The sequence below is a fragment of the Mycolicibacterium chubuense genome, from assembly GCF_001044255.1.
Lineage (GTDB): Bacteria > Actinomycetota > Actinomycetes > Mycobacteriales > Mycobacteriaceae > Mycobacterium > Mycobacterium chubuense.
Genome location: NZ_JYNX01000054.1, coordinates 1 through 94,996, shown reverse-complemented (window position 1 = coordinate 94,996; position 94,996 = coordinate 1). Strand labels below are relative to the sequence as shown.

Below are 94,996 nucleotides of genomic sequence, written 5' to 3'. Positions count from 1 at the left end.
GGAGGCGGCGCCCGCCGCGCCCGCTCCGGCGGCCGCGCCCAGCGGCGGGCCCCGGCCCGACGATCTGACCTTCGACGCATCGGACGCCACGATGGCGCTCATCGCGCTGTCGGCCAAGATCCGCATCGACCAGATCGAGCCGCTGGACTCCATCGAGTCGATCACCGACGGTGCGTCGTCGCGGCGCAACCAGATGCTCGTCGACCTCGGATCGGAGCTGAACCTCGGCGCGATCGACGGTGCCGCAGAAGCGGATCTGGCCGGGCTGAAGTCTCAGGTCACCAAGCTGGCCCGGACGTACAAGCCGTTCGGCCCGGTGCTCGCCGATGCGATCAACGACCAGTTGCGGACGGTCTTCGGGCCGTCGGGCAAGCGACCGGCCTACCTCACCGAGCGGGTCACCAAGACCTGGGAGCTGGGCGAGGGCTGGGCCAAGCACGTCACCGTCGAGGTGGCGCTGGGCACCCGTGAGGGGTCCAGTGTCCGCGGTGGGGCGCTGGGCGGTCTGCACGACGGTGCGCTGGCCGACGCTGCCAGCGTGGACAAGACGATCGACGCCGCCGTGGCGGCCGTGGCGGCGCGTCACGGTGTGTCGGTGGCGCTGCCCTCGGCCGGGGGCGCCGGCGGCGGTGTCGTCGACTCGGCCGCGCTCGGTGAGTTCGCCGAGCAGGTCACCGGTCCCGACGGTGTGCTCGCATCGGCGGCGCGCACGATCCTCGATCAGCTGGGCCTGGGCGACCCGTTCGTCACGCCGGAGTCGTCCGCGGACGCGGAGCTCATCGACCTGGTCACCGCCGAACTGGGGTCGGACTGGCCGCGTCTGGTCGCGCCGTCGTTCGACGCCCGCAAGGCGGTGCTCCTCGACGACCGGTGGGCCAGTGCCCGTGAGGATCTCGTCAAGATCTGGCTGATGGAGCCCGACGAGGTCGAGGCGCAATGGTCTCGCCTGGCAGAGCGTTTCGAAGGCGCCGGCCACGTGGTCGGCACCCAGGCGACGTACTGGCAGGGCAAGGCGCTCGCGGCGGGACGCACCATCCACGCGTCGCTGTACGCCCGCGCTGCCGCGGGAGCGGAGAATCCGGGCAAGGGCTGCTACAGCGACGAGGTCGCGGTCGTCACGGGTGCCTCGAAGGGCTCGATCGCCGCGTCGGTGGTGGCTCAGCTGCTCGCCGGCGGTGCGACCGTCATCGCGACGACGTCCAAGCTCGACGACTCGCGGCTCGGCTTCTACCGCAACCTCTACCGGGACAACGCGTGCTTCGGCGCCAAGCTGTGGGTGCTGCCGGCGAACATGGCCTCCTACAACGACATCGACGCGCTGGTCGAGTGGGTCGGCACCGAGCAGACCGAGAGCCTCGGGCCCAAATCGATCCACATCAAGGACGCGCTGTCGCCGACCTTGCTGTTCCCCTTTGCCGCGCCTCGCGTGGGCGGCGACCTCTCCGACGCCGGTGCGCGTTCGGAGATGGAGATGAAAGTCCTGCTGTGGGCCGTGCAGCGGCTGATCGCCGGGCTGTCCCACATCGGTGCGGACCGGGACATCGCGGCCCGACTGCACGTGGTGCTGCCGGGATCGCCCAACCGGGGCATGTTCGGCGGCGACGGTGCCTACGGCGAGGCCAAGGCGGCGCTGGACGCGGTGGTGTCGCGCTGGAAGGCCGAGACCTCGTGGGCGCAGCGGGTCAGCCTGGCGCACGCGCTGATCGGGTGGACCCGTGGCACCGGGCTGATGGGCCACAACGACGTCATCGTCGATGCGGTCGAAGAAGCCGGGGTGACCACCTACTCGACCGAGCAGATGGCGAGCATGCTGCTCGACCTGTGCGACGTCGAGACGAAGGTCGCGGCGGCCCGGGAGCCCGTGCAGGCCGACCTGACCGGCGGACTGGCCGAGGCCGATCTCGACCTGTCGGAGCTGGCCGCCAAGGCCCGTGACGACGCCGCGGCGGCGCCTGCCGAGTCGGAGTCCGAGGAAGAGGCTGCCGGCCATACGATTTCGGCCCTGCCGTCCCCGCCGCGTCCCGCCCCGGCGGCTCCGGCTCCGGAGTGGGCCGACCTCGACGTCGACCCGGCCGATCTCATCGTCATCGTCGGCGGTGCCGAACTGGGCCCGTACGGCTCGTCGCGCACCCGCTTCGAGATGGAGGTCGACAACGAGCTGTCCGCGGCCGGCGTGCTCGAGCTGGCCTGGACTACCGGACTGATCACGTGGGAGGACGACCCCCAACCGGGTTGGTACGACACGGAATCCGGTGAGCTCGTCGAGGAGTCCGAGCTGGTCGAGCGTTACCACGACACCGTGGTCGAGCGCTGCGGCATCCGTGAGTTCGTCGACGACGGTGCGATCGACCCCGATCACGCCTCGCCGCTGCTGGTCAGTGTGTTCCTGGACAAGGACTTCCGGTTCGTGGTCTCCAGCGAGGCCGACGCGCGGGCGTTCGTCCAGTTCGACCCGGAGCACACTGTCGCCCGGCCGATCCCGGACAGCGGTGACTGGGAGGTGATTCGCAAGGCGGGCACCGAGATTCGCGTACCGCGCAAGACCAAGCTGTCGCGGACCGTGGGCGCTCAGATCCCGACCGGGTTCGATCCGACGGTGTGGGGCATCAGCCCCGACATGGCGACCTCGATCGACCGGGTGGCGCTGTGGAACATCGTGGCGACCGTGGACGCGTTCCTGTCGTCGGGCTTCACCCCGGCCGAGCTGATGCGGTGGGTGCACCCGAGCCTGGTGGCCTCCACGCAGGGCACCGGCATGGGCGGGATGACCTCGATGCAGACGATGTACCACGGAAACCTGCTGGGCCGCAGCAAGCCCAACGACATCCTGCAGGAGGTGCTGCCCAACGTCGTTGCGGCACACGTCATGCAGTCCTATGTCGGCGGCTACGGCGCGATGGTGCACCCGGTGGGTGCCTGTGCGACGGCGGCGGTCTCGGTCGAGGAAGGCGTCGACAAGATCCGCCTCGGCAAGGCCGAGCTGGTCGTGGCGGGCGGCTTCGACGACCTGACGCTCGAGGCGATCATCGGCTTCGGTGACATGGCGGCCACCGCCGACACTGAGACGATGCGCGCCAAGGGCATCAGCGATTCGAAGATCTCCCGGGCCAACGACCGGCGCCGGCTGGGCTTCCTGGAGGCCGAGGGCGGCGGCACGATCCTGCTGGCCCGCGGTGATCTGGCGGTGAAGATGGGTCTGCCGGTGCTCGCGGTGGTCGCGTACGCGCAGTCGTTCGCCGATGGCGTGCACACCTCGATCCCGGCACCCGGTCTCGGCGCGCTGGGCGCCGGGCGCGGCGGCAGGGACTCGGTGCTGGCGCGCTCGCTCGCCAAGCTGGGCGTGGGTGCCGACGACATCGCGGTGATCTCCAAGCACGACACCTCGACGCTGGCCAACGACCCCAACGAGACCGAGCTGCACGAGCGGCTCGCGGCCTCGCTGGGCCGGTCCGACGGGGCGCCGCTGTTCGTGATCAGCCAGAAGAGCCTGACCGGTCACGCCAAGGGCGGTGCCGCGGTCTTCCAGATGATCGGGCTGTGCCAGGTCCTGCGCGACGGCGTCATCCCGCCGAACCGCAGCCTGGACTGTGTCGACGACGAGTTGGCGACCTCGGCGCACTTCGTGTGGCCGCGGGAGACGCTGCGGCTGGGCGAGAAGTACCCGCTCAAGGCCGGTCTCGTGACCAGCCTCGGGTTCGGTCACGTCTCGGGCCTGATCGCGCTGGTGCATCCGCAGGCGTTCCTGGCCACGCTGAATCCCGAGCAGCGGGCGGCCTACACCGCCCAGGCCCAGGAGCGCACGCTGGCCGGTCAGCGCAGGCTGGCCTCGGCGATCGCGGGCGGACGGCCTCTCTACGAGCGGCCCGCCGACCGGCGTTTCGACCACGACCAGCCGGAGAAGGCGCAGGAAGCGGCCATGCTGCTGGACGCGACGTCGCGACTCGGAGAGAACGGCGTGTATCAGCGGTGACCCGTGAGATAGCGTGCTGGCCGTGGGCATCGTCGGGATAGGCATCGACCTCGTTTCCATCCCGGAGTTCGCCGAGCAGGTGGACCGGCCGGGCACGGTGTTCGCGGAGACGTTCACGCCAGGGGAGCGGCGCGACGCCGCCGACAAGAGTTCGTCGGCGGCGCGCCACCTCGCGGCGCGGTGGGCGGCCAAGGAGGCCGTGATCAAGGCGTGGTCGGGGTCGCGGTTCTCCAAGAGGCCGGTGCTTCCCGAGGCGATCCACCGGGACATCGAGGTGGTCACCGACATGTGGGGCCGTCCCCGGGTCCGGCTCTCGGGTGCGGTCGCCGAGCACCTCAAAGAGGTGACGATCCATCTGTCGCTGACCCACGAGGCCGACACCGCCGCGGCGGTCGCGATCCTCGAGGAGCGGTAGCGGGGCACTACCCTCGTCGCTATGAGTGATCTCGTCCAGCGCGTGCGCGACGTGCTGCCGTCGGTGCGGGCCGATCTCGAGGACCTGGTGCGTATCGAGTCCGTCTGGGCCGATCCGCAGCGCCGCCCGGAGGTGCAGCGCAGTGCCGAGGCGGTGTCGAAGCTGTTGTCCGACGCGGGTTTCGGCGATGTCCGGATCGTCGCTGAGGGCGGGGCGCCCGCGGTCATCGCCCGCCATCCCGCGCCCGCCGGGGCGCCGACGGTGCTGTTGTACGCCCATCACGACGTGCAGCCCGAAGGCGACGCCACCGCATGGCGGTCCGCCCCCTTCGAACCCACCGAACGCGACGGCCGGCTCTACGGTCGGGGCACCGCCGACGACAAGGCCGGCATCGCCACGCATCTGGCGGCCTTCCGCGCCCACGGCGGCGAACCCCCGGTCGGGGTGACCGTCTTCGTCGAGGGGGAGGAGGAGTCGGGGTCGCCCTCACTGTCGCGGCTGCTGGCCGCGCACAAGGACGCGTTGGCCGCCGACGTGATCGTGATCGCCGACTCCGACAACTGGAGTACCGACACCCCGTCGCTGACCGTCTCGCTGCGGGGGCTCGCCGACTGCGTGGTCGAGGTCGCGACCCTCGATCACGGACTGCACTCGGGCATGTGGGGCGGTGTCGCGCCCGACGCTCTCACTGTTCTGGTGCGCCTGCTCGCCAGCCTCCACGACGACGACGGGAACGTCGCGGTGAAGGGGCTGCACGAGTCCGTCGCCGCCGACGTCGAATACACCCCCGAGCGGGTGCGCGCCGACACCGGGTTGCTCGACGGGGTGCGCGAGATCGGTACGGGGTCAGTGGCGCAACGACTTTGGGCCAAGCCCGCGATCACCGTGATCGGCATCGACACCACCCCGATCGGCGCGTCGTCGAACACGCTCATCCCATCGGCGCGGGCGAAGGTGAGCATGCGCGTCGCCCCGGGCGGCGACGCCGCGGAACATCTGGCGGCACTGACCCGTCATCTGAAACAGCACGCGCCGTGGGGTGCGCGCGTCACCGTCACGCCCGGCGACGTCGGCCAGCCGTACGCCATCGACGTCAGCGGACCGGTGTACGACGCGGCGCGGGAGGCATTTCGGGAGGCGTGGGGCGCGGACGCCGTCGACACCGGTGTCGGAGGTTCCATCCCGTTCATCGCCGCGTTCGCCGGCGCGTTCCCGGACGCCAAGATCCTGGTGACCGGTGTGGAGGATCCGGACACCCAGGCGCACAGCATCAACGAGAGCCTGCACCTGGGTGTGCTGGAGCGGGCGGCGACCGCCGAGGCGCTGCTGCTCGAGAAGCTCGGCTCGGACCGGCGGCGATGACGCCGACGCCGGCGATCCGTCCAAGCTGACCCGCACCCCCGCCTGCGTCGGCGAGACTGACCGCATGTTCACCGGTGACGGCCCAGAGTCGCGTACCGACCTCACGCTGCGCAGCCTGGGCGGTGTCAGCACGGTGACGGGTTCTCGACATCTGCTGGAAAGCGCCGGTCGACGCATCCTGGTCGACTGCGGTCTGTTCCAGGGGGTGAAGAACCTTCGTGAGCTCAACTGGGCTCCGCCGGCCGTAGACCCCGCGACCATCGATGCGGTCGTCATCACCCATGCTCACCTCGATCACACGGGCTACCTCCCCAGGCTCGTACGCGGGGGGTTCCGCGGGCCCATCGTCTCCACCGCCGCGACCGCGGCGGTGAGCGACATCATTCTGAGCGACAGCGCCAGGCTGCAGGAGCGTGACGCCGAATTCCTCAACAGGCATCACGCGACGAAACATCATCCGGCCTTGCCGCTCTATGACAGCGAGGACGTGCGGCGAACCCTCGAGTTGTTCGAGACGCACCCGTTCGGCCGAGAGGTGACCCTGCCGGACGACGGACCGGTGGTGACGTTCCGGCGGGCAGGCCACATCCTCGGGGCCGCGACTGTGGACGTGTGGTGGGAAGGTCGCCGGATCGTCTTCACCGGCGACCTGGGCCGTTACGACGATCCGGTGATGCTGCAACCGGAGCCCGTCCCCGCGGCTGATTACCTGGTGATGGAGTCCACGTACGGTGACCGCGAGCACGCGCGGGGCGACCCTGCCGACACCCTGGCCGAGATCATCGATTCGACGGTGGACCGCTCGGGAACCGTGGTGATTCCGGCTTTTGCGGTGGGTCGGGCCCAGACGCTGCTGTACTACCTGTGGCAGCTGCGCTCGACGGGGAGGTTGCCGGAGATCCCGGTGTATCTGGACAGTCCGATGGCGATCAACGCCAGCGAGCTGCTGCGCACCTACCAGAACGATCACCGGTTGGCGCCTGAGGTGTACGAGGCGATGTGCGCCATGGCCACTTATACCCGGGAGGCTGGGGAGTCGATGAAGATCTCCGCCGACCGGGAGCCGAAGATCGTCATGTCAGCCAGCGGTATGGCTACCGGCGGCCGAATCCTGCACCATCTCAAGGCGTTTGCCCCGGATCCGCGCAACACGATCGTGCTGACCGGCTACCAGGTTCCGGGCACTCGCGGCCGGGCGATCGCCGACGGGGATCGATACATCCGGATCCACGGCGAGTGGATCCCGGTCAACGCGCAGGTCGCGAATATGAAGATGCTCTCCGCACACGCCGACGCCGACGAGCTCATCCGGTGGGCATCGCAGATCGGCACGGCACCTCGCCGGGTGTTCGTCGTGCACGGCGAACCTCAGCCCGCGGACACCATGCGGCTCCGGCTGGACCGTCAGTTCGGCTGGCCCGCCACGGTTCCCAGGATGAATCAGCGCTTTGATCTGTGACCGAGCTGCCGAGGCGGCGGCCCAGACCGGAAGGTCGGGCCTTGGCTTGGTCATATGTCCGGCGGCGCGGATGTTGTCGTCCGCCACGTCGAGAAGCCGAGCGCGGGCGTGGGGTAGTCGCGCCAGTCTGAGAAGGCCTGCCTGCGGGTCGCCAGCCCCCATAAGATGCGGTCATGGCCGACGACGTGCAGTCACCGGACGGCGCGTGGTGGACGGTGCGCCGCCGGTGGGTGCCGAGGCTGGATAAGGACAACGCCCTCGGCGGGCTCTCCCTGATGGACCGGAACGACAGAGACGTCCTCTTCATCGCCACGCTGATCGCCGTGCCGCTCATGGTGGTGATGTTGCCGTTGTCGTTCGCCGCGAAGCTGTCCGGGCTGCAGCGATGGGAAATCGAGATCGAGCGCGACGAGGAGTGGCTGGCCACCGAGAAGGTCCGCGGCTGGTCCGCCTCCGTCGACCGAATCGAGTCGATCACCGCCGAGGTGCGCGCGGGAACCTATCCAGCAGGAGCGCCGAAGCCCGGATCAGACCGAAAGGTCGCGCCGTAGCTTCGCCACGTGGCCGGTGGCGCGAATGTTGTACTGCGCCACCTCGATCTTGCCCTTCTCGTCGACGACGAAGGTGGAGCGGATCACGCCCTGCACGGTCTTGCCGTACATCGTCTTCTCCCCGTAGGCACCCCACGCCTGCAGCACACTGCGGTCTGGATCCGACAGCAGCGGGAAGGTGAGCTGCTCCTTGTCGCGGAACTTCGCGAGCTTCTCGGGCTTGTCGGGTGAGATGCCCACGACATCCAGGCCCGCGTCGTTGAGTTCGGCGAGGTTGTCGCGGAAGTCGCACGCCTCCTTGGTGCAGCCCGGGGTGGAGGCTGCCGGGTAGAAGTACACGATGACTTTGCGGCCTTTGTAGTCCGAGAGCTTGACGGTGTTGCCGTCGGCGTCGGGAAGGCTGAACGCAGGCGCTGTGTCGCCCGCCTCGAGCCGGGGTGTCTGCGGCATGGGTCGTGGTCTCCTGTTGATCTGTGACCGGGCGCTGCGGTGCGCGCTCGCTGAACTAGGGTAGTGCGGCAAGACAAGGGCGGGCGCAAACAGGCGGAGGCATACGTGGCGGATCGTGATCCCGACACCATCAAGGCCGAGATCGACGAGGCACGCGATCAGCTGGCCTTGACCGTCGATTCGTTGGCGTCGCGGGCGAACCCGCGGCGGCTCGCCGACGATCTGAAGGCCGGCGTGGTGCGCTTCGTCAAGCGACCGCCGGTGGCCATCACGTTGGCGGGGGTCGGCGTTCTGGTGCTCGTCGTGACCGTGCGGCGCGCTCGCCGCTGACGCAGTCAGCGACGACGGGCCGAGCGCAACCAGTCGGACAGGGAGAAACCGGGCGGGTTCGCGACGCGTCCGAGCCGGTTGCAGCTGTGGATCAGCACCGGGCGAGGTGCAGCGGTGTCCTCGGCTGAATCGTCTGTCGCGATCTCCGGCGACACCGGTTCCGCCAGCCCTGACATCAGCTAATTTCCTCGTTTCGTGCCGCGGAGGTCGCTCCGGACGGCGCCTGTGCATAACAGCTAACGGAACAGTAGCACCGACTTTGCTCTTTGCCCAGCGCAACCGCTATCTTTTCGACGGGCGCGTTGAATGCCGTTACCGTGGGTCTCGGCTGACGCCCGTAGCTATTGTGGCCCGAGCGGTGACTTCTAGCACATCCATCGCCGCTCAGGTGCGTTTACGCGAAGATTTTTCAAGATCGTCAATTAGCGGGACCGGCGAACGGCGGGAGAGAGGGTCGCGAGATCGTCGAGCGTGTCCTCTACGCTGACGGCTGACCCACGAGCAAAGGAGACACGCGATGGCGTGGTTTCTCGCCCTGCAGGGCCCGTCCCAACCGAGTCACCAGGCTTCGGTGTACGAGCTGCAGGATCTGACCGACGTCGATCAACTCGCGCAGGAGCTCGTCAGCGCCGTCACCCTCGACCGTGTGGTGCCGATCCCGGCGATGCTGCCGCAGAACAACCGCAAGCGGCAGAAGGTCACCCTCTACGTGCGGCCCGCCGCCTGGGCGATGTGGACGTTCTACGAGCTGAGCGAGGACGACCGCCGCGCCCTGATGAAGGACAACCCGCTCGTGCAGGCCATCCAGCAGCATCAGCAGCAGCACGTCGGACAGCCCGGCGGGCAGCCCGGCGCGCAGGTCAATCCTTTGCTCGGGCAGCAGGGGCCGGGTGCGCCGCGGCGATGAGCCGGCATCTCATCACTTTCCGGTAGGTCCGTCGTCGTGACGCTGTAGGTTCTCAGGTCACGTCCGAACCATCGCTGGACCGAAGAGGTGTTCTGTGCGGCTCCCGTTCCTCGCCCTGCCGGCCGGCTGGTTGCTGCTCGGCGCGCTGTGGTCTCCGGCGGCCGCCGCCCAACCCGACGTCGCACCGGTGACACCCGAGCAGCCGGTTGTGGCCGCCGCCGCCGATCCCACCGCCGCGCCCGTCGACGCACCTCCGGAGGGCGCCGTCGTGTCGCCGCCCCCGGCGACCACCAAGAGCCCGGACGGCTGGACGCTCACCGTGGGCGCCAAGGACGAGACGCAGAAGATCATCGCGCCGCTGACGACGGCGGTGTCGTCCCGCGAGTACGAGGTCGGCGGCGTCTTCACCGGATCGATGTCCGGTCCCGACGAGGACGCACCGCCTCGGGGCGTCCTCGAGGTCGGCTACCAGATCGGGTGCGGGATCGACATGAGCACCTCCAACGGTGTCTCGCTGACGGGCACCGCCGGCATCAACTCGTCGCTCGGCATTCTGGGCACCGACGTCATCTCACCGTTTCCCGAAGGCGTCCTGCCGGGCGTGGGCGGGAACTTGGGCGGCGGCATCACGATCGGTCTCAAGCCGGGCATCATCAACATGGTCAAGGTGACCGAGAAGCAGTTCGTCGGCGCGGACCCGTGGGTCATGGTGGCCGGCTTCCGCATCAAGATCGACGGCTGCGTCGGTGAGTCGTTCATCCGCTCGTATGCGGTGCTGACCCGCTCGACCGACGTCTCGGACGCGGTGCTGGCGTACTACGGCGAGACGAAGAAGGTCTGAACCGACCCGCCCCGGTCCGGCGCCGCGGCGTCTCGCTACATTCGTGCACGAGAGCGAGGAGGGAGTCTCATGAACGCGACGGTCGAGCAGTTCGAATTCCAGGCCGAGGCACGGCAATTGCTGGATCTGATGATCCACTCGGTCTACTCGAACAAGGATTCTTTTCTGCGGGAGTTGATCTCGAACGCCTCGGACGCGCTGGACAAGCTGCGGCTGGAGGCCTTCCGCAACAAGGACCTGGACGTCGACACCTCGGATCTGCACATCGTCATCGACGCTGACAAGGAGGCGCGCACGCTCACGGTGCGCGACAACGGCATCGGCATGACCCGGGACGAGGTCGTTGATCTGATCGGCACGCTCGCCAAGTCGGGAACCGCGCGCGTCCGTCAGCAGTTGCGCGAGGCCGAGACCGCCGGCGCCGCCGATGCGTTGATCGGTCAGTTCGGTATCGGCTTCTACTCGGTGTTCATGGTGGCCGACCGGGTCGAGCTGCTCACCCGCAAGGCCGGCGAGAGCGAGGCCACCAGGTGGGAGTCGAGCGGGGACGGCACGTACACCATCGCCTCCGTCGACGATGCCCCGCAGGGGACGTCGGTGACGTTGCACCTCAAGCCCGAAGACGCCGAGAACGAACTGCACGATTACACGGCGGAGTGGACGCTGCGCAATCTCGTGAAGAAGTACTCGGACTTCATCGCCTGGCCCATCCGGATGGACGTCGAACGACGCAGCCCCGCGGACGACGAGGGCGGCGAAGAAACCGTGACGGTCGAAGCCGAGACGCTCAACTCGATGAAGGCGCTGTGGGCGCGATCCAAAGACGAGGTCTCCGAAGAGGAGTACGCGGAGTTCTACAAGCACATCGCCCACGCCTGGGACGACCCGCTCGAGGTCATCGCGATGAAGGCCGAGGGCACCTTCGAATACCAGGCCCTGCTGTTCATCCCGTCGCACGCCCCGTTCGATCTGTTCACCCAGGACGCCCACGTCGGCATCCAGCTCTACGTCCGGCGCGTGTTCATCATGGGCGACTGCGACCAGCTGCTCCCGCAGTACCTGCGCTTCGTCAAGGGGGTCGTCGACGCGTCGGACATGTCGCTCAACGTGTCCCGCGAGATCCTGCAGCAGGACCGTCAGGTCAAGGCGATCCGTCGCCGACTGACCAAGAAGGTGCTCTCGACGATCGCGGATCTGCAGTCCGAGCGTCCCGAGGACTACCGCACCTTCTGGACGCAGTTCGGCAGGGTCGTCAAGGAAGGCCTGCTGTCGGACTTCGACAACCGGGACGCGCTGCTGCGCGTGTGCTCGTTCGCCTCCACGCGCAGCGACGATGAGGCCACCACGCTCGCCGGCTACGTCGAGCGCATGAAGGACGGCCAGGACCAGATCTTCTACGCCACCGGCGACACCCGGGAGCAGATCCTGCGGTCACCGCACCTCGAGGCGTTCAAAGCCAAGGGGTACGAGGTGCTCCTGCTGACCGACCCGGTCGACGAGGTGTGGGTGCAGAACGTCCCCGAGTTCGACGGCAAGGCGCTGCAATCGGTGGCGCGCGGCGAGGTGGACCTCGAGTCCGAGGAGGAGAAGTCGGCACACGAGGCCGAGCGTGAAGAGCAGGAGAAGCAGTTCGCCGATCTGATCAGCTGGTTGAAGGAGACGCTGGGCGAGCACGTCAAGGACGTCCGCCTGTCGGCCCGGCTGACCGAGTCGCCGGCCTGCCTGATCACCGACGCCTTCGACATCACGCCGGCTCTCGCGCGTCTCTATCGGGCGTCCGGGCAGGAGGTCCCGGCCACCAAGCGGATCCTCGAGCTGAACCCGGACCATCCGCTTGTCACCGGATTGCGGCGGGCCCACGGTGAGCGGGCGCAGGACCCGGACGTGGCCGAGGCGGCCGAGTTGCTCTATGGCACAGCGGTTCTGGCTGAAGGTGGCGCCCTCGACGATCCCGCGCGGTTCGCCGACCTGCTCGCCGCCCGGCTGGCCCGGACGCTGTGAGCTCGGCGACCGTCAGGCCGTCATGAGGTAGTGCGTCCCGCCGACGCAGACGAGACCCGGCGGGGTGCGGGTGGTCACCGCGGCGACGACCGCACCGGTGAGCTCGTGCACCGACGTCGCGGAATGGATGCCGCTCCCGGTCCTCTCGCTGGACACCACGCTGAGGTGGATGCCGTGGCGTCCGAGCTGTGAGCGCATCGCGTACAGGGCGGTTTCGCCGGCGCGCATGCTCGCCACCGCTGCGGTGCAGCCCTTGGGTACCGCCTTGTGGGGGAAGAAGTGCGCCTGATGACTGGTGACGTAGACGATGCGGGCGCCGGGGGACATCAGGGGCATCGCCAGCGAGACCAGTGCGCGGTGCTTTTCGTGGAATGCGCGCAGCGTGCCGGGATCCTCGCCCGGTAGCGACAGACACTCCGACGCGTCCAACACCAGTGCGTCGAGGTGGCCGTGGTCCGCCGCCACGGTTTCCGTCACGATGCTCGCGTCGGTCTGGTCGTTGTCGGCGCCGGCGATGACGACGTGTCCTCCGGTGCCGCCCATCCGCCGTGCGACCGCCGGACCGAGGCCCCCGGATCCTCCGCTGACCAGGACGACCGGTTCGTATGTCGCAGACATGGCGCACTCCTGTCTGGCCGTAGCCATCGACGATGCGCCCCAGCCTAGCGCGTTCTTAAGAAAAATAAGATCAACTTAAGGTTGCATTAAGGAGACATGCGTCTCTCGAGGAGGGCCGGTCTACCGCGGCGGCGGTATGGGCGGTGCGTCCTCGGGCGCCAGCTCGGCTCCGATCGACCGGAACAGCGCCTCGGCCGCGTTGGTGTAGTCACCGTCGGCGCTGAACGCCGCGGGAGCGAAGGTGGTGGCGACGGCGATCGCGATTTTCCGGGCGGGCAGGTAGGCCGCCACCGCGGCATAACCGCTGAACATCGGGTTCTGCAGCAGCCAGTCGCCGGAGATGACGATGCCGAGCCCGTAGGTGTAGCCCTCGGTCATCGGAGCGCACGTGCTGCACCCCGGCTGACTTCGCGTGCGGCCGCGCAGGTCGGTGGACACCATCATCCGGTAGGACTCGGGGTCGAGCAGCCGGCCCGACCCGATGCCCGCGGCGGTCGCCTCGAGGTCGTCGATGTTCGTCGTCTGAATGGCGCCGTGGGTGATGGTCCAGGACGGATTCCAGAACGTGGACTCCTCGTAGAACGGTTGGTTCGGCGGTATCCCGAGCGCCGCGCGCCGCTCGGAGGTGAACGCATGCAGCACGGGTGACGGTATCGCCGCACTCTCGGATGCGACGGTGTCGGTCAGGCCCAACGGCTGCAGGACTCGCTCGGCCAGCAGGTCCGACATCGGGCGGCCGGTCGCCTTCTCCAGTGCCAGGCCGAGCAGCACGTAGTTCGTGTGCGCGTAGTTCCAATTGGTGCCCGGCTCGTAGAGCAGCGGCTTGTCGACTGCGAAGGCGAGCAGTTCGTCGGTGGTCCAGTTGCGGAACGGGTCGGCGTACATCGCGTCGTTCATCGCGGTGTTCCCGAGCACGTAGTCGACGTAGCCCGACGTCATGTGGGCGAGTTGACGCAGCGTCACCCGATCGGCGTGCGGTACTTCGGGCAACCACCGGGACAATCGGTCGTCGAGCCCCACGGTGCCGTCGCGGGCGAGCAGGAGCAGCAGCGTCGAGACGTACGAGATCGCCACCGCTCCGTTGCGGAAGTGCATGTCCGGGGTCGCCGGCTCGCCGGTCATGGACTCGCCCACCGCCTCGGTCAGCACCTCGCGCCCGTCGATGGTGACGCGGACGATCGCGGCGTTGAGGTGCGATGTGGCCACGGCGTCGGCCACGATGCGCCTGATCGCGGCCGCCTGGCCCGAAAGATGCTGCGGCGCGGCGGAATTGTCGTTGGGGGCGGGGGCGGGTGCGCAGGCCGTCACCAGCAGGAAGGCTGCGACGGCCAGGCGGCCTGCGGCGGGCATGCCCGCATCATCCACCAGCGCGGGCCGGCGCAGTGGGCAACGGCCCGAGGAGCAAGAAAGCCCCGCCGAGGCGGGGCTTTCACGGTGGTGCGCCGTCAGGGTTTCGAACCCCGGACCCGCTGATTAAGAGTCAGCTGCTCTACCAACTGAGCTAACGGCGCGCGTCGACGACAATAACAGGCCCGCGCCGCAGGACGGAAATCGCCTCGTCGCGGGTTCTTCGGCCCGCAACGTCGCCGTCATGTGAGCAGTCGAAACGCACCGTAGAATCGGCTGCAACAATCCTGGGAACATCCTGTAGACGAGGTGGAGCGAAGTATGAGGCAGGTCAACACGGCGATCCGTGCACGGCGCAGGGTGGCCATGCTGGCGGCCGTCGCGCTGGTCCCTGCGCTCGCGCTGGGCCTGACCGCGTGCGGCGGGGGCAATGAAGCGGCCACACCACAGGTGATCAGCGAAAAAGGCACGCCGTTCGGTGACCTGCTGATTCCCAAGCTGACGTCCTCTGTCAAGGATGGCGCGGTCGGCGTCAGTGTCGACTCCCCGGTGACGGTGAGCGCCGAATTCGGCGTGCTCGGCGCGGTGTCGATGGTCAACGAGGACGGCGAATCCGTGCAGGGCCGGCTGTCGAAGGACGGCCTGACCTGGGAGACCGCTGAACCGCTCGGCTACAACAAGCGCTACACCCTGACCGCGGAGTCGCTCGGTCTCGGCGGTGTCGCCAGTCGCCAGATGTCCTTCGAGACGCACTCGCCGGAGAACCTGACGATGCCCTACGTGCTGCCCGCCGAGGGTGAGGTCGTCGGTGTGGGGCAGCCGGTGGCGGTCCGCTTCGACGAGAACATCACCAACCGCCTCGCCGCGCAGCGGGCGATCAAGGTGAAGACCACCCCCTCGGTCGAGGGCGCGTTCTACTGGCTGAGCAATCGCGAAGTGCGTTGGCGCCCAGCCGAATACTGGAAGCCGGGTACCAAGGTCGAGGTGGCGGTCAACACCTACGGGGTCGACCTCGGGGACGGACTGTTCGGCCAGGAGAACGTCTCGACGAACTTCACCATCGGCGATCAGGTGATAACGACGGTCGACGACAACACCAAGACGTTGACGGTGAGGCGCAACGGTGAGGTGATCAAGTCGATGCCGGTGTCGATGGGCAAGAACAGCACGCCCACCAACAACGGCACCTACATCGTCGGTGACCGCCGGTCGCACATGGTGATGGACTCCTCCACCTACGGTGTGCCGGCAGAGTCGCCCAACGGCTATCGGACCGAGGTCGACTGGGCCACCCAGATCTCCTACAGCGGCATCTACGTGCACGCCGCGCCGTGGTCTGTGGGCAGTCAGGGCTACAGCAATGTCAGCCACGGCTGCATCAACGTGAGTACCAGCAACGGCAAGTGGTTCTACGACAACGCCAAACGCGGCGACATCGTGGAGATCGTCAACACCGTGGGGTCGACGCTGCCGGGCACCGACGGCCTCGGTGACTGGAACATCTCGTGGGACCAGTGGAAAGCGGGCAACGCGAACATCTAGGCGCGGACCGGACTGCGGGGAGGTAAGTGCTCCTGCCGGCGGTACGCGGACGGTCCGCAGCCGAACCAGCGTCGGCACGAGCGGGTCAGGACGCTCTGTTCGGCGTAACCCAACTCGTGGGTGAGATGCGACAGGCTCATGTCCGTCGCGCGCAGATAGTGCTCGGCTGATTCCCTGCGTACCTCGTCGACCAGTCCCGCGAAGGTGACGCCTTCGTCGGCGAGCCTGCGCTGCAGTGTCTTCGGGTGCAGCCGGAACTGCGCGGCGATGACGTCCAGTGACGCGGCACCAGTGGGCAGAAGCTGGCGGACGATCGTGCGGATCGATTGCGCAAGCCCGCTGTCGCGCGCGGTGATGCCGTCGAGGTACTCGACGATGGCGCGGTGGGCCACATCGTCGCGGTGCAATTGCCGGGCGAGATCAGCGCTGCGGACGGTGAAACCTGCGGTGCGCTCGCCGGGATACGGTCTGCAGCCGAAATACCCGAGATAATCCGCCCGAGGCGCCACGAGGGTGTGAGGAAGGTGCACCGACAGTGGTGACCAGTCCGATCCGAGAAAGAACCGCAGGACCTTCAGCGAGACGCCGAGCGCCAATTCGACGCTCTGCGGGCACTGCACCGCCTGCGCGGACAAGAACTCGATCGCGATGAAAGACCGCGACGGATCGTTTCCGGGCATCACCCGGATCGCCAGCGCCGGGCTGTAGGCGGCCATGAAATTGCCGAAGATGGCCAGGGCGACCGCGACGGTGGGCGCCGTGCGCGCAGCAACTCCGACCGGTCCGAGTATCTCGATGCCCTGGCGCTCGGCCAGGCGCCGGCCGAAGTCCACAGTCGCCGTGGCGGACGCAGCGGACTCCACCGCCTGCAGAACGGCGCTGAACGGAATGAAGACGTCGTACTTGCCGACGTCGGCCGGGCGTACGCCGGCGTCGGTCAGCAGGCGCAGTGGATCGCCGCCGAGGTCGGTGACCAGGCTCGGATAGCTCGAGAGCGCCGTCCCGCGGACCACCGACATGTCGCGACAGAGTATCCGCTCGACTGTCGCCCGGCGGCTCGATTCGAGTGTGGCGACATCGGGCCTGCCGTGTCCTCTGGAGTCAAAAAGGTGTCCTGAACTGTCAAGACTCGGCCCCCGTCGGTACGGCACCGTGGGAGTCGGTGGTGAGAAGACGCCGCCGGCTCCGCGGAAGGACCGTGAGAGTTTCCGTCAGACAAGGACATTCGATGACGCTCATCGCCGAACCCACAGCGGCCACCACCAGCTCAGGTGCCGTGCTCCCGCTCGTCGCCCTGCCCCAGACCGAACTTTTGTCGATCAACGAGAGCAGCATTCCGTTGATCACGGACTCCCTCAGCGAGGGCGTGCACGTCAAGCCGTTGCGGCTCGATCTCGAGGCCGGCTGCTGGGTCGTCCTGGCCTCGTTCAGCCCCGGTGCGCAGGTGCCGCTGCACTATCACACCGGCGTCGCCGAGGTGTACACCATGTCGGGCAGCTGGCACTACCTCGAGTACCCCGAGCAGCCGCAGACCGCCGGTTCCTACATGTACGAGCCGGCCGGGTCGGTGCACACGTTCGTCTGCCCGGAGACCAACACCGAAGACACCGTGCTGTTCATCCGTGTCGAGGGCGCCAACATCAACTTCACCGAGGACGGCCAGTTCCATTCGATCCTCGACGCCACGATGATCCGCCACCTCGTCGACGCGCTGGCCGAGCAGCGCGGGCTGGGCCGGCTGAACTACATCGGCGGCGGTGCCACCGGTTTCGTCGCGGACGCCGTCTGATCCGCCGACTGCCGAAAGGAGACATCTTCATGACTGTCCATCGTGTCGCCATCACGGGCGGCGCCCGCGGCATCGGGCGCGCCACCGCGGAGGCCTGCCTCCGGGCCGGCATGTCAGTCGTCATCGGCGACGTCGACGGTGTGGCGTGCGCAGGGGTGGCGGCAGAACTCGGCGATCGGGCCGTCGGTCTGCCGCTCGACGTCAGGGACCCCGAGGCCTTCGAGGCGTTCCTCGCCGAGGCCGAAGGCGTTGTCGGCCAACTGGATGCACTGGTCAACAATGCCGGCATCGCGCCCATCGGGCCGTTCGTCCACGAGAACCCGGACGACACCGCGCGGGTGATCGACATCAACGTCGCCGGTGTCCTCACCGGGACGAGGCTGGCGCTGCGCCGGTTCCTGCCTCGCGGCCACGGGCACGTGGTGAACGTGGCGTCCTCGGCCGGCCAGATAGCCACCGCGGGCGGTGCGACGTATGCGGCGAGCAAGCACGCGGTGGTGGGCTTCACCAGGGCCATCCGCGCGGAGACACGGCGTACCGGCGTGCGCACGACGATCGTGATGCCCGGCCTGGTCCGCACGGACATGATCAGCGGGTTCGAAAAGCCGCGTGGCACAAGGATCGTCGAGCCCGACGCGGTGGGCGACGCGATCGTGGATGCGTTGCGCACCGGGCGCGAAGAGGTGTTCGTGCCCCGAGAGCTGGGTGTGATCGCTCGGCTCGTCGCCGGGACCCCGCCCGGCATCGCCGACCGCATCAAAGTTCTGCTCAAGGCCGACGCGGTGATGACGCAGGGCGACCTGAGTGCGCGTGAGGCCTACCGGCAGCGGGTGGACTCCGAGGTCCAGGGGCCGTTGCGGTGACGACCCTCGACAGCAGGCTGCTGCTCATCGACGGGGTGCGTGCGCCCGTGCTCGTCGGTGGCCAGGAAATCCACGGAGAGGCGGTCGTTTTCGTCCATGGCAACCCCGGCGCAGGGAGCGACTGGATCCCGCTGATGACGCGGGTGGCCGAGTTCGCGCCGGTCGTGGCGCCCGACATGCCGGGCTTCGGCGGCGCCGACAAGCGACCCGACCTGGATTACACCCTCGCCGGCTATGCCGCCCACCTGGGCGGGGTCATCGATGAGCTCGGTATCCGCCGGGTCCATCTGGTGGCCCACGACTTCGGCGGACCCTTTGCGCTGACGTGGGCGGCTGCTCATGCCGACCGGGTGGCGAGCGTGACGCTGATCAACACGGGCGTGCTACTCGATTACCGCTGGCACCGTCTTGCCAAGATATGGCGCACTCCTCTGCTCGGCGAGTTCGCCCAACTGGTCAGCACCCGCGCAGTCGCGCGCTTCGTCCTACGTCACGACAACCCGCGGTTGTCCGACGACTGGGTCGACCAGATCGCCGGTCACATGATGTCGGACGGGACCAAGCGCGCCGTGCTGCGCCTCTACCGCTCCACATCTCGACGGGACATGGACGCGTTGGTGGCACCCCTGCGAAGAGCGGACCTGGACGCCCTGGTCGTGTTCGGCGCCGCCGACGTCTACATCCCGGTCGCGCAGGCGCAGCGGCAGCGCCGCGCGTTCCCGCGGATCGGGATCGAGATCCTGCCCGGTGTCGGTCACTGGGCCTGGCTCGAGGAACCCGACCAGGTCGCCGACCACATCGTCCCGTTCCTCCGGGAGCGGGTTCACGGAGAACCCCACGCATCACCTCACGCAAGGAGACAGATATGAGTACCGCGCTCAACACCACCCCTGAGCAATTCGCCACGCTGGCGGCGATGCCGGCTGACCGTCCGGTGGTGATGGTCAACCTGCTCAAGTTCGAACGAGAGGGCGGCATCGACCGCTACCTGCAGTACGGCCGCGAGGTGGCACCACACCTCGACCGGGTGGGCGCGGTGATCCGCGTCGCGAGCCACGCACCCGCCTTCGTCATCGGCGACGGCGCACGACCGTGGTGGGATGCGCTGCTGATCGTCGAGTACCCGACGCCGGCGGCGTTCGTCGAGATGGTGACCGATCCCGGCTATGTGCAGGTGCACCAGCACCGCGCTGCGGCACTCGAGCGTGGGGATCTGATCGCGACGTCGGCGTGGTCATTCGCGTCCTGACCGGGCACCCGGTCGTGGGCAAGAAAAAGGTCAGGGGCCCGAATGGGCCCCTGACCTGCTGGGTGGCTGACGGGACTCGAACCCGCGACAGCCAGGATCACAACCTGGTGCTCTACCAACTGAACTACAGCCACCATTGCCGCTGACGCGGCGTCGTCGATACTAGCCGGTGGACCCCTTGTCGACCGAATCAGTTACCGAATCCGCGCTCGCCGTCGGGCCCAACCCGGCCGCGATCGCCGCGATGTCGCTGGTCGACGGCCCGGGCGGGGCCACGAACGCCGTCTGCCGGTAGTAGCGCAGCTCGCGGATCGACTCGTGGATGTCGGCGAGCGCGCGGTGGGCCAGACCCTTCTCCGGCTGGCCGAAGTAGATGCGGGGATACCACCGGCGGCACAGTTCCTTGATCGAGCTGACGTCGATCATCCGGTAGTGCAGGTAGTCGTCGAGCTTGGGCATGTCGCGGGCGAGGAAGCCGCGGTCGGTGGCGATCGAGTTGCCGGCCAGGGGAGCGGTCTTGGCCTGTTTGACGTGGTCGCGGATGTAGTCCAGCGCCATCGTCTCCGCGGTGGCCAGGTCGATCGTCGACTCTCGCACCTCGTCGATCAGCCCGGACTTGGTGTGCATCTGCGTGACGACGTCGACCATCGAGGTCAGCGCGTCCTCCTCGGCGTGGATCACCACGTCGATCCCGTCGCCGAGGACGTTGAGCTCTGAGTCGGTCACCAGGACGGCGATCTCGATGAGCCGGTCGGACTTCAGGTCCAGGCCGGTCATCTCACAGTCGATCCACACCAGTTCGTCACGCACAGCGCTCAACAGTAATTCCCGAGGTGGGATCGGGTCGCGGACACCCGCCGGAACGCGGTCCGGCCGAAGTAGGGTGCCCCCATGACCATGGAGTCGACAGGCAGTCCGGCTCAGCAGATCGCGGCCGGCTACAGCGCGGACGGTGCGGCGCTCGAGCTCGGCGCGGTCGTCGTCGACGGCGTCTGCGATCCCGGCGCCAGCATCCGCATCCCCCTCGCGACGGTGAACCGGCACGGGCTGGTGGCGGGGGCGACCGGCACCGGCAAGACCAAGTCGCTGCAGGTGCTCGCCGAGCAGCTGTCCGCGGCCGGGGTCCCGGTGCTCATGGCCGACGTCAAGGGTGACCTGTCGGGGCTGTCGCGGCCCGGCGTCGCCGACGGGAAGGTCACCCAGCGCGCCGCCGACACCGGTGATGCGTGGACGCCGACGTCGTTCCCGGTCGAGTTCCTGTCGCTGGGCACGTCGGGTCAGGGAGTGCCGGTCCGTGCCACCGTCACCAGCTTCGGACCGATCCTGCTCGCAAAAGTCTTGGGGCTCAACCAAACCCAGGAGTCGACGCTCGGGCTGATCTTCCACTGGGCCGATCAGCAGGGGCTTCCGCTGCTCGACATCAAGGATCTGCGGTCGGTCATCCAGTACCTGACCAGCGACGAGGGCAAGCCCCAACTCAAGGCCCTCGGTGCGGTGTCCCCGACGACGGCCGGGGTGATCCTGCGGGCGCTGGTCAACCTCGAAGCCGAGGGCGCCGACACGTTCTTCGGTGAACCCGAACTCGAGCCCTCCGACCTCCTGCGCGTCGACGCCTCGGGACGCGGCGTCATCTCGCTGCTCGAGCTGGGCGCTCAGGCGGCCAGGCCGGTGATGTTCTCCACCTTCTTGATGTGGGTGCTCGCCGACCTGTTCACCACGCTGCCCGAGGTCGGCGACGTCGACAAACCCAAGCTGGTGTTCTTCTTCGACGAAGCCCATCTGCTGTTCACCGACGCCTCCAAGGCGTTCCTGGCCCAGGTCGAGCAGACCGTCAAGCTGATCCGGTCCAAGGGCGTCGGAGTCTTCTTCTGCACCCAGCAGCCGACCGACATCCCGAAGGACGTGCTCAGCCAGCTCGGCGCCCGCATCCAGCACGCGTTGCGCGCCTTCACCCCGGACGACCAGAAGGCGCTGACCAGAACGGTGCGCACCTATCCGAAGACCGACATCTACGACCTCGAGTCCGCGCTCACGTCGCTGGGCATCGGCGAGGCGATCGTGACGGTGCTGTCCGAGCGCGGGGTGCCGACTCCGGTGGCGTGGACGCGGATGCGCGCGCCGCGGTCGCTGATGGACACCATCGGCGCCGACGCCATCGCCGCGGCCGCCTCGGCGAGCCCGCTGCAGGCCGAGTACGGCCAGACCATCGACCGCGAGTCGGCTTACGAGCGCCTGGCGGCCAGGATGGCGCCCCCTCCGCCGGTCGCCGAACAGCCTCCTGCCCAACAGGTTCCGTCGCCCATCGACCTGCCGCCACCGCTGGACCTCCCGCCGATGCCCACGCCGGCGCAGCCGCGTGAACCCGGGTTCCTCGACACGGTGATGGACAGTCCGGCGTTCAAGAGCGCGATGCGGTCGGCGGGCACGGTGATCGGACGCGAGATCACCCGCAGTATCTTCGGCACCGGTCGCCGCAGGCGCCGCCGCTAGCCGCCGAAACTGTATTCCACGAGGGCTTTTCGTGGGTTTTGGCGCGTGGAATGCAGTTTCGGGGGGAGAGAAGGCTATTCGCCGCCGAGCTTCTTGTAGACCGCGCCGACGATCGGGGCGACGATCGCGCGCGGGGCGTAGCCGCTGGCCGCCGACATCGCCTTGGACGTGACGCCCGGGACCACGCGCATCTTGTTGCGCTCCAGCCCGTCCAGCGACACCTTCGCGGTGTACTCCGTGTCGATCCACAGGAAGTCGGGGATCAGACGCTCCACCAGCGACTGCTCGTCGGGGTTCGGCAGCTCGGTGCGCACCGGGCCGGGCGCCAGCACCGTGACGTGCACGCCCGCCGACTTCACCTCGCCGCGCAGCGATTCACTGAACGTGTTCGCGAAGGCCTTGGTGGCCGCATAGGTGGCGTTGTTGGGGATCGGGGAGTTGCCCGCCGCCGACCCGGAGATCAGGATGCCGCCGGCGCGACGGGCCACCATGCCCGGCAGCACCGCCAGCACCAGGTCGTGCACACCGAGGACGTTCAGCTGGACCTGCTTCTTCTCTTCGGCCGGATCGAGCGCCACCACGGGTCCGAACGTCGCGGTCCCGGCGTTCGCGCACAGGATCGAGATCTCGCGGCCGGCGAGTTCGTCGCAGAAACCTGCCCGGGCGTCCGGATCGGCGAGGTCGACGGCGCGGACCTCCACCGTGACGCCGTAGGTGGCGCGCAGCCGCTCGGCGAGTGCGTTGAGCACCTCTTCGCGTCGCGCGGTGATGATCAGGTGGTGGCCACGGGCGGCGAGTTCGACGGCGAGCGCCTCACCGATGTTCTGGGACGCGCCGGTGACGACGGCGCGGGCGTCCGCGCTGGGACCGGGTACGGGCATGCGCCGGACTATATCGTGGGCGTCCATGAGCGAGTCGCCTCCGGTCCGGCCCTCCGTCGCCGGCCCGAGGAGGTCTCTAGTGGCAGCCTGGGCGCTGTGGGACTTCGGTGCCACCGCGGTCAACGCGACCGCCGTCACCTTCGTGTTCTCCGTCTACCTGACCGGCGCCGTCGGCGACGACCTGCCCGGTGACGCCAACCCGACGAGCTACCTCGGTCGGGCGCTCGCCGTGGCCGGGCTGGTGGTCGCGCTGTTCGCCCCCGTCACCGGGGTCTGGGTGGACGCCCCGGGCCGGCGGCGCCGCGCGCTGGCCGTGCTCACCGGTGCCATGGTGCTGTTCACGGCGTCGATGAGCCTGATCCGCGACGACCACCGCTATCTGATCCCGGGCCTGATCCTGCTCGCCGGCACGGCGGCCTGCAGCGAGCTCGCGACGGTGCCCTACAACGCGATGCTGCGCGATCTGTCGACCCCGCAGACCTCGGGCCGGGTCTCCGGAATGGGTTTGGGCGCAGGCTATGTCGGCAGCGTGCTGGCTCTGATCGTGGTGTATGTCGGCTTCGTCTCCGGGACCGGGGACACCCGCGGCCTGCTGAACCTGCCCGCCGCCGACGGGCAGAACGTGCGGGCGGCCATGCTCCTGGTGGCCGCGTGGTTCGCGTTGTTCGCGCTGCCGCTGCTGATCTCGGGTCCCGCCGGCACCCCCGGCGGTGAGGCGCCGATCGGGATCCTCGGCGCGTACCGACGCATCTGGCGTGAGATCCGCGAGGAGTGGCGCCGCGACCGCAACGTCATCTACTACCTCGGGGCCAGCGCGGTCTTCCGCGACGGCCTCACCGGGATCTTCACGTTCGGCGCGGTGCTGGGCGTGCAGGTCTACGGCATCTCCGCGGCCGACGTGCTGCTGTTCGGGATCGCCGCGTGCGTGGTCGCGGCGGCCGGTTCTGTCCTCGGCGGCCACGCCGACGACCGGGTCGGCGCCAAGAAGGTCATCGTCACCTCGCTGGTGGCGATGATCGCGGTGGGCGTGACGCTGATGGCGTCCTCGGGCGCCGTGGCGTTCTGGATCCTCGGGCTGCTGCTGTGCCTGTTCATCGGGCCGACGATGTCCTCGGCCCGCACCCTGATGATGCGGATGACCGCGCACGGCAAGGAGGGCGTCACCTTCGGTCTCTACGCGACCGCCGGGCGCGCGGCGACCTTCCTTGCGCCCTGGCTGTTCTCGGTGTTCATCGACGTCTTCGACAGCGACCGGGCCGGGCTGGTGGGGCTGCTCGTCGTGCTGGTCCTCGGACTGGCCGCGGTGGCAGCGGTGCGCGTTCCGGACACCCGGACGTCGCGCTAGCCGGCGGCGGCGCAGATCGTCAGTCCGGCGCCGGTGCGCTCCTGCACCCGCACCCCGTTGACGGTGATCGAACACGTCACCTCACGACCGACGTTGATGATGCTGACGCTGGCCGACCCCTGTCCCGGCTGGGCCAGCGACACCTCGCGACTCCAGGGCAGCATCACGTTGAACTCGGTCTGCAACAGCCCGCCGGTGTCGACGTAGGTGATGTTGATGACCCGTCCGGTGCCGGCGACGTCGTAGACGACGGTGTCGGTGGCGCCGGGGGTGGTGGTGCGCCCGGGCGGCGCAGTGGTCGGTGAAGTGGGCAGGGTGGGCAGCGGCAGCACCGGGGTCCGCGGTGTGCGCGACGTGGTGGTGGGCGTGGGCCGCGTCGACGTCGCGGTCGGCTCGGGCAGGGTCGGGGCCGGTGCCATCACGGTCTGCTGCCGGGAGCTGTTGACGATCACCAGCGCGATCACGAGACCGATGATCGCCAGGACCGCCACCCCGGCGACGATCCAGAGCCACCGCGGGGGCTTGGGGTCCTCGGGCGGCGGGGGCGGCTCGGTGCCGTAGGAGTTGGTGTACTGCGGCGGATATTGGCCGGTGGCGTAGTGGTCGTACCCGTAGGACTGATAGGGGGGCAGCTGCTCGGTCGGCCGCGGGGGCGGCGGCTGGTAGGGCTGCCCGTACGGTGCCTGGCTCGCGTACGCCGGGTCGGAATAGCCCGGATAGCCGGGGTAGCCGCCACCGAAGGCCTGCGTCGGCTCGTCACGACGTCCGTCAGGTGAATCCGTCATACCCACCTCATGGCTGCAGGGTACCTGTGCGGCCGGTCAGGGGGTCCGCGGCAGCCGGGAGCGCATCAGACGGGTGAAGCGTGTGAGAATCGTGCACCGTGGCACAGCAGGTTCGTCGGGTCTACGGGGCGTCGATGTCGCCCGACGCCACCGCGTTCGCCCACCTGGTCGACGACGGCGGATATCCGCGCGCGGTGCAGCGGTTCCTGCGCGGGTGGCGGGCCACCTCCTCGCGTGACGTCGAGTTGCCCGTCGAGGGCCCGGTGACCCGGGTGCTGCATTCGGCCGACGGGCACTGGCTGGCGTGCCAGGTGGCGCCCGAGGGCGGCTCCCGCAGCCAGATCTGGGTTGTGACAACCGATCCCGACGATCGCGCGGCGCGCCGCATCGATCACTGGCCGTCGGGGGTGGAAGGCACCGCGGAACTCATCAGCTGGGACGGCACGCAGGTCGCCGCGATCCTGACGGGCGAGGACAACGTGGGCAGTTCGTGCCTGATCGATCCCGCCGACGGCACGACCACCGTGCTGGATCGCCGGTCCGGCGGCAGGCTGGTCGACGCGTGGTGCGGGGCGTCGCTGGTGCGGGTCGGGCCGCGCGGGTACCGCGACCTGATCATGCTGCGCGGGCTCACCGAGACCGGGCTGCTGCCCTTCGACCCCGGCTCGACCACCGACACCGGGATCATCCTCGACGACCACGGGCCCCGCCGGTTGCGCTACGGCCCGGAGGGCGAACAGACCAAGCTCTACCATCCGGCCCGCGATTACGACATCAACAGCACCGAGGGTTACGTGCGGGCGCTGATCCGCAGCGAGAACGGTGCCGAACACGCCCGACTGCTCGAAGTGACCGTCACCGCCGACGGCGTCGCCTATCACGTACTCGCCGAGCGGGAAGGGTGTGAACTCGACGAGTTCACCGTCAGTGACGACCTCTCCACGGTGGCGATCCTGTGGAACCTGCACGGCGCCAGCGAGTTACAGATCCTCGAATACGCGGACAACACACTGCTCGAGCCGATCCCGTTGCCCGGCATGGTCGCCAGTGAGCTGTCGATCAGTGCCGGCGGGTCGATGGTGGCAATGACGGTGGAGGGGCCGGCCAAACCGCCGACCGTCGAACTGGTCGACCCCCGCAGCCGCGAGTGGGAACCCGTCGACCGCGAACCGAGCAGGGGCCCTCTCTCGGCCGATCCGACGTTGGAGACCGTCGTGGCTCGCGACGGACTGTCCTTCACCGGCTGGCTGTTCCAGCCGCCGGAGGGGGTGCCCACCGTCGGCGCCATGCTCTTCCTGCACGGCGGACCGGAAGGGCAGGGCAGGCCGGGATACAACGAGTTCTTCCCCGGCCTGTTGGAGGCGGGCATCTGTGTGTTCCTGCCCAATGTGCGCGGCTCGGGCGGTTTCGGACGCTCGTTCATGCACGCCGACGACCGGGAGCGCCGCTTCGCCGCGATCGACGACGTCGCCGATGCGGTCCGCTTCCTCGTCGACAACGGCCATGCGCCGCAAGGATGTGTCGCCTGCTGCGGCTGGTCCTACGGGGGCTACCTGACGCAGGCGGCGCTGGCGTTCCACCCCGACGAGTTCGCCGCCGGCATCAGCATCTGCGGGATGAGCGATCTCAACACCTGGTACCGCACCACCGAGCAGTGGATCGCCGCGGCGGCGTACCCGAAGTACGGGCACCCGGTCAGCGACCGCGATCTCCTCGAGGAGCTGTCGCCGTTGCCGCGCGCCACAGCGATCACGGCCCCGCTGCTGCTGGTGCACGGTCTCAACGACACCAATGTGCCGCCGACCGAATCGCAGCAAATGTACGACGCGCTCGTCGAGCAGGGTAAGCAGGCGGAGTTGCTGCTCTTCGACGACGACGGACACGAGATCGACAAGCGCGAAAACCGTGCTGTGCTGCTGAAAGCCATGACCTCCTGGCTCGGTGCGGCGTTCGGCAGCTGACAAGATCAGGTTTCAGGTTTATCGAAATTATCTCCCGGGTAAACCCTGCTGCGCGTCACGTCGGCGCGATTACGGAGGAGGCACGGCATGCGGGGAATTCTCGGCGTCATTGTGCTCGTCTGGTTGTTGATCGGTGTGTTCGCCGCATACCAACGCGACTACTTCACGGGCGGCGACGCGAACTGCGCCACCGCCGGGAGCATCGCGCTGACCGTCGTGGCGGGCCCGCTGAACTACGCGGGGGTCAATCCGAAAGTCACGGATTGCAAAGTCCCACAGGTCCCACAACCCAGTCAGTAATCCACTGACTGGATGATTCGAGGAATGGAGTTGCCATGATCGTTCTCGGTGCGATCCTGCTGATCCTGGGTCTGGTGTTCGGTATGGCGATCCTGACCTATATCGGTGTCGTCCTGCTCGTCATCGGCGCGGTGTTCTGGATACTCGGTTCGGTCGGCCGTCCGGTCGGCGGCAGGAAAGCTTGGTACTAGCGCTTCGGCGTCAACGTTCGGCCGAGGTCAGCGCAGCGACCGTCATCGTTCTCAGGACGGTCCGCGAGTTGGCCTCGGCCGCTTTCGTGCTGCCGGGCTTCACGCTGTGCGACGTCGAGTTGAGTAGGCCGAAGGTGGCATGGGCCATCACGCGCGCCGACGTCTCGGAGAGGTCGGCGCGGCACCGTCTGAGCACGTCGACCCAGACCTCGACGTACTGTCGCTGGGCGCGCCGCACCTGCCGTTTGGCCGCCGGTGGCAGATTGCCGAGATCGCGGTCCTGAATGCGGATGAGATCGGACTCCTCGAGTGCGAAATCCAGATGGAAGTCGATCAGCGCCTCGAGCGCGGCGCCGGCGTCCTCGGTGGTGTCCACCACGTCGTTGGCACCCTGCAGCAGGCGGGTGCTGATCCCCACCAACAGTTCGGCGAGGAGCGCCTCCTTGTTCGGGAAGTGCCGGTAGATCGCCGGACCGCTGACTCCCGCCGCCGCGCCGATGTCCTCCAGCCGGACGGCCAGATATCCGTGCTGGGCGATCAGACGCTCGGCGGCGGCGAGCAACTGACTCCGGCGATCGGACTTGGCCCTGCTGCGGCGGGACGCGGCGTCCGTGGCGGTCATGGCGCACCCTCCGTGCCGATGGTGGACAACGCGAGTTAATCATGATTAACATACCACCGGTTAGTCTTCATTAACTCGAGGCGGATCCGACGATGCCAGCGCGCACCTCACATCGCGACGACCACGTCGCGTTGGTCGACCAGTTGCGCGCCAAGCTCGCCGAGGCGGCACTCGGTGGTCCGCCACGAGCACGAGAACGCCACGTCGGCAGAGGCAAACTGCTGCCGCGCGACCGCGTCGACGGGCTCCTCGACCCCGGCAGCCCGTTCCTGGAGATCGCGGCACTGGCCGCCGACGGCATGTACGACGACGAATGTCCCGGCGCGGGCATGATCGCCGGAATCGGCCGGGTGTCCGGGCGCGAGTGCATGATCGTCGCCAACGACGCCACGGTGAAGGGCGGCACCTACTACCCGGTGACCGTCAAGAAGCATCTGCGCGCCCAGGAGATCGCGTCGCAGAACCGGCTGCCGTGCGTGTACCTCGTCGACTCCGGCGGTGCGTTCCTGCCCCGTCAGGACGAGGTCTTTCCCGACCGCGAGCACTTCGGCCGCATCTTCTACAACCAGGCGACCATGAGCGCCAACGGAATTGCGCAGATCGCGGCGGTCCTGGGCTCGTGCACCGCCGGTGGTGCGTACGTCCCGGCGATGAGCGATGAGGCTGTCATCGTTCGCAACCAGGGCACCATCTTCCTGGGCGGGCCGCCGCTGGTGAAGGCGGCCACCGGGGAGGTCGTCACCGCCGAGGAACTCGGCGGAGGGGATCTGCACTCCAAGATCTCCGGCGTCACCGATCATCTCGCCCACGACGACCGGGACGCGCTGCGCATCGTGCGCCGCATCGTCGGCACGCTGGCGCCGAAGGCCGACACCCCGTGGGACGTGGCGCCCGTGGTCGACCCGGTCGCCGATCAGACCGAGCTGTACGACGTCGTGCCGGTCGATCCGCGGGTGCCGTACGACGTGCACGAGGTGATCAGTCGTATCGTCGACGGCGGCGAGTTCGCCGAGTTCAAGGCCGACTACGGCACAACCTTGGTGACGGGGTTCGCGCGGATCCACGGCCATCCCGTCGGCATCGTCGCCAACAATGGCGTGCTCTTCGGCGAGTCCGCGGTCAAGGGTGCGCACTTCATCGAGCTGTGCGACAAGCGGGTCACCCCACTGTTGTTCCTGCAGAACATCTCCGGCTTCATGGTGGGCCGTGACTACGAGGCCGGCGGCATCGCCAAACACGGCGCCAAGATGGTGACCGCGGTGGCCTGCGCGCGTGTCCCCAAGCTCACCGTGGTGATCGGCGGTTCCTACGGAGCGGGCAACTACTCGATGTGCGGGCGCGCGTATTCACCACGGTTCCTGTGGATGTGGCCCAACGCCCGGATCTCGGTGATGGGCGGCGAGCAGGCCGCCTCGGTGCTGGCCACGGTCCGCGGCGACATGACCGCCGAGGAGGAAGAGGCGTTCAAGGCACCGATCCGTGCCCAGTACGAGAGTCAGGGCAACCCCTACTATTCCACCGCGCGGTTGTGGGACGACGGTGTCATCGATCCGGCCGACACCAGGACCGTTGTGGGACTGGCACTTTCGGTGGCCGGTCAGGCACCGCTCGACCCGGTCTCCTACGGCGTCTTCAGGATGTGATGATGAGCTTTCGACGTTCGGGGCGAGCGGAGCGACGGGATGTTTGACTCAGTTCTGGTCGCCAACCGCGGAGAGATCGCGGTCCGCGTCATCCGCACGCTGCGCGCGATGGGGATTCGTTCGGTCGCGGTGTACAGCGACGCCGACGCCGGTGCCCGCCATGTCGCCGAGGCGGACGTCGCGGTGCGACTCGGACCGGCTCCTGCGCGGGACAGCTACCTGTCGATCGACGCGCTGCTGGCCGCGATCGAACGCACCGGCGCGCAGGCGGTCCACCCCGGTTACGGATTCCTTTCGGAGAACGCACGATTCGCCGAGGCGTTGAACGCGGCGGGGATCACCTTCATCGGTCCGCCGGTGGGCGCCATCCAGACGATGGGCGACAAGATCTCCGCCAAGGCCGCGGTGTCGGCCTTCGGAGTGCCCGTCGTTCCCGGTATCTCGCGGCCGGGACTGACCGACGACGACCTGATCGCCGGAGCGCCCGATGTCGGTTTCCCGGTGCTGGTGAAGCCGTCGGCCGGCGGCGGCGGCAAGGGCATGCGCGTGGTGCACGACGCCGCCGACCTGCCGGCCGCGCTCACCAGCGCGCGCCGCGAGGCGGCCTCGGCGTTCGGCGACGACACGCTGTTCCTGGAGCGTTTCGTGCTCAATCCGCGACACATCGAGGTTCAGGTGCTCGCCGACACCCACGGCGCCGTCGTGCATCTGGGGGAGCGGGAGTGCAGCCTGCAGCGCCGCCACCAGAAGGTCATCGAGGAGGCGCCCTCACCGCTGCTCGATGCCGCGACCCGGGCCCGCATCGGTGCCGCCGCCTGCGACACCGCGCGCAGCGTGGACTACACCGGCGCCGGCACCGTCGAGTTCATCGTCTCCGCCGACCGCCCCGACGAGTTCTTCTTCATGGAGATGAACACCCGTCTGCAGGTGGAGCATCCGGTCACCGAAATGGTCACCGGCTGCGATCTGGTCGAACTGCAGGTGCGGATCGCCGCGGGGGAGAAGCTGCCCCTCGGCCAGGAGGACATCCGGATGGTCGGGCACGCCGTGGAGGCGCGTGTCTACGCCGAGGATCCCGCTCGCGGCTTCCTGCCCACCGGTGGCCCCGTGCTCGCACTGCGCGAACCGCACGGCCCAGGGGTGCGGGTGGACTCCGGACTGGCCCGGGGCACGGTCGTCGGCAGCGACTACGACCCGATGCTCGCGAAGGTCATCGCCCATGCCGCGGACCGGCCGGCCGCGCTGCGGGCGCTCGACACCGCACTGGCCGACACCGTCGTCCTCGGTGTGACCACCAACGTCGAATTCCTGCGGTTCCTGCTGGCCGACGCCAACGTCGCAGCCGGGCGGCTCGACACCGGCCTGCTGGACCGCCGCACCCCGGACTTCACGCCGGCGCCGGCGCGCGAGGACGACCTGATCGCCGCCGCGGCCTACCGATGGCTGACCAACTGGCCGGCGCAGCCGGGCAGCCCCTGGGAGGTGCCGTCGGGGTGGCGCATCGCCGGCCGCGCGCCGATACCGATCCGTCTGCGGGCGGGGGAGCGTACCGATCACGTGTGGGTGACGGGCACTCCGCAGGCCGCGACAGCGACGGTCGAGCACGGCGAAACCCGAACGCTCACAGCATCGTTGGCGGGCGACCGGCTCGATGTGGCCATCGACGGGCTGCGCACCCGATACCTCGTCGCCGAGACCGACGGGCAGATCTGGCTGGCCGCGGCGGGTCGCGTCACGGTGCTCGACGAGGTGCGTGAGGCGCCGGTACGTCCCGACGACGAACACAGCGGTGACGCCGAACTGACCAGCCCGATGCCGGGAGCGGTCGTCGCGGTCGGTGTCACCGACGGCGCGACGGTCACGGCCGGCACCGTCGTCGTCACCGTCGAAGCGATGAAAATGGAGCATGCGCTCGCTGCACCCGTCGACGGGGTGGCCGAACTTCTCGTCGCCGCAGGCGAACAGGTCAAGGTGGGCCAGGTGCTGGCCCGGATCACGGCAACCAAGGAGCCACAGCAATGACCGATTTCCTCTCCACCGGCACGCTGCCCGACCACTACGAGCAGCTGGCCAAGACGGTCCGCGATTTCGCGCAGGGCGTGGTCGCACCCGTGGCGGCCAAACACGACGAGGAGCACTCGTTCCCCTACGAGGTGGTGGCGGGCATGGCCGACATGGGCCTGTTCGGGCTGCCGTTCCCGGAGGAGTACGGCGGCATGGGCGGCGACTACTTCGCGCTCTGCCTGGCGCTGGAGGAACTCGGCAAGGTCGACCAGAGCGTCGCGATCACGCTGGAGGCCGGTGTGTCGCTGGGTGCGATGCCGGTGTACCGGTTCGGCACCGACGAGCAGAAGCAGGAGTGGCTGCCGCTGCTGGCCTCCGGCAAGGCGCTTGGTGCGTTCGGCCTGACCGAGGCCGGCGGCGGAAGCGACGCCGGTGCCACCAAGACGACCGCGAAACTGGATGGGTCGAGCTGGGTCATCAACGGCAGCAAGCAGTTCATCACGAACTCCGGCACCGACATCACCAAGCTCGTCACGGTCACGGCCGTCACCGGCGAACACGACGGCAAGAAGGAGATCTCCTCGATCCTGGTACCGGTTCCGACAGCGGGTTTCACCGCCGAGCCCGCCTACAACAAGGTCGGCTGGAACGCCTCGGACACCCATCCGCTGAGCTTCGACGACGTGCGGGTGCCGCAGGAGAACCTGCTCGGTGAGCGCGGCCGCGGCTACGCGAACTTTCTGCGCATCCTCGACGAGGGCCGCATCGCGATCGCCGCGCTGTCGGTGGGCGCTGCGCAGGGCTGCGTGGACGAGAGCGTGAAGTACTCCAGGGAGCGCCACGCGTTCGGGCGGGCGATCGGCACCAACCAGGCCATCGCGTTCAAGATCGCCCGGATGGAGGCACGCGCGCACACGGCGCGAGCGGCGTACTACGACGCAGCCGCACTGATGTTGTCCGGCAAGCCGTTCAAGAAGGCGGCCGCGGTCGCCAAGCTGGTCGCCAGCGAGGCCGCGATGGACAACGCCCGCGACGCCACCCAGATCTTCGGTGGCTACGGCTTCATGAACGAGTACCCGGTCGCACGGCACTACCGGGACAGCAAGATCCTCGAAATCGGCGAGGGCACAACGGAAGTGCAGCTGATGCTGATCGCCCGGGAGCTCGGCCTGTGACCGACCGGAAGGTCGTGGTGCAGCGCGGCCTGTGGTTCGAGGAGTTCGACACCGGGGTCCTCTACCAGCACCGGCCGGGCCGGACGATCACCGAGGCCGACAACGTGCTGTTCACGACCCTGACGATGAACACCCAGGCGCTGCACCTCGACGCCGCGTTCTCCGATGCGCTGCCGCCGTTCCATCAGCGGCTGGTGAACTCGATGTTCACGCTGTCGACGCTGGTGGGCCTGTCGGTGGCGCAACTGACGCAGGGCACGATCGTCGGCAACCTGGGTTTCGGCGAGGTCGGCTTCCCCAAACCGCTCTTCCATGGGGACACGCTGTACGCCGAGACCGAGGTCACCGACAAGCGGGAGTCCAAGAGCCGCCCGGGTGAGGGCATCGTGACCTTCAGCCACGTCGGCCGCAACCAGCACGGCGACATCGTCGCGACGGCATCGCGAAAGACCATGGTGCGCAAGCATCCCGGCGGAGAGTCGTGATGCGGGGGGCCAACGGTCCCGGGTGGCTGTTCTGCCCGGCGGACCGACCCGAGCGCTTCGAAAAAGCGGCGGCCGCAGCCGATGTCGTGATCCTGGATCTCGAGGACGGCGTGGCCGCGAAGGATCGCGCGGTCGCCCGGCAGGCCCTGATCGACACCCCGCTGGACCCGGCACGCACCGTCGTACGGGTCAACCCGGTCGGCACACCGGACCACGCAAGAGATCTCGAGGCGCTCGCGTCGACCGGCTACACCACCGTCATGCTGGCCAAGACCGAGACCGCCGAGCAGGTCGCCTCGCTGGCGCCCCGCGACATCGTCGTGCTCGTCGAAACCCCGCTGGGTGCGCTGGCCGTCACCGAGACTGCCCGCGTCGACAACGCCTGCGCCGTCATGTGGGGCGCCGAAGACCTCTTCGCCGTGACCGGCGGGACGGCCAACCGGTGGCCGGACGGCAGCTACCGTGACGTCGCGCAGCACGTCCGTTCGCAGAGTCTGCTCGCCGCCAAGGCCTACGGGCGGTTGGCGTTGGACTCGGTGTACCTCGACATCAGGGACCTCGACGGGCTGCGCGCCGAGAGCGACGACGCGGTCGCGGTCGGCTTCGACGCCAAGGTCGCCATCCACCCGACGCAGGTGGCGGTGATCCGCGCGGCCTACGCGCCGACCGACGAGCAGGTCGACTGGGCGCGCCGCGTCCTCGACACGGCACGCACGCAACGGGGCGTCTTCCAGTTCGGCGGCATCATGGTGGACGCCCCCGTCCTGCGGCGGGCGGAGCGCATCGTCGCGTTGGCGCCGCGCGGCTGACCGTCAGGGCTGCCGCAGCTCACGGAAAGACGTAGATGCAGTGCCCGCTGCCGCCGATCGTCTGTGACGCCACGACCGTGCCGTCGATCGAGATCGAGCATCCCGGGCCCGGGGCGTCCCGCCCGGTGGCGACCACCTGGAGCATGCTGACGTCAGGTCCGATGTCCAAGGTCCGCGCGAACGGCAACGGCGTGTGATCCGGCACGAAGGGGCCGGCCGGATCGGTCACGATGTTGAACACCTCCCCGGAGCCGGTGACGTTGAAGACCACCCGGTGCGAACCGTTGGCGGGTGCCTGCTGTCCGGGCTGGTCGGCCTGTCTGCGGGACTGCGCCGCGGCGTTGTCGGCCAAGGTGTCGGTCCGTTCCGCCGGCGTCACGCAGATCGTGTCGCCGTCGAAGGCCTCGCGCCAGACGTAGCCCTGGGAGCAGGACTCCGGTCCGGAGCCGGCGAGTGGGTCCTTGTTGGACGCCGGATGGGCGTTCTCGGTGGCGGTGCGGTCGCGGACTGCGGGGAGCACGCAGACGGTGTCGCCAGGGCGCGCCTCGCGCCAGACGTAGCCCTGGATGCAGGTGTCCGGCCCGTACGGCAGCGGTTCTGCGGCGGCGGGCGCCGGCACGGCCGAGACGGCCAGGGCGAGCACCCCCGACACCGGCAGGAACAACGACGCTGCTCGTCTGATCTCGATCGAGGTGATGGTCATCGGGATTCGCTTTCCAAGAAGTGGGTGGACCGGAGCAATCGCCACTCTGACGGGGCGCCACGGCGGCGGGGGCATGAGTAGTCGACTACGCGATTCGGCGCGCCTCGCCCTCGACACGGCGCGCACGCAGCAGGGGCGGTCTCGGCTTCGGCGGCATAATGGTGGATGCCCCAGCACTACGGCGGCGGAGCACATCGTCGCGTTGGCGCCACACCCCGGCAGCTGACGGACAGACCTCCCACCAGAGGTCAGCACCGACCACCTCCGTGCTGAGCACCTCAGTCGACTGACGGCGCGATCCGCCGCCAGTGACCCTAGGAGGCGGTATGGCCGGTGTTCGTGAGCCCATTGCGCTCGTCGCGCCCGACGGCGCGCCGACGGCGGAAACCCGATACCGAAGACATCTGCCCCCGGAGACCCTGGCCTGGCTCTACGAGTCGATGGCCGTCACCCGCGAGCTCGACACCGAGTTCGTCAACCTCCAGCGCCAGGGCGAGCTGGCCCTTTACGCCTCGTGCCGAGGGCAGGAGGCCGCCCAGGTCGGTGCGACGGCGTGCCTGCGCAAGACCGACTGGCTGTTCCCGCAGTACCGCGAACTCGGCGCGTTCCTGGTGCGCGGCATCTCCCCGCCGCAGGTCGGGGCGTTGTGGCGGGGGACATGGCACGGCGGCCTCGGCTTCACCGACAAGTGCTGCGCGCCGATCTCCATCCCGATCGGCACGCAGGGCCTGCACGCCGTCGGCGCGGCGATGGCGGCCCAGCGCCTCGGCGAGGACAGCGTGACCGTCGCGTTCCTCGGCGACGGCGCCACCAGCGAGGGCGACGTGCACGAGGCGCTCAACCTGGCGTCGGTGTACCGGGCGCCGTGCGTGTTCTTCGTGCAGAACAACCAGTGGGCGATCTCGGTGCCGGTGCATCGCCAGATGGCGGCGCCCTCGATCGCCCAGCGCGCCGACGGCTACGGCATGCCCGGCATTCGCGTCGACGGCAACGACGTGCTCGCGTGCTTCGCGGTGATGGCCGAGGCGGCCGCCCGCGCCCGTGCCGGCGAGGGGCCGACCCTGATCGAGGCGGTCACCTACCGGATGGGGCCGCACACCACGTCCGACGACCCCACCCGCTACCGCAGCGCGGACGAGGTCGACCTCTGGCAGTCCCGCGATCCGCTGGCGCGGTACCGGACGTATCTCGAGCAGGAGGGGGTGTGGACGCAGCGGTTGGAGGACCGCGTCGCGCACCGCGCCCAGCGGCTGCGCAGCGAGCTGCGCGACGCCGTGCTGACCGAGGCCGACGTCGACGTCACCGAGGTGTTCGACACCGTCTACCACCGCATCACCCCGGACCTGGCGCGCCAACGCGACCAGTTGACCGCCGAACTGGCGAAGGAGTCGTGAGATGACCCAGCTCATCGAGAGACCGTTCGGCTTCGACGACGACGCTCCTGAGCCGCCGCCGGTCGCGGCGCCCCCGGCACTGTCCATGGCGCAGGCGATCAACCGGGCGCTGTCGGATGCGATGGCCGCCGACGACCGGGTGCTGGTGTTCGGGGAGGACGTCGCCACGCTCGGCGGTGTCTTCCGCGTCACCGAGGGCTTGGCCGAACGGTACGGGGAGCAGCGGTGTTTCGACACTCCGCTGGCCGAGTCGGCGATCGTCGGGATCGCGATCGGGATGGCGATCCGCGGCTTCGTGCCGGTGCCCGAGATCCAGTTCGACGGATTCGCCGCGCCTGCCTTCGACCAGATCGTCAGCCACCTGGCCAAGTACCGGATGCGTACCCGCGGCGACGTGGACATGCCGGTGACGATCCGGATTCCGTCGTTCGGCGGAATCGGTGCGGTGGAACACCATTCGGAATCGACCGAGACGTACTGGCTGCACACAGCGGGGCTCAAAGTCGTCGTTCCCTCGACACCGTCGGACGCCTACTGGCTGCTGCGGTACGCGATCGCCGAGCGTGATCCGGTGATCTTCCTCGAACCCAAACGCCGCTACTGGGCCAAGGAGGTCGTCGACACCCGTAATCCGGCCGAAGCGATCGGGCGCGCCGTCATTCGCCGTGCCGGCGAGGACGTCACCGTCATCACGTACGGTTCTCTGGTCGCCACTGCGCTCAATGCAGCCGAATCCTGTTCGGCCAGTTTGGAAGTCGTCGATCTGCGGACGCTGAATCCGCTCGACTTCGACACCGTCGCGGCGTCGGTGCGCAAAACGGGACGGGCGGTGGTGATGCACGAGGGTTCGCGCACATTGGGTTTCGGCGCGGAATTGGCGGCCCGCATCTCCGAGGAGTGCTTCTACGATCTGGAGGCACCGGTGCTGCGGGCCACCGGCTTCGATACGCCGTATCCGCCGGCCAGACTCGAGCGGTTGTGGCTGCCCGGCGTCGATCGCCTCCTGGACTGCGTCGACGACGCGATGAGCCGGCCATGAGCGCGCTGCGGGACTTCCTGGTACCCGACCTCGGTGAGGGGCTCGAGGACGCGACGATCACCGGTTGGGCGGTGGCGGTCGGCGACGAGGTGGCGCTGAACCAGACGCTGTGCACGGTCGAGACGAACAAAGCCGAGGTGGAGATCCCCAGCCCGTATGCCGGGCGGATCGCCGAACTCGGTGGCGCCGAGGGGCAGACGCTGCCTGTCGGATCGGTGCTGGTGCGCATCGAGACGGCCGACGCGGAACAGACGCCGCGCAAGCCCGTGCTGGTGGGTTACGGCACCGACGACGCGCTGGACGGAAGCCGCCGGCGTGCCCGTACCAAGCCGCCGGTGCGCAAACTGGCCGCAGACCTCGACGTCGAGCTAGACCGCGTGAACGGATCGGGACCCGACGGCATCGTGACCCGCGCCGATGTACTCTCTGCGGCCAGGGGCGCGCCGGATGCGCCCGTCACCGGCGTGCGGCTGGCGATGGCGCGACGAATGGCGTTGTCGCGCCGTGAGATTCCCGACGCGAACGCGTCGGTCGACGTCGACGGCACCGCATTGCTGCGGTTGCGGGAGCACTGCAACTCCGCCGGCGCGGCGGCGGTGACACCGTTCGTGCTGGTGCTCAGGATGGTGGTCGCCGCGTTGCGCCGTCATCCGGAGCTGAACGCGACATGGCTCGACACCGTCGACGGACCGCGGGTCCATACCCATGCGGCAATCCACTTGGGCGTCGGTGTGGCAGCGCCGCGCGGGCTGCTGGTCCCGGTGGTGACGGACGCGCAGGACCGGACCACCCGTCAGCTCGGTGACGAGGTGGCGCGGCTGGTGGCCGCCGCGCGTGAGGGCACGCTCGCACCCTCCGACATGCAGGGGTCGACGTTCACGGTGTCCAACTTCGGGGCGCTGGGACTCGACGACGGGGTTCCGGTGATCAACCATCCGGAAGCCGCGATCCTTGGGGTGGGCGCGCTGAAACCCCGCGCCGTGGTGGTCGACGGCGAGGTGGTGGCGCGGTCGACGATGCGGTTGACGTGCGCGTTCGACCACCGGGTGGCGGACGGAGCGCAGGTCGGCGCGTTCCTGGGCGAGCTGCGCTCGCTGATCGAGGCGCCTCAGACGGCGCTGCTCGACCTGTGACATTCCCCGGGTCGCTTCGCTCCTGCCCGCCGTGAAGCTCACCTCCGCTTGGCGGCGGCCAGCCGCTCGGCGAACTCGGGGGATTCGATGGACCGCGCCTGCGGGCCGATCTCGACGTCGACAGCCATGTGGTGCTGGTGCATGTCGGTGATGCCGGGGTTGAAGGTGGCGCGCATCGACGCCTTGGTCGCGACGACGACGTCGCGCGGTGCGGACGCCGGGCCGGCGGCCAGCTCGCGTGCGGCGGCGACCGGGTCGTCGGCGATCGCGAGGGCGAGCCCGTGCCGGACGGCCGCCTCGGCGTCGAAGCGCATTCCGAACAGCAGCGCGGCCCTGGCGGCCTGCGGCCCGATCGCGCGTTGCAGCATGAACGTCGCGCCGCCGCCGGGGTGGATGCCGAGCTTCTGGAACCGCGGATCGAACAGTGCCGACGGGCCGGCGATGCGCACGTCGGCGGCGAGGGCGAGGTTCAGGCCGGCGCCCACGGCGGGCCCGTTGACCGCGGCGATGGTCGGCAGGCTGCACTCGGCGACGGCGAGGAAGCCGTCGTAGATGACCCGCAGCCCGTCCTCGGTCGCCTTGCCGAGCGCGGTCAGATCCGCGCCGGCGCAGAACGCCTTACCGGCGCCCGTGACGATCACCGCGTGCACGCCCTCGTCCGCCTCGGCGGCTTCCACCGCGGCGCGCAGGGCCGCCGAGCTGTCGGCGGTGACCGCGTTGCGGCGGTCGGGGTCGTTGACGGTGATGAGCATGACGCGGTCGTCGACCTGCGTCAGTACGAGATCGGACATCCGCTCAGCGTAGCTACAGGGGGCGCAGCAGCGCCGCGGCCCTGACCTCGTCGCCGACGCTCAGCGCGATCTGCACGGCGTCGCCTCGGTGGGTCCAGCCGAGGACCACCTCTTCGCCGTACTTGATCGGCTTGCGGTATTCGATCACCGCGCGGTACGGCGGCGTGCACGCCTCGGGGGCGACCGCCATCACCTCGTGGATGGCGTGCCAGTAGGCGGTGTTGGTGACGTGCTCGAACAGGTCGATGTCGGTGCGGCGCAACGCGAATGGCGCGGTGTCTTCGACGGTGTCCGGATTCTGCAGCCATGGCCGCCATTTGAGGCGGTGCTCGGTGGTGGTGGTGCCGAACCGGGCGAGCAGGCTGTCGGTCGCTCGCTGCGGGGTCAGCGTCTTGGCGTTCATCGCGATCCAGAAGCCCTCGGTCTCGATGCGGCCGCCGTCGCTGCCGACGAGGTCCACCCGCATGGTGCACCAGCGCAGGGACAGCGCCGAGCACCATCTGCTGAAGGTCACCTCGTTGGGGAACCCGATCGGCTCGATGACGTCGACCACGGTGCGCTGCACCAGCCAGTGGGGGTGTTCTTCGGCCTCGCCGGCGTCGACGAGGTTCTCCGCGCCGACCTCCTGGATGTAGCGGGCGACGCCGTCCAGGCGCAGGTTGAGGTCGCCGCCGACGTCGCCCGTCGCCACCCGCCACGAGGTCCGGTAGACGTATCCGGTGTCGGGGAGCGGTGCCAGGCGATGGTCGACGTCGTGGGTGCTCATCGCGGGTCAGCCTACGGTCCGCGGCCTCGGGGGTTCGGCCTATGCCGGACGCAGCACCGCGACGAGGAACTCCGAGTCGTCTCGGAAGGGTCGCAGATCCCAGGTCGACAGCAGCAGATCCGGCGCGAAGCCGGCCTCGGTCGCATGGTCGAGGAAGTCGCCGAAGTCGTAGTCGCGGCCCGCGCCGAAGCCGATGACCGCGCGACCGTCCGCGGCGAGATGCGCACGCAACCTGGCCAGGACCGCGACGCGGGTGCTCGGGGCGAGAAAGGTCATGACATTGCCCGCCGAAGCGATGACGTCGAACGGTGCGGTGATGCCGGACCCGGGCAGGTCCAGTTCGGCGAGGTCGCCGACGATCCAGCGCGGACCGGGATGATCCTGCTCGGCGGCTGCGATGAGCACGGGGTCGACGTCGACCCCGACGACGTCGTGGCCGGCGCGCGAGAGGTACCCACCGAGCCGGCCGGGTCCACATCCTGCGTCGAGGATGCGGGCGCGGCGGGGCGCGATCGCGTCGACCAGGCGGGCCTCACCGTCCAGGTCGTCACCTGCCCGTGCCATGGTCCGGAAGCGCTCGACGTACCAGCCGGAGTGTCCGGGGTCGGCCTCGACCTGCTTCATCCACAAGCTCTGCTCGACCATGCCGACATTGTCGTCTACGGCGAGCGGGTCGACGGCGCCGCCTGGCAGGACGCGTGGATTGGTCACGCGGGCCGGCATTCCGCTAGATCACGGTCGGACAACGCAGTGTGCGAGTCATCGGCGGTCGGTCAGTGGGGCTGAAGGCCGTACACGAAATAGCAGGGAGTCGCCGACTGACCGGGTCCGGTCGTGAGGGCCGGGGACCACATCGTGGGCACCCCATTGACGACCCAGCAGTTCTTGTCGGCGAGATCGACGTTGTTCGGGTTGTTGCGGGGGAGGTCGGGTAGTTGCGGAATGGGCGGCTGCGCACTCGAACTCGGCGTTGGTGAATCCGTCGGAGCTGGTTCGGCGTTGACCAGAGGCGAGCAGATCAGCGCAGCGCCGAATCCGACGAAGGCAAGCGCTGCCCGTCGCGATTGTGTGGTGAGCATGGCTGGTCTCCGTGGTTGGCGCCGCTCAGGGCAGCGGTGGCGGTGGGGACGGCGGCGACGACGACGATGACGGGGTCAAAGCCGGCTGAGGCAGTTCGGGCATCGAGGGTCGGGTCGCTGCGGATTCCTGACACGGGCCCGCGGTGACGGGTCCGGTGATCACTTCACCCGGTTGCGGCATGTACCCCTGCGGGGGGATGTAGAACGGAACGCCGTTCAGCCGCGCACACACGCCACCGTCGGGGTCTGCTGACGCCGTCGGAATGTCGTGCACGCCCACGATTCCGGCGGAGATGGCAGCGCTGACACCGAGTGCTGCCGCGAGCAGTCGCACCGACATACGTCAGCCGTTCTTCGTGAGTTGATAGTTGACGGCCAGCCCCAGCGGCTTGGGGCACAGATCAGAAGCGGTCAATGCCGGTGTCACACTGCGCGTGCAGACCACAGCTTCGCCGTTGTCCTGCGCGTAGACCGTATACGTGCCGGACCATCCCCCGTCGCCCCGCGGATGCAGTACTGCCCCTTGGGCGTCGATCTTCACGCAATCGGGACCACAGGAGCTGACATTCCAGACCGGGGCCGCAGCGCCCAGATAGGTGCCGAGGCTTCCGGTCACGGTCGCCGTGTAGGAACCTTCCAGCGTGTCCGCCGACGCCACGCCGGCGAGGCTCAGACTCGCGGCGGCCGAGACTGCGCTCACCGCTAGTACGCGGACGATATTCATGGTGATCCCCCCCAGGTGGTGCAGTGCTGCCGAGCACCCCCACATGCTCGGCGCAAGGGCTCGTCTGACGTTCCCTGCCGACGCAGGTTAACATCCGGAACCCGCGCCATGATGCGATTCTGGCGAACAGAATCTCTGTGATGGCGAGGGAGGGCCGATGCGCCGTATCGGTTGATATAGCCAGTTCAGGCCGCTAGCAATGATACTTGCGTACGCAATCTCGCGGCTGGTCGGCGGATTTTCAGCACATCTTCCGCCGTGTCGGTCGCCGATCGGACGGGTCATGGTCCTTGGTCGTCTTCGGGTAGCAGGTGGCGTTCGGGGTGGTGGTAGCCGTTGACGCGGTGCTGGCCGGTGTCGAGGTCGGGTGGGGGCACCCATTCGGTCTGGCCTNTTGTCGTCTTCGGGTAGCAGGTGGCGTTCGGGGTGGTGGTAGCCGTTGACGCGGTGCTGGCCGGTGTCGAGGTCGGGTGGGGGCACCCATTCGGTCTGGCCTTTGGGGTTGGTGCGGGTGGTCCAGCCGGTGGTCTCGATCATCCGGTTTTCCGGGCCGCAGGCCAGGGTCGTGGTGTCGACGTCGGTGCGCCCGCCGTTCTTCCAGTCGGTGACGTGNCGGTGGTCTCGATCATCCGGTTTTCCGGGCCGCAGGCCAGGGTCGTGGTGTCGACGTCGGTGCGCCCGCCGTTCTTCCAGTCGGTGACGTGATGGACCTGGCACCAGTAGCCCGGCACGGTGCAGCCGGGGCGGGTGCAGCCGCGGTCACGGGCGTGCAGCACGATCCTCTGCGCCGGGCTCGCGACCCGTTTGGTGCGGCCCAAGTAGAGAGCTTCGCTGGTGTGGTGATCGAACACCGCCAGATAGTGGAACGCATGCGACGCCATGCGGATCAGATCACCCATCGGGAGCAACGATCCGCCGCCGGTGACCGCCACCCCCGCCCCCTTCTCCACCTCCTGCAGAGTTGTCGACACGATCACGGTGACCGGTAACCCGTTGTGCTGGCCCAGTTCCCCGGAGCACAGCGCCATGCGGCCCACGGCCAGCCAGGCGTCNTGTCGACACGATCACGGTGACCGGTAACCCGTTGTGCTGGCCCAGTTCCCCGGAGCACAGCGCCATGCGGCCCACGGCCAGCCAGGCGTCATGGCGGCGCTGGGCTGGGCTGCGGGTGTCAGCGCGGCGCTGCTGCTCGTCGGGTTCGCCATCCACACACGGCTGCTCGTCATCGGGATTGCACACACCCGGCGCGGCGAGTTTGGCCTCGACCGCCTCGTAGACCGCCCGCCATTCCGGGGTGACCCAGCCTGAGAGCCGGCTCATGCCGTCGGGTTGCTGTTCCCCCAGGGTGACGCTGCGGCGGCGGACGCGTTCGGCGTGGGTGGGTTCGGGGCCGTCCTGATCGATCATGGTGGCCAACCGGTCGGCGGCTTTCTTCAGGTCTTCGGGCTTCAGGCCGGTACCCAACTCGGCGAGTTGGCGGTCCGCCGAGGCGCGGGTGTCGACATCCACCCACGACGGCAGGTTGTCGTGAAATGTCGCGATGACGGCCACGTGTTCCGCGTCGAGCAGACCCTGAGACTGCGCGGCGGCGGTCGCCTCCCANACGACGGCAGGTTGTCGTGAAATGTCGCGATGACGGCCACGTGTTCCGCGTCGAGCAGACCCTGAGACTGCGCGGCGGCGGTCGCCTCCCACACCGGCGCCATCGGCTCCCCGGTCAACGCTTGCCGCGGTCCCAACGAGGCCGCGTGGGCCAGCCGTCGTTTGGCCTCGCGATCCGACACCCGTAGCGCGGTGGTGAGCACCGTCTTCCACGACGACTCACCCAACCGGCGCGGTTCGGTCTCGGCGGTCAGCCGGGCCAACACCCGATGCTCCAACGCCGGCACGGTCCTGAGCACCGTCGTCACCTCCGCCAAAAGCTCCACCAGCTCGCGGTGGGACAGGGTGTCGCAGACCTCGTGCAGCATCGCGATCTGCGACCGGATCGCCTCCACCGCGCTCGCGACTTCACCCATACATCGAACACTAGTTCGAACCGCCGACAGGTCAGTCACCGGTTGTGACGGCTGAAATGGAAGTGGCCAAAGATTTTTAGGAGGTCAGCCGGCCGGCTTCCGCCACCGCATCAGGTACCGGTAGTAGAGCGCCCGACGGATCGTCACGCCCGGCAGGACCTCCGCGGCGGTGCGCCGGATCTCGTCGAGCCCCTCGCTCGGCTCGGCCACCACCAGTCCGACGTCACGCCGTTCCCGATGCAGCCACGACCCCACGCGCACGGCAGGCAGGCACGCACCTGACCAAAGCCATTCGCGCACAGTCGTGTTCGTGCTCAATCCCACCACCGCGAGTTCGCCGTGCGGCCGTAACATTGCGCGAGCCTGCACCAGCGACGCGCGCAGGTCGAGGTGGTGGAGGCTGGCGACAAAGGTGATCAGATCGAACTGTGCCGGAGGGTAATCGGCGAAGGCCGCATCGATGATGGAGACGTTGTCCACCGCCGCCAGCCTGGCGCGCGCCCGGTGCGTCGCCGTCGGGTCGGTATCGATCCCGACGACCGTCCGGGACACGGGCGCAAGGCGTTGCGCGAGCAATCCGTCACCACAACCGACGTCGAGCACATCACCGTGGTGCGTCGCTGCGAGAGAGACCAACCACGGATGGTAGGCGGTGTTGTGGTTCCAGTAGTCGGCCATGGACTCCTCCCCGAGTGCACCGTACCGCGCTGATCTGTCGACTCCGCCTGCGCGCCCGCGCGATTGACCTAAGCTCGGTACGTCGTGCCGGCCGCGGGCGGAGGTGTTCCTGTAGTGAAGGAATCGCCGCTGCTCGCCGTGCTCCGCGAACGGGCCAGCCTGCAGCCCAACGACGTCGCCTTCACCTTCCACGATGACGACGACGGCGAGGAGTCGATGACCTGGGGGCAACTGCACCGCCGGTCGCTCAACCTCGCCATCGACATGCAGGAGCACACGTCGGCCGGTGACCGGGCCGTCATCCTCGCCCCCCAGAGCCTCGAGTACGTCGTCGCTTTCCTCGCCGCCCTTCAGACGGGCGTCATCGCTGTGCCCCTGTCGGTTCCGCTCGCCGGGATCCACGACGAGCGCATCACCGCCGTCCTGCGGGACGCGTCCCCGACGGCGGTGCTGACCACATCGGCGGTGGCGCACAGCGTCGCCCCCTATACCGCGGGGGATGCGCAGGCGCCCGTCGTCATCGAGCTGGACACAGCGGATCTCGACACGCGCAGGCCCGGCGCGGCGCGTCGGGATCGGCCTGACACCGCCTATCTGCAGTACACGTCCGGATCGACGCGCACTCCCGCGGGCGTCGAGATCACCCACGCCAATCTCGCGGCGAACTGGAAGCAGATCGTCGGGGGCATCCTGCCCGATTACCGGATGCCGAAGACGGTGGTGTCGTGGCTGCCGTTCTACCACGACATGGGGCTGATGCTGGGTCTGTGCGCAGGGGTGATGGGCGGCTGGCCGACCGCGGTGATGAGCCCGCTGTCGTTTCTCGCGCGGCCCGCCCGGTGGATGCAACTGGTCGCGCGCAGCCCGCAACCGTTGACCGCCGCTCCCAACTTCGCGTTCGAGCTCGCCGCCGCCCGCACGTCCGACGAGGACATGGCCGGCCTCGATCTCGGCCACGTGCTCCACATCCTCAGCGGGGCCGAGCGCGTCAACGAGGCCACGCTCACGCGCTTCACGCAGCGCTTCGCCCAGTTCCACCTGAATCCCTCGGTGGTCAGACCGGCCTACGGGCTCGCCGAGGCTGTGCTGTACGTCGCCGCGCATCAGCCCGGACCGCCAACAGAATTCGTTCACTTCGAGCCCGACGAGCTCGCGGCCGGCCGCGCAGTGCGGTGTCGCGAAGGTACCCCGCTGGTGAGCTACGGCGTGCCGGGGTCGCCGAGCGTACGCATCGTGGATCCTGACACCGCCGCCGAACTGCCCGCAGACACGGTGGGCGAGATCTGGGTGCGCGGAGACAACGTGAGCCCCGGTTACTGGCGCCGACCAGCTGAGTCGGCCCGCGTGTTCGGGGCGACGATCGTCACGGCCTCGCCCGACACGCCGCCCGACGGGTGGCTGCGAACCGGCGATCTCGGATTCCTCTCGCGCGGAGAGCTTTTCATCGTCGGCAGGATCAAGGATCTCCTGATCGTACGCGGGCGCAACCACTATCCCGACGACATCGAGGCGACCACCCAGGAGATCTCCGGCGGCCGCGCGGCGGCCATCGCCGTCGTCGACCAGAGCACCGAGAAGCTGGTCGTCATAGTGGAAGTCAAGAGGCGTGGCCAGTCCGACGACGAGTTGGCCGACACGCTCCGCACCGTGCGACAGGAGGTCACCTCGGCGATCTCCAATGCGCACGGGGTCGGCGTCGAGGACGTGGTACTGGTGGCGCCGGGCTCGATCCCGATCACGACGAGCGGCAAGGTCCGGCGCGCGAGCTGCGTGGAGCTCTATCAGTCGGAAGGCTTTGCACGGCTGACGTTCTGACCGTCGAGGGCTTCCCGCAACAGGTCGCCGTACAGCCGCAGGGAGGCCGGGTTGAGCATGTCGTGGTGTGTGCAGTCCACCTGTTGTGCGGTGACCGTGCCCTTCACGTGACGGCGCCACTTGCGGACCTTGGCGCGCGCGGCCAGCCGGGTGCGCGCGTCGAGCAGACGCGACATCGCCGACCCTGCGGGAGCGATCGTGCCGCGACCGGCGGTGAAGATCACCATGTCGCCGTCGAAATCGTGGGGGCGGAAGCGGCGCAGCAGGTGCTGATTGCTGTTGACGCTGTGCACCATCAGATCGAGCAGTTCGCGCGGCGGCAGGGGGAATTCGGCACCGGCATGGCTTTGCACCAGCTGCTCGGCGCGCTGATAGGTCAGCGGTCCCGACATCGCGGGCACATCGATCCGATTGGTCCGCAGGATGTGCTGGAGCACCTGCTCTTCGTCGAGGGTCACTCCGCCGGTGACCAGGCCGACGCTGAACGCAGGATCGAGAAGGACGAGCCGCTCGACCTGGCAACCGCGGCTGCGCAATTCGACCGCGAGTTCGTGGGCCACGACACCGCCGAACGACCATCCGAGCAGTCGGTAGGGGCCGCCGGGATGGACCGCCTGGATCCGGTCGGCGTAGGTGTGCGCCATGCGCCGTATCGACGAGGGTTCCGGCTCGCCCTCGGCGCGCACCTGGTTGATCCCGACGATCGGGCAGTCGAGATACTCGCCCAACATACGGTAGGACCAGCTGAGGCCGAGGCCGTCGTGGATGCAGTAGAGCGGTACCCCGGCGCCCCGCCGGTAGAACTCGACCGGGACGACTTCCTTCGCCGCGTCGCCACTGTTCAGTTGCTGGCTCAGGCTTCTGACCGACGGGGCATAGAACAGGGTGCGGACCGCCAGATGCGTGTCGAGCGCAGCGTTGATCGCGGCGACCGCCCGCATCGCCGACAATGAATCGCCGCCGAGGTCGAAGAACGAGTCGTCCACCCCGACCCGGTCCACACCGAGCACCTGCGCGTAGACGTCGGCGATGGCCTGCTCGGTCGGGTTGCTCGGCGCCGCAAAGGTCGTCGTGGTCGACACCGGTGTGGGCAGCGCCTTGCGGTCGAGCTTGCCCGAGGAGGTCAGCGGGAACTCGTCGATGACCATGATGTGCGCGGGCACCATGTAGTCCGGCAGCCGGTCGCTCAGACGCCGGCGCAGGGCGCCGATCGTGGTGTTCAGATGCGGTGTGTTGGAGAGGCCGGCGCGGCGCGAGATGCCTTCGTGGGGGCGGTAGACATCGGTGAGGGGGCCGCCGGTGTCGGCGAGGAAGACGGCGTCGAGCGTGCCCGGTTCGTCACCCCAGGTGACCGCGACGTCGTAGCCGAGGGTGCCGGCCAGGTGGTGCAACTCGTCCGGGGTGGCGGTGGCGGACTGGGAGGATTCGGGTGCCCATGCGGCGGTGAGTCCGCGTTCCACGGCGACATCGTCCGCCAGGCCGGCGCGCGGAATCGCCGCGATACGAACCGTGTTCGGCCGGTCCGCCGACAGCCGGCGTTCGAGCCCGGCCAGGTCCGCGCAGGAGTGCCACGCCCAGGTGGGTGCGTCGGCGACGGAGCGCGCCGGTTGTGTGTGCACGACGACGTCGTAGCGGTAGCGGGTGAGCTCGTTGTCGGCCCGGCCGCGTTTGACCCGGACATCGAGACCGCGCAACGACGGGTGACGGGCCGACCACGTGGTGAAGAACTCCGGCGCCAGCAGCAATTCGGCTTCGCCGACCATCGCGCGCTGCACCCGCTCACGCAGTTCGGCGGTATCGGCTTCGGGTGCCTTGGCGCGCGCCACGCCGGCCTGGAACGCCCGTTGCAGACCGTGGTGGCGGACATCGCCGACGAACAGCGTGCCGCCGGGCGCGAGCAGGTCCACCGCGGTGTCCAGCACGTCGGTCAGGTATCCGCGGTGGGGGAAGTACTGCACGATGGAGTTCAGCACGATCACGTCGAAGGAACCCCGCTCCAGCCCGTCGGTGACGTGCGCGGGTTGGGTGAGCAGCCGGACCCGGTCGCGCCACGGCACCGCCGCGCGCTGTAGCGACCGGCGCAGGCCGTTGACGGCGACCGCCGACATGTCGGTGCCGACGTAGTGCTCGCAGTGCGGGGCGACCTGCGACAGCACCAGCCCCGTGCCCACTCCGATCTCCAGCACGCGGTGGGGGCGCAGCGCGAGGATCTGATCGACGGTGGCGCAACGCCATTCGACCATCTCCTCGAGGGGGAGGGGTTCCCCGGAGTAGCTGCTGTTCCAGCCCCGGAAATCCATGCCGAACTCCGGCGGTGCGGCTCCGTCGTAGAGGTCGTCGTACATCTGTTGCCACTCGTCGACGACCGCACCGTCGTGCTCGGCGCCGGACAGGTCATCGAGGGTGACATAGGCGACGAGTTGACCGCCCGATCCAGCGTCGTGCACGGTCGCGACGGCCTGCGTGACCTCGGGGCAGGCCAGCAGGGCGTTCTCGACCTCGCCGAGTTCGATACGGTAGCCGCGCACCTTGACCTGGTCGTCGGCCCGGCCGACGTACTGCAGCCTGCCGTCGGCGTTCCAGCTGACGAGATCGCCGGTGCGGTACATCCGGCTCCCCGGCACACCGAACGGGCAGGCGAGGAACCGGGACGCCGTCAATCCCGAACGGCGCCAGTATCCGACGCCCACGCCGTCGCCCGCGACATAGAGGTCGCCGACCACGCCCGCCGGCACGGGATGCAGCGACGCGTCCAGGACGAACAAGGCGAGATTGGCCAGCGGCACCCCGACGGGGCTGGCATTGCTCTCGGCGTCGCGGTCGGTGATCTCGTCGAAGGAGGCGTGCACGGTGGTCTCGGTGGTGCCGTACAGATTGATCATCCGCGGCCGGCCCCGGTGGCGGGTCAGCCAGGTCCGCAGCCGCCGGGGCTCGAGAGCCTCGCCGGCGAACAGCACCGCCTCGAGAGCGAGTTCGTCACTCGCATCGGCGTTCTGGGTGTCGGCGGTCTGCAGGGCGTAGAACGCGGACGGGGTGCGGCTGAGCACCGTGACCTGCTCGTCGACCAGCAGGGCGCGGAAGTCCTCCGGGGACCGGGCCACCGACTCCGACACCACGACCAGCCGTCCACCGGTCAGCAGTGCGCCCCACATCTCGCACACCGAGACGTCGAAGGCCAGGGAGTGGCACTGGCTCCACACCCCTGCGCGCAGCACGTCCACGTCGAGGGATTCCAGCAGTTGTGTCACGTTGCGATGCGTGATGGCAACGCCTTTCGGCACTCCGGTGGTGCCGGAGGTGTAGATGAAGTACGCGAGGTCGTCGGGGGCGGGCAACGGCAGGGCGATGTCGGGCTGCGCGGAGATCCGGGGGTCGGCGATGTCGACGACGGGAAGGTCGAAGCCGTCGAGGCGCCCCCTCAGGTGCCCGGTGGTGACGGCGGCGACGGGGGTGGCGTCGGTCATCATGAACTCGACCCGGCCCGCGGGCACGACCGGGTCGATCGGCAGATACGCCGCGCCGGTTTTGAGAACCGCCAGGATGGCGACGATGGCGTCGGTCGACCGGGTGAAGAGCACGGCGACGGCGCGGCCGGGTGCGGCTCCGTATCCGGTGAGCAGGTGCGCAAGCCGGGTCGACCGTTCGTCGAGTTCGCGGTAGGTCACGGACCGGCCCTCGAACGTCACCGCGCTCGAGTCGGGGGTGCGGGCCACCTGCGCTGCCCACTGGGCGGGCAGCGACGCGGCGGCGGTCGGTCGCCTCGTCAGCGCGGCCCTGTTTCCCCATGCGTCGAAGCGCGTGCGGTCCGACGCGTCGAGAATGTCGACGGCGGAGAGTCGGTGGTGCGGATCGGCGGTCAATGTGGTCAGGACCCGCTCGAACTGCGTCAGCAGACGGCGGATGGTGCTCGGCTCGAAGACGTCGGTGCGGAACTCCACCACGCCGCAGATCCTGTCGGGCTCGCCCGCCCCGGTGAACCGGTCGGCCAGGTTGAACAGCAGGTCCATCCGTGCGGTGTGCGTGTCTGCGCCCATCTGGGAGACGGTCAGGTCACCCAGCGCGAGACCGCCGGCCGCGTCGCCACTGCCCGCGAAGTTCTGCCAGGCCAGCATGACCTGGACGATGGGCTGACGGGTCAGCGAGCGGGCGGGATTGAGCCGTTCGACGAGGACCTCGAACGGCACGTCCTGGTTCTCGTAGGCGGCGAGGCTCTGCCGTCTGACCTGGGCGAGCAGGTCGGCCAGCGTCGGGTCGCCTGCCAGATCGACGCGCAGCACCAGGGTGTTGACGAAGAATCCGATCAGCTCCTCGAGAGCCGGATCGCCCCGCCCCGCGATCGGAAAGCCCACCGCCACATCCGAACTGGCGCTGATCTTGGACAGCAGCACCGCCAGCGCGGTCTGGATGACCATGAAACTGGTGGCGTTGTGCGCCCGCGCCACCTCTCGCACGCGCTGCTGCAGCGCCGCCGGCCATTCGATGTCCACGGTCGCGCCGCGGTAGTCGGCGACTGCGGGGTAGGGCCGGTCGGTGGGAAGGTTCAGCTGCTCGGGCATCCCGGCCAGCGCATCCTGCCAATAGGCCAGCTGCGCGGCAATCAGGCTCTTGTCGTCGTCGAGATCGCCGAATTGTGTTCGCTGCCAGAGGGTGTAGTCGATGTACTGCACCGGCAGCGCGGCCCAGCCGGGTGGCTGCCCCGCGGTCCGGCCGGCGTAGGCGATCCCGAGATCGCGCACGAGCGGTGCGATCGACCACCCGTCGGCGGCGATGTGGTGCACCACGATGCCGATGGCGTGCCGATCGGGCCCGAGCGCGTAGATCTGCGCCCTGATCGGGATCTCGGCCGACAGGTCGAACCGGTGGCCCGCCATCGCCGTGAGCTCGGCGACGGCTTCCTGTTCCGACAGGGCCACCACGCCGTGGTCGCGATGCCCCCACATGCCGGGTCGGGCGGGGAGCACCTGTTGGTGCGGCACACCGTCGACGTCGGGGAACACCGTCCGTAGCGACTCGTGCCGGGCGATGACGTCGTCGAGTGCCGCGCCGAGGGCGTCGACGTCCAGGGGGCCGTCGATCCGGAACACCGTCGGCATGTTGTAGGTCACGACCCCGCCGACGAAGCGGTCGAGGAACCACAGCCGGCTCTGCGCGAACGACAGCGGGACCCTGGAGGGACGTTCGACGGGTACGAGCGCCGCGCGGCGACCGGCGCCGGTGCGCACCCGCGGTGCCAACTGGGCGACCGTGGCCGTGTCGAACAACGTCCGCACCGACAGGTCGGTGTCCAGCCCGGCGTTGATCGTGGTGACCAACCGCATGGCCGAGATGCTGTCGCCGCCGAGGTCGAAGAACGAGTCGTCGATACCGACACGGTCGAGGCCGAGGATGTCGGCGAACGTCGCGGCGAGGATCTCCTCGACGGCGTTGGTGGGGGCACGGTAGGGGCCGCCCCCGGCAGGGTCGGGCGCCGGGAGCGCCCGCACATCGAGTTTCCCACCGACGGTGAGCGGCAACGTCTCCAGCGCGATGAAGTCCGACGGCACCAGGTAGGACGGTAGCTGTTCGGTGAGCCGGGCACGGGCCTCGGCGGGGGCGACCGTGCCGGTGATGTAGGCGGTGAGCCGGGCGGCGCCGGGCTGATCGCGGCGGGGGACGACGGCAGCGCCGGTGACGCCGTCGATCCCGGTGAGCGCCGCGGTGATCTCCCCGAGTTCGATGCGATAGCCGCGGATCTTGACCTGATCGTCGGCGCGGCCGAGGTAGTCCAGCTGACCGTCGCTGCGCCAGCGCACCAGGTCGCCGGTGCGGTACATGCGCCCACCCGGCCGGCCGAAGGGGCAGGGCAGGAACCGGGTGGCAGTCAGACCGGGCCGCCCGACGTAGCCGACCGCGACGCCGGGGCCCGCGACGTAGAGTTCACCGACAGCGCCGACGGACACCGGCCGCAGCCAGTCGTCGAGGACGAACAGCGCCGACGTGACCACAGGTCCGCCGATCGGCGCGGCACCCGAGCCCGGGCGCAACGGTGCGCTCATGGCCGCGTAGACGGTGATCTCGGTGGGGCCGTACGCATTGATCAGGGTGCGGCCGGGTGCCCAGCGGTCCACGGTCTCGGCCGGGCAGGCTTCCCCGCCGAGGAGCACGGCGACCGCGTCGAGCCGTTGTGGGTCCAGGGCGGTGATCGCCGAGGGCGTCTGGGTCAGCACGTTCACGCGTTCGGCGGCGATCAGCTCACCGAACCGGTCCGGGGACGAGGCGGTGTCCTCGTCGACGATGACCAGGCGGGCGCCGCTGAGCAGGGCGGCCCAGATCTCCCAGACCGAGAAGTCGAAGGCGTACGAGTGGCACTGTGTCCACACCTGCTCGTCGGGCAGGGACGCTGGCAGGGACGCCGCCAGGTGCGCGACGTTGGCATGAGTCACCGCAACGCCTTTCGGCGTGCCGGTGGTCCCCGAGGTGTAGATCAGGTACGCGACGTCGGCCGGGTCGGGGTCGCGCAACGCGGTGGCGGCGTCGTCTGGCCCGGCCTCGCCCAGGTCGAGGATCGGCAGTGCGTGGCCGGCGAGCCTGGCGCGCACCGCATCGGTGGTCAGCACCGCGACGGGGTCGGCGTCGGTGAGCAGGAAACGCAGGCGGTCCGGCGGTACGGCGGGATCGATCGCGAGGTAGGCCGCCCCGGTCTTGAGGGCGGCCAGCATCGCGACCACCGCGTCGGCGCTGCGACCGGTCAGCAGCGCGACGCAGGTCCCGGGCCGGGCGCCGTGTCGGATCAGTCTGTGCGCCAGCAGGTTCGAGGCGTCGTCGAGCTCGCGGTAGGTCAGCACCTGCCCACCGCAGCTCAGTGCGACCCGATCCCCGCCGCGGGCCACCTGGGCGGCGAACAACGCCGGCACCGAGGGCGCATCGCGGGACGCGAGCAGCATGGTGCTGTTGCCGAGGCGACCCAGCGTGTCGCGCTCGGCCGGATCCAGGACGTCGATCGCGGACAGCCGCCGCTGCGGGGTGGCGATCATCGCCGACAGCACGCGCTGGAACCGGCGCGTCACCGCTTCGATCACCGACGGCTCGAAGACCGTGGTGTCGTATTCGATGCGCAGTCCGAGCTCGCGTCCCGGCATGGCCTGCAGGGTCATCGGGTAGTGGTTCGTCTCGCGAGCGGCGACGGCGGTGATCGACAGCTCACCGACGCCGCCCATCGCCGCGGTGTCGACCGGATAGTTCTCGAACACGAACAGCGTGTCGAACAGCTGCTCCTGGCCCGCGATGCGATGGATCTCGGTGAGCGCCAGGTGCTGATGGTCGAGCGTGCGGTGGTGCGCGTCGTGGAGTTGGGCGAGCAGGTCGGCCGTCGTGGTGGCGGGGGTCAGACGGGCGCGCACCGGGATGGTGTTGATCATCAGACCCACCATCGATTCGGCGCCGGTTACCTCGGTGGGGCGTCCGGACACCGTGGTGCCGAAGACGACGTCGTGGTGTCCGGTGAGCGACGCGAGTGTCTGGGCCCAGGCGGCCTGGAGCACGATGTTGACGGTGGTGTGGTGGGCGCGGGCGAGGTCGGTCAGCGCAGCGGTGGTGGTCTCGGGCAGTCGGGACGCGCTACTGCCCCGGACGCCGCTCTCCGATCGGTCGGGGGGGCCGACGAGCGTGGGTGCGTCGAGGCCGTCGAGCACTTCCCGCCACGCGGCGCGCGCGGCATCGGCATCACGGTCGTGCAGCCACTCGACGAAGCGGCGGAACACCGGTGGCGCCGGAAGCCGCTGACCGAGGTAGCCCGCGAAGATCTCCTGCAACAGGATCGGCAGCGACCAGCCGTCGAGCACGATGTGGTGGTTGGTCAGCACGACCCGGTGCTCGTCGGAACCCGTGCGCAGCAGAGCAACTCGGAACGGCGTGCCGTCTGTCAGATCGCAGACCGCCGCACGTTCGGCGGCGCACACCCGCGCGATGTCGTCCTCGCCGGCCACCTCGCGGTACTGCCACGGGACCTGCGGCGCTGCGGCGATGATCTGCACCGGCGGGTCGTAGCCGTCGGCGAACCGCGCCACGAGGTGAGGATGGCGATGGGCGACGGCGCGCACGGCGTCGTGCAACGCATCGGGATTCAGCGGTCCGGCGATGGTGATCTCGAGTTGCATCGCATACAGGTCGCCTCCGACGCCGAACTCCCGTGCGGTCCTGGAGTGGAAGAGCAGACCCTGTTGGACCGGCGTCAGCGGAAGGATGTCGCGCAGGTCGTGGTGATGTTCGAGGGCGTCGATCTGGTCCTGGGTCAGGGCGGCGGGGGCGATGTCGGACGGGGTGAGGCCGCCGCCACCGTGGGCGACGTGGAGACAGATCCCGGTGAGGGCGTCGGTCCACAGCTGGTTCAGGCGGCCGATGTCCTCGTGGGTCAGCACGGAGGTGGCCCAGGTCCAGGTCGTCGTGAACTCCGGACCCGCACCGCTGTCGACGGCGACCGCGGTGAGTTCCACGGTGTGGCCCAGTGGCATCGAGATCTGCCCGGCTGCCGCGGCGATCGTCATGCCGTCGGGGCTCGGACGCCACAGGTCGGTGTCGTCGATACCGAGATGGCCGGCGCGGCCCAGATAGTTGAACGCGATGGTGGGTTCAGGCGCCTGCAGATCGCTGTGCGGGGTGAGGTGGCGCACCAGGCCGTAGGTCAGCCCGTCGGGGAGGGAGCGCAGTTCTTCTTTGGCGTGCTTGACGACAGCGCCCACGACGGGGCCGCCAGCACCGACCTGCGTCCAGTCCGGTCGCTGAACCTGCAGGGCCACCGGGTATCTGGTGGTGAACCATCCCGCGGTCCGCGACAGGTCCAGGCCGGGGGACAGGTCCTCGGCCCGGCCGTGCCCCTCGACGTCGATACCGATGGGTTGTGCGCTGCCCGCGAATTCGGCGCACGCCAGTGCGAGCGCGGCCAGCAGGATGTCGGTGACACCGGCGTGGAACGCCGCGGGCACGTCGCCGAGCAGCCGACGTGTGGTGTCGGTGTCCAGCGTGGCGGTGACACTCGCTGCGCTGGCGTAGGTGTCGGCGTGCGGGTCCGGCGGCGGCAGGGCAGGCGGGGCGGCCAGGACAGCGCGCCATCGCTCGGCGGTCGCGGCGACGGCCGCAGAGGCGGCGTACTCGGCAAGCACCGACGACCAGGTGCGGAACGAGGTGCCGGTGATCGGCAGGGTGGCGGGGTGTCCCGTGCGGTGCTGCGCCCAGGCCACGTTGAGGTCTTCGAGCAGGATCCGCCAGGACACCGCGTCGATGACGAGGTGATGGACGACCACCGCGACCTCGCGGGTCGCTGCAGCGAACACCGCACGGAGCATCACGCCGGCCGCCGGGTCCAGCTCTGCCCGCGCCGACACGAGCGCCTCGCCGCTCAGCTGCTCGACGGTGCGCAGGTAGCCGGCGGCGTCGAGGGTCTGCGGTTCCGGCACCGTCAGCGTGCCGTCGGTCTCGAGCCGGGCGCGCAGCATGCCGTGACGGTCGATCAGCGCCTGCAGCACGACCGCGACGTCGTCGGCGGTCACCCCCGGTGGCGCCTGGACCACCATGGTCTGGTTGAACTCCCGGGTCGGGCCGGGCACCTCGTGCAGCCACCGCATGATCGGGGTGGCCCGCACGTCTCCGGTGCCCAGGTCGACCGGCGCGTCGGCGCGCACGCCGGCCTGCACCACCCGGGCCAGTCGCGCCACCGTCTGCTCGACGAAGATGTCGCGGGGCCGGCAGCCCAGCCCGGCCGCGCGCGCCTGTGCGACCACCTGCATCGACAGGATGCTGTCGCCGCCGAGGTCGAAGAACGAATCGTCCACCCCTACCCGGTCGAGCCCCAACACCCGGGCGTAGATGCCCGCGAGGATCTCCTCGACGGCGTCACCGGGCGCCCGGTACTGCGCGGCTCGGATGCCTGGAACGGGAAGCGCATTCGTGTCGAGCTTGCCGTTCACCGTCAGCGGCAGCGCGTCGAGGGTGACGACGGCGCCGGGCACCATGTAGGAGGGCAGCCGGTCGGCGAGGGCGGCGCGCACCGCGTCCGACTCGGCGGAACCCGTGAGGTAGGCGACGAGGTGCGTGCCGGTGGGTCCGTCGTCCCGGGCGACGACGACGGCCTGGTCGACGTCGTCGAGTGCGGCCAGCGCGCTCTGGATCTCGCCGAGTTCGATGCGGTGGCCGCGGATCTTGACCTGGTCGTCGGCGCGGCCGAGGTAGAGCAGCGCGCCGTCGGCGCGCCACCGCACCAGATCGCCGGTCCGGTACATGCGGGTGCCCGGCGTTCCGAACGGGCAGGCCACGAACCGGGACGCGGTCAGCGCGCTGCGGCCGGCGTAGCCGAGTCCGACGCCCCGACCCGCGACGTACAGTTCGCCGATCACGCCCGGCGGTACGGGGCGCAGCCACGGGTCGAGGACGAACAGGGCGGATGTGGGCACCGGCGCTCCGATGGGCGCCGGCCCCGAACCCACGGTCAGCGGTGCGCTCATCGAGGCGTACACCGTCACCTCGGTCGGACCGTACGCGTTGATCAGCACCCGTCCGGGCGCCCAGCGGTCGACCACCTCGGCCGGGCAGGCCTCCCCGCCGAGCAGCACCGCCACGCCGTCGAGACCCTCGGGAGACAGGGCGGTCACGGCCGTCGGTGTCTGGGTCAGCACGGTCACCCGTTCGCGGACCAGTAGCTCCCCGAAGTCCGGCGGGGAGGCTGCGATCTCCTCGGGCACGATGACGAGTCGTCCGCCGCCGAGCAGCGCCGCCCAGATCTCCCAGACCGAGAAGTCGAATCCGTAGGAGTGGCACTGCGTCCAGACCTGGTGGGCGCCGAGCTCGGGCGGGGGGGACNCACGATGACGAGTCGTCCGCCGCCGAGCAGCGCCGCCCAGATCTCCCAGACCGAGAAGTCGAATCCGTAGGAGTGGCACTGCGTCCAGACCTGGTGGGCGCCGAGCTCGGGCGGGGTGGACTCGGCGAGGTGGGCCAGGTTGCGGTGGCTGATCGCCACGCCCTTGGGCGTTCCCGTGGTGCCGGAGGTGTAGATCAGATAGGCGATGTCGTCGGGAACCGCACTCGCGACCGGGCTCGCCGGACCCGATGCGCGGTCGTCGGCGTCGACGACGGCGAGGTCCGCACCGGTGAGCCGGGACCTCAGCCCGGTGGTGGTCACGGCGGCGACCGGTGCGCTGTCGGCGAGCATGAAGCGGAGCCGCCCATCGGGATGCGCGGGATCGAGAGGCAGATAGGCCGCGCCGGTCTTGAGGACCGCCAGCATGGCGACCACCGCCTGCACCGATCGCGGCAGCAGCAACGCCACGGTCGTCCCCGGCCCGGCGCCGACGTCGATCAGCCTGTGCGCCAGCCGATTCGACTCCCCGTCGAGCTCCCGATAGCTCAGCGACCGGTCGGTGCCGGTGACGGCACTGCTGTCGGGGGTGCGCGCGACGTGTGCGGCGAACAGGTCCGGTACGGAGGCCGCCGCGGGGGCCGGTGCGGTGACCAGCGCGTGGTTTCCGAGCTGCGCCAACCGGGTGAGATCCGCCGCGTCGAGCAGACCGATGTCTGACAGGCGTTGATCCTGGTCGGCCAGGATCGCGGTCACCACCCGTTCGAGGCGCTCGACGAGCGTGCCGACGGTCTCGGCGTCGAACACGTCGGTGCGGAACTCGACCGTACCGGAAATGCCTGTCGGCGCGCCGGATTCGCTGTATCGCTCGGTCATCGAGAACGACAGGTCCATCCGCGCCGTGTGTGTCCGCACCGGAAGCTGGCTCACCTCGAGGCCACCGAGACCCATTCCGGCGGCGGGCATGTTCTGCCACGCCAGCATCACCTGCACCAGCGGATGGTGGGCCAGCGTCCGTGTGGGATTGAGCTTCTCGACGAGCGCTTCGAAGGGCAGATCCTGATGGTCGTAGGCGGCCAGGCTGCGCTGCCGGACCTGCGCCAGCACGTCGGCGATCGTCGGATCCCCGGTCAGGTCGACGCGCAACACGAGGGTGTTGACGAAGAAGCCGACGAGCTCATCGAGCGCCGGATCGGTGCGGCCGGCGATCGGGAAGCCGACGGCCACATCGGAACTGGAACTCAACGCCGACAGCAGGACCGAGAGCGCGGTCTGCACCACCATGAAGCCGGTGGCGTTGTGCGTACGTGCCGTCTCGCGGATCCGCTGCTGCAGAATGGCCGACCACTCGAAGGTGATCTGGTCGCCGCGCTGGTCGGCGACGGCGGGATAGGGCCGGTCGGTGGGGAGAGCGATGCGCTCGGCCATCCCCGCCAGGGCATCCCGCCAGTAAGCCAGCTGGGCGCCGATCGGACTCGCCGCGTCGTCGAGGCTGCCGAGGTGATCGCGTTGCCACAGCGCGTAATCGACGTACTGCACGCCCAGCTCGGGCCAGTTCGGCGCGTGGCCCTGGCAGCGGGCCGCGTAGGCGACCCCGAGGTCGCGAGTCAGCGGTGCGACTGACCAGCCGTCGGCGGCGATGTGGTGCACGACGCCCACGAGGACGTGCTCGTGCTCGGCGACGCGGAACAATGTCGCCCGCAGCGGGATGTCGCACTCCAGCCGGAACGCGTGGCGTCCAGCCGCCTCGACCGCGTCGGTGAGATGGGCGGGCGAGAACCCGGTGGCGTCGACGACCTCCCACCCGAATTCGGCCTCCTCGGCGGGCACGACGAGCTGACGGGGAACTCCCTCGGGGGCGACGACGAGGGTGCGCAGGCTCTCGTGGCGTGCGACGACATCGGCGACAGCCGCCGCCATCGCGTCGGTATCGAGGGCGCCGCGCAACCGGAGCCCGACGGCCATGTTGTAGACCGGTGACGGGCCCTGCAGCTGATCGATGAACCACAAGCGGTTCTGCGCGAACGACAACGGGATGACGGCCGGCCGTTCGACGGGGACGACGGGTGCGCGGGTGCCGGCGTGGGCGGCGAGGCGACCCGCGAGACCGGTGACGGTGGGCGCGTCGAAGACCGCGCGCACCGACAGGTTGACGCCGAGCGCGGCGCTGACCGCCGCTGCGAGGCGCATCGCCAGGATGCTGTCACCGCCGAGGTCGAAGAACGAATCGTCGATACCGACCCGGTCGACGCCGAGGACCGTGGCATAGGTGGCGGCGAGGATCTCCTCGGTGACCGTCCGCGGCGCGCGAAAGGGGGCGGTGCGGACGCGCTCGGGCGCCGGGAGCGCCCGCACGTCGAGCTTGCCACCGACGGTGAGCGGTAGCGCGTCCAGGGCGACGATGTCGGCCGGCACCATGTAGGACGGCAGAAGGTCCGAAAGCCGATGGCGCGCAGCGACGGGATCTGCTGTGCCGGTGACGTACCCGACGAGTCGGGTGACGCCGGTGTGGTCGCGCGCGGCGATCACCGCCGCCCGCTCGACGCCGTCCACGCCGGCCAGCGCCGCCTGCACCTCGCCGAGTTCGATGCGGTAGCCGCGGATCTTGACCTGATCGTCGGCGCGGCCGAGGTAGTGCAACTGCCCGTCAGCACGCCAGCGGACCAGATCGCCGGTCCGGTACATCCGGTCTCCGGGTCTGCCGAACGGGCACGGCACGAACCTCGATGCCGTCAGACCGGGGCGCCGGAGATACCCCACGCCGACGCCGCGGCCGGCGACGTAGAGTTCGCCGACCGTGCCGGGCGGCACCGGGCGAAGCCCCGCGTCGAGCACGAACAGCGCCGCGGTGGCCACCGGACCGCCGATCGGCGCAGGCCCCGTACCCGGCCCCAGCGGGGCACTCATGGCTGCGTACACGGTGCTCTCGGTGGGGCCGTAGGCGTTGATCGCCACGCGGCCCGGTGCCCACCGGTCGACGACGTCGGCCGAGCACGCCTCCCCGCCCAGCAGCAGCGCCACCGCCGGCAGTCGGTCGGGGTCCAGTGCGGTGACGGCCGAGGGTGTCTGGGTGAGGACGTTCACCCGCTCCCGCACCAGGAGGTCCTGGAAGTCGGTGGGGGAGACCACCACGTCGTCGGGCACCACCACCACCGTGCCGCCCGCCAGCAGCGCCGCCCAGATCTCCCACACCGAGAAATCGAAGGCGTATGAGTGGCACTGGGTCCACACCTGGCGCGCCGGCAGGGAAGCCGGCGTGCTGTCCACCAGGTGGGACACGTTGTGGTGGCTGACGACAACACCTTTCGGGGTGCCGGTGGTACCCGAGGTGTAGATCAGGTAGGCGAGATCACCGCCGGCAGGCAGGGCCAGTCCGGACTCTGCACGGGGACCGGCGGCGGGATCGTCGATATCGACGATCCCGACCGTGAACTCCTCGAGACGATGGCGCAGCGCAGCGTTCGTCACCACAGCGACCGGGGCGGCGTCGCCGATCATGAACGCGATCCGCTGTTCCGGCAACCCGGGGTCGATCGCCAGGTAGAACGCGCCGGACTTGAGTGCGGCCAGCATCGCGACGATCGCCCGATCGGAGCGCGGCAACAGCACGGCCACACAGTCACCCGCGCGCACGCCGCGCTCGACCAGCAGACAGGCCAGTCCGTTGGACGCCTCCTCGACGTCCCAGTAGGTGAGGCGGTGCTCCCCGCAACGGACCGCGATCGTGTCCGGCGTGGCCAGTGCCTGCGCGCTGAACCGTTCGGGAACCGAGGCGGTGACCGGTGTCCGCGCGGCGAGGATCTCGCGGTTGCCCCACTCGTCGAGCAGGGCGCGTTCGCCGGGTGCCAGGACGTCGGTCGCCGACAGACGCTGCGCCGGGTCGGCCGCCATCGCGGTCACTGCCCGCTGCAGTCGACCGACCAGCGCGTCGATGCTTCCCGCGTCGAACATCTCCGTGTCGTACTCGACGCGAAGCGACAGCCGATCGCCCGGCATCGCCTGCAGCGTCAGGGGATAGTGGTTCGTCTCGTGCGCGGTGACGTCGGAGATCACCAGGTCGCCGACGGCCGTCATGGCCGACGCGTCGAGGGGATAGTTCTCGAACACGAACAGCGTGTCGAAGAGTTGGTCCTGGCCTGTGATGCGGTGGATGTCGGCGAGGGGGATGTGCTGATGGTCGAGGGTGCGGTGGTGGTTGTCGGACAACTGCGCCAGCAGCTCGGTCGTCGTCGTGGTCGGGGTGATCCGCGCCCGGATCGGCACGGTGTTGATCAGCAGGCCGACCGTGACGTCCGCGCCGGGGAGTTCGGCGGGCCGCCCCGACACGGCCGTCCCGAACACCACGTCGTGGTGGCCGGTGAGCCACGTCATCGCCTGTGCCCACAGCGCCTGCAGCACCGTGTTCACGGTGGTGTGGTGGCGGCGCGCCAGCTCGCCGACCGCGCGCGTCGTCTGATCGCTCAATTGCGTCGACATCGACCCGCGCGGTCCGGATCTGGTCCGGTCAGGCGGGGCCACCAGCGTCGGGCTGTCGACGCCGTCGAGCACGTCGCGCCAGGCGGCGACGGCGGTGTCGCGGTCGCGGCCGGCCAGCCATTCCACGTACCGGCGGAATGATCCGGCGGGTGGCAACCGGTGCCCGGCGTAGGCGGCGAGGATGTCGCGCATCAGGATCGGCAGTGACCAGCCGTCGAGCACGATGTGGTGGTTGGTGAGCACCACGCGGTGCCGGTGGGTGGCGGTCCGGATGACGGCTGCCCGGAATGCCGGTCCGTGGGTCAGATCGCACACCGCGGCGCGCTCGTCGGCACACAGCTGCGCGATCTGATCCGTGTCGGCGAGTTCGCAGTACTGCCAACTGATGTCGGGATCGACGGGGATCACCTGGATCGGCGGGTCGGACTCGCCGGAGAAGCGCGCGGCCAGGGTGGGATGGCGGCGCACAACGGTCTGCACGGCGGTGTGCAGCACCTCGGGATCGAGTGGACCGGTGATCGTCACGTCGAGCTGCATCGCGTACACGTCGCCGCGCTCACCGCTGTCGCGCGCCGCGGCGGTGTGGAAGAGCAGGCCTTGCTGCAGTGGGGTCAGCGGAAGAACGTCGGCGATGCGGTGATGCCGGCCGAGTTCGTCGATGCGCTGCTGGCTGAGCACGGCGGGCAGCAGGTCCGACGGGGTGAGCCCGCCGCCGCCCTGTGCGACGTGAGTGCAGATCCCGGCGAGCGCGTCGAAGAACAGCTCGCCGAGCAGGCGGATCTGCCCGTCGGGCAGCACGGAGGTCGCCCACATCCAGGTGGCCTGGAGCTGTGGCCCGGCGCCGGTGTCGACGGCCGCGGCCGTGAGTTCGACGCTGTGGCCCAACGGCATCGGTACCGCAGACCCGGCGTCGCTGACCCACGAGCCGTCGGTGGCGGGGCGCCACAGCCAGTCGGGCAGATCGGTGGCCAGGTCCATCTGCCCGAGATAGTTGAAGCCGAGGCTGGGGTCGGGGCCGGTCAGCCCGCTGTCGGGCTGCAGGTAGCGCAGCAGTCCGTAGCTCACGCCGTCGGGCAGCTCGCGGAGTTGTTCCTTGACGCTCTTGATCACCGTCCCCAGCGCCGGATCGCCGGATCTGACCTGTTCCCAACGTAATCGGTCGATGTGCATCGCGACGGGATACTTCGTGGTGAACCACCCCACCGTGCGGGACAGATCGACGCCGGCGAACAACTCCTCGTGGCGGCCGTGGCCTTCGACGTCGATGCCGACCGCGGGCCCGCTGTCGAAGCACTCGGCGCAGGCCAATGCGAAGGCGATCAGCAGGATGTCGGTGATGCCGGCGTGGAAGGCGGCCGGCACGTCGCCGAGGAGTCGCCGGGTGAGCGTGGCGTCCCACACCGCCGTGTGGCGACCGGCGTCGGCGTAGGTGTCGACCGTCGGGTCGGGCGCGGGCAGGAGTGCGGGGACCGCCTCGACGCGCTTCCACGCCGCGGCGTCGGTGAGCACCGATCGCGCGTGGCCGGACAGCAGAGACGCCCACCGCGCGAACGATGTGCCTGCGCCGGTGAGCGTGATCTGCTGTCCCTCGCGGTGCTGGGACCACGCGGTATTGAGGTCCTCCAGCAGGATTCGCCACGACACCGCGTCGACGGCCAGGTGGTGCACGATCAGCGCCAGTCGGCCGGTGGTGTCGGCCCACACCGCGGCGAGCATCACTCCGGCGGCAGGGTTCAGGCGTGCCCTGGCCGCCGAGATCGCCTGCCGGTCGAGCACGTCGACCGTCGTCAGGCAGTCGGCGGCCGACACCGAACCGGGATCGGGGACTCGCAGCGAGCCGTCGTCGAGGTGGAGGCGGAGCATGGGGTGCCGGTCGAGGAGCGCCTGCAGGAGCAGGACGACCGCGCTGCGACTGGCGCCCGCGGGAGCCTGCACGAGCACCGTCTGGTTGAACTCGTCGGTCGGCCCGTCGAGGTGGCGCAACCATTCCATGATGGGGGTCGGCGTCACCGGGCCGACACCGTCGTCGGCTGATTCCGTTGCAGCGGAGGCGATGTCGACGGCCCGGGCGAGCCGCGCCACCGTCTGTTCGACGAAGACGTCGCGGGCCCGGCAGAGCAGGCCCGCGGCCCGGGCCTGCGACACCACCTGCATCGACAGGATGCTGTCGCCGCCGAGGTCGAAGAAGGAGTCGTCGACGCCGACGCGGTCGCGGCCCAGCACCTGCGCGTAGATTCCCGCCAGGATCTCTTCGACGGCGTCGGTGGGCGCCCGGTACTGGTCGACGATCTCATCGGGCGCGGGCAGCGCGCGGACGTCGAGCTTGCCGCCGACGGTCAGCGGCAGCTCGTCGACGCCGACGATCGCAGTCGGGACGAGGTACGGAGGGAGCGCCTCGGCGAGTGCCCGCCGGGCGGCTGCGGGATCGGCTGTGCCGGTGATGTATCCGACGAGGCGGGGGTGGCCGGGGCGATCGTGCCGCGCGATGACGGCCGCGGTGCCGACGCCGTCGAGAGCGGCCAGCGCGGCCTGGACCTCGCCGAGTTCGATGCGATATCCGCGGATCTTCACCTGTTCGTCGGCGCGGCCCAGGTACTGCAGTGCTCCGTCTGCGCGCCACCGGACGAGGTCACCGGTGCGGTACATGCGCGCCCCGGGTCGACCGAACGGGCAGGCCACGAACCGGGACGCGGTCAGCGCGGTGCGTCCCAGATAGCCGGCGGTGACGCCGGGTCCCGCCACATAGAGCTCACCGACGGTGCCCTCGGGGACGAGGCGCAGGCGGTCGTCGAGGACGAACAGCGCCGCCGTGGACACCGGACCCCCGATGGGGGCGGCGCCGGAGCCGGGGCGCAGCGGTGCGCTCATGGCCGCGTAGACGGTGATCTCGGTGGGGCCGTAGGCGTTGATCAGCGTGCGGCCACCCGCCCACCGGTCGACGACATCGGCCGGGCAGGCCTCACCGCCGAGTAGTACCGCCACCGGCGGCAGGGCTGCCGGGTCCAAGGCGGTGATCGCCGAGGGTGTCTGGGTGAGCACGTTGATCTGCTCGTCCCGGATCAGGGACTGGAAGTCGGCGGGGGAGACGACCACGTCGTCGGGGACGACGACCAGACCGCCGCCCCCGAGCAGGGCGGCCCAGATCTCCCAGACGGAGAAGTCGAAGGCGTAGGAGTGGCACTGCGTCCACACCGGGCTGCGCGGCAGCGACGGCGGTGTGGACGCTGCGAGGTGGGCCAGGTTGGCGTGGGTGACGGCGACAGCCTTGGGCGTGCCGGTGGTGCCCGAGGTGTAGATCAGGTAGGCGAGGTCGTCTCCGCACTTTGCGGGAAGCGCTGCGGCCGAGACGATTGCGGTGTCGATGTCGTCGAGCACCACCGCCGGTCGGTCGGCAAGTCGGTCACGCAACCCCTCGGTGGTGAGGACAGCGACCGGGTCGGCGTCGGTGAGCATGAACGCCACGCGGCCGTCGGGCAGCGCCGGGTCGATGGCCAGATACGCCGCGCCGGCTTTCAGGATCGCCAGCATCGCTGTCACGGCGGCCGACGTGCGGGGCATCAGCAGGGCCACGACGGTTCCCGGGCCGGCACCGCGGCCGACGAGTGCGCGGGCGAGTCGATCCGATGTCTCGTCGAGTTCGCGGTACGTCAGTGTCTGTCCGTCGAACCTCACCGCGACGGTGTCGGGTGTCCGGGCAGCCTGGGCGGCGAAGAGGTCGGGGATCGACCCCGACGTCTCGGTGCCCGTCCACAGCGCCGCCCGGTTACCCAGCCGGTCCAGCCGGTCGTGATCGGCGCTGTCGAGCACGTCGATGACCGACACCCGCCCCTGCGGATCGGCGACCATCGCGGTGACCACCCGCTGCAGTCGCGCCGCCATCGCCTCGACCGTCACCGCGTCGAACACGTCGGTGCGGAACTCGACGGTGCCGGCGATGCCCGCAGGTTCGCCGGCGTCGGTGAAGCGCTCCGACAGCGCGAACGAGAGGTCGGTGCGCGCGGTGTGGGATGCCACCGGCATCTGGATGACGTCGAGTTCGCCCAGGCCGAACCGTTCGGGCAGTTCGTCGGTCTGCCAGGCCAGCAGCACCTGGACCAGCGGGTGCCGGGTCAGCGACCGCGCGGGACTCAACCGCTCGACGAGGACCTCGAACGGGACGTCGGAGTGCTCGTAGGCCGCGAGGCTGCGCCGGCGCACCTGCGCCAGCAGGTCGGCGACCGTGGGATCGTCGGCCACCTCGACACGCAGCACGAGCGTGTTGACGAAGAACCCGATCAGATCCTCGAGCGCGGCATCGTTGCGTCCCGCGATCGGAAAGCCGACCGCCACATCAGAACTGCCGCTCAGCCGGGACAACAGCACCGCCAACGCGGCGTGCACCACCATGAACCCGGTGGCGTGGTGGGCGCCCGCGGTGTCCCGGATCCTCCGGTGCAACTCCGCGGGCCAGTTCACGGTGATGGCCGCGCCCCGGTGATCGGCGACCAGGGGGTAGGGACGGTCCGTCGGGAGCGCGATCTGCTCGGGCATGCCGCCCAGCGCGTCGCGCCAGTAGTCCAGTTGCGCGCAGATCACACTGTCCGGGTCGTCGAGCTCGCCCAGCCGGGACCGTTGCCACAGCGTGTAATCCGCGTACTGGACCGGCAGTTCGGCCCACGACGGTGCCACCCCGGTGGACCGGGCGGCATAGGCGGCCCCGAGGTCACGGATCAGCGGTGCGACCGACCACCCGTCAGCGGCGATGTGGTGCACCACGCCGACCAGCACGTGCCGGTCCTCGGAGACGCGGAAAACTCTGGCCCGCAACGGGATCTCGGTGGCGAGATCGAAGGTCCCGGCGGCGACCTCCTCGACCGCGCGATGGAGTTCGGCCTCCGTCCAGCCGACGGCGTCGACGACGTGCCAGTGGCGCGCCGCCGAGGTCGTCGCCGCCAGCACCTGCTGGCGTGGCACGCCGTCGGTATCCGGGAACACCGTGCGGAGTGACTCGTGGCGGGCGACCACATCGTCCAAGGCGACAGTCAGCGCGCCGGTGTCGAGACGGCCCCGCAGTTCCAGCGCGACGGCCATGTTGTAGACCGGCGACGGTCCCTGCAACTGGTCGATGATCCACATCCGCCGCTGGGCGAAAGACAGCGGGACGACTGCCGGCCTGTCCATGGCCTGCAAGGGCATCCGGTTGCCGGAAGCACCCGTCAGGGTGGGGGCCAGCCGGGCCACGGTGGGGGTGTCGAACAGGGCACCCACGGCGAGGTCGGTGTCGAGCGCGTTGTTGATCGCGGCGACGAGACGCATCGCCAGGATGCTGTCGCCGCCCAGGTCGAAGAACGAGTCGTCCCTGCCCACCCGCGGCACCCCCAGGATGCGCGCGAACAATCCGGCCAGTGTCTCCTCCACCGCCGTGGCGGGGGCGCGGTAGGTGTCGTGGTCGCGGAAGTCGGGAGCGGGCAACGCGCCGGTGTCGAGCTTGCCGTTGACCGTCATCGGCAGTGTGCCCATCACCACCACCGCGGCGGGCACCATGTAGGGCGGGAGGCGATCGGCCAGCGCGGTGCGCAGCGTCGTCGGATCCACCGGTGTGGAGCCTGATTCGGTCACGTAGCCGACGAGGCGCTTGGTCCCGGGTTGATCTTCGCGGACGATGACCACCGCGTGCTCGACGCCGTCGAGGTCCGCCAGCGCCGCGCGCACCTCGCCCAGTTCGATGCGGTAGCCGCGGATCTTGACCTGATCGTCGGCACGGCCGAGATACTGCAGCTGGCCGTCGGCGCCCCACCGGACGAGGTCGCCGGTGCGGTACATCCGCCCAGCGGGATCGAAGGGGCAGGCCACGAACCGCGACGCCGTCAACGCCGGCCTACGCACATAGCCGACGCCGACACCCCGGCCGGCGACGTAGAGTTCGCCGACGACGCCGGCCGGCACCGGGCGCATCCAGCGGTCGAGGACGAACAGCGCGGCACCGGGCACCGGCGCGCCGATGGGGACCACGGTCGCCGACGGTGTCAGGGGTGCGCTGATCGTGGCGTACACCGTGGTCTCGGTGGGGCCGTAGCCGTTGATCATCGTGCGCCCGGGCGCCCACTGCCGCAGCACTTCCGGTGGGCAGGCCTCGCCGGCGACCATCACCGCGACCGAGTCCAGGCTGTCGGGGGACAGCGCGGTCAGCGCCGTCGGCGTCTGGCTCAGCACCGTGACCTGTTCGGCGATCAGTAACGCATGGAACTGCTGCGGTGTGGCCGTCACGTCCGCAGGTACCACGACGAGTCGTCCGCCGTGCAACAGCGCGCCCCACATCTCCCACACCGAGTAGTCGAACGCGTACGAATGACACTGTGTCCACACCTGATCCGGGGACATCGGGATCCCGACGTCGATGCGGTCGAACAGCCGGGTCACATTGGCATGCGTCACCGCAACACCTTTGGGCGTTCCGGTGGTTCCCGAGGTGTAGATGATGTGGGCGATGTCGTCGGGCGCGGGATATCCGGTCGGAGCCGGCGCGGGACCTCCGTCGAACGTGGAGTCGTCGATGCGCACGACCGGAAGTCCGGCCTCGGCGAACCGCCCGGCCAGATCGTCGGTGGTGACCGCGGCGACCGGCGTGCCATCGGCGACCATGAACTCGACCCGCGCCGTCGGGTGGGCGGGATCGATCGGCAGGTAGGCGGCACCGGCCTTGAGGATCGCGAGGATCGCGATGACGGCGTGCGCCGAGCGTTCCATCAGGACGGCCACGCACTGCCCGGGACCCGCACCGGACCCGATCAGGCGGTGCGCCAGCAGGTTCGACGCCTCGTCCAGCTCCCGATAGGTCCACGATCGGGCACCGGCGGTGAGTGCCGGGGCGGCCGGGCGTCGCGCCACCTGCGCGGCGAACAGTTCCGGGATCGAGACTGCGGCCGCGCTCTGGGTGAGGACGGCCCGGTGACCCCACTCGTCGAGGTCGGCATGTTCGTCGTCGTCGAGGAGGTCGATCGACAGCAGTCGGCGGGTGGGGTCGGCCGTCACGACGAATGCCCCGGCACCGCGGTCATGGCGGTCAGCACCCGCTTGAACCGCTTGGTCAGCGCTTCGATGCTGTGGGGTTCGAACACGCCGGTGTCGAATTCGATGCGCAGACCGAGCCGTTCGCCGGGCTGGGCGATCATCGCCAGGGGGTAGTGGTTGAACTCGCGGGTGGCGATCTCGGTCACGGCCAGCTTGCCCCCGAACAGCGCTGCGGTGTCCATCGGATAGTTCTCGTAGACGAGGATGGTGTCGAACAGCCTGCGGTGTCCGGTGGCGCGGTGGATGTCGCTGAGCGCCAGATGCTGGTGGTCGAGGGTCCGGGTGTGTGCCTCCTGCAGCTGCTCGAGCAGGCTCGCGATCGTCGTGTCGGCGTCGATGCGGGCGCGCACCGGCACGGTGTTGATCAACAGGCCCACCATCGAATCCGCGCCGGGGACGTCGGTCGGGCGTCCGGAGACGGCGGTGCCGAACACCACGTCGTGCTGACCGGTCAGCCACATCAGCAGTTGCGCCCAGGCCGCCTGCAGCACCGTGTTCACGGTGGTGTGGCACGAACGTGCCAGATCGTTGAGCGCCGCCGTGGTCTCCCCGGTGATCCGGATCGAGGTCGTTCCGCGCGGACCCAGTCCGAGCCGGTCGGGATGGCCGACCAGCGTGGGTGTCTCGACACCGTCGAGTACCTCGCGCCACGCCTGGCGTGCGGCCGCGTCGTCCCGATCGGCGAGCCACGTGACGAAGCGCCGGAACGAACCGGCGGCGGGGAGACGGTGTCCGTAGTAACTGGCGAACAGGTCGCGCGCGAGGACGGGCAGCGACCAGCCGTCGACCACGATGTGGTGGTTGGTCAACACGATCCGGTGTTGCTCGGCGGCGGTGCGGATCACGGCCACGCGGAACGACGGTCCGTGGGCGAGGTCGCAGACGGCGGACCGCTCCGCCGCGCAGAGTTGCCGGATCTCCGACTCCAGGGTGACCGGATCGGCGATGTCACCGCACAGGTCGACGTACTGGTAGGGGACGGTGGGGTCGGCGGGTACGAGCTGCACCGGCCGATCGAACTGAGGGCAGAACCGCGCCGCCAGGTTCGGGTGCCGATCGAGCACGGTGTCCACCGCCTCCCGCAGCCTGCGAGGCTCGAGGGCGCCCTTCACGGTGAGTTCCAGTTGCATCGCGTACACGTCGTCGGCGTTGGCCGCGGCGCTGTTGGCGTGGAACAGCAGACCCTCCTGCATGGGGGTCAGCGGCAGGATGTCCTGGAGCCCGTGCCGCTCTTCGAGGGTGTCGATCTGCTGTTGGGTGAGGACCGCGGGGCTGATGTCGGAGGGGGTGAGACCGCCACCGCCACGGCGGACATGGGTGCAGATGCCGGTGAGTGCGTCGGTGAAGAGCTGGCTGAGGCGCTGGATGTCGTTGTCGCCGAGTGCCGATCGAGCCCAGGTCCACGTGGTGTCGAGCTGGGGTCCGGTGGAGGTGTCGACGGCGGCGGTGGTCAGTTCGAGGGTGTGGCCGAGAGGCATCGGGATCTGGGCTGCGGCGGCGGTGAACTGCATGCCGGTGGTGCTGGGGTGCCACATGTCGTCGAGTTCGCCGGTGCCGGGCCGGCTGGTGCGGCCGAGATGGTTGAACCCCAGGGTGGGTTCGGGTCCGCGCAGCGGCAGGGTGTCGGTGAGGTGGCGCAGAAGGCCGTAGGTGAGACCGTCGGGCAGGGCGCGCAGCTGTTCCTTGGCGCGCTTGATGATCGGGCCCAGGGCGGCGTCGCCGGTGCTGATCTGCTGCCAGGTCAGGCCGGTGGTGTCGAGGGCGACGGGGTGGGTGGTGGTGAACCATCCGACGGTGCGGGACAGATCGAGGTCGGGGGCGAGGGTGTCGTCGCGGCCGTGGCCTTCGACGTCGATGCCGATCGGTGCGCGGCGCCCGGTGAACTCGGTGCAGGCCAGCGCCAGCGCGATCAGCAGGATGTCGGTGATCCCGGTGTGGAACGCCGCGGGCACTTCGGTCAGCAGATTGCGGGTGGTGCGACTGTCCAGGGTGGTCGTGAGCCGGCCGGCCCGCGCGTAGGTGTCGGTCGTGGGGTCGGGTGGCGGTAGAACCGGCGCAGTGTCCAGAACCCGTTGCCATGCAGCGGCGTTGGCGGTGACCGTCGGGGAGGCGGCGTGGCCGGTGAGGAGCCGGGCCCAGGTGCGGAACGAGGTGCCGGTGATCGGCAGGGTGGCGGGGTGTCCGGCGCGGTGGTGTGCCCAGGCCACGTTGAGGTCTTCGAGCAGGATCCGCCAGGACACCGCGTCGATCACCAGATGATGCACCATCAACGCCAGTTCGCCGGTGGGAGAGGCGAATACCGCGCGCACCATGGCGCCGGCCGCCGGGTCCAACTGCGCCCGAGCGGAGACGAGCGTCTGCTCGGTCAGCTGCTCGACGGTGCGCAGGCATTCGACGGCGTCGAGGGTCTGCGGTGGGGGGACGGTCAGCGTCCCGTCGTCCTCGAGGCGGGCGCTCAGCATGCCGTGGCGGTCGATCAGCGCCTGCAGGAGCACCACGACGTCGTCGACGCTCACGCCGGGAGGCGCCTGGACCACCATGGTCTGGTTGAACTCCCGTGTCGGCCCCGGCACACCGTGCAGCCACCGCATGATCGGGGTGGCCGGCGCCGCACCGGTCCCGTCGTCGATCGGCCCCGACGCACCGTCGACGCTCTCCACCACGCGGGCCAGTCGGGCCACGGTCTGTTCGACGAAGATGTCGCGGGGCCGGCAGCGCAGTCCGGCGGCATGTGCCTGGGCGACCACCTGCATCGACAGGATGCTGTCGCCGCCGAGGTCGAAGAACGAATCGTCCATCCCGACCCGGTCGAGCCCCAGGACTCGGGCGTAGATGCGGGCCAACGTGTCTTCGACGGGGTCGCCGGCAGACCGGTAGTGCTCGCCGGACGAATGGCCCGGCGCCGGCAGCGCATCGGTGTCGAGCTTGCCGTTGACGGTGCGGGGCAGGGCGTCGAGGGCGACGACGGCGGCGGGCACCATGTAGAAGGGCAGTCGGTCGGCCAGAGCGGCGCGCACCGCCGTGGGGTCGGCGGTACCGGTGAGGTAGGCGACGAGGTGTGTGCCGGTCGGTCCGTCGTCGCGGGCGACGACGACGGCTTGGTCGACATCATCGAACGCGGTGAGTGCGCTCTGGATCTCGCCGAGTTCGATGCGGTGGCCGCGGATCTTGACCTGGTCGTCGGCGCGGCCGTGGTAGCGCAACTGGTCGTTGCGTCCCCAGCTGACCAGATCGCCGGTCCGGTACATGCGGGTGCCCGCCGCCCCGAACGGGCAGGCCACGAAATGGGTTGCGGTCAACGTGGCGCGGTGGCGATAGCCCACCCCGACGCCCTGCCCGGCGATGTACAGCTCGCCCGTCACACCGGGCGGCACGGGACGGAGGTGATCGTCGAGCACGAAGACGGCAGCGGTCGGCACGGGCCCACCGATCGGCGCCGGACCCGAACCCGCCCGCAGCGGTGGGCTCATGGACGCGTACACAGTGCCCTCGGTGGGACCGTAGGCGTTGATCAGCACGCGTCCCGGAGCCCAGCGGTCGACGACGTCGGCGGGGCAGGCCTCCCCGCCGAGGAGCACCGCCACGCCGTCGAGCCCGTCGGGCGGGAGCGCGGTGATCGCCGACGGGGTCTGGGTCAGCACCGTGACGCGCTCGTTCTTCAACAGCGTGTGGAAATCCGGCGGGGAGGCTGCGACCTCTTCGTCGACGATGACGAGTCGTCCGCCGCCGAGCAGCGCCGCCCAGATCTCCCAGACCGAGAAGTCGAATCCGTAGGAGTGGCACTGCGTCCAGACCTGGTGGGNGACGATGACGAGTCGTCCGCCGCCGAGCAGCGCCGCCCAGATCTCCCAGACCGAGAAGTCGAATCCGTAGGAGTGGCACTGCGTCCAGACCTGGTGGGGGCCGAGCTCGGGCGGGGTGGACTGGGCGAGGTGGGCCAGGTTGTGATGCGTGATCGCCACGCCCTTGGGCGTTCCCGTGGTGCCGGAGGTGTAGATCAGATACGCGATGTCATCGCCGGTGGCCGCACACACCGGCGTGCCGGGCTGCTCGCCGAGGTCCGTGTCGTCGAGGGTGAGCACGGTGAGGTCGGTGCAGGACAGCCGGGCGCTCAGCGCCGCGGTGGTGATCGCGGCGACCGGGGCGCTGTCGTCGATCATGAACCGCAGCCGGCGGTCGGGGTGGGCCGGATCGAGGGGGAGGTAGGCGGCGCCGGTCTTGAGTGCCGCGACCATCCCGACAACGGCGTCGGCGCAGCGGTCGAACAGCACGGCCACCGTGCGACCGGGTCCCGCCCCGTGGGCAATCAGCAGGTGCGCCAACCGGTTGGCTGCGTCGTCGAGCTCGCGGAAGGTCAACGACCGCCGGCCGTGGGTGAGGGCCACCGCGTCGGGGGTGCATCGGACGTGCGCGGCGAACAACTCCGGCACCGAGGTGGCGCCATCACCGCGGCCGCGCAGCGCCGCGACGTTGCCGGTGATGCCGAGGTGGGCGTGCTCTGTGCTGCTGAGGATGTCGACGGCCGACACGCGCTGTTGCGGATGGGTGATCGCCGCGGTCAGCACGCGGTGCAGGCGGTCGACGATCGCGGTGACGGTGTTGGTGTCGTAGACGTCGGTGCGAAACTCCACTGTGCCCGAAATGCCTTGTGAATCCCCGGCTTCGGTGAACCGCTCCGACAGCGAGAACGACAGATCCATCCGCGCGGTGTGCGTGTCCACCGGCAACCGGTTCACCTCGAGATCGCCCAGGGTCAGTCCCGCGGCGGGGGAATCGGCCGGTCCGGGCACGTTGTGCCAGGACACCGCCACCTGAACGAGGGGATGATGGCTCAGCGTTCGCGCCGGGTTGAGCCGTTCGACGAGCACCTCGAACGGCACGTCGGAGTGCTCGTAGGCGGCCAGGCTGCGCTGGCGCACCTGGTCGAGCACCTCGGCGATCGTGGGGTCCCCGGACAGGTCGACCCGGAGCACCAGCGTGTTGACGAAGAAACCGACCAGATCGTCGAGCGCGGGATCGTCGCGTCCCGCGATCGGGAAGCCCACCGCCACATCGGTACTCGCGCTGAGCCGGGACAGCAGCACCGCGAGCGCGGTCTGCACCACCATGAAGGCGGTGGCGTTGTGCTCGGCGGCCACGTCCCGGATCCGCTGCTGCACCTCCGCGGGCCACTCCACGGCCACGGTCTGCCCGCGGCCGTCGGCGATCGCCGGGTACGGCCGGTCGGTGGGCAGCGCGACCCGCTCGGGCATCCCTGCCAGCGCATCGAGCCAGTACGCCACCTGCCGCCCGATCACGCCGTCGGCGTCGTCGAGGTCGCCGAACAGCTGCCGTTGCCACAGCGTGTAATCCACGTACTGCACTGGCAACTCGGCCCATCCGGGCGCCGCGCCCGAACACCGGCTGGCGTAGGCCTGACTCAGGTCGGCCAGCATCGGACCGACCGACCACCCGTCGGCGGCCACGTGATGGACCACCCCGAGCACCACGTGCTCGGTGTCGTCGATGCGGAACACGTTGGCGCGCAGCGGAACCTCACGAGTGAGATCGAACACGTGAGCCGCGGCCCGCTGGAGCGCCGCATCGAGGCGGGCCGGCGTCCACCCTGCCGCGTCGACCACCTCCCACCCGATGTCGGCCTGCTCCGGCGGGATCACCTGCTGGCGCGGTACGCCGTCGGTGTCGGGGAAGACGGTCCGCAAGGGCTCGTGGCGGGCCGCCACATCGGACAGCGCCGCGCGCAGCGCGGCCACGTCGAGTGCTCCGTCGATGCGCAGCGCGATCGGCATGTTGTAGGTCGCGTCGCCGGCGTCGAAGCGGTTCAGGAACCACAACCGGCTCTGCGCGAAGGACAGCGGGATCACGTCCGGCCGCGCGGCTCTGACCAGAGGGGGTCGTCCGCCGGCGCCGGCGCCGAGCCGGGGCGCGAGCAGCCCGACCGTGGGGGCGTCGAACAGGTCGCGCACCGCGAGCGCGGCGTCCAGTGAGCTGTTGATGGTCGCGACGAGGCGCATCGCGAGGATGCTGTCGCCGCCGAGATCGAAGAACGAGTCGTCCACTCCCACCCTGGCGGCGCCCAGCACGTCGGCGAAGATGCCGGCGAGGATCTCCTCGACCGCGGTGGCGGGGGCGCGGAATCCGCCGTCGGCATACTCCGGGGCGGGCAGGGCGCGCGTGTCGAGCTTCCCGTTGACCGTCAACGGCAGGGTGTCGAGCACGACGACGGCGGCCGGCACCATGTATGGCGGGAGCCGGTCGGCGAGTGCGGCCCGTACGGATCCCGGATCGACAGCACCGGTGCGGGATTCGACGACATAGGCGACCAGCCGCCTGTCGCCGGCGCGGTCCTCCCGGGCGACGACAGCGGCCTGGGCGACCGTGTCGAGCGTCACCAGCGCTGCCTGGATGTCGCCGAGTTCGATCCGGTACCCGCGGATCTTGACCTGATCGTCGGCCCGCCCGAGGTAGTGCAGCTGCCCGTCGGTGTCCCACCGCACCAGGTCCCCGGTGCGGTACATCCGGTCCCCGGGGCGGCCGAACGGGCACGGCACGAACCGCGACGCGGTCAGGCCGGGCCGCCGAACGTATCCCAGACCGACGCCGCGGCCGGCGACGTAGAGTTCGCCGACCACGCCGACCGGTACCGGCTGCAGCCACCCGTCGAGCACGAACAGCGCCGCGGTGGACACCGGCGCCCCGATCGGTGGCACGCCCGAACCGGGAGCCAAGGGGGTACTGGCGGACGCGAAGATGGTGGTCTCGGTGGGACCGTAGACGTTGGTGAGATTCCGGCCCGGCGCCCAGCGGTCGACGACCTCGGCGGGGCACGCCTCGCCACCGACCAACACCGACATCGACGCGAGGCGGTCCGGGCTCAGAGCCGCCAGCGCCGACGGTGTCTGCGCCAGCATCGTGACCTGCTCGCTGACCATCAGTGCATGGAAGTCGCCGGGCGACCGTGCCACCGACTCGGGGACCACCACGAGCCGCCCGCCGTGCAGCAGGGCGCCCCAGATCTCCCAGACCGAGAAGTCGAACGCGTAGGAGAAGAACTGCGTCCACACCTGATCGGCGCCCAGGTGCGTGCCGACGTCGATCCCGTCGTAGAGCCGCGTGACGTTGTGATGCGTGACGGCAACGCCTTTGGGCACACCGGTGGTTCCGGAGGTGTAGATGATGTGAGCGACGTCGTCGGGGGCCGGTCCGGTGAGCGGTGCGCACGGCAGGTCGTCGGCGAACGGGTGGTCGGCATCGACCACCGGCAGTCCGCAACCGGCGAACCGCGGCGCCATCACCGTCGTGGTGACCGCGGCGACCGGAGCGGAGTCGCCGACCATGAACTCCAGCCTCGACTGCGGATGCGCGGGGTCGATGGGCAGGTAGGCCGCCCCGGTCTTGAGGATCGCGACGATCGCGACCACGGCCTGCGGGCAGCGGTTCATCAGCAGTGCCACGCACGCACCGGGCCGGGCGCCGTGCGCGGACAACACGTGGGCGAAGCGTTTCGCCGCGTCGTCGACGTCGCGGTACGTCCACGACCGGCCGTCGCCGGTCAGCGCGATAGCATCGGGGGTGCGCGCGACCTGGGCGGCGAATGCGTCCGGAATGCTCACCGCCGCAGCGGTTTCGGTCAGGATCCGGCGGTTGCTCCAGTCGTCCGGATCGTCGGCCCGCGCCCATCCGGCCGCATCGACAGACGACAGCGTGGCGTCCGGATCGGCGGTCATCGCGGTCAACAGCCTCTGCATGCCGCGTGCGAGATCCGCCACGTCCCGGGTCGCCAGCGGGTGTCCGGCGCCCGCCGTGCTGAGACAGAGATCGTCACCGGCCGCCGAGAAGAACAACCCGAACCCGCGGATCTGACCGGAGCTGGTGTACGACGCGGACGCGCAGACGCCGCCGAGATCGAGGGTGAACACCGACGGGATGAAGTTCACCGCGACCCGCCCGGCGAGGCCCTGAACCGGAAAGCGTTGATGCGCAATCACCTCGGTGATCCGCGCGTCGACCAGGGCGCAGAACTCCGCCACGGTCGCACCGGGCGGCACCGGCAGGACCAGCGGGACGACACCGGACATCATTGCCGGCAGCGCCTTGGACCGGTCGTCGACGCGCCTGCTGACCGGGAAGTCGAGCACCACCTCGGAACCACCGCCCGACCAGCTCCGGACCAGCAGTGCACAGGCGGCGGTGATGATCGACGACCGAGGTAGCCGCCACGCCCGTGCGAGATCGTGCACCCCGCGAAGTACCCTGCGGTCCAGGGGAATCGGGGCGGAGGGGCGGGGATCGACGGCGGTGCTCTCGTCAGCGGGCGGCCATTCCGGGCCGGGGCCGGCCGGCAGGTGCTCGGCCCAGAAAGCCGCGTCGTCGCGGTAGTCCGGGGAGGCGACGTATGCCTCCTCGATGTCGACGAGGTCGCGCAGCGATCCGAAGAAGGGCGGCGGAATCGGTGAGCCGGAGACGACGGCCGAGTAGACGGCGGCGATGCGATGGCCCATCAGCGCGATACCGAACCCGTCGGCGATGATGTGGTGGCAGCAGGAGAACCAGTAGAACGCAGCGGGACCGGTCTTGAACAACGCGAACGAGAACAGCGGACCGCTCCACGCCATCGGTGTGCGCTGGATCTGCGAGGCGATGGCGAAGGCTTCCCCGGCGGGGTCGGCTGCGGCGGTGAGGTCATGGAACGCGAGCTGCGCGGGTGCGTGATCGACGACCTGTTGGGAGACGCGTCCGTCGCGCTCGGTGAACGTCGCCCTGATCGGTTCGGTTTCCTTCACGACGCGGCGAATCGCCCATTCGAGCGGCCCCCGCTGCACCGGGCCGTCGATCTCGACGAACAGACCGAGCTGCCACTCGGTGCCGAAACGCCCCGTTTCCTGCGCGAGCCAGATGTCGAGTTGGCCGCGGGTGAGCGGCAGGTCGTCGTACGTCATCGGCGCCCCTCGATCTCAGGCCGCTTCCGCGGACGCCAATGTGCCGCAGAGCATGTCGGCGAGACCCCGGATGGTGATGGTGGTGACGTCGGCGAACGAGATGCGGATCCCCGTCTCCGTCTCGATGCGGGTCCGCAGTTCCAGTGCGCCGAGCGAGTCCAGGCCGTAGCCGGACAGCGGCCGGTCCGGGTCGACGCCGCGGCGCAGGATCAGGGCGACCTGTTCGGAGATCAGGCGCCGCAACCTGGCCGGCCACTCGTCGACAGGCAGCTGCTCGAGTTCGGCGAGCAGCTCGCTCGAGCCGGTGACCCCCGCGGCGCCGGCGCGGAAGGCCTCCGCGAAGGGACTCCGCTCGGCGAACACGGTCAACCATGGACTGTCCGCGAGCGGTGCGTAGCCGGTGTGGGCGCGGTCGTGGCGCAGAAGCGCGTCGAAGGCGTAGGCACCCTCGTCGGGGGCGATGGCGGCCTGAGATCTCTCGGCGAACTCCACGGCCCGGCCCACCTGCGCCCAGGCGCCCCAGGCGATCGCGGTCGCCGGGAGCCCCTGCGACCGACGCCAGTGGGTGAAGGCGTCCAGCCAGCTGTTGGCCGCCGCATAGGCGCCCTGACCCGGAGAGCCGACGAGTGCCGCGGCCGAGGAGAACGAGCAGAACCAGTCCAGCGGCCGGCCGGCGGTGGCGTCGTGAAGGTGCCAGGCGCCGTACACCTTGGGCGCCCAGTCATGGTCGATGATCTCGTCGGTGATGTTGGCCAACGTGGCGTCCTCGACCACGGCCGCCAGGTGCAGTACCCCCCGCAGGGGCAGCCCGGTCGCCGTCGCCGTGGCCACCAGCTGCCGCGCAGTCGCCGGTGCGGCGATGTCACCGCAGTCGACCGCGACCTCGGTTCCCGCCGCTCGCAGGCGCTCGACCACCGCCTGTGCCTCGGGCGTCGGTTGCGAGCGCGACGACAGCACCAGGCGGCCGCAGCCGGCTGCCGCCAGTTGCTCGGCCAGGAACAGGCCGAGGCCCCCGAGACCGCCGGTGATGACGTAGGCACCGTCGGCGCGCACGACGCGCGCCTGACCCGGCGGCACGGTGACCTGATGGTGTGCCGGCGTTCTCACGTCGAGCACCAGCTTGCCGGTGTGGCGGGCGCCGCTCATCATGCGCAGCGCGGTCGCGGCGTCGGCGAGCGGGAACAGCGTGCTCTGCGGCATCGGCAGCGCACCGTCGGCGGTGCGCTGATACACGGTGCGCAGCAGATCGGCGAACCGGTCGGGATGACTGAAGGCGAGCAGGCCGAGGTCGACGGCGTGGAACGCGAGGTTGCGCCGGAACGGGAACAGCCCCAGTCGGGTGTCACCGTAGATGTCACGCTTGCCGATCTCGATGAACCGTCCACCGAACGCCAGCAGCTCCAGTCCCGCCCGCTGTGCGGCACCGGTCACCGAGTTGAGCACGATGTCCACGCCGTAGCCGTCGGTGTCGCGACGGATCTGGTCAGCGAAATCCAGGCTGCGGGAATCATAGACATGACGTATTCCGCTGTGGCGCAGCAGCTCCCGGCGCTTCTCGCTGCCGGCCGTCGCATAGATGTCCGCCCCGGCCGTTTGGGCGATCGCGATGGCTGCCTGACCGACGCCACCGGTGCCCGAGTGGATCAGCACCTTGTCCCCGGCTCTGATCCGGGCCAGTTCGTGCAATCCGTACCAGGCGGTGGCGTGCGCGGTGGTCACCGCGGCGGCCTGCGTTTCGGTGAGGCCCTGCGGAAGCCGGACCGCACGGCAGGCGTCAGTGGTGACGAAGGTGGACCAGCAGCCGTCCGCGCACAGACCGCCGACGCGGTCACCGACCGCGATGCCGGACACCCCGGGGCCGACCGCCGACACGATGCCGGCGAAATCGGTTCCGAGAGCGGGCAGCCGGCCGTCGAAGGCCGGGTAGCGACCGAACGCGACGAGAACGTCGGCGAAGTTGATGCTCGACGCGGTGACGGCGACCTCGATCTGTCCCGGGCCCGGCGGGATCCGCTCGGCGAGCACGAGTTCGAGCGTCTCCAGATCGCCGGGTGTGCGGATGTCCAGCCCGATCCTGTCGCGGTCGACGCGGGCCGCGGCGGTGCGGCGATCGTCGGGGCGCAGCGGCGTGCGCGACAGTCGCGCCACGTACCAGTCGCCGTCCCGCCACGCGGTCTCGTCCTCGTCGGATCCGCCGATCAGGTGCCGGGCGAGCTGCCCGGAGTCGGTGGCCGCGTCGACGTCGACCTGCGTGACCCCCAGATGCGGATGCTCGGTGCCGATCACCCTCAGCAGGCCGCGCAGCCCGCCCTGCGCCAGGTTCGCGACGTCGCCCGGGAGTACGGTCTGGGCGGCGCGGGTGATGACGAACAGGCGCGGCGCATCGTCACGGACCTCCGACAGGGTTCGGCAGATCCGGGTGAGGTGCGCGACATGGTCGCGGCCCCGTTCCGGCGTCCGGTCTGCGGGCTGGTCGGCCGGCCCGGTGAGGACGACGACGCCGCGGATGGCGCCGCCGCGAAGGTGGCCGGCCAGCTGGTCGAGGTGAGCGCCGTGGTCGGCCCGCAGCGGCCAGCACATCGGGACACAGTGCGCCCCCTGGCCCTTCATCGCATCGGCGAGCGAGCCTGCGACGGCATCGTCGGCGGCGGTGCTGATCAGCACCCAACTCCCCGCACCGCCCGCCGGGGGTTCGGGCAGCTCGCGACGGCGCCACTCGATGGTCAGCAGCCGCTCGGCGAACATCTTCTCGGCGTGCCCGGCCTCGGACAGCGCCGTGCCCAGCCGCAGCCCGCGGACCGTGAGCAGCACGGTGCCGCGGTCATCGAGGACGTCGAGGTCCGTGTCGACCCCGGTGCCGTCCACGCTGGTGACGCGGACGAGGCAGAAGCGGGCATTGCGTACCGGTCCGCCGGCCCGCAGCAGGCGGATGCCCAGCGGCAGCGCGAGCACGTCGTCCCCGAGGGCGACGACCTCGGGATGGGCGGCCACGGACTGGAAACAGGCGTCCAGGAGGGCGGGGTGGATGCCGTAGGCATCCTGCTGGGAGCGGATCGCGCCGGGCAGAGCGACCTCGACGAGCACCGTGGACCGGTCCTCGCTGCGGTGCACGGCGGTCAGCCCTCCGAACGCCGGCCCGTAGTGCACCCCGCGGCGGTCCAGCCGCGCGCGCACCGACGCCCCGTCCTCGGTGTCCGGGTGGGCGGCGCGCAACGCGCCGAGGTCGTGCGGCGGTGGCGCGTCGGCCGTGCTGACGGCCAGTGTCGCGGTGGCCTGCCGTGCCTGCTCGCCTCCCTGATGGGTCTGTACGGAGAACTCGGCGACGTCGTCGGAGCGACGCACCGCGCAGGCGCCCACCGTGGTCTGCTCGTCCAGGAGCAGGGCCTGCTCGAAGCGCAGGTCGCGCACTTCGACGGTGTCGCCCAGCACGGCGGTGGCCGCCGCGAGCGCCATTTCGCAGTACGCGGCGCCCGGCAGCACTGCCACGTCACGGATCCGGTGGTCGGCCAGCCACGGCTGCGCGGCTGTGCCGACCTCGCCCTGCCAGACGTGGCGCTCGGGTTCCTCCTGCAGCTGCACGTGCGCGCCGAGCAGCGGGTGCACCGAGAGCGTGCGGCCGCCGTGCGTCGGTGATTCCTGGGTGCCTCGGGTGAACATCAGGCGGCGGTGCGTCCATGTCGGCAGCGGCGCGTCCACCAGCCGACCGTCCGGGCACGACACGGCGAAGTCCACGGCGGCGCCCGCGCTGTAGAGATCCCCGAGGAACCCCCGCATCCCGTGTGGCAGGCACTGGTCGCGGCGCATCGCGGCGAGCGCGGCCGGGGCCATGTCCAGTCCGCGGGCCGTCTGCTCGACGGCGTGCGTGAGGAGGGGGTGCGGTGAGAGTTCGGCGAACACGCGGAAGCCGTCCTCGAGCGCCGCCTGCACCGCGGGTGCGAAGCGGACCATGTTGCGCAGGTTGTCCACCCAGTAGGAGGCGTCGCAGACAGGATGTTCGCGAGGGTCGTACTGGGTGGCCGAGTAATAGGGGATCTCCGGATCCGTCGGGCGGAGGTCGGCCAGCGCCGCGGTGAGCTCGTCGAGGATCGGATCGACCTGGGGCGAGTGCGACGCCACGTCGACGGCGATCTCGCGGGCCATCACCTCTCGCGACTCCCACGCCGCGATCAGCTCGCGCACTGTCTGGGTGGCGCCCCCGATCACGGTGGACTGGGGAGACGCCACGACCGCCACGACGGCGTCGTCGATGCCGCGGGTGACCAACTCGGAGAGCACCTGCTGCGCAGGCAGTTCCACGGCGGCCATCGCACCGGCGCCGGCGATGCGGGACATCAGCCGCGAACGACGGCAGATGACGCGCACTCCGTCGGCCAGATCGAGGGCGCCCGCGACGACGGCTGCGGCGACCTCGCCGAGCGAGTGACCGATGACGGCGCCCGGGCGGGCACCCTGGGCGCGCATCGTGGCGGCCAGCGCAACCTGCATCGTGAACAGCGCGGGCTGGATGCGGTCGATACCGGTCACCGTCTGCGGGGCGGTGATCGCCTCGGTCACCGAGAATCCGGCCTCGTGGGCGATCAACGGTTCGGCAGCGGCCACGATGGCGGAGAATTCCGGCTCGGTGGCGAGCAGTTCGCTGCCCATGCCGGCCCACTGCGAGCCCTGGCCGGAGAACACCCACACCGGCCCGCGGTCGTCCTGCCCGACGGCGGGCTGGTAAGGCGTGTCGCCGTCGGCCACGTCGCACAGTGCCCGGGTCAGGTCGTCGCTGCTGCGGGCGATCACCGCCGTGCGGACCGGACGGTGGGTGCGGCGCCGGGTCAACGTGTACGCGAGGTCGGCCAGGTCGACGTCCCGGTGGACCGCCAACCAGTTCGCCAACCGCTCTGCGGTACGGCGCAATTCGTCCGCCGACGTCGAGGACAGCGGAAACAGGCGCTCACCCGGCCGCGGCCCGGACTCCCGCGCCGGCACCTGGTCGGGGGCCTGCTCGATGATCGCGTGCACGTTGGTTCCGGACAGACCGTAGGACGACGCGGCCGCCCGGCGGGGATGGTCTCCACCGACCGGCCACGGCGTGATCTGCTGCGGCACGAACAATTTCGTGTCGATCCGCGCCATCGCGTCGGGCAGCCGGGTGAAGTGCAGGTTCGGGGGGACGACGCCGCGCCCCACGGCGAGCACGGTCTTCATCAGACCCAGCGCGCCCGCGGCTGACTGGGCATGTCCGAAGTTCGTCTTCAGCGACGCCAGGGCACAGGCGTTCTCGACGCCGTACACGCCGGCCAGGCTCGCGAACTCGATCGGGTCACCGACCGGCGTGCCCGGACCGTGCGCCTCGACCATCCCGACGGTGCGTGCGTCGACGCCCGCGGCGGCGAGCGCCCTGCGGTACACGGTGGCCTGCGCGACGGCTGACGGGGTCGCGATGTTCACGGTGTGGCCGTCCTGGTTGGCTGCGGTACCGCGGATCACCGCCAGGACGCGGTCGCGGTCGCGCACGGCGTCCGGCAGACGCTTGAGCAGCACGACCGCGCAGCCCTCGGAGGAGACGAATCCGTCCGCCGCGACGTCGAAGGCGTGGCACCTCCCGGTCGGGGACAGCATGCCCTCGGCCGACCCGGCGACGAACTTGCGGGGGTCGAGCGTCACCGCGGCGCCGCCGGCCAGCGCCAGGTCGCTCTCGCCGTCGATCAGACTGTGGCACGCCAGATGCACCGCCGTCAGGCCGGAGGAACACGCGGTGTCGACCGTCATCGCGGGTCCGTGCAATCCCAGCGCGTAGGCGATCCGGCCGGAGGCCAGGCTGAAACTGCTGCCGGTGAAACCGTAGGGCGCCTCGACGGCGTCCGCATCGGCGGCCAGCAGTTGATAGTCGCCGTGCGTGAGCCCGACGAAGACACCCGTCAGCGAATCGGCCATCATCTCGCGGGTGATCCCGGCGTGCTCCATCGCCTCCCAGGAGATCTCCAGAAGCAGCCGGTGCTGGGGGTCCATCGCGGTGGCTTCCCGCTCGTTGATCCCGAAGAACTCGGGATCGAATCCCGCGACGTCGTCGAGGAATCCGCCCCACTTCGTGACCGATCGGCCGGGGATCCCGGGCTGGGGGTCGTAGTACTCCTCGGCGTCCCAGCGGTCGGCGGGGATCTCGGTGACGTGATCGTCGCCGCGCATCAGCGATTCCCAGAGGCGCTCGGGCGAATCGATGCCGCCCGGCAGCCGGCATGCCATCCCGATGACGGCGATCGACACCGCACCACCCGAGTCATCCACCGCTGATCACTCCTGCGTCGACGGGTCGGTGACCGTCACGCGGACGCCCCTGTGCGCGCGGCGGTTCGGTCCCGGGGTGACCCGATCCCGGGAGAGGTGCGCTATCTCGTTGTCGTCGTGTCGGCGGACGTGCCCGGCTTCCCCGATGATGAAGCCCCATCCGACAGCCCCCATTTCAGTCGGCCGAGCAGTTCAGCCCGTGGTGTTCGCGAGCCTCTCGCGCAGGCTTCGCGGCCGGATGTCCGGCCAGTTCGCTTCGATGTACTCCAGGCACGCCGCGCGCTCGGCCTCCCCGAACACGACGCGCCAGCCGTCGGGCACATCGGCGAAGACGGGCCACAGACTGTGCTGTTCCTCGTCGTTGACCAGGACGACGAAGGCGGCGTTGTCGTCGTCGAACGGATTGGTGCTCATCGACTCGTTCGACCTCCCCTCGAGGGATCAATTTGACGGGAACGTTACTGCAGGAGGCGGTACCGGTACGGAGTTTCAGGAAAAGGGCAGCAAGTTCGCTGAGACGTGACCGGCCGGACATCTTGCGCCCTCGGGAATTGGACTGTGTCCAGGGCAGGAGAGCCAGGTGAGGCGAGCCTCAGGCGACGGTGCGACCAATTCCCGGAGGGCGGAAAACGGGCCGGAGAAGCGGTTTGCGAAATTCGTCGCACGACGGCGAATTCCGACCGCATCTCGGGTGTCCAGCGACGCTCGACGGGTCGTTCGGCGAGGACCCGCCGGCGCGCACACCGCGCTAAGCCGATGTGTCGACACCCCGGCCGTCGTTCCCCGCTGGCTAACCGCCCCCCGGGGCCGCGGCAACGGACCCGTAGCGCGGCGTTCGATGAGACGCGCTGTGTCGCAGAAATATTGGAGACGAGGAACTAATTCCGGCGGGTGTCGCTGGCGCACAGCGCAATTCGTTAGATCATCTAGTGGTGGGGCGGTTTTCGAACGTGTAGCGGTAGATGCGGTCGTACTCACGGACCGCGGGAAGGGCGTACTGCAGTCGGTACAGCAACCGTTGCCGAGACAGCGGAATCCTCTCGTACCCAGCCATGATGGGGCTGCTGTCGACCGGTTTCAGCCGCGGTTCCGCCCGGACGACCTCCTCGCCGTCCCGGGTGCCCCACTTGATGAGACCGGCGGTGAAGATCTTCGACATCCGCGGACCCCACGGTGAGAGGTAATCGGCGATCAGCTCGCCACTGTCGAAACGGTCGAGCAAGCGGTGGAGCAGAGCGGCCACCTCGTCGAGAGTGAGATACATCAGCAGCCCTTCGGCGACGATCAGCACCGGGCCTCCGACGGGCAGTTCCTCGACCCATCGGGGATCGGTCACCGACGAGCCGACCATCCGGTATCGCTCGGTCTCGGAATGCAACTGACGGCGCAGCGCGATGACGTTGGGCAGATCGACGTCGTACCACCGACCACCGTCCGGCCGTGCCATCCGCAGCCCGCGGCTGTGCAACCCGCATCCCAGGTGCAGCACCACCGCTTCCGGATGGCGGTCCAGGTACCCGTCGATCATCGCGTCGAACTGCGCGCTGCGCAGGGCCACCATGAACTGGTTGGTGTCCGGGTGCAGTGCCCGGTGCATCCGCGGGAAGTCGTAGTCGATGCGCTCGATGTCCTGGGCGGCGACGTGGTCGCCGAGGATCGGCCGGGCCAACTTACTCTCGTGGGCCCGGAGGTAGAGCAGGCACAGATTGGTCCACTCCACCGACTTCCACTGCACGCCGGTGAAATCCACCTTGTTCGCCACGACGGTCTCCTCGCTCACACCGGATCGGGAACGGGCACCGGGTCCTGGCGCGCCCGTGACGCGGGCGGCCGCGGCCGCCATCGCGACGGCCACCAGTTCGCCCGTCCCACGAGCACTGCCATCGCGGGCACCGTGACCGTCCGGACCAGGAACGTGTCCAGCAGGATGCCGGTGCCGACGACGAACCCGGCCTGGATGATGGTGCTGATGCTGGCGAACAGCAGACCGAACATCGACGCCGCGAAGATCAGGCCGGCGGCGGTGATCACCCCTCCGGTGGCGCCGACGGTCCGGATGACGCCCGACCGCATACCGCGCGGGGACTCGTCGCGGATCCGCGAGATCAGCAGCATGTTGTAGTCCGCGCCCATCGCCACCAGGATGATGAACGTCAACCCCGGTACGCTCCAGTGCAATTCCTGTCCGAGGAGGAACTGGAAGGTCACCACGCCCAGGCCCAGGGCGGCCAGGTAGGACAGGATCACCGACGCGATCAGGTAGACGGGTGCGACGATCGCGCGCAGCAGCGCGATGAGGATGAACAGCACCACGGCGATCGTCACGATGACGATGTACCGCATGTCGTGGTCGTAGTAGTCACGGGCATCCCGCAGCGTCGCCGGGTACCCGGTCATCGAGATCGAACCGTCGGCCAGTTCGGTGTTCGGCTGGGCGCCCCGGGCGGTGTCGGTGACGGCGATGACCTGATCCATCGCGTCGGTCCCGAAGGGATTGAGGTCGGTTTGGATCAGGTAGCGCGCCGCGTGCCCGTCGGGGGAGATGAAGAACGTGGCGGCCTTCTTGAAGTCGTCCGAGTCGAGAACCTGCGACGGGATGAAGAAGCCGGCCATCGACGGCGAGGTCGCGCTGTTGCGCATCGTCAGCAGGAACGTCGACGCGTCGCCGAGGTCGGTGCCCATCTTCTTGGTCTGGTCCACCAGCTGTGCGACGCCGTCGGCGACCTGACGGCCGCCATCGGCCAGTGACTTGAGGCCTTCCTGCATGCCCCCGAGGTTGCCCAGCGGTGACTGTCCGCGCCCGCCGCCGGCTCCGCCGAGCCCGAGCGAACCCATCGACCCTGTCAGCGACTTCATCGACTGGCTGAGTTTGGTCACGGTCTGGGTCAGGGTCGAGGCCGGCCCGCTCGACTGGAGTTGGTCGACGAGCTTCTGCAGGCTGCCGTCGTCGCGTGCGGTCTGCACCCGGCGGAACTGGTCGCGTGCGCTGACGCAGAGCGGGGTGTCGTTGCAGTAGGGGCTTCCATCGAGCGCGATGACCACGGGATCGATCCACGCGAAGTTCTTCGTCATGTCGCCGAAGATCGCCTGCATCGAGTCGCCCAGCGCCCGCATGTTGTTCACCAGCTGCGGGTCACCCAGCTGCCCGAGGGTCGTCGCGCCGCCGAACTGGTTCTGGATGGTCTGCATCGTCGTGAGAATCCCGGTCAGGCCGGACATCAGCTTGGTGACCTGCTCGCGCAACGTCTTCAGTCCGTCGGCCAGCTGATCGGCTCCGGAGGCGAGCTTGTCCAGATCGGTCGTCCTGTCCCGGATCAAGGTGGAGGCGTTGTCCAGCTTCGAGCCGACCTCGCCGGCCTGGAAGGTGGTGCTCGCCTCCTTCAGGGGCTTTCCGCTCGGCCGGGTGATGCCGCGGACGGCCGCGATGTCGGGCAGCTGGCTGATCCGCTGCGCCATCTGCTCCAGGTCGGCGAGCGCCTTCGGGGTGCGCAGGTCGCGCGGCGACTGGACCAGAAGGTATTGGGGGATGGTCGTATTGACCGGGAAGTGGCGGTCCAGCGCCAGGTATCCCACGGAGCTCTCGACGTTGTCGGGCAGCGCTTTGCGATCGTCGTAGTTGAACTTCACGAAGAGCACGCATCCGGCGAGCAGCATCAGCACGGTGAGGCTGGCGACCAGGTTGGCGACCGGGCGCCGGACGATGCGGATTCCCGAGCGGCGCCAGAACCGGGAGGTGAGGTCGCGGCGCGGGGCCACCCAGCCGCGGCGTCCGGTGAGCACAATGATCGACGGGAGCAATGTCACCGAAGCGAGGAACGCGACGGCGATCCCGATCGCGAGCGCGGGGCCGATCGTCGCGAACAGTTCCAGGCGGGCGAAGGTCATCGCCATGAAGGTGACACCCACGGTGGCCGCGGAGGCGGCGATCACCTTGCCGATGGATCCCAGGGCATTGCGGACCGCGTCGTCGGAGGTCTGTCCGGCGCGGACGAAGTCGTGGTAGCGGCTGATCAGGAAGACGGCGTAGTCGGTGCCTGCGCCGGCCATCATGCCGCTGAGCAGCGTGATGGTCTGTGGCGACACCCCGAGTCCGAGGACGGCTGCGCCGGCCACGGCGGCCTGTGCGATGCCCAGCGAGACGCCGATGGTGACCAGCGGCAGCATGATCGTCGCGGGTTTGCGATAAATGATCAGCAGGATCGCGAGCAACAACGTGATGATCGCGGCCTCGATCTTCACCTGATCCCGCGTGCCGACATCGAGCGAGTCGGCGAACGTGGCGGCGGGACCGGTCAGATTGGCGGTGAGCGTCGACCCCTCGACGGTGTGCCTGACGACGTCGGCGACCCGGGTGTAGGAGTCGTAGGACTCAGGGGAGCCCAATTCGCCGGCCAGCCCGATCGGCATCAGCCAGGCCTTGCCGTCCTCGCTGGTGAGCCCGGGGCGCAGCGCCGGCGTGCTGACGAAGTCCTCGATCATCACCACGTGCTCGTTGTCGCGGCGCAGCCGGTCGACGAGGGTGCCGTACACCTGCTCGTCGGACTTGCCGAGGCCGCGCTCGTCGGTCAGCAGCACCAGCAGGACGTTCTCCGAGCCGGACTCGTCGAAGGCCGCCCCCATCTGCTGGGTCGCGACGATCGACGGGGCGTCGGCGGGGAGGGGGGAGACCGGTTGCTTCTGCGTCGCCTCCACCAGGGTGGGGAACAGCGGCGGCAGCACGACCGCGAGGCCGATCCAGACGGCGATCACGATCCACGGCCACCGCACGACCACATCGCCCACCCGGCCGAAGATCCCGCCGCCGCGGGCGGTACCCGGTGCGGCGTCGGCGACGACTAGATCATGGGCCCCTTCACCCACCCCCGGTGCCTCTCTTCAGGTTCGAGCATGGGTCTCGGGGTGAAGCCCGTTGGAACACAACGTTTTTGCCGCGCCCCTGCCCGCTCTCCAATTGTGGGCCACATCCAGCGCAGACGTGCTCATGTGATGCCGCGAGGGTAATCCGTTTTTTGACGTTGATGTCAGGAATCGTGGTTTTGGAGTACCGTTTCTTCGCGACGAGATGTCGTCTGTGGGCAGTCGGAAACGGCGGAGTGCATGGTGGATGGATCTGTCGGAGGCGTCGCGGCGCCCGGTGCGGGGATCGGCACGGGGATCGGCACGGTGGGGGCATGACGCGCTCGATCGATTTCTCGGTCGACTCACAGGCCAGCGTCGACGAGATCCACTGGGCGTTCTCGCAGGAGGAGTACTGGCGGGCGCGGATGAAGGCGTTCGGCGGCATGGGCAAGCTGGATGCGCTCGACGTGGGACCCGACGGGTCGGTGTCGGTGGTCATCCTGCACGATCTGCATCCCGACGGGTTGCCCACCGCGCTGAAGAAGTTCTTTCCCCGCAACTGGCGAGTGGTGCAGGAGGAGACGTGGAGCCCCGCCGACGACGGACTCGTGCACGGGGACGTCGGCATCGTCACCTATGGTGCGCCGGGTTCGGGGCGGGGGATCGCGGTGCTGACCCCTGCCGATCAGGGGTCGCGACTGAAATGCACTGCGACCGTGGACTTCAAGGTGCCATTGGTGGGTGGCAAGATCGAGGGGATGATCGGCCGGCTGATGGTTCCTCAGTTCTCGGTGATCCAGCGCTTCACCGCGAAGTGGATCAGCCAGAACTCCTGAGGATCAGTCCCCGGTCGTCGCCGCGGACGACGAGTTGTCAGCCGGCGCGGCGCTGTCACGGGTGGGCTCGGTCGGGCCGGACGGTGGGCCTCCCGCCGTCGACGTCGGCCGGACCGTCGTGAGCGCTCTCCGAATCACTCTCGCGCTCAATGGCTTTGCCTCGCCTGACGGTGCGGTCGGCGGTGCGCCTCGCGGGCTCCTCGTCGGTCGTCACGTCCGTCGCGTCCGTCTCGACTGCAACCTCGGCGGTCTCGGCGGAGTCCTCGAGGCGCTGCTCGGTCCGCGCGGCCGGTGCGGCGTCCTGGTGCTCGACGACCGGCCGCACGCGGTGCTCCGAAACCGCCTCCACGCCCTCGCGCAGCGCGCCCGGCATCTTGGCGGCCGTGGTGAGCAGCTCGCCGATCGACGGCATCAACCGTGCGGGTCGGTAGCGGCTGGGGTCCGACGAGATGGGATTGCCGTCGTAGTAGGCCGAATCGACCAGGAGCTTCAGCACGGGTTCGGTCAGATCGGCGATGGTGTTCCCGAATGGCACCACGTCGCGGATCAGCCGCGCCAACGGCAGCTCATCGGTGGTGTACGTGACGTAGGTGGTCTTGCCCCGCGTGGTGACGTAGGCGGTGACGCGGTCCTCGGCGGGTGACTGGCAGCGCGCGTCCTGACACGGCTGCACCTGACCGCTGGCCAGCACCGCGCACGTGTTGGCGCCGCCGCACGAGACGGACGGTGTGCCGTCGGCGCCGACAGGCAGCGCGATCTCGGACTGGTCCCGATACCCGTACAGATAGGCCACCAGCGAGTTGACGTGGGCGAGGACGTTGAACAGGTCGGCGGGGGCGTTCGAGTTGTAGTTGTACTGATAGGCGATGTCGATCACCGCGGCCGCCGCGGTGTCCGTCGGAGTCGGGAACGGGTTGACCCCGATGAGCGCGAAGAGCGGGTACCGAGTGCCGAAGCCCCCGTCGGGCCGGGAGACGTTGTTGTCGAGCACGAACACCGTCGTGGGCAGCGCCGGGTCGTTCCGCCGGTCGAACGACGACAGCACCAGGCTCGCGTTGGCGGCGCCCCACCCCGAGGCGAGCACCGCGTTGTCCTCGCCTGAGTTGGCTTGCAGCGCTTGGCCGATGGCGGCCGGGCCGCCGCGGAAGTCGATCGGGATCAGGTCCGGCCCGGGCTGGCCGCCCGGATTGTAGGGAGCCTGGTTGAACAGGCCCCCGAAGAAGTCCTCGTTGCCCGCGCCGTCCGGATGCGTGGAACTCCCGACGACGATGAGCGCGGCGAGATCGACCGACAGTGCCGCGATCGATGCCGGTTGGGTGGCCGCGACACCTCCGACAGCCGCCGCGATGCCCACGGCCGTGACACCCACAGCCGCCCCACGAAATTTGCCCCTGGTCAACGTAGCCTCCCCGTCACGTCCCTAGCAGAGTAGCGCGGTGGGGTGCATTCGTGGCAACGCGTCGTCAGTGTGCTGCGGCGTCAGTGTCCCAGCACTCCTGCAGAAAGTGGCCGAGGGTGGTCCAGGCCCGCCGCGAGGCAGATTCGCTGTAGAGGATGCCGCGGGCGGGGTCGTCGGCCCACGGCGCCATGAACGCGTGGGCGGTGTCGCCGTAGGCGTGCAGCTGCCAGTCGATCCCGCGGCCGGAGAACTCCCGGCCCAGCGCGACGACGTCCTCCGGCGGCGCGAACGGGTCGTCCCAGCCGTGCAGCACCAGCACCCGCGCATGGACGTCGCGCTGCCCGAGCGTCGGGTGCGCGGTCAGCAGTCCGTGGAAGCTCGCGACCCCGGCCAGGGGATGGCCCGCCCGCGCCAGGTCCAGCACGCACAGGCCGCCGAAGCAGAACCCGATCGCGGCCAGCTGCGTGCCCGCGACCTGCGGAGCAGCCGTCACGGCGCCGAACACGGCGGCCAGTCGCTGCGCGAGCGCGGTGCGGTCGTCGAGAAAGCGCGCCATCTCGGCGCCGGTGGCGTCCATGCCGCCGCGGGTCACCTCCTCGCCGAACAGATCGACGGCGACGGCCTGATAGCCCCACTCGGTCAGCGTGCCGGCGAACTCCAGTTGCAGGTCGCTGCGGCCCTCCATCCCGTGAACGACGAGCACTGTCTGCGCTGCCGTGCGGGAGTCGTCGTGCGCGAGCACCGCGTCGTAGGAGGTGCCGTCGATGTCATGCCGGAGCGAAGTGTTGATCACAGCCACCCGGCCGACGCTTCCACGAAACGGAGGCCGTGGACAGGGACGTTCACTGCCCGCGTAACCACGTCGTCAGTCCGGACGTCGGCAGCGCCAATGACGTTGCGGCGGTGCACGTGCGCGCAGCGCAAATGGCAGCCTCAGACAATTGACGCCGTCACAAATCGATTGCCCGAATCGGCATTGATCATCGCGGTCTCGGCGTAGTGTCTGCCCCGTTTCGAGTGTTGCTGACGGAGGGCGTAGTCATGAGTGCTGCAAGTTATGTCGGTCGGGTCGGCGGGTTGGCGATTGCCCTGGGCGTCGGAACGGCCATCCTCACGGGCCAGGGCGTGGCCTACGCCGATGACACCGACACCTCGACTCCATCGTCGGTCGACTCCGGCTCCGCGGCTTCGACGACGCGTGACGACACGGTGACCCTCGACAGGCAGCCACTCGGGAAGCACCGCACCACCGACCGCACGTCGCTCGCCGACACCGTCAAGAACATCGTCGACCGGGTTGCCGCGGAGCGTGAGAAGCGCGCCGCCGACCGCGCCGACGCGGAAGCCGATGCCGATGCCGAAGCCGACGCGCCCGTCGCCCGGCCCAGCGACCGCCGCAAGCATCGTGAAGCCGCCGACGAGCAGGAATCCCCACCGGCGCAACAGGATTCGTCGGCATCGACGGAGGCTGCGGATACCGGCACCGCGGCGCCGTCGGTCGAGAAGGCCCGCGGTCTGGCCTGGCTGAAGACCCCGCGGGTGGTCGCGGGCCGCGAGGCGGAGGCGGCACCGAAGACCGTCACCTCCCTGTGGACGCCGCCGGGGGCGCTGACCACCGACGAGACCGGAGTCGGCGCGCCTGCCGCACCTCGGACGACCGTGGTGGGCGGGCTCCTGGCCGCGCTGAACCGGGTGCTGGACCCGGGCTCCTCGAACAACGGCACGCCGATCGGCGGATCGCTGTCCGACCTCGTCCTGCTGGCCGGCGCGCGCCGCGAATCGGCACAGGTGCAGACCCTGGCGATCCCGCCGTACTCGGTCGACGTCGCCGCCGGGGTGATCGTCGGCTGCACCGTCGGCACCACCTGCACCACCGCGGACGGCTCCGTCTACACCGTCAAGGACGGGCCGAGCAAGGGCGGCAAGCTGACGCTCGACGCCACGACCGGCGCCTTCCGTTTCCTGCCCTTCGCTGACGAGAACACCAGCAACGGCCCCTCGGGGATCGAGACCTTCTCCGTGCTGGTCGCCCAGAACACGAAGTTCACCGACGCGATCACCGGGCTGCCGATCATCGGAGCGAGCCTGATCACGCCGATCGTTCAGGCCCTGCAGCAGGCCAACGTCCTCTCGGGTCTGCTCGGCACCGCGGAGTTGCAGAACATCGAGGTCAACATCGACGATCTGCGCGGCGTGACGGACACCCCGGTCGCGTTCACGACGTTCGTCACCTCGTGGGACGGCGTCAAGATCAGCACCAACTTCTTCCCCGCGATCGCCACGAACTTCCCTGACGTCGACGGCAATCCCGGCTTCGAGACGATCTTCAACGGTCCGGGACTGGCGCAGGCCGGGGCGACCAACCCCGCCGACCCGTTCGTCTCATCGTTCCGTTCGCTCGGCTACAACGTGGTGACGTGGGACCCGCGCGGCGAATTCGCCTCCGGCGGTGTCCTGCAACTCGACAGCCCCCAGTACGAGGGCCAGGACGTCTCAGAACTGATCAGCTGGGTGGCGACCCAGAACGGCGTCGAACTCGACAAGGCGAACGACCCGACCATGGGCATGGTCGGCGTCTCCTACGGCGGCGGCATCCAGTGGGTGACCGCCGCGGGGGACAACCGGGTGGACGCGATCGCCCCGGGGTGGTCCTGGAACACGCTGCCGGACTCGCTGTACCCGCACAGTGCGTTCCGGACCACGTACTCGGCCATTCTGCTTCTCGGACTGGTGGAGACGAGGGCCAGGATCAACCCGCAGATCTACGGCGGCATCCTGACCGGCGCCACACTGGGCGTCTTGACCCCCAGCCAGATCCAGCTACTGCAGAACAGCGGGCCGGGCCAGACGGTGCGCGGGATCTCCGTGCCCACCCTGATCTTCCAGGGCACCGTCGACGTGCTGTTCCCGCTGCACCAGTCGATCGTCAACCTGAGCTACCTCGCGGACAACCCGAACGTGAAACTGCTCTGGTTCTGCGGCGGCCACGGCACCTGCCTGCCGGGCCAGGGCAACGGCACCGCCGACAGCGTGTGGACGCTGACCGAAACCGTCAAATGGATGCAGACCTACGTCAAGGACCTCATCCCGGCCGATCCGAACGTCTTCGAGTGGACCGACCAGACCGGTGACCGGTGGACGTCGACGGTGCGCCCGACCGCCGACAACTTCTACGACGCGATCAGCAAGGTGCCCACGACGACATGGGACACCGGCAAGACGCTGCCGATCATCCCGATCGTCGGCGGGTCCGGCCCGGGTCCGATCGCTCCGGCGCCCTACTCGTACGGCAACGGCTCGGAGGCCACCAATGCGGTCAGCATCAAGCTGACCAATCCGACGGGCGAGGCCAACGTCGTCGGCGCGCCGCACGTGGTGATCGACTACAGCGGCCTGGGCACCAGCCGGCACATCTACGCCCAGGTCGTCGACAAGTCCACCGGGCTGGTCGTCGGCAACATCGTGTCGCCGGTCCCGGTCACCCTCAACGGACGCGACCAGCAGGTGGAGATCGACCTCGAGGACATCGCCTACACGATGACGCCGACCAGTGACCTGGAGCTGCAGATCTTCACCACCGCAACGCCGTTCCTGAACCTGACCCAGTTCGGCTTCGTCAACATCAAGAGCGTGGAGGTGACGCTGCCGACGACCTCGCAGGGCACCAACCAGGGGCCGAACCCTCTGCCCCTCGCGGTCTGACACGACGGAGCGCGCCGAGTGTGCAGTTGTTGACGCGAATCGCGGCTTGAGTTCAAGGGGTCGATGCAACAGTTGGCGGTTTTGACAGTAGTTCGTTGAGGGCTTCGGCTGGGGTTTTCCAGTCGAGGG

At 69.5% G+C, this 94,996-nt stretch carries 55 protein-coding genes, 2 tRNA genes and 5 pseudogenes; 30 read left to right on the top strand and 32 right to left on the bottom strand.

The window, feature by feature from the left end:
* The 5 genes from MCHUDSM44219_RS17595 to MCHUDSM44219_RS17575 form a co-directional block, all read left to right on the top strand.
* A partial coding sequence (locus MCHUDSM44219_RS17595) for a beta-ketoacyl synthase N-terminal-like domain-containing protein (protein ID WP_048419545.1) occupies positions 1 to 3,970 on the top strand: 3,970 nt, incomplete at its 5' end.
* Positions 3,971 to 3,992: 22 nt separating this feature from the next.
* Positions 3,993 to 4,385, top strand: a complete 393-nt coding sequence (acpS, locus tag MCHUDSM44219_RS17590; protein WP_063840659.1) for a holo-ACP synthase AcpS — start codon at positions 3,993 to 3,995, stop codon at positions 4,383 to 4,385.
* Positions 4,386 to 4,406: 21 nt separating this feature from the next.
* On the top strand, positions 4,407 to 5,747 hold the full coding sequence (locus tag MCHUDSM44219_RS17585) for a dipeptidase (protein WP_048419543.1): 1,341 nt from the start codon (positions 4,407 to 4,409) through the stop codon (positions 5,745 to 5,747).
* 64 nt (positions 5,748 to 5,811) lie between these two features.
* A complete protein-coding gene (locus tag MCHUDSM44219_RS17580) occupies positions 5,812 to 7,206 on the top strand; it encodes an MBL fold metallo-hydrolase RNA specificity domain-containing protein (RefSeq protein WP_048419542.1) in 1,395 nt (464 codons plus the stop codon).
* A 173-nt stretch (positions 7,207 to 7,379) separates the two neighbouring features.
* Positions 7,380 to 7,757 carry a hypothetical protein gene (locus MCHUDSM44219_RS17575; protein WP_048419541.1) on the top strand — a complete coding sequence of 126 codons (378 nt, stop codon included), beginning with the start codon at positions 7,380 to 7,382 and terminating at the stop codon, positions 7,755 to 7,757.
* On the opposite strand, the gene bcp is transcribed toward MCHUDSM44219_RS17575, so the two are convergent.
* Positions 7,734 to 8,207, bottom strand: coding sequence for a thioredoxin-dependent thiol peroxidase (bcp, locus tag MCHUDSM44219_RS17570; RefSeq protein WP_048419540.1), 474 nt, complete (start codon positions 8,205 to 8,207; stop codon positions 7,734 to 7,736). The two genes, MCHUDSM44219_RS17575 and bcp, sit on opposite strands and share 24 nt — an antisense overlap.
* A gap of 105 nt (positions 8,208 to 8,312) precedes the next feature.
* On the opposite strand from bcp, the gene MCHUDSM44219_RS17565 reads away from it, so the two are divergent.
* The 4 genes from MCHUDSM44219_RS17565 to htpG all read left to right on the top strand — a co-directional run bounded on the left by MCHUDSM44219_RS17565 (position 8,313) and on the right by htpG (position 12,286).
* A complete protein-coding gene (locus MCHUDSM44219_RS17565; protein ID WP_048419554.1) occupies positions 8,313 to 8,537 on the top strand; it encodes a DUF3618 domain-containing protein in 225 nt (74 codons plus the stop codon).
* A 517-nt stretch (positions 8,538 to 9,054) separates the two neighbouring features.
* A complete protein-coding gene (locus MCHUDSM44219_RS17560) occupies positions 9,055 to 9,444 on the top strand; it encodes a hypothetical protein (RefSeq protein WP_048419539.1) in 390 nt (129 codons plus the stop codon).
* A 130-nt stretch (positions 9,445 to 9,574) separates the two neighbouring features.
* Positions 9,575 to 10,285: an MspA family porin gene (locus MCHUDSM44219_RS17555; protein ID WP_413783620.1), complete on the top strand. Its 711-nt coding sequence runs from the start codon at positions 9,575 to 9,577 to the stop codon at positions 10,283 to 10,285.
* Positions 10,286 to 10,354: 69 nt separating this feature from the next.
* The gene (gene htpG / locus MCHUDSM44219_RS17550; protein WP_048419537.1) at positions 10,355 to 12,286 is read left to right on the top strand and encodes a molecular chaperone HtpG; all 1,932 of its coding nucleotides are present in this window, start codon (positions 10,355 to 10,357) and stop codon (positions 12,284 to 12,286) included.
* A gap of 12 nt (positions 12,287 to 12,298) precedes the next feature.
* Here htpG and MCHUDSM44219_RS17545 read toward each other — a convergent pair whose 3' ends face one another.
* From MCHUDSM44219_RS17545 to MCHUDSM44219_RS17535, 3 genes are all read right to left on the bottom strand, one after another.
* Complete coding sequence (locus tag MCHUDSM44219_RS17545; RefSeq protein ID WP_048419536.1) at positions 12,299 to 12,904, bottom strand: Rossmann-fold NAD(P)-binding domain-containing protein; 606 nt, start codon at positions 12,902 to 12,904, stop codon at positions 12,299 to 12,301.
* Between the two features lie 120 nt (positions 12,905 to 13,024).
* Positions 13,025 to 14,254, bottom strand: a complete 1,230-nt coding sequence (locus MCHUDSM44219_RS17540; RefSeq protein ID WP_048419535.1) for a serine hydrolase domain-containing protein — start codon at positions 14,252 to 14,254, stop codon at positions 13,025 to 13,027.
* 85 nt (positions 14,255 to 14,339) lie between these two features.
* Positions 14,340 to 14,415 (bottom strand) — tRNA-Lys (locus MCHUDSM44219_RS17535).
* Between the two features lie 157 nt (positions 14,416 to 14,572).
* Between MCHUDSM44219_RS17535 and MCHUDSM44219_RS17530 the strand changes: the two genes are divergently transcribed.
* The gene (locus tag MCHUDSM44219_RS17530) at positions 14,573 to 15,793 is read left to right on the top strand and encodes a L,D-transpeptidase (protein ID WP_048419534.1); all 1,221 of its coding nucleotides are present in this window, start codon (positions 14,573 to 14,575) and stop codon (positions 15,791 to 15,793) included.
* On the opposite strand, the gene MCHUDSM44219_RS17525 is transcribed toward MCHUDSM44219_RS17530, so the two are convergent.
* Positions 15,790 to 16,812 carry an AraC family transcriptional regulator gene (locus MCHUDSM44219_RS17525; RefSeq protein WP_048419533.1) on the bottom strand — a complete coding sequence of 341 codons (1,023 nt, stop codon included), beginning with the start codon at positions 16,810 to 16,812 and terminating at the stop codon, positions 15,790 to 15,792. The two genes, MCHUDSM44219_RS17530 and MCHUDSM44219_RS17525, sit on opposite strands and share 4 nt — an antisense overlap.
* A gap of 209 nt (positions 16,813 to 17,021) precedes the next feature.
* Here MCHUDSM44219_RS17525 and MCHUDSM44219_RS17520 point away from each other — a divergent pair, with 209 nt between their 5' ends.
* The 4 genes from MCHUDSM44219_RS17520 to MCHUDSM44219_RS17505 are packed head-to-tail and all read left to right on the top strand — an operon-like array spanning position 17,022 to position 19,694.
* Entirely contained in the window at positions 17,022 to 17,582 is a 561-nt protein-coding gene (locus MCHUDSM44219_RS17520; RefSeq protein WP_048419532.1) for a 2,4'-dihydroxyacetophenone dioxygenase family protein, read from the top strand.
* Between the two features lie 29 nt (positions 17,583 to 17,611).
* Positions 17,612 to 18,445: an SDR family NAD(P)-dependent oxidoreductase gene (locus tag MCHUDSM44219_RS17515; RefSeq protein ID WP_048419531.1), complete on the top strand. Its 834-nt coding sequence runs from the start codon at positions 17,612 to 17,614 to the stop codon at positions 18,443 to 18,445.
* The gene (locus MCHUDSM44219_RS17510) at positions 18,442 to 19,314 is read left to right on the top strand and encodes an alpha/beta fold hydrolase (protein ID WP_048419530.1); all 873 of its coding nucleotides are present in this window, start codon (positions 18,442 to 18,444) and stop codon (positions 19,312 to 19,314) included. The genes MCHUDSM44219_RS17515 and MCHUDSM44219_RS17510 overlap by 4 nt, the downstream gene beginning before the upstream one ends.
* Positions 19,311 to 19,694: a DUF1330 domain-containing protein gene (locus MCHUDSM44219_RS17505; protein WP_048419529.1), complete on the top strand. Its 384-nt coding sequence runs from the start codon at positions 19,311 to 19,313 to the stop codon at positions 19,692 to 19,694. The genes MCHUDSM44219_RS17510 and MCHUDSM44219_RS17505 overlap by 4 nt, the downstream gene beginning before the upstream one ends.
* 61 nt (positions 19,695 to 19,755) lie before the next feature.
* On the opposite strand, the gene MCHUDSM44219_RS17500 is transcribed toward MCHUDSM44219_RS17505, so the two are convergent.
* Both MCHUDSM44219_RS17500 and orn read right to left on the bottom strand, forming a co-directional pair.
* Positions 19,756 to 19,828, bottom strand: a tRNA-His gene (locus MCHUDSM44219_RS17500).
* A gap of 28 nt (positions 19,829 to 19,856) precedes the next feature.
* Complete coding sequence (orn, locus tag MCHUDSM44219_RS17495; protein WP_048419528.1) at positions 19,857 to 20,504, bottom strand: oligoribonuclease; 648 nt, start codon at positions 20,502 to 20,504, stop codon at positions 19,857 to 19,859.
* Between the two features lie 81 nt (positions 20,505 to 20,585).
* Here orn and MCHUDSM44219_RS17490 point away from each other — a divergent pair, with 81 nt between their 5' ends.
* Positions 20,586 to 22,184 (top strand): helicase HerA-like domain-containing protein, encoded by a 1,599-nt coding sequence (locus MCHUDSM44219_RS17490; protein ID WP_048419527.1) that lies wholly within the window; start codon positions 20,586 to 20,588, stop codon positions 22,182 to 22,184.
* A 74-nt stretch (positions 22,185 to 22,258) separates the two neighbouring features.
* On the opposite strand, the gene cmrA is transcribed toward MCHUDSM44219_RS17490, so the two are convergent.
* Positions 22,259 to 23,065, bottom strand: coding sequence for a mycolate reductase (cmrA, locus tag MCHUDSM44219_RS17485; protein WP_048419526.1), 807 nt, complete (start codon positions 23,063 to 23,065; stop codon positions 22,259 to 22,261).
* A gap of 25 nt (positions 23,066 to 23,090) precedes the next feature.
* Here cmrA and MCHUDSM44219_RS17480 point away from each other — a divergent pair, with 25 nt between their 5' ends.
* Complete coding sequence (locus tag MCHUDSM44219_RS17480) at positions 23,091 to 24,410, top strand: MFS transporter (protein ID WP_048419525.1); 1,320 nt, start codon at positions 23,091 to 23,093, stop codon at positions 24,408 to 24,410.
* Here MCHUDSM44219_RS17480 and MCHUDSM44219_RS17475 read toward each other — a convergent pair.
* On the bottom strand, positions 24,407 to 25,195 hold the full coding sequence (locus MCHUDSM44219_RS17475) for an MmpS family transport accessory protein (protein ID WP_048419524.1): 789 nt from the start codon (positions 25,193 to 25,195) through the stop codon (positions 24,407 to 24,409). The two genes, MCHUDSM44219_RS17480 and MCHUDSM44219_RS17475, sit on opposite strands and share 4 nt — an antisense overlap.
* Before the next feature lie 134 nt (positions 25,196 to 25,329).
* On the opposite strand from MCHUDSM44219_RS17475, the gene MCHUDSM44219_RS17470 reads away from it, so the two are divergent.
* The 3 genes from MCHUDSM44219_RS17470 to MCHUDSM44219_RS30355 all read left to right on the top strand — a co-directional run bounded on the left by MCHUDSM44219_RS17470 (position 25,330) and on the right by MCHUDSM44219_RS30355 (position 27,647).
* Positions 25,330 to 27,156 (top strand): alpha/beta hydrolase family protein, encoded by a 1,827-nt coding sequence (locus tag MCHUDSM44219_RS17470; RefSeq protein ID WP_048419523.1) that lies wholly within the window; start codon positions 25,330 to 25,332, stop codon positions 27,154 to 27,156.
* A gap of 87 nt (positions 27,157 to 27,243) precedes the next feature.
* Positions 27,244 to 27,456, top strand: coding sequence for a hypothetical protein (locus tag MCHUDSM44219_RS17465; protein WP_048419522.1), 213 nt, complete (start codon positions 27,244 to 27,246; stop codon positions 27,454 to 27,456).
* Between the two features lie 35 nt (positions 27,457 to 27,491).
* Positions 27,492 to 27,647: a DUF6131 family protein gene (locus MCHUDSM44219_RS30355; protein WP_109777828.1), complete on the top strand. Its 156-nt coding sequence runs from the start codon at positions 27,492 to 27,494 to the stop codon at positions 27,645 to 27,647.
* A gap of 10 nt (positions 27,648 to 27,657) precedes the next feature.
* Here MCHUDSM44219_RS30355 and MCHUDSM44219_RS17460 read toward each other — a convergent pair whose 3' ends face one another.
* Positions 27,658 to 28,269 carry an SACE_7040 family transcriptional regulator gene (locus MCHUDSM44219_RS17460; protein WP_048419521.1) on the bottom strand — a complete coding sequence of 204 codons (612 nt, stop codon included), beginning with the start codon at positions 28,267 to 28,269 and terminating at the stop codon, positions 27,658 to 27,660.
* 92 nt (positions 28,270 to 28,361) lie between these two features.
* On the opposite strand from MCHUDSM44219_RS17460, the gene MCHUDSM44219_RS17455 reads away from it, so the two are divergent.
* From MCHUDSM44219_RS17455 to MCHUDSM44219_RS17435, 5 genes are read left to right on the top strand one after another with little or no spacing between them, the layout of a single operon-like run.
* Entirely contained in the window at positions 28,362 to 29,912 is a 1,551-nt protein-coding gene (locus tag MCHUDSM44219_RS17455; RefSeq protein ID WP_048419520.1) for a carboxyl transferase domain-containing protein, read from the top strand.
* Positions 29,913 to 29,951: 39 nt separating this feature from the next.
* A complete protein-coding gene (locus tag MCHUDSM44219_RS17450; RefSeq protein WP_048419519.1) occupies positions 29,952 to 31,934 on the top strand; it encodes an acetyl/propionyl/methylcrotonyl-CoA carboxylase subunit alpha in 1,983 nt (660 codons plus the stop codon).
* On the top strand, positions 31,931 to 33,091 hold the full coding sequence (locus MCHUDSM44219_RS17445; protein ID WP_048419518.1) for an acyl-CoA dehydrogenase family protein: 1,161 nt from the start codon (positions 31,931 to 31,933) through the stop codon (positions 33,089 to 33,091). The genes MCHUDSM44219_RS17450 and MCHUDSM44219_RS17445 overlap by 4 nt, the downstream gene beginning before the upstream one ends.
* Complete coding sequence (locus tag MCHUDSM44219_RS17440) at positions 33,088 to 33,576, top strand: MaoC family dehydratase (protein WP_048419517.1); 489 nt, start codon at positions 33,088 to 33,090, stop codon at positions 33,574 to 33,576. Before MCHUDSM44219_RS17445 ends, MCHUDSM44219_RS17440 begins: the two co-directional genes overlap by 4 nt.
* Positions 33,576 to 34,385, top strand: a complete 810-nt coding sequence (locus MCHUDSM44219_RS17435) for an HpcH/HpaI aldolase/citrate lyase family protein (RefSeq protein WP_048419553.1) — start codon at positions 33,576 to 33,578, stop codon at positions 34,383 to 34,385. The genes MCHUDSM44219_RS17440 and MCHUDSM44219_RS17435 overlap by 1 nt, the downstream gene beginning before the upstream one ends.
* 19 nt (positions 34,386 to 34,404) lie before the next feature.
* Here the strand turns inward: MCHUDSM44219_RS17435 and MCHUDSM44219_RS17430 are convergent, their stop codons facing one another.
* Complete coding sequence (locus MCHUDSM44219_RS17430; RefSeq protein ID WP_236695503.1) at positions 34,405 to 35,088, bottom strand: hypothetical protein; 684 nt, start codon at positions 35,086 to 35,088, stop codon at positions 34,405 to 34,407.
* 326 nt (positions 35,089 to 35,414) lie between these two features.
* On the opposite strand from MCHUDSM44219_RS17430, the gene pdhA reads away from it, so the two are divergent.
* Genes pdhA through MCHUDSM44219_RS17415 form a run of 3 tightly spaced genes read left to right on the top strand, consistent with a single transcriptional unit; the run spans position 35,415 to position 38,654 of the window.
* Positions 35,415 to 36,482 carry a pyruvate dehydrogenase (acetyl-transferring) E1 component subunit alpha gene (gene pdhA / locus MCHUDSM44219_RS17425; protein WP_048419516.1) on the top strand — a complete coding sequence of 356 codons (1,068 nt, stop codon included), beginning with the start codon at positions 35,415 to 35,417 and terminating at the stop codon, positions 36,480 to 36,482.
* Position 36,483: 1 nt separating this feature from the next.
* Positions 36,484 to 37,521, top strand: coding sequence for an alpha-ketoacid dehydrogenase subunit beta (locus tag MCHUDSM44219_RS17420; RefSeq protein WP_048419515.1), 1,038 nt, complete (start codon positions 36,484 to 36,486; stop codon positions 37,519 to 37,521).
* Entirely contained in the window at positions 37,518 to 38,654 is a 1,137-nt protein-coding gene (locus MCHUDSM44219_RS17415; RefSeq protein ID WP_048419514.1) for a dihydrolipoamide acetyltransferase family protein, read from the top strand. The genes MCHUDSM44219_RS17420 and MCHUDSM44219_RS17415 overlap by 4 nt, the downstream gene beginning before the upstream one ends.
* A gap of 38 nt (positions 38,655 to 38,692) precedes the next feature.
* Here MCHUDSM44219_RS17415 and MCHUDSM44219_RS17410 read toward each other — a convergent pair whose 3' ends face one another.
* From MCHUDSM44219_RS17410 to MCHUDSM44219_RS17380, 11 genes and pseudogenes are all read right to left on the bottom strand, one after another.
* Positions 38,693 to 39,445, bottom strand: coding sequence for an enoyl-CoA hydratase (locus MCHUDSM44219_RS17410; RefSeq protein ID WP_048419513.1), 753 nt, complete (start codon positions 39,443 to 39,445; stop codon positions 38,693 to 38,695).
* Between the two features lie 13 nt (positions 39,446 to 39,458).
* Positions 39,459 to 40,211: an acyl-[acyl-carrier-protein] thioesterase gene (locus MCHUDSM44219_RS17405; RefSeq protein WP_048419512.1), complete on the bottom strand. Its 753-nt coding sequence runs from the start codon at positions 40,209 to 40,211 to the stop codon at positions 39,459 to 39,461.
* Between the two features lie 39 nt (positions 40,212 to 40,250).
* On the bottom strand, positions 40,251 to 40,856 hold the full coding sequence (locus tag MCHUDSM44219_RS17400) for a class I SAM-dependent methyltransferase (RefSeq protein ID WP_048419551.1): 606 nt from the start codon (positions 40,854 to 40,856) through the stop codon (positions 40,251 to 40,253).
* Positions 40,857 to 40,984: 128 nt separating this feature from the next.
* Positions 40,985 to 41,290: a hypothetical protein gene (locus tag MCHUDSM44219_RS29810; RefSeq protein ID WP_131722325.1), complete on the bottom strand. Its 306-nt coding sequence runs from the start codon at positions 41,288 to 41,290 to the stop codon at positions 40,985 to 40,987.
* Positions 41,291 to 41,315: 25 nt separating this feature from the next.
* Positions 41,316 to 41,630: a hypothetical protein gene (locus MCHUDSM44219_RS30030; protein WP_048419511.1), complete on the bottom strand. Its 315-nt coding sequence runs from the start codon at positions 41,628 to 41,630 to the stop codon at positions 41,316 to 41,318.
* A 3-nt stretch (positions 41,631 to 41,633) separates the two neighbouring features.
* Complete coding sequence (locus MCHUDSM44219_RS17390) at positions 41,634 to 42,014, bottom strand: hypothetical protein (RefSeq protein WP_131722324.1); 381 nt, start codon at positions 42,012 to 42,014, stop codon at positions 41,634 to 41,636.
* A gap of 394 nt (positions 42,015 to 42,408) precedes the next feature.
* A pseudogene (locus MCHUDSM44219_RS31735) lies at positions 42,409 to 42,626 on the bottom strand (HNH endonuclease signature motif containing protein); the annotation flags it as partial.
* Between the two features lies 1 nt (position 42,627).
* A pseudogene (locus tag MCHUDSM44219_RS31120) lies at positions 42,628 to 43,066 on the bottom strand (HNH endonuclease signature motif containing protein); the annotation flags it as partial.
* Position 43,067: 1 nt separating this feature from the next.
* A pseudogene (locus MCHUDSM44219_RS31115) lies at positions 43,068 to 43,616 on the bottom strand (DUF222 domain-containing protein); the annotation flags it as partial.
* Position 43,617: 1 nt separating this feature from the next.
* A partial coding sequence (locus MCHUDSM44219_RS31110) for a DUF222 domain-containing protein (RefSeq protein WP_330218628.1) occupies positions 43,618 to 43,984 on the bottom strand: 367 nt, incomplete at its 3' end.
* Positions 43,985 to 44,116: 132 nt separating this feature from the next.
* Positions 44,117 to 44,710: a class I SAM-dependent methyltransferase gene (locus tag MCHUDSM44219_RS17380; RefSeq protein WP_048419509.1), complete on the bottom strand. Its 594-nt coding sequence runs from the start codon at positions 44,708 to 44,710 to the stop codon at positions 44,117 to 44,119.
* Positions 44,711 to 44,824: 114 nt separating this feature from the next.
* Between MCHUDSM44219_RS17380 and MCHUDSM44219_RS17375 the strand changes: the two genes are divergently transcribed.
* Positions 44,825 to 46,525 (top strand): AMP-binding protein, encoded by a 1,701-nt coding sequence (locus MCHUDSM44219_RS17375; protein WP_053081288.1) that lies wholly within the window; start codon positions 44,825 to 44,827, stop codon positions 46,523 to 46,525.
* On the opposite strand, the pseudogene MCHUDSM44219_RS28490 reads toward MCHUDSM44219_RS17375, so the two are convergent.
* The 8 genes and pseudogenes from MCHUDSM44219_RS28490 to MCHUDSM44219_RS17345 form a co-directional block, all read right to left on the bottom strand.
* Positions 46,492 to 57,355: pseudogene (locus MCHUDSM44219_RS28490) on the bottom strand (non-ribosomal peptide synthetase); the annotation flags it as partial. The gene MCHUDSM44219_RS17375 and the pseudogene MCHUDSM44219_RS28490 overlap by 34 nt on opposite strands.
* 1 nt (position 57,356) lies before the next feature.
* On the bottom strand, positions 57,357 to 68,840 hold an 11,484-nt coding region (locus tag MCHUDSM44219_RS31730; protein WP_461786655.1), incomplete at its 3' end, for a non-ribosomal peptide synthetase.
* Positions 68,837 to 72,681: pseudogene (locus MCHUDSM44219_RS31620) on the bottom strand (condensation domain-containing protein); the annotation flags it as partial. The gene MCHUDSM44219_RS31730 and the pseudogene MCHUDSM44219_RS31620, both read right to left, overlap by 4 nt.
* 1 nt (position 72,682) lies before the next feature.
* On the bottom strand, positions 72,683 to 77,818 hold a 5,136-nt coding region (locus MCHUDSM44219_RS31105), incomplete at its 3' end, for a non-ribosomal peptide synthetase (protein WP_236695502.1).
* A 15-nt stretch (positions 77,819 to 77,833) separates the two neighbouring features.
* Positions 77,834 to 84,091 carry a sulfolipid-1 biosynthesis phthioceranic/hydroxyphthioceranic acid synthase gene (gene pks2 / locus MCHUDSM44219_RS17360; protein WP_048419507.1) on the bottom strand — a complete coding sequence of 2,086 codons (6,258 nt, stop codon included), beginning with the start codon at positions 84,089 to 84,091 and terminating at the stop codon, positions 77,834 to 77,836.
* A gap of 192 nt (positions 84,092 to 84,283) precedes the next feature.
* Positions 84,284 to 84,505, bottom strand: coding sequence for an MbtH family protein (locus MCHUDSM44219_RS17355; RefSeq protein ID WP_048419506.1), 222 nt, complete (start codon positions 84,503 to 84,505; stop codon positions 84,284 to 84,286).
* Positions 84,506 to 85,013: 508 nt separating this feature from the next.
* Positions 85,014 to 85,853, bottom strand: a complete 840-nt coding sequence (locus MCHUDSM44219_RS17350; protein ID WP_048419549.1) for a class I SAM-dependent methyltransferase — start codon at positions 85,851 to 85,853, stop codon at positions 85,014 to 85,016.
* Positions 85,854 to 85,867: 14 nt separating this feature from the next.
* A complete protein-coding gene (locus tag MCHUDSM44219_RS17345) occupies positions 85,868 to 88,840 on the bottom strand; it encodes an MMPL/RND family transporter (protein WP_048419548.1) in 2,973 nt (990 codons plus the stop codon).
* 422 nt (positions 88,841 to 89,262) lie between these two features.
* Here MCHUDSM44219_RS17345 and MCHUDSM44219_RS17340 point away from each other — a divergent pair, with 422 nt between their 5' ends.
* Positions 89,263 to 89,766: a DUF2505 domain-containing protein gene (locus MCHUDSM44219_RS17340; protein WP_048419505.1), complete on the top strand. Its 504-nt coding sequence runs from the start codon at positions 89,263 to 89,265 to the stop codon at positions 89,764 to 89,766.
* A 55-nt stretch (positions 89,767 to 89,821) separates the two neighbouring features.
* Here MCHUDSM44219_RS17340 and MCHUDSM44219_RS17335 read toward each other — a convergent pair whose 3' ends face one another.
* Together MCHUDSM44219_RS17335 and MCHUDSM44219_RS17330 are read right to left on the bottom strand one after the other, a co-directional pair.
* Positions 89,822 to 91,135, bottom strand: a complete 1,314-nt coding sequence (locus MCHUDSM44219_RS17335) for a PE-PPE domain-containing protein (RefSeq protein ID WP_053081283.1) — start codon at positions 91,133 to 91,135, stop codon at positions 89,822 to 89,824.
* 94 nt (positions 91,136 to 91,229) lie between these two features.
* The gene (locus MCHUDSM44219_RS17330; RefSeq protein WP_053081282.1) at positions 91,230 to 91,964 is read right to left on the bottom strand and encodes a dienelactone hydrolase family protein; all 735 of its coding nucleotides are present in this window, start codon (positions 91,962 to 91,964) and stop codon (positions 91,230 to 91,232) included.
* 242 nt (positions 91,965 to 92,206) lie between these two features.
* On the opposite strand from MCHUDSM44219_RS17330, the gene MCHUDSM44219_RS17325 reads away from it, so the two are divergent.
* Positions 92,207 to 94,867 carry a CocE/NonD family hydrolase gene (locus tag MCHUDSM44219_RS17325; RefSeq protein ID WP_048419504.1) on the top strand — a complete coding sequence of 887 codons (2,661 nt, stop codon included), beginning with the start codon at positions 92,207 to 92,209 and terminating at the stop codon, positions 94,865 to 94,867.
* The last annotated feature ends 129 nt before the right edge of the window (positions 94,868 to 94,996 follow it).

Coding starts and splice junctions, on each gene's coding strand:
- MCHUDSM44219_RS17585 (WP_048419543.1), top strand. CDS start 4,407: ATGAGTGATCTCGTCCAGCGCGTGCGCGACGTGCTGCCGTCGGTGCGG.
- MCHUDSM44219_RS17580 (WP_048419542.1), top strand. CDS start 5,812: ATGTTCACCGGTGACGGCCCAGAGTCGCGTACCGACCTCACGCTGCGC.
- MCHUDSM44219_RS17575 (WP_048419541.1), top strand. CDS start 7,380: ATGGCCGACGACGTGCAGTCACCGGACGGCGCGTGGTGGACGGTGCGC.
- bcp (WP_048419540.1), bottom strand. CDS start 8,207: ATGCCGCAGACACCCCGGCTCGAGGCGGGCGACACAGCGCCTGCGTTC.
- MCHUDSM44219_RS17560 (WP_048419539.1), top strand. CDS start 9,055: ATGGCGTGGTTTCTCGCCCTGCAGGGCCCGTCCCAACCGAGTCACCAG.
- htpG (WP_048419537.1), top strand. CDS start 10,355: ATGAACGCGACGGTCGAGCAGTTCGAATTCCAGGCCGAGGCACGGCAA.
- MCHUDSM44219_RS17545 (WP_048419536.1), bottom strand. CDS start 12,904: ATGTCTGCGACATACGAACCGGTCGTCCTGGTCAGCGGAGGATCCGGG.
- MCHUDSM44219_RS17540 (WP_048419535.1), bottom strand. CDS start 14,254: ATGCCCGCCGCAGGCCGCCTGGCCGTCGCAGCCTTCCTGCTGGTGACG.
- MCHUDSM44219_RS17530 (WP_048419534.1), top strand. CDS start 14,573: ATGAGGCAGGTCAACACGGCGATCCGTGCACGGCGCAGGGTGGCCATG.
- MCHUDSM44219_RS17525 (WP_048419533.1), bottom strand. CDS start 16,812: ATGTCGGTGGTCCGCGGGACGGCGCTCTCGAGCTATCCGAGCCTGGTC.
- MCHUDSM44219_RS17520 (WP_048419532.1), top strand. CDS start 17,022: ATGACGCTCATCGCCGAACCCACAGCGGCCACCACCAGCTCAGGTGCC.
- MCHUDSM44219_RS17515 (WP_048419531.1), top strand. CDS start 17,612: ATGACTGTCCATCGTGTCGCCATCACGGGCGGCGCCCGCGGCATCGGG.
- MCHUDSM44219_RS17505 (WP_048419529.1), top strand. CDS start 19,311: ATGAGTACCGCGCTCAACACCACCCCTGAGCAATTCGCCACGCTGGCG.
- MCHUDSM44219_RS17490 (WP_048419527.1), top strand. CDS start 20,586: ATGACCATGGAGTCGACAGGCAGTCCGGCTCAGCAGATCGCGGCCGGC.
- cmrA (WP_048419526.1), bottom strand. CDS start 23,065: ATGCCCGTACCCGGTCCCAGCGCGGACGCCCGCGCCGTCGTCACCGGC.
- MCHUDSM44219_RS17480 (WP_048419525.1), top strand. CDS start 23,091: ATGAGCGAGTCGCCTCCGGTCCGGCCCTCCGTCGCCGGCCCGAGGAGG.
- MCHUDSM44219_RS17475 (WP_048419524.1), bottom strand. CDS start 25,195: ATGACGGATTCACCTGACGGACGTCGTGACGAGCCGACGCAGGCCTTC.
- MCHUDSM44219_RS17470 (WP_048419523.1), top strand. CDS start 25,330: ATGTCGCCCGACGCCACCGCGTTCGCCCACCTGGTCGACGACGGCGGA.
- MCHUDSM44219_RS17465 (WP_048419522.1), top strand. CDS start 27,244: ATGCGGGGAATTCTCGGCGTCATTGTGCTCGTCTGGTTGTTGATCGGT.
- MCHUDSM44219_RS30355 (WP_109777828.1), top strand. CDS start 27,492: ATGATCGTTCTCGGTGCGATCCTGCTGATCCTGGGTCTGGTGTTCGGT.
- MCHUDSM44219_RS17460 (WP_048419521.1), bottom strand. CDS start 28,269: ATGACCGCCACGGACGCCGCGTCCCGCCGCAGCAGGGCCAAGTCCGAT.
- MCHUDSM44219_RS17455 (WP_048419520.1), top strand. CDS start 28,362: ATGCCAGCGCGCACCTCACATCGCGACGACCACGTCGCGTTGGTCGAC.
- MCHUDSM44219_RS17450 (WP_048419519.1), top strand. CDS start 29,952: ATGTTTGACTCAGTTCTGGTCGCCAACCGCGGAGAGATCGCGGTCCGC.
- MCHUDSM44219_RS17445 (WP_048419518.1), top strand. CDS start 31,931: ATGACCGATTTCCTCTCCACCGGCACGCTGCCCGACCACTACGAGCAG.
- MCHUDSM44219_RS17435 (WP_048419553.1), top strand. CDS start 33,576: ATGCGGGGGGCCAACGGTCCCGGGTGGCTGTTCTGCCCGGCGGACCGA.
- MCHUDSM44219_RS17430 (WP_236695503.1), bottom strand. CDS start 35,088: ATGACCATCACCTCGATCGAGATCAGACGAGCAGCGTCGTTGTTCCTG.
- pdhA (WP_048419516.1), top strand. CDS start 35,415: ATGGCCGGTGTTCGTGAGCCCATTGCGCTCGTCGCGCCCGACGGCGCG.
- MCHUDSM44219_RS17420 (WP_048419515.1), top strand. CDS start 36,484: ATGACCCAGCTCATCGAGAGACCGTTCGGCTTCGACGACGACGCTCCT.
- MCHUDSM44219_RS17415 (WP_048419514.1), top strand. CDS start 37,518: ATGAGCGCGCTGCGGGACTTCCTGGTACCCGACCTCGGTGAGGGGCTC.
- MCHUDSM44219_RS17410 (WP_048419513.1), bottom strand. CDS start 39,445: ATGTCCGATCTCGTACTGACGCAGGTCGACGACCGCGTCATGCTCATC.
- MCHUDSM44219_RS17405 (WP_048419512.1), bottom strand. CDS start 40,211: ATGAGCACCCACGACGTCGACCATCGCCTGGCACCGCTCCCCGACACC.
- MCHUDSM44219_RS17400 (WP_048419551.1), bottom strand. CDS start 40,856: ATGGTCGAGCAGAGCTTGTGGATGAAGCAGGTCGAGGCCGACCCCGGA.
- MCHUDSM44219_RS29810 (WP_131722325.1), bottom strand. CDS start 41,290: ATGCTCACCACACAATCGCGACGGGCAGCGCTTGCCTTCGTCGGATTC.
- MCHUDSM44219_RS30030 (WP_048419511.1), bottom strand. CDS start 41,630: ATGTCGGTGCGACTGCTCGCGGCAGCACTCGGTGTCAGCGCTGCCATC.
- MCHUDSM44219_RS17390 (WP_131722324.1), bottom strand. CDS start 42,014: ATGAATATCGTCCGCGTACTAGCGGTGAGCGCAGTCTCGGCCGCCGCG.
- MCHUDSM44219_RS17380 (WP_048419509.1), bottom strand. CDS start 44,710: ATGGCCGACTACTGGAACCACAACACCGCCTACCATCCGTGGTTGGTC.
- MCHUDSM44219_RS17355 (WP_048419506.1), bottom strand. CDS start 84,505: ATGAGCACCAATCCGTTCGACGACGACAACGCCGCCTTCGTCGTCCTG.
- MCHUDSM44219_RS17340 (WP_048419505.1), top strand. CDS start 89,263: ATGACGCGCTCGATCGATTTCTCGGTCGACTCACAGGCCAGCGTCGAC.
- MCHUDSM44219_RS17325 (WP_048419504.1), top strand. CDS start 92,207: ATGAGTGCTGCAAGTTATGTCGGTCGGGTCGGCGGGTTGGCGATTGCC.